This is a genomic window from Kitasatospora sp. NPDC001664, from assembly GCF_053596675.1.
On sequence record NZ_JBSFGS010000009.1, the window covers coordinates 1 to 115,343 of the forward strand.

87 protein-coding genes and 4 tRNA genes (1 of these 91 running past the window's edge) are annotated in these 115,343 nt (G+C 72.7%); 57 read left to right on the forward strand and 34 right to left on the reverse strand.

Going from position 1 to position 115,343, the window contains the following annotated elements; translation table 11 throughout:
* The first annotated feature begins 299 nt into the window (after positions 1-299).
* Both ACWCYY_RS14565 and ACWCYY_RS14570 read left to right on the forward strand, forming a co-directional pair.
* Positions 300-2,246 (forward strand): 2-oxoacid:acceptor oxidoreductase subunit alpha, encoded by a 1,947-nt coding sequence (locus ACWCYY_RS14565; RefSeq protein WP_449796204.1) that lies wholly within the window; start codon positions 300-302, stop codon positions 2,244-2,246.
* Entirely contained in the window at positions 2,246-3,277 is a 1,032-nt protein-coding gene (locus ACWCYY_RS14570) for a 2-oxoacid:ferredoxin oxidoreductase subunit beta (RefSeq protein ID WP_345283940.1), read from the forward strand. Before ACWCYY_RS14565 ends, ACWCYY_RS14570 begins: the two co-directional genes overlap by 1 nt.
* A 16-nt stretch (positions 3,278-3,293) precedes the next feature.
* Here ACWCYY_RS14570 and ACWCYY_RS14575 read toward each other — a convergent pair whose 3' ends face one another.
* On the reverse strand, positions 3,294-3,674 hold the full coding sequence (locus ACWCYY_RS14575) for a winged helix-turn-helix transcriptional regulator (protein WP_345281953.1): 381 nt from the start codon (positions 3,672-3,674) through the stop codon (positions 3,294-3,296).
* Positions 3,675-3,772: 98 nt separating this feature from the next.
* Between ACWCYY_RS14575 and ACWCYY_RS14580 the strand changes: the two genes are divergently transcribed.
* From ACWCYY_RS14580 to ACWCYY_RS14590, 3 genes are all read left to right on the forward strand, one after another.
* Positions 3,773-4,621, forward strand: coding sequence for an SDR family oxidoreductase (locus ACWCYY_RS14580; RefSeq protein ID WP_380149440.1), 849 nt, complete (start codon positions 3,773-3,775; stop codon positions 4,619-4,621).
* Between the two features lie 110 nt (positions 4,622-4,731).
* A complete protein-coding gene (gene rarD / locus ACWCYY_RS14585) occupies positions 4,732-5,706 on the forward strand; it encodes an EamA family transporter RarD (protein ID WP_380149439.1) in 975 nt (324 codons plus the stop codon).
* Positions 5,707-5,818: 112 nt separating this feature from the next.
* Entirely contained in the window at positions 5,819-6,238 is a 420-nt protein-coding gene (locus ACWCYY_RS14590; protein WP_345283942.1) for a hypothetical protein, read from the forward strand.
* On the opposite strand, the gene ACWCYY_RS14595 is transcribed toward ACWCYY_RS14590, so the two are convergent.
* Genes ACWCYY_RS14595 through ACWCYY_RS14605 form a run of 3 tightly spaced genes read right to left on the reverse strand, consistent with a single transcriptional unit; the run spans position 6,194 to position 9,202 of the window.
* The gene (locus tag ACWCYY_RS14595) at positions 6,194-7,057 is read right to left on the reverse strand and encodes an ABC transporter permease (protein ID WP_449796205.1); all 864 of its coding nucleotides are present in this window, start codon (positions 7,055-7,057) and stop codon (positions 6,194-6,196) included. The genes ACWCYY_RS14590 and ACWCYY_RS14595 overlap by 45 nt on opposite strands.
* A complete protein-coding gene (locus tag ACWCYY_RS14600; RefSeq protein WP_449796294.1) occupies positions 7,044-8,027 on the reverse strand; it encodes an ABC transporter ATP-binding protein in 984 nt (327 codons plus the stop codon). The genes ACWCYY_RS14595 and ACWCYY_RS14600 overlap by 14 nt, the downstream gene beginning before the upstream one ends.
* A gap of 5 nt (positions 8,028-8,032) precedes the next feature.
* Positions 8,033-9,202: a LolA family protein gene (locus tag ACWCYY_RS14605; RefSeq protein WP_449796206.1), complete on the reverse strand. Its 1,170-nt coding sequence runs from the start codon at positions 9,200-9,202 to the stop codon at positions 8,033-8,035.
* Between the two features lie 193 nt (positions 9,203-9,395).
* On the opposite strand from ACWCYY_RS14605, the gene ACWCYY_RS14610 reads away from it, so the two are divergent.
* Entirely contained in the window at positions 9,396-11,975 is a 2,580-nt protein-coding gene (locus ACWCYY_RS14610; RefSeq protein ID WP_449796207.1) for a bifunctional FO biosynthesis protein CofGH, read from the forward strand.
* 167 nt (positions 11,976-12,142) lie between these two features.
* Here ACWCYY_RS14610 and ACWCYY_RS14615 read toward each other — a convergent pair whose 3' ends face one another.
* A complete protein-coding gene (locus tag ACWCYY_RS14615; RefSeq protein WP_449796208.1) occupies positions 12,143-13,249 on the reverse strand; it encodes a tyrosine-protein phosphatase in 1,107 nt (368 codons plus the stop codon).
* A 182-nt stretch (positions 13,250-13,431) separates the two neighbouring features.
* On the opposite strand from ACWCYY_RS14615, the gene ACWCYY_RS14620 reads away from it, so the two are divergent.
* Positions 13,432-14,523, forward strand: coding sequence for an ADP-ribosylglycohydrolase family protein (locus ACWCYY_RS14620; RefSeq protein WP_345281946.1), 1,092 nt, complete (start codon positions 13,432-13,434; stop codon positions 14,521-14,523).
* A gap of 39 nt (positions 14,524-14,562) precedes the next feature.
* Here the strand turns inward: ACWCYY_RS14620 and ACWCYY_RS14625 are convergent, their stop codons facing one another.
* The 3 genes from ACWCYY_RS14625 to ACWCYY_RS14635 form a co-directional block, all read right to left on the reverse strand.
* Positions 14,563-14,775, reverse strand: coding sequence for a DUF397 domain-containing protein (locus ACWCYY_RS14625; protein ID WP_345281945.1), 213 nt, complete (start codon positions 14,773-14,775; stop codon positions 14,563-14,565).
* On the reverse strand, positions 14,772-15,629 hold the full coding sequence (locus ACWCYY_RS14630) for a helix-turn-helix domain-containing protein (RefSeq protein WP_345281944.1): 858 nt from the start codon (positions 15,627-15,629) through the stop codon (positions 14,772-14,774). Before ACWCYY_RS14630 ends, ACWCYY_RS14625 begins: the two co-directional genes overlap by 4 nt.
* A 339-nt stretch (positions 15,630-15,968) precedes the next feature.
* Complete coding sequence (locus ACWCYY_RS14635) at positions 15,969-16,709, reverse strand: GOLPH3/VPS74 family protein (protein WP_345281942.1); 741 nt, start codon at positions 16,707-16,709, stop codon at positions 15,969-15,971.
* Positions 16,710-16,986: 277 nt separating this feature from the next.
* Between ACWCYY_RS14635 and ACWCYY_RS14640 the strand changes: the two genes are divergently transcribed.
* Positions 16,987-18,888: a D-alanyl-D-alanine carboxypeptidase gene (locus ACWCYY_RS14640; protein ID WP_449796209.1), complete on the forward strand. Its 1,902-nt coding sequence runs from the start codon at positions 16,987-16,989 to the stop codon at positions 18,886-18,888.
* Between the two features lie 18 nt (positions 18,889-18,906).
* On the opposite strand, the gene ACWCYY_RS14645 is transcribed toward ACWCYY_RS14640, so the two are convergent.
* From ACWCYY_RS14645 to ACWCYY_RS14660, 4 genes are all read right to left on the reverse strand, one after another.
* Positions 18,907-19,863 carry a YhjD/YihY/BrkB family envelope integrity protein gene (locus ACWCYY_RS14645; RefSeq protein WP_380149438.1) on the reverse strand — a complete coding sequence of 319 codons (957 nt, stop codon included), beginning with the start codon at positions 19,861-19,863 and terminating at the stop codon, positions 18,907-18,909.
* A gap of 247 nt (positions 19,864-20,110) precedes the next feature.
* Positions 20,111-21,595 (reverse strand): carboxyl transferase domain-containing protein, encoded by a 1,485-nt coding sequence (locus ACWCYY_RS14650; protein ID WP_449796210.1) that lies wholly within the window; start codon positions 21,593-21,595, stop codon positions 20,111-20,113.
* 304 nt (positions 21,596-21,899) lie between these two features.
* Positions 21,900-22,499, reverse strand: a complete 600-nt coding sequence (locus ACWCYY_RS14655; RefSeq protein ID WP_345281931.1) for a phosphatase PAP2 family protein — start codon at positions 22,497-22,499, stop codon at positions 21,900-21,902.
* A 138-nt stretch (positions 22,500-22,637) separates the two neighbouring features.
* Positions 22,638-23,954, reverse strand: a complete 1,317-nt coding sequence (locus tag ACWCYY_RS14660; RefSeq protein WP_449796211.1) for a diacylglycerol/lipid kinase family protein — start codon at positions 23,952-23,954, stop codon at positions 22,638-22,640.
* Between the two features lie 204 nt (positions 23,955-24,158).
* Between ACWCYY_RS14660 and ACWCYY_RS14665 the strand changes: the two genes are divergently transcribed.
* Positions 24,159-24,231: transfer RNA gene (locus ACWCYY_RS14665), tRNA-Arg, on the forward strand.
* Positions 24,232-24,543: 312 nt separating this feature from the next.
* Here ACWCYY_RS14665 and ACWCYY_RS14670 read toward each other — a convergent pair.
* Positions 24,544-28,995, reverse strand: coding sequence for a LamG-like jellyroll fold domain-containing protein (locus ACWCYY_RS14670; RefSeq protein WP_449796212.1), 4,452 nt, complete (start codon positions 28,993-28,995; stop codon positions 24,544-24,546).
* Positions 28,996-29,368: 373 nt separating this feature from the next.
* Here ACWCYY_RS14670 and ACWCYY_RS14675 point away from each other — a divergent pair, with 373 nt between their 5' ends.
* From ACWCYY_RS14675 to ACWCYY_RS14690, 4 genes are all read left to right on the forward strand, one after another.
* Positions 29,369-36,151: an RHS repeat domain-containing protein gene (locus tag ACWCYY_RS14675; RefSeq protein ID WP_449796213.1), complete on the forward strand. Its 6,783-nt coding sequence runs from the start codon at positions 29,369-29,371 to the stop codon at positions 36,149-36,151.
* An 8-nt stretch (positions 36,152-36,159) separates the two neighbouring features.
* Positions 36,160-36,636, forward strand: a complete 477-nt coding sequence (locus ACWCYY_RS14680) for a hypothetical protein (protein ID WP_449796214.1) — start codon at positions 36,160-36,162, stop codon at positions 36,634-36,636.
* A 727-nt stretch (positions 36,637-37,363) separates the two neighbouring features.
* Positions 37,364-38,617 (forward strand): MFS transporter, encoded by a 1,254-nt coding sequence (locus ACWCYY_RS14685; RefSeq protein ID WP_449796215.1) that lies wholly within the window; start codon positions 37,364-37,366, stop codon positions 38,615-38,617.
* A gap of 142 nt (positions 38,618-38,759) precedes the next feature.
* Positions 38,760-39,428: a hypothetical protein gene (locus ACWCYY_RS14690; protein WP_345282532.1), complete on the forward strand. Its 669-nt coding sequence runs from the start codon at positions 38,760-38,762 to the stop codon at positions 39,426-39,428.
* 24 nt (positions 39,429-39,452) lie between these two features.
* On the opposite strand, the gene murJ is transcribed toward ACWCYY_RS14690, so the two are convergent.
* The gene (gene murJ, locus ACWCYY_RS14695) at positions 39,453-41,840 is read right to left on the reverse strand and encodes a murein biosynthesis integral membrane protein MurJ (RefSeq protein ID WP_449796216.1); all 2,388 of its coding nucleotides are present in this window, start codon (positions 41,838-41,840) and stop codon (positions 39,453-39,455) included.
* Between the two features lie 303 nt (positions 41,841-42,143).
* On the reverse strand, positions 42,144-43,025 hold the full coding sequence (locus ACWCYY_RS14700; protein WP_449796217.1) for a phosphatase PAP2 family protein: 882 nt from the start codon (positions 43,023-43,025) through the stop codon (positions 42,144-42,146).
* Positions 43,026-43,385: 360 nt separating this feature from the next.
* Between ACWCYY_RS14700 and ACWCYY_RS14705 the strand changes: the two genes are divergently transcribed.
* Entirely contained in the window at positions 43,386-44,357 is a 972-nt protein-coding gene (locus tag ACWCYY_RS14705; protein ID WP_345282538.1) for a sigma-70 family RNA polymerase sigma factor, read from the forward strand.
* A gap of 151 nt (positions 44,358-44,508) precedes the next feature.
* Positions 44,509-44,727: a hypothetical protein gene (locus tag ACWCYY_RS14710; protein ID WP_345282540.1), complete on the forward strand. Its 219-nt coding sequence runs from the start codon at positions 44,509-44,511 to the stop codon at positions 44,725-44,727.
* A 42-nt stretch (positions 44,728-44,769) separates the two neighbouring features.
* Here ACWCYY_RS14710 and mscL read toward each other — a convergent pair whose 3' ends face one another.
* From mscL to ACWCYY_RS14735, 5 genes are all read right to left on the reverse strand, one after another.
* The gene (gene mscL / locus ACWCYY_RS14715; RefSeq protein WP_345282542.1) at positions 44,770-45,210 is read right to left on the reverse strand and encodes a large conductance mechanosensitive channel protein MscL; all 441 of its coding nucleotides are present in this window, start codon (positions 45,208-45,210) and stop codon (positions 44,770-44,772) included.
* 71 nt (positions 45,211-45,281) lie between these two features.
* Positions 45,282-45,614: a hypothetical protein gene (locus ACWCYY_RS14720; RefSeq protein WP_449796218.1), complete on the reverse strand. Its 333-nt coding sequence runs from the start codon at positions 45,612-45,614 to the stop codon at positions 45,282-45,284.
* A 267-nt stretch (positions 45,615-45,881) separates the two neighbouring features.
* Complete coding sequence (locus tag ACWCYY_RS14725; RefSeq protein ID WP_345282545.1) at positions 45,882-46,205, reverse strand: FmdB family zinc ribbon protein; 324 nt, start codon at positions 46,203-46,205, stop codon at positions 45,882-45,884.
* Between the two features lie 81 nt (positions 46,206-46,286).
* Positions 46,287-47,621: an MFS transporter gene (locus tag ACWCYY_RS14730; protein ID WP_345282547.1), complete on the reverse strand. Its 1,335-nt coding sequence runs from the start codon at positions 47,619-47,621 to the stop codon at positions 46,287-46,289.
* A gap of 309 nt (positions 47,622-47,930) precedes the next feature.
* Positions 47,931-49,430 carry a potassium/proton antiporter gene (locus tag ACWCYY_RS14735; RefSeq protein ID WP_345282548.1) on the reverse strand — a complete coding sequence of 500 codons (1,500 nt, stop codon included), beginning with the start codon at positions 49,428-49,430 and terminating at the stop codon, positions 47,931-47,933.
* A 546-nt stretch (positions 49,431-49,976) separates the two neighbouring features.
* Between ACWCYY_RS14735 and ACWCYY_RS14740 the strand changes: the two genes are divergently transcribed.
* Positions 49,977-52,706 carry a penicillin acylase family protein gene (locus tag ACWCYY_RS14740; RefSeq protein ID WP_449796219.1) on the forward strand — a complete coding sequence of 910 codons (2,730 nt, stop codon included), beginning with the start codon at positions 49,977-49,979 and terminating at the stop codon, positions 52,704-52,706.
* A 20-nt stretch (positions 52,707-52,726) separates the two neighbouring features.
* Positions 52,727-57,763 (forward strand): HD domain-containing protein, encoded by a 5,037-nt coding sequence (locus ACWCYY_RS14745; RefSeq protein ID WP_449796220.1) that lies wholly within the window; start codon positions 52,727-52,729, stop codon positions 57,761-57,763.
* A 7-nt stretch (positions 57,764-57,770) separates the two neighbouring features.
* On the opposite strand, the gene ACWCYY_RS14750 is transcribed toward ACWCYY_RS14745, so the two are convergent.
* Entirely contained in the window at positions 57,771-58,358 is a 588-nt protein-coding gene (locus ACWCYY_RS14750) for a 5-formyltetrahydrofolate cyclo-ligase (RefSeq protein WP_449796221.1), read from the reverse strand.
* Between the two features lie 80 nt (positions 58,359-58,438).
* Between ACWCYY_RS14750 and ACWCYY_RS14755 the strand changes: the two genes are divergently transcribed.
* From ACWCYY_RS14755 to ACWCYY_RS14790, 8 genes are all read left to right on the forward strand, one after another.
* Positions 58,439-59,500 (forward strand): GGDEF domain-containing protein, encoded by a 1,062-nt coding sequence (locus tag ACWCYY_RS14755; protein WP_449796222.1) that lies wholly within the window; start codon positions 58,439-58,441, stop codon positions 59,498-59,500.
* A 72-nt stretch (positions 59,501-59,572) separates the two neighbouring features.
* A complete protein-coding gene (gene galU / locus ACWCYY_RS14760; protein WP_345282556.1) occupies positions 59,573-60,490 on the forward strand; it encodes a UTP--glucose-1-phosphate uridylyltransferase GalU in 918 nt (305 codons plus the stop codon).
* 19 nt (positions 60,491-60,509) lie between these two features.
* On the forward strand, positions 60,510-61,811 hold the full coding sequence (gene glp, locus ACWCYY_RS14765; protein WP_345282558.1) for a molybdotransferase-like divisome protein Glp: 1,302 nt from the start codon (positions 60,510-60,512) through the stop codon (positions 61,809-61,811).
* 56 nt (positions 61,812-61,867) lie between these two features.
* Positions 61,868-62,350, forward strand: coding sequence for a cyclic pyranopterin monophosphate synthase MoaC (gene moaC, locus ACWCYY_RS14770; RefSeq protein WP_449796223.1), 483 nt, complete (start codon positions 61,868-61,870; stop codon positions 62,348-62,350).
* Complete coding sequence (locus ACWCYY_RS14775) at positions 62,347-62,886, forward strand: MogA/MoaB family molybdenum cofactor biosynthesis protein (RefSeq protein ID WP_345282562.1); 540 nt, start codon at positions 62,347-62,349, stop codon at positions 62,884-62,886. The genes moaC and ACWCYY_RS14775 overlap by 4 nt, the downstream gene beginning before the upstream one ends.
* A gap of 23 nt (positions 62,887-62,909) precedes the next feature.
* Positions 62,910-63,509 carry a GNAT family N-acetyltransferase gene (locus ACWCYY_RS14780; RefSeq protein WP_345282576.1) on the forward strand — a complete coding sequence of 200 codons (600 nt, stop codon included), beginning with the start codon at positions 62,910-62,912 and terminating at the stop codon, positions 63,507-63,509.
* A 150-nt stretch (positions 63,510-63,659) separates the two neighbouring features.
* Complete coding sequence (gene sepX, locus ACWCYY_RS14785; RefSeq protein ID WP_449796224.1) at positions 63,660-64,763, forward strand: divisome protein SepX/GlpR; 1,104 nt, start codon at positions 63,660-63,662, stop codon at positions 64,761-64,763.
* 56 nt (positions 64,764-64,819) lie between these two features.
* Positions 64,820-64,896: transfer RNA gene (locus ACWCYY_RS14790), tRNA-Ala, on the forward strand.
* Between the two features lie 109 nt (positions 64,897-65,005).
* Here the strand turns inward: ACWCYY_RS14790 and ACWCYY_RS14795 are convergent.
* On the reverse strand, positions 65,006-65,185 hold the full coding sequence (locus ACWCYY_RS14795) for a hypothetical protein (RefSeq protein ID WP_449796225.1): 180 nt from the start codon (positions 65,183-65,185) through the stop codon (positions 65,006-65,008).
* 27 nt (positions 65,186-65,212) lie between these two features.
* Complete coding sequence (locus tag ACWCYY_RS14800; RefSeq protein ID WP_449796226.1) at positions 65,213-65,962, reverse strand: hyaluronoglucosaminidase; 750 nt, start codon at positions 65,960-65,962, stop codon at positions 65,213-65,215.
* Positions 65,963-66,137: 175 nt separating this feature from the next.
* Between ACWCYY_RS14800 and ACWCYY_RS14805 the strand changes: the two genes are divergently transcribed.
* The 4 genes from ACWCYY_RS14805 (at position 66,138) to ACWCYY_RS14820 (ending at position 70,088) form a co-directional block, all read left to right on the forward strand.
* Positions 66,138-66,500, forward strand: a complete 363-nt coding sequence (locus ACWCYY_RS14805; protein WP_345282570.1) for a cupin domain-containing protein — start codon at positions 66,138-66,140, stop codon at positions 66,498-66,500.
* A gap of 73 nt (positions 66,501-66,573) precedes the next feature.
* A complete protein-coding gene (locus ACWCYY_RS14810) occupies positions 66,574-67,239 on the forward strand; it encodes an NAD(P)-dependent oxidoreductase (protein ID WP_345282572.1) in 666 nt (221 codons plus the stop codon).
* Between the two features lie 150 nt (positions 67,240-67,389).
* Entirely contained in the window at positions 67,390-68,940 is a 1,551-nt protein-coding gene (locus tag ACWCYY_RS14815; protein ID WP_449796227.1) for a M28 family metallopeptidase, read from the forward strand.
* Between the two features lie 176 nt (positions 68,941-69,116).
* Positions 69,117-70,088 (forward strand): GNAT family N-acetyltransferase, encoded by a 972-nt coding sequence (locus ACWCYY_RS14820; protein ID WP_449796228.1) that lies wholly within the window; start codon positions 69,117-69,119, stop codon positions 70,086-70,088.
* 468 nt (positions 70,089-70,556) lie between these two features.
* On the opposite strand, the gene ACWCYY_RS14825 is transcribed toward ACWCYY_RS14820, so the two are convergent.
* From ACWCYY_RS14825 to ACWCYY_RS14835, 3 genes are all read right to left on the reverse strand, one after another.
* A complete protein-coding gene (locus ACWCYY_RS14825) occupies positions 70,557-71,405 on the reverse strand; it encodes a peptidase (RefSeq protein WP_449796229.1) in 849 nt (282 codons plus the stop codon).
* Positions 71,406-71,407: 2 nt separating this feature from the next.
* A complete protein-coding gene (locus ACWCYY_RS14830; protein WP_449796230.1) occupies positions 71,408-72,700 on the reverse strand; it encodes a VWA domain-containing protein in 1,293 nt (430 codons plus the stop codon).
* Between the two features lie 108 nt (positions 72,701-72,808).
* A complete protein-coding gene (locus ACWCYY_RS14835; RefSeq protein WP_345288290.1) occupies positions 72,809-73,507 on the reverse strand; it encodes a TetR/AcrR family transcriptional regulator in 699 nt (232 codons plus the stop codon).
* Between the two features lie 93 nt (positions 73,508-73,600).
* Here ACWCYY_RS14835 and ACWCYY_RS14840 point away from each other — a divergent pair, with 93 nt between their 5' ends.
* The 9 genes from ACWCYY_RS14840 to ACWCYY_RS14880 all read left to right on the forward strand — a co-directional run bounded on the left by ACWCYY_RS14840 (position 73,601) and on the right by ACWCYY_RS14880 (position 86,371).
* Positions 73,601-74,782, forward strand: a complete 1,182-nt coding sequence (locus ACWCYY_RS14840; RefSeq protein ID WP_449796231.1) for an FAD-dependent monooxygenase — start codon at positions 73,601-73,603, stop codon at positions 74,780-74,782.
* A 335-nt stretch (positions 74,783-75,117) separates the two neighbouring features.
* Positions 75,118-75,630: a DUF1269 domain-containing protein gene (locus tag ACWCYY_RS14845; protein WP_345288286.1), complete on the forward strand. Its 513-nt coding sequence runs from the start codon at positions 75,118-75,120 to the stop codon at positions 75,628-75,630.
* Positions 75,631-75,673: 43 nt separating this feature from the next.
* Positions 75,674-77,020, forward strand: a complete 1,347-nt coding sequence (locus ACWCYY_RS14850; protein ID WP_449796232.1) for an FtsW/RodA/SpoVE family cell cycle protein — start codon at positions 75,674-75,676, stop codon at positions 77,018-77,020.
* 56 nt (positions 77,021-77,076) lie between these two features.
* The gene (locus tag ACWCYY_RS14855; RefSeq protein ID WP_449796295.1) at positions 77,077-78,540 is read left to right on the forward strand and encodes a penicillin-binding transpeptidase domain-containing protein; all 1,464 of its coding nucleotides are present in this window, start codon (positions 77,077-77,079) and stop codon (positions 78,538-78,540) included.
* Positions 78,541-78,708: 168 nt separating this feature from the next.
* Positions 78,709-79,959, forward strand: a complete 1,251-nt coding sequence (locus ACWCYY_RS14860) for a glycosyltransferase 87 family protein (protein ID WP_449796233.1) — start codon at positions 78,709-78,711, stop codon at positions 79,957-79,959.
* Position 79,960: 1 nt separating this feature from the next.
* A complete protein-coding gene (locus tag ACWCYY_RS14865; RefSeq protein ID WP_345288280.1) occupies positions 79,961-81,574 on the forward strand; it encodes a DUF2079 domain-containing protein in 1,614 nt (537 codons plus the stop codon).
* A 259-nt stretch (positions 81,575-81,833) separates the two neighbouring features.
* Complete coding sequence (locus ACWCYY_RS14870) at positions 81,834-83,297, forward strand: APC family permease (protein ID WP_345288292.1); 1,464 nt, start codon at positions 81,834-81,836, stop codon at positions 83,295-83,297.
* Between the two features lie 83 nt (positions 83,298-83,380).
* Positions 83,381-84,694, forward strand: coding sequence for a glycosyltransferase 87 family protein (locus ACWCYY_RS14875; RefSeq protein WP_345288278.1), 1,314 nt, complete (start codon positions 83,381-83,383; stop codon positions 84,692-84,694).
* A 165-nt stretch (positions 84,695-84,859) separates the two neighbouring features.
* Positions 84,860-86,371: a N,N-dimethylformamidase beta subunit family domain-containing protein gene (locus ACWCYY_RS14880; protein ID WP_345288276.1), complete on the forward strand. Its 1,512-nt coding sequence runs from the start codon at positions 84,860-84,862 to the stop codon at positions 86,369-86,371.
* A gap of 27 nt (positions 86,372-86,398) precedes the next feature.
* Here ACWCYY_RS14880 and ACWCYY_RS14885 read toward each other — a convergent pair whose 3' ends face one another.
* The 4 genes from ACWCYY_RS14885 to ACWCYY_RS14900 form a co-directional block, all read right to left on the reverse strand.
* Complete coding sequence (locus tag ACWCYY_RS14885; protein ID WP_345288274.1) at positions 86,399-88,063, reverse strand: penicillin-binding transpeptidase domain-containing protein; 1,665 nt, start codon at positions 88,061-88,063, stop codon at positions 86,399-86,401.
* 119 nt (positions 88,064-88,182) lie between these two features.
* Complete coding sequence (locus ACWCYY_RS14890; RefSeq protein ID WP_380149430.1) at positions 88,183-90,015, reverse strand: dolichyl-phosphate-mannose--protein mannosyltransferase; 1,833 nt, start codon at positions 90,013-90,015, stop codon at positions 88,183-88,185.
* A gap of 75 nt (positions 90,016-90,090) precedes the next feature.
* Positions 90,091-90,525, reverse strand: coding sequence for a YdeI/OmpD-associated family protein (locus ACWCYY_RS14895; protein ID WP_449796234.1), 435 nt, complete (start codon positions 90,523-90,525; stop codon positions 90,091-90,093).
* Positions 90,526-90,571: 46 nt separating this feature from the next.
* The gene (locus tag ACWCYY_RS14900) at positions 90,572-90,985 is read right to left on the reverse strand and encodes a VOC family protein (protein WP_449796235.1); all 414 of its coding nucleotides are present in this window, start codon (positions 90,983-90,985) and stop codon (positions 90,572-90,574) included.
* Between the two features lie 130 nt (positions 90,986-91,115).
* Between ACWCYY_RS14900 and rsmI the strand changes: the two genes are divergently transcribed.
* From rsmI to ACWCYY_RS14940, 8 genes are all read left to right on the forward strand, one after another.
* Positions 91,116-91,964 (forward strand): 16S rRNA (cytidine(1402)-2'-O)-methyltransferase, encoded by an 849-nt coding sequence (rsmI, locus tag ACWCYY_RS14905; protein WP_345288268.1) that lies wholly within the window; start codon positions 91,116-91,118, stop codon positions 91,962-91,964.
* Between the two features lie 260 nt (positions 91,965-92,224).
* Complete coding sequence (locus ACWCYY_RS14910) at positions 92,225-92,635, forward strand: hypothetical protein (protein ID WP_345288267.1); 411 nt, start codon at positions 92,225-92,227, stop codon at positions 92,633-92,635.
* 85 nt (positions 92,636-92,720) lie between these two features.
* On the forward strand, positions 92,721-94,340 hold the full coding sequence (gene metG / locus ACWCYY_RS14915) for a methionine--tRNA ligase (protein ID WP_449796236.1): 1,620 nt from the start codon (positions 92,721-92,723) through the stop codon (positions 94,338-94,340).
* Complete coding sequence (locus ACWCYY_RS14920; RefSeq protein WP_449796237.1) at positions 94,340-95,209, forward strand: TatD family hydrolase; 870 nt, start codon at positions 94,340-94,342, stop codon at positions 95,207-95,209. The genes metG and ACWCYY_RS14920 overlap by 1 nt, the downstream gene beginning before the upstream one ends.
* Positions 95,210-95,228: 19 nt before the next feature.
* The gene (gene rsmA / locus ACWCYY_RS14925) at positions 95,229-96,122 is read left to right on the forward strand and encodes a 16S rRNA (adenine(1518)-N(6)/adenine(1519)-N(6))-dimethyltransferase RsmA (protein ID WP_449796238.1); all 894 of its coding nucleotides are present in this window, start codon (positions 95,229-95,231) and stop codon (positions 96,120-96,122) included.
* Positions 96,119-97,039, forward strand: a complete 921-nt coding sequence (locus ACWCYY_RS14930) for a 4-(cytidine 5'-diphospho)-2-C-methyl-D-erythritol kinase (RefSeq protein WP_449796239.1) — start codon at positions 96,119-96,121, stop codon at positions 97,037-97,039. The genes rsmA and ACWCYY_RS14930 overlap by 4 nt, the downstream gene beginning before the upstream one ends.
* 93 nt (positions 97,040-97,132) lie before the next feature.
* On the forward strand, positions 97,133-98,122 hold the full coding sequence (locus ACWCYY_RS14935; RefSeq protein WP_449796240.1) for an aldo/keto reductase: 990 nt from the start codon (positions 97,133-97,135) through the stop codon (positions 98,120-98,122).
* An 82-nt stretch (positions 98,123-98,204) separates the two neighbouring features.
* Positions 98,205-100,007, forward strand: a complete 1,803-nt coding sequence (locus ACWCYY_RS14940) for an ABC-F family ATP-binding cassette domain-containing protein (protein ID WP_449796241.1) — start codon at positions 98,205-98,207, stop codon at positions 100,005-100,007.
* A 171-nt stretch (positions 100,008-100,178) separates the two neighbouring features.
* On the opposite strand, the gene ACWCYY_RS14945 is transcribed toward ACWCYY_RS14940, so the two are convergent.
* Positions 100,179-101,975 (reverse strand): FUSC family protein, encoded by a 1,797-nt coding sequence (locus ACWCYY_RS14945; protein ID WP_449796242.1) that lies wholly within the window; start codon positions 101,973-101,975, stop codon positions 100,179-100,181.
* Between the two features lie 322 nt (positions 101,976-102,297).
* On the opposite strand from ACWCYY_RS14945, the gene ACWCYY_RS14950 reads away from it, so the two are divergent.
* From ACWCYY_RS14950 to ACWCYY_RS14985, 8 genes are all read left to right on the forward strand, one after another.
* Positions 102,298-103,605, forward strand: a complete 1,308-nt coding sequence (locus ACWCYY_RS14950) for an MFS transporter (RefSeq protein ID WP_449796243.1) — start codon at positions 102,298-102,300, stop codon at positions 103,603-103,605.
* Between the two features lie 82 nt (positions 103,606-103,687).
* Positions 103,688-103,760, forward strand: a tRNA-Thr gene (locus tag ACWCYY_RS14955).
* 166 nt (positions 103,761-103,926) lie between these two features.
* Positions 103,927-104,616 (forward strand): response regulator transcription factor, encoded by a 690-nt coding sequence (locus ACWCYY_RS14960; protein ID WP_345288249.1) that lies wholly within the window; start codon positions 103,927-103,929, stop codon positions 104,614-104,616.
* A 130-nt stretch (positions 104,617-104,746) separates the two neighbouring features.
* Positions 104,747-105,841 (forward strand): galactose-1-phosphate uridylyltransferase, encoded by a 1,095-nt coding sequence (gene galT / locus ACWCYY_RS14965; protein ID WP_449796244.1) that lies wholly within the window; start codon positions 104,747-104,749, stop codon positions 105,839-105,841.
* A complete protein-coding gene (galE, locus tag ACWCYY_RS14970) occupies positions 105,834-106,796 on the forward strand; it encodes a UDP-glucose 4-epimerase GalE (RefSeq protein WP_345288245.1) in 963 nt (320 codons plus the stop codon). Before galT ends, galE begins: the two co-directional genes overlap by 8 nt.
* The gene (gene galK, locus ACWCYY_RS14975; RefSeq protein ID WP_449796245.1) at positions 106,793-107,923 is read left to right on the forward strand and encodes a galactokinase; all 1,131 of its coding nucleotides are present in this window, start codon (positions 106,793-106,795) and stop codon (positions 107,921-107,923) included. The genes galE and galK overlap by 4 nt, the downstream gene beginning before the upstream one ends.
* Positions 107,924-108,228: 305 nt before the next feature.
* Positions 108,229-109,095: a LuxR C-terminal-related transcriptional regulator gene (locus ACWCYY_RS14980; protein WP_449796246.1), complete on the forward strand. Its 867-nt coding sequence runs from the start codon at positions 108,229-108,231 to the stop codon at positions 109,093-109,095.
* A 58-nt stretch (positions 109,096-109,153) separates the two neighbouring features.
* Positions 109,154-110,689, forward strand: coding sequence for a polysaccharide biosynthesis protein (locus ACWCYY_RS14985; RefSeq protein WP_449796247.1), 1,536 nt, complete (start codon positions 109,154-109,156; stop codon positions 110,687-110,689).
* A 45-nt stretch (positions 110,690-110,734) separates the two neighbouring features.
* Here ACWCYY_RS14985 and ACWCYY_RS14990 read toward each other — a convergent pair whose 3' ends face one another.
* The 3 genes from ACWCYY_RS14990 to ACWCYY_RS15000 form a co-directional block, all read right to left on the reverse strand.
* Positions 110,735-111,226 carry a MarR family winged helix-turn-helix transcriptional regulator gene (locus ACWCYY_RS14990; protein ID WP_345281156.1) on the reverse strand — a complete coding sequence of 164 codons (492 nt, stop codon included), beginning with the start codon at positions 111,224-111,226 and terminating at the stop codon, positions 110,735-110,737.
* An 80-nt stretch (positions 111,227-111,306) separates the two neighbouring features.
* On the reverse strand, positions 111,307-111,909 hold the full coding sequence (locus tag ACWCYY_RS14995) for a TetR/AcrR family transcriptional regulator (RefSeq protein WP_345281154.1): 603 nt from the start codon (positions 111,907-111,909) through the stop codon (positions 111,307-111,309).
* Between the two features lie 200 nt (positions 111,910-112,109).
* Positions 112,110-113,072: an acyl-CoA desaturase gene (locus ACWCYY_RS15000; RefSeq protein ID WP_345281148.1), complete on the reverse strand. Its 963-nt coding sequence runs from the start codon at positions 113,070-113,072 to the stop codon at positions 112,110-112,112.
* Between the two features lie 180 nt (positions 113,073-113,252).
* Between ACWCYY_RS15000 and ACWCYY_RS15005 the strand changes: the two genes are divergently transcribed.
* From ACWCYY_RS15005 to ACWCYY_RS15015, 3 genes are all read left to right on the forward strand, one after another.
* Positions 113,253-113,323: transfer RNA gene (locus ACWCYY_RS15005), tRNA-Gln, on the forward strand.
* A gap of 156 nt (positions 113,324-113,479) precedes the next feature.
* Positions 113,480-114,931, forward strand: coding sequence for a bifunctional UDP-N-acetylglucosamine diphosphorylase/glucosamine-1-phosphate N-acetyltransferase GlmU (glmU, locus tag ACWCYY_RS15010; protein ID WP_449796248.1), 1,452 nt, complete (start codon positions 113,480-113,482; stop codon positions 114,929-114,931).
* A gap of 212 nt (positions 114,932-115,143) precedes the next feature.
* Positions 115,144-115,343, forward strand: the start of a protein-coding gene (locus ACWCYY_RS15015) for a ribose-phosphate diphosphokinase (protein ID WP_345281145.1). Its footprint extends 781 nt past the window's final position; the window shows 200 of its 981 coding nt (coding positions 1-200); its start codon is at positions 115,144-115,146; the stop codon falls past the right edge of the window.

The following is a 115,343-nucleotide window of genomic DNA, read 5'->3' on the forward strand; positions in this document are numbered from 1 at the left end:
CCCGTGTGCCGGGTACGGAGGCTCACGTGCAAGTGGATCTCCGTACCCGGCACACGGGTCTGCTTCTTCCGTCTCGCGCAGTTCCTCGCGCCCCTGACCGCCCTCCGGGCGGCCCGAGGGCGGCAAGGGGGCGGCGCTCCAGTGGGTATGGATCGGGGTCGGGTAGACGTTCTCGTGGGTGGTTGGGCCGAGTTCCGGTCCGGGGGAGGTTCGGCCGCCTAGGATTCGGAACGGTGCACCAGGCGGACGGGGCACACGGCTCACGCCCGCGGCTGGCGCCCACGAGGAGGTCCGCGGCAGTGACCAGTCAGGTCGATCAGGCAGAGGCAGTGGACGGCTCGGACGACGACGGCCGGTCGGGCCCGGCCTCGCCGCCGGGCGCCCGGCAGCGGCCGGCGAAGCCGGTCCGGCGTCTGGACCGGGTGATCATCCGCTTCGCCGGCGACTCCGGCGACGGCATGCAGCTCACCGGAGACCGCTTCACCTCGGAGACGGCCTCGTTCGGCAACGACCTCTCCACCCTGCCGAACTTCCCGGCCGAGATCCGGGCTCCCGCCGGCACCCTTCCCGGCGTGTCGTCCTTCCAACTGCACTTCGCGGACCACGACATCCTGACCCCGGGCGACGCGCCCAACGTGCTGGTGGCGATGAACCCCGCCGCCCTGAAGGCCAACCTCGCGGACCTGCCGCGCGGTGCCGAGATCATCGCCAACACCGACGAGTTCACCAAGCGGGCGCTGGCCAAGGTCGGCTACGCGGCGGACCCGCTGACGGACGGCTCGCTGGAGGCGTACCACCTGCACCGGGTGCCGCTCACCACGCTGACCCTGGAGGCGCTGAAGGACTCGGGGCTGGCCCGCAAGGACGCCGAGCGGGCGAAGAACATGTTCGCGCTCGGGCTGCTGTCCTGGATGTACCACCGGCCGACCCACGGCACCGAGTCGTTCCTGCGGCAGAAGTTCGCCAAGAAGCCCGACATCGCCGAGGCCAACATCCTGGCCTTCAGGGCGGGTTGGAACTTCGGCGAGACCACCGAGGACTTCGCGGTCTCCTACGAGGTCTCCCCGGCCCGGCTGCCCGAGGGCACCTACCGGAACATCTCCGGCAACCTCGCGCTGTCCTACGGCCTGATCGCGGCGGGGGAGCGCTCGGGCCTGCCGGTCTTCCTCGGCTCGTACCCGATCACCCCGGCCTCGGACATCCTGCACGAGCTGTCCCGGCACAAGAACTTCGACGTGCGGACCTTCCAGGCGGAGGACGAGATCGCCGGGATCGGGGCCGCGCTGGGCGCGGCCTTCGGCGGGGCGCTGGGCGTGACCACCACCTCGGGGCCCGGGGTGGCGCTGAAGTCGGAGACCATCGGGCTGGCCGTCTCGCTCGAACTCCCGTTGCTGGTGGTGGACATCCAGCGCGGCGGGCCGTCCACCGGGCTGCCGACCAAGACCGAGCAGGCCGACCTGCTGCAGGCGATGTTCGGCCGCAACGGCGAGGCGCCGGTGCCGATCGTGGCCCCGGCCACGCCGGCCGACTGCTTCGACGCGGCACTGGAGGCGGCCCGGATCGCGGTCACCTACCGGACCCCGGTGTTCCTGCTGAGCGACGGCTACCTGGCCAACGGCTCGGAGCCGTGGCGGATCCCGGCGGCGGACGAACTCCCGGAGATCACACCGGACTTCGCCACCGGGCCGAACCGCGAGGACGGCGCTTTCTGGCCCTACCAGCGCGACCCGCAGACGCTGGCCCGCCCGTGGGCGGTGCCGGGGACGGCGGGGCTGGAGCACCGGATCGGCGGCATCGAGAAGCAGGACGGCACCGGGAACATCTCCTACGACCCGGCCAACCACGACTTCATGGTCCGCACCCGGCAGGCCAAGGTCGACGGGATCGCGGTGCCCGACCTGGTGGTGGACGACCCCTCGGGCGAGGCCAGGGTGCTGGTGCTCGGCTGGGGCTCGACCTACGGGCCGATCACCGCCGCCGTCCGCCGGGTGCGGGCCGACGGCGGTCAGGTGGCCCAGGTGCACCTGCGCCACCTGAACCCCTTCCCGGCCAACCTCGGGGCGATCCTCAAGGGCTACGACCGGGTGATCGTGCCGGAGATGAACCTCGGCCAGCTGGCCCTGCTGCTGCGCGCCAAGTACCTGGTGGACGCCCAGTCCTACAACCAGGTGCGCGGACTCCCGTTCAAGGCGGCCCAGTTGGCCGACGTGCTGACCGCCGCCCTCGGCACCCTGGAGGAGAAGTGATGGAGAGCCTTCGACTGGTGCCCAAGGCCGACGGGCCGCAGAGCGCCAAGGAGTTCAAGACCGACCAGGAGGTGCGCTGGTGCCCCGGCTGCGGGGACTACGCCATCCTGGCCGCCGTGCAGGCCTTCATGCCGGAGCTCGGCATCCGCCGGGAGAACACCGTGTTCGTCTCCGGGATCGGCTGCTCCTCGCGCTTCCCGTACTACATGAACACCTACGGGATGCACTCGATCCACGGGCGCGCCCCGGCCATCGCCACCGGCCTGTCGGCCTCCCGGCCGGACCTGAGCGTCTGGGTGGTGACGGGCGACGGGGACGCGCTGTCGATCGGCGGCAACCACCTGATCCACGCGCTGCGGCGCAACGTCAACCTGAAGATCCTGCTCTTCAACAACCGGATCTACGGCCTGACCAAGGGTCAGTACTCGCCCACCAGCGAGGTCGGGAAGATCACCAAGTCCACCCCGATGGGCTCGCTGGACCACCCCTTCAACCCGCTCTCGCTGGCCATCGGCGCGGAGGCCACCTTCGTCGCCCGGACCATCGACTCGGACCGCCAGCACCTCACCTCGGTGCTCCGGGCGGCCGCCGAGCACCGGGGCACCGCGCTGGTGGAGATCTACCAGAACTGCAACATCTTCAACGACAACGCCTTCGAGGTGCTCAAGGACCCGGGCACCCGGGACGAGGCGCTGATCCGGCTGGAGCACGGGCAGCCGGTCACCTTCGCCGGCCGGGGCGTCTTCCGCGGCCCGGGCGGCGAGCTGTACGTGGACGAGGTGACGGAGGCCAACCGGGGCGAGGTGCTGGTGCACGACGCCCACCACGCCAACCCGGCGCACGCCTTCGCGCTCTCCCGGATCGCCGACGCCGACACCCTCCACCACACCCCGATCGGGGTGCTGCGCAGCGTCGAGCGGCCCGTCTACGACGAGCTGATGGGCGGTCAGCTGGAGCGCGCGGTGGAGCAGCGCGGCCGGGGCGACCTGGGCGCGCTGCTCACCGGGAGCGACACCTGGACGGTGGTCTGACCGCCGGGGCGGGCCGTCAGCGCGCGTCGTACGCCTGACGGTTCGCCAGCACCCCGGGCGTCTGCCGCTCGACCCAGTGCGCGAGGCCGCCGACCAGCTCGGCGGCCTCGTGGCCGAGCGGGGTCAGCCGGTAGTCCACCCGGGGCGGGATGACCGGGTGCGCCTCGCGCTCGACGAAGCCGTCCCGCTCCAGGGTCTGCAGGGTCTGGGCGAGCATCTTCTCGCTGACCCCGGCCACCCGGCGGCGCAGCTCGCTGAACCGGTACTCGCGCTCGGCCAGCGCGATCAGCACCAGCACGCCCCAGCGGCTGGTGACGTGCTCCAGCACGCCGCGCGAGGGGCACATCCGGTCGTTGACGTCCGGGGCGTGGAGCAGTGCGTCGACACTTACCTTCATGTCAGTACCCTACTTCAAAGTGCGTACTTCCGATTGGTAAGTGCAGTACATACGGTGAGTGTGGAAAGCGCAAGACCCCACCGACCAGGGAGTACCTCATGATCGTCGTCACCGGAGCCACCGGACAGCTCGGCCGCCTCGTGGTGGAGGGCCTGCTCGCCGAGGTGCCGGCGGGCGAGCTCGCCGTCGCCGTCCGCTCCGCCGACAAGGCCGCCGACTGGGCCGCGAAGGGCGTGACCGTCCGCGAGGTCGACTACAACCGGCCCGAGACCCTGGCCGCCGCCTTCGGCGCGGGTGACAAGGTGCTGCTGATCTCCGGCAGCGAGGTCGGCGCCCGGGTGCCGCAGCACACCGCCGTGGTCGAGGCCGCGAAGGCCGCCGGGGTGGCGCTGCTGGCCTACACCTCGATCCTCGGCGGCGACGAGGCCACCTTCCGGCTGGCCGAGGAGCACCAGGCGACCGAGGCCGTGATCCGCGCCTCCGGCCTGCCGTACGTGCTGCTGCGCAACGGCTGGTACACCGAGAACTACACCGCCAACGCGGCCGTCGCGGTCGAGCACGGCGCGGTGGTCGGCAGCAACGGCGACGCCCGGATCGCCACCGCCTCCCGGCAGGACTACGCGGACGCGGCCGTCGCGGTGCTCACCGGCGAGGGCCACGAGAACGCGGTCTACGAGCTCAGCGGGGACGAGGCCTGGAGCTTCTCCGAGTACGCCGCCGCGCTGGCCGCGCACACCGGCAAGCCGGTCTCCTACGCGGACGTCCCGGCCGAGAAGCACCACGAGATCCTGGTCGGCGCCGGCCTGCCGGAGGGCTTCGCCGGGATCCTGGTGGACGTGGACGCGGCCATCGCCCGGGGCGAGCTGGCCCGCGACCGCGGGGTGCTGTCGAAGCTGATCGGCCGCCCCACCACCCCGCTGGCCGCGACGGTGGCCGCCGCGCTCTGAGCTGTCCGAAACGCGTGTCATGACCAAAATGCCGATTCAGGGATGACACCCTGCCCTCCCGCCCGCTACCTTCGTCCGGAGGACAGCGCGCGCGGAGGGCAGGCCGGTCGATGGCACAGCAGCAGAAGGCCGGCAGCGGTGCCGGGCTCGGGTACGGATTCGCCGCCTACGGGATCTGGGGTCTCTTCCCGCTCTACTGGCCACTGCTGGAGCCCAGCGGCGCGGTCGACATCCTGGCCAACCGGATGGCCTGGTCCCTGGTGGCCGTCGCCCTGATGCTGGCCGTGATGCGCAAGTGGGCGTGGATACGCCCGCTGCTCGCCCAGCCCCGCCGACTGGCGCTCTCCGCGCTCGGCGCCGTGGTGGTCTCGGTCAACTGGGGCGTCTACATCTGGGGAGTGAACTCGGGGCACGTGGTGGAGACCAGCCTCGGCTACTTCATCAACCCCCTGGTGACCATCGCCTTCGGCGTCCTGCTGCTGGGCGAACGGCTGCGCCCGGCCCAGTGGGCGGCGGTCGGGATCGGCGTGCTGGCGGTCGCGGTGCTCACCGTCGGGTACGGGCGGCTGCCCTGGATCGCCCTGGTGCTGGCCCTCTCCTTCGGCACCTACGGCCTGCTCAAGAAGAAGGTCGCGCTCGGCGGCACCGAGAGCCTCGCGCTGGAGACCGCCGCCATGTTCCCGTTCGCGGTCGGCCTGCTGGTCTGGCTGGGCGTCACCGGCCGGGGCACCTTCGGCACCGAGGGCTGGGCGCACTCCGGCCTGCTGATGCTCAGCGGCCTGATCACCGCCGTGCCGCTGCTCTGCTTCGGGGCGGCCGCCGTCCGGGTGCCGCTGAGCACCCTCGGCCTGCTGCAGTACCTGGCGCCGGTGCTGCAGTTCCTGCTCGGCATCACCGTCTTCCACGAGCGGATGCCGCCCGCCCGCTGGGCCGGCTTCGCCCTGGTCTGGGCCGCGCTCGCGGTGCTCACCTTCGACGCGCTGCGGCGCCTGCGACAGAGCCGGTCCGAGCTCCCGGCGGCGCCGCCGAGCACTCGGCCGGAGGATGCGCCGGCTGACGCTCCGTCAGCTTCGTCCGCCCGGTGAACAACTCGTTTCGGGATCTCCTCAAGCCCCCCGCAACCCTGCTAACGTCCGGGGTGCCCGCAGCCGAAGGCTGTCGGAAGGCACCCCCATGCCGGCCACGGGAGGAGTCGCGATGGTCCAGCTCAAGGCACCGCTGGTCCGGCCGTTCCGCCGGTCGGCGGCGGCCGACGGGGCCGCCGTGCTGGCCTCCGGCGGGGCCCTGCGAGTGCCCGCCGTGCGCCGCGAGATGGACGCCGCCGAGACCGGCGAACTGCTGCTGAGCGCCGACCGCCCCGGCGGCCCGGTGACCATCCGCTGGCAGCGCCCCGGCCGCCCGCCGGTCACCCTGCAGGCCCCCAGCCGGCTCGACCGGGTGGAGCTCAAGGGCTCGCACCGGGCCCGGCTGCACGGGCTGACCGCCGGGGTCCGGCTGGTCTGCCACGGCTGGTCCCCGCTGTTCCTGGTCGCGCCCGCGCAGCTGCCGGTGCTGGCCTGCGCGGCGGCCAGCTCACGAAGTGACGTCGCGGGCCGTGAAGCGGGCCCAGGCCGCTGAGCCGAAGACCGCCACGTAGAGCGCCTGCAGCCCGAGGTTCTTCAGCACCTCGTCCCAGTACATCGGCTGCCGCAGCAGGTCCCCGAAGCTCAGCCAGTGGTGCGAGAGCAGGTACGGCTGGATCGCGTGCAACTGCGGGAAGGCGTCCAGGATCTGCACCGTGATCACCAGCACCACGGTGGTGGCCATCGCGGCGATCCCACTGCCCGTCAGGGTGGAGACGAACAGCCCGACCGCGACCAGCCCGGCCAGCGAGGCCGCCACCACCAGGGCCACCAGCGCCGCCCGCAGCAGCGCCTCGCCCGGGCCCACCGTGTCCCCGGAGAGCAGCGTGACGTCCCCCAGCGGGAACAGCGCCGCACCGGTGGCGAGCGCGGAGGCCGCCACCGTCAGGGTCGCGCCCAGGCAGAACGCCGTCCCGGCCATGAACTTGGCCACCAGCAGCCTGGTCCGGCCGGCCGGGGCGACCAGCAGGTAGCGCAGGGTGCCGGAGGCCGCCTCGCCCGCGATCGCGTCGCCCGCCACCACGCCCACCGTCATCGGCAGGAAGACCGGCAGGGTGACGGCCAGTGAAGTGAAGACCAGGAACACGCCGTTCTGGGTCACCTGGGCGATGAAGGCCGGGCCGCCGCCGCCCTCGCCGTCGGTCTGCCACTTGATCACCACGCCGATCAGCACCGGCAGGGCGGCCAGGATGGCCAGCAGGGTGACCGTCCGGGCCCGCCGGAAGGTCAGCGCCAGCTCGCTGCGCAGCAGTGAGGTCGAGAGCGCGGCCGGAAGCCGCGCCGGTGCGTCGGTGAGCGCCTCAGCCCGCGACATCGAATCCCTCCCCGGTCAGTGCCACGAAGGCGTCCTCCAGCGTGCCGCGCTCCACTCCGAAGCCCTGCACCCGCACTCCCGCCGCGACCAGCGCCGCGCAGTGCCCGGCGAGCTCCTCCTCGGCGGGGGCGGCGGCGGAGAGCGAGCCCTCGCCGCCCCGGACGTCGGGGACCTGACGCGCGGTCAGCACCTCGGCGGCCGCCGCCACGTCCGGCGTGCGGACCACCAGGCGGCCCTGCGCCCTGGCCGCCAGCTCGGGCACCGTGCCCTGCACCAGCAGCCGGCCCTTGGACATCACGGCGGCGTGGGTGCAGACCTGCTCGATCTCGTCCAGCAGGTGCGAGGAGAGGAAGACGGTGGAGCCCTCGGCCGCCAACTCCCGCACCAGTGCCCGGATCTCCCGCATGCCCTGCGGGTCCAGGCCGTTGGTCGGCTCGTCCAGCACCAGCAGGTCGCGCGGGCGCAGCAGGGCCGAGGCCAGGCCCAGGCGCTGCTTCATGCCCAGCGAGTACGCCCGGGCCTTCTTGCCGGCGGCGGCCGTCAGGCCGACCCGGTCCAGCGCCCCGGAGACCCGGCGGGCCCGGGTGCGCGGGTCGGTGGTCGGATCGGCCGCGTCGAAGCGGGACAGGTTGTCACGGCCCGTCAGGAAGCCGTACAGGGCCGGGCCCTCGATCAGGGCGCCGACCCGGGGGAGCACGGTGGCGGCGCCGCGCGGCATCGGCTCGCCGAGCACCACCGCCTCGCCGGAGCTGGGGGTGATCAGACCCATCAGCATCCGGATGGTGGTGGTCTTGCCGGAGCCGTTCGGCCCCAGGAAGCCGAACACGCTGCCCCGGGGCACCGTCAGGTCCAGCCCGTCCACGGCCAGTTGGCCGCCCGGGAAGCGCTTGGTCAGCCCCCGGGTGCGGATCACCTCGGCCGGAGCGGCCGGGCGGCCCGCAGCCGCCCGGCCGTCCGGCCGCTCCAACAGGTCGGTCACTTCGCCCCGGCCGCGCTCTGCAGCACCTGCGGGGTGACGGCGCCGGCGAACACCCGGCCGTCGTCGGTGATCAGCACGTTGACCACCTTGGTGGAGATCAGGCTGCCGCCGCCGACCGGCTTGCCGAGCGCCTTGGCGAAGCCGCCGGCCTCGCCGCCCGCCGCCTCGGCGGGGAGCCTGGCGCTGAGCACGGTGGTCCAGCCCTCGCCGGTGACCTTGAAGTCCGCGTCCTGCCCGGCCTTCCGGAGCGCCTCCTCGGCCGCCTCGGCGTCGGGTGAGTCGTTCTGCAGCCACTTCTCGTGGCCCACGCCCTCCTCGGCCTTCTGCTCCGTCACCTTGGCGCCCTTGGGGGCGGTGAAGCGGAAGGTGTCGGCCGACGGGGTGGCGAAGGAGACCTCGCTGAAGCGGGCGTCCAGCACCTTGGTGGAGCCGGAGCGGACCTGCACCGCGAGCGGCACGCCGTTCTCCGCCGCGACGGCGATCCGCACCTCGGAGATGGTCGAGCCGACCTGCTTGGGCTTCACCCGCAGCTCGTAGGCGTCCTGCCCGGCCACGGTGGTGGTGCCCTCCACGGTGACCTGGGTGGTGTCAGCACCCAGCTCCAGGAACTTCTTCGCGGCCTCCTGCGGGGTGACCGGCAGCGGCAGCTCGGGCTTCGCCCGCTCGGCGGCCTGGGCACCCGTCAGGTGCACCGCCTCGTTGCTCCTGCTGTCCCAGGCCCAGAGCTCGGAGCCGTTGTGGACCAGCTCGTAGCCGGACAGGCCGCCGATCAGGCCGAGCCGCTGGCGGTCCGGGCCGTCCACCGCGATCCGCAGGGTGTGCTCGCCGCCCAGCAGTTGGAGCAGCTTGGCCCCGGGGTCGGCCTCCGAGCCCTCGCCGCCGCCCCGGCCGCCGCCGTGCCCGCCGGGGGCCCCGCCGCCCGGCAGCGCCCCGCCCAGCAGCTGGGTCGGCAGGCCCAGGTCGGCCTTGAGCTTGACGGTGCCGGAGAGCGCCCGGGCGTCGGATCCCAGCGCCTTGGCCACCACCTGCTCCGCCGTCAGCTCGGGCAGCTTGGGCCCGGACTCCCCGGCCATCGCGGGCACGAGGCCGATCCCGGCGGCGGTCAGCGCCACCACACCGGCGGGCACCAGCACCCGGACGGCCTTGCGTCGCGTGGTCCGTTCCATGACTTCCTACCCCTCGTCAGACGTCAGAACTGCCGTGCTTCCCCTCCATTGGAACCCACGGGACCCCCGTCCGGTATCGCTCCAGAGGGCCGGATCCGCCTACTCCCAGCGGTGCACGTGACCCTGAGCACGTCTCAGGGTCGGCTACCGCCGAAGGACGAACACCGCCTCCGGCTCTGGGTATCGTCGCCCCATGGACGACGCTACCGACCCCCGCCCCACCAGCAGTTCGATGCGCCGCGCCCTGCGCCGGGCACGGGACGGGGTGGCGCTGGACGTCACCGAGGCGGCCGTGCTGCTCCACGCCCGCGGCGAGGACCTGCGCGACCTGTGCGCGAGCGCCGCCCGGGTCCGCGACCAGGGGCTGCTGGCGGCCGGCCGCCCCGGGGTGATCACCTACTCGAAGAAGGTCTTCATCCCGCTCACCCGGCTCTGCCGGGACCGCTGCCACTACTGCACCTTCGTCACCGTGCCCGGCAAGCTCCGCAAGGACGGCCACGGCCTCTACCTGTCGCCCGACGAGGTGCTGGAGATCGCCCGGCAGGGCGCCGCGCTCGGCTGCAAGGAGGCGCTCTTCACCCTCGGGGACCGCCCCGAGGACCGCTGGCCCGAGGCCCGCGAGTGGCTGGACGCGCACGGCTACGACGACACCCTGGCCTACGTGCGGGCGATGGCCGTGCGGGTGCTGGAGGAGACCGGGCTGCTGCCGCACCTCAACCCCGGGGTGCTGTCCTGGACCGACTTCCAGCGGCTCAAGCCGGTGGCCCCCTCGATGGGCATGATGCTGGAGACCACCGCCACCCGGCTCTGGTCCGAGCCCGGCGGCCCGCACCACGGCTCTCCCGACAAGGAGCCGGCCGTCCGGCTGCGGGTGCTGGAGGACGCGGGCCGCAGCGCCGTGCCGTTCACCACCGGCGTGCTGATCGGCATCGGCGAGACCCACGAGGAGCGGGCCGACGCGCTGTTCGCGATCCGCCGCACCGCCCGGCGCTACCAGGGCCTCCAGGAAGTCATCGTGCAGAACTTCCGGGCCAAGCCCGACACCGCGATGCGGGCCATGCCCGACGCCGAGCTGGAGGAGCTGGCCGCCTGCATCGCGGTGGCCCGGCTGGTGCTCGGCCCGGGTGCGCGGATCCAGGCGCCGCCGAACCTGGTGGACGAGGAGTACCCGCTGATCATCGGCGCGGGCATCGACGACTGGGGCGGCGTCTCGCCCCTGACGCCCGATCACGTCAACCCGGAGCGGCCCTGGCCGCACATCGAGGAGCTGGCCGCCCGCACCGCGGCCGAGGGCTTCGCGCTGCGCGAGCGGCTGACGGTGTACCCGGAGTACCTGCTGCGCGGCGAGCCGTGGATCGACCCCCGGGTCCTGCCGCACGTGCGGGCGCTGGCCGACCCGGAGACCGGCCTGGCCCGGGAGGACGCACTGCCGGTCGGACTGCCCTGGCAGGAGCCGGACGAGCCGCTCACCGCACGCGGGCGCACCGAGCTGCACCGCGAGATCGACGGGGCCGGGCGGACCGGGGACCGGCGCGGGGACTTCGAGGAGGTCTACGGCGACTGGGCCGAACTGCGCGAGCAGGCCGCCGGGTTGACCGCCCCCGAGCGGCTGTCCGGTGACCTGCGGGCGGCACTGGCGCAGGCGGCCGACGACCCCGAGAAGCTGACCGACGCCCAGGCGCTGGCGCTCTTCCAGGCGGACGGCCCGGCACTGGACGCGCTCTGCTCGATCGCCGACGCGGTCCGGCGGGACGCGGTGGGCGACGAGGTCACCTACTGCGTCACCCGGAACATCAACTTCACCAACGTCTGCTACACCGGCTGCCGGTTCTGCGCCTTCGCCCAGCGGCGCACCGACGCCGACGCCTACACCCTGTCACTGGAGCAGGTCGCCGACCGGGCCCAGCAGGCGTGGGAGGTGGGGGCGACGGAGGTCTGCATGCAGGGCGGGATCCACCCCGACCTCCCGGGCACCGCGTACTTCGACATCGCCCGGGCGGTGAAGGCCCGGGTGCCCGGCATCCACGTGCACGCCTTCTCCCCGATGGAGGTCGTCAACGGGGCGACCAGGACCGGGCTCTCGATCCGGGAGTGGCTGGCGGCCGCCAAGGAGGCCGGGCTGGACTCCATCCCGGGGACGGCGGCGGAGATCCTCGACGACGAGGTCCGGTGGGTGCTGACCAAGGGGAAGCTGCCCGCCGCGACCTGGGTCGAGGTGGTGAGCACGGCCCACGAGCTGGGGATCCCCTCGTCCTCCACGATGATGTACGGGCACGTGGACAACCCCTCGCACTGGCTGGCGCACCTGCGGCTGCTGGCGGAGATCCAGCAACGGACGGGCGGGTTCACGGAGTTCGTGACGCTGCCGTTCGTGCACACCAACGCCCCCGTGTACCTGGCGGGGATCGCGCGGCCCGGGCCGACGGCGCGGGACAACCGGGCGGTGATGGCGATGGCGCGGCTGCTGCTGCACCCGCACATCCGCAACGTGCAGACCAGCTGGGTCAAGCTCGGGGCGGAGGGGGCGGCGGAGATGCTGCGCTCCGGGGCCAACGACCTGGGCGGCACCCTGATGGAGGAGACCATCTCGCGGATGGCCGGGTCCTCGTACGGGAGCTACATGTCGGTCCGTCAGCTGGAGGCGATCGCCGAGGCGGCCGGGCGTCCGCACCGGCAGCGCACCACCACCTACGGCGAGGTCCCGCCCGAACGGCGGGCGGCCGCCCTGGCCTCGGACGGGCACCTGCCGGCGCTGCTTCCGGTCGTCGGCTAGTACTTTCGCGGGCGCGGGTCCATGCAGCGACCCAGGGGCGCGAGGAACTGCGCGGGTCGGGAGGCGGCCCACCGGCAACTGAAGCTCCGTCAGCCAGTTGCAGGTGCTGCCGTTCCCCTGCGCGCAGTTCCCCGCGCCCCTGGGGCCTCCGGCCCCGGGCCGAAGCCTCAGCCGACGAGGAGCCGGTCCTGGAGGTGGCGGAGCTCGGTGCGGTCGAGGCCGAGGCCGTTCTTGAGGTAGCGGTCGAAGGTGCCGTACTTGGCGGTGACCTCGTCGTAGCCGGAGTTGAGGTACTCGGGGCGGACGTCGAGGAGCGGCTTGTAGATCGCCTGGTACGACGCCGGGAGGTGGGAGAGGACCGCGGCGTTGGCGGCGGCGCGGTAGTCGTTGCTGGCCAGGTAGTCCGCCTCGACGGTGGCCTTCGGGACGCCGAGCGCGGTGAGCAGGGAGGCGCCCGCCCAGCCGGTGCGGTCCTTGCCGGCGGTGCAGTGGAAGAGCACCGCGCCGCGGTCGTCCGCGGCCCGCAGGACGCCGCGGTAGGCGGACTTGGCGCTGGCCGCCGAGACCATGACCTTCTCGGCGTCGATCATCGCCTGCACCGCGGCCTGCGGGGAGGTGACGTTGAAGGCGCCGGTGTCCTCGACGCCGAGCACGTTGGCGGAGGTGACGGTGGCGCCGGCCGGGACGCGGTCGGGGGCGGCCTTCTGCTCGGCCGGGGTGCGCAGGTCGAAGACCTGACGGATGCCCAGGCGCTGGAGCTTGGCCAGGTCGGCGTCGGTGAGCCTGGCGAGGTCGTCCGAGCGGTAGACCTCGCCCATCTTCACCCAGCGGCCGTCGGCGGTGCGGTAGCCGCCCGCGTCGCGGAAGTTGGGGGCGGAGGCGAGGTGCAGGGAGCGGTCGGCGACGGTCAGGGACTCGCCGCGGTCCGGGACGAGCTCGAAGTACCAGCGGTCGGCGGCGGCCAGGCCGGAGACGGTCACGGTGGCCGAGCCGGCGCCGCGGGCGACGGCGGTGCGGTGGCGGATCGCGTCGCGGTCGGTGCCCGCGTAGACGGTGACCCTGCGGGCGGTGGGGGCGGCCCAGGTCAGGGTGAAGGTGCCGTCGGCCCGCTGGGTGACGGTGGCGGCGGTGAACGGGATGCGGTGCGCGGACTGCTGGGCGTGGTGGCCGGCGGAGTCGGCCAGGGCGGGGGAGGTGGCCAGCGCGGTGGTGCCGAGGGTGAGGGCGCCGGTCAGGGCGACGGCGACGGCGAACCGGGTGCGGGTGGTGGTCATGGAGCGGACGGTAGGAAGCCCGGGATGTGGCCCGGTGGCCCGCGGATGGCGCGGTGGCAACAGTCTGTTGAAGGGCTGGTGTTCCGGACCGCGGCGCCCCGTGGTGAGGTATTCGAATACAGTGCGAGGGCGCGCTCCGGGGGGCGGTGCGCGGCGTGTCGAGAAGAGGTGCCGTACCCGTGATGGCCTTGTGGTCCCGTGCCCAGCAGCAGGACTTCCGCAGCCGGGTCCGCGGCTGCCTGCTCGGCGGTGCGATCGGAGACGCGCTCGGGGCCGGGATCGAGGGCGATTCGCTGGAGAAGATCCTGGCGGCCCACGGACCTGACGGAGTGACGGGCTACGTGGCCGCGTACGGCCGCCCGGGGACCGTCACCGACGACACCCAGCTGACCCTGTTCACGGTGGAGGGCCTGATACGGGCGCACGCCCAGCGGGACGGCGGCAGTTGGCACCCGCCGACCGACGTTCACCGGGCGTACCTGCGCTGGGCCGCGACCCAGCACGACTGGGGCCCGGACGAGCGCCGGGCGGACCTCGGCTGGCTGGGGCGGCAGGAGTGGCTGTACGCGCAGCGCTCGCCGGAGCCGGCCGCGCTGGCCGCGCTCTCGGGGCCGGAGGCCGCCGTGCCGGGCAGCCTGGGCGAGCCGCGCAACCCGGACGCCCGGGGGAGCGGGGCGGTGGTCCGGTCGGCTCCGTTCGGCCTGCTGACGGCCTGGGACCCGGCGCTGGTGTTCCAGTTGGCGGTGGAGTGCTCGGTGCTGACGCACGGTCATCCGGCGGCCTACCTGTCGGCGGGCGCCTTCGCGGTGATCGTGCACGCGGCCGCCCGGGGCGGGACGCTGGAGGAGGGGGTGCACCAGGCGCTGGCCACGCTCTCCGACCACCCGGGGCACGAGGAGACGACGGCGGCGCTGCGCCGGGCGCTGGACGCCGTCCGGGCCGGGGAGCCGGGGGCGGCGCGGGTCGAGGAGCTGGGGGAGGGCTGGGCGGCCGAGGAGGCCCTGTCGATCGGGGTCTACTGCGCGCTGGTGGCGCACGACGTGAAGTCCGGCCTGCTGCTCGCGGTCAACCACTCGGGGGACAGCGACTCGACCGGGGCGCTCTGCGGCGGCCTGCTGGGCGTGGTGCACGGGGAGACGGCGCTGCCGCCGGAGCTGGTGGCCGAGTTGGAGGGCCGGGGAACGCTGCTGGAGCTGGCCGACGACTTCGTGCTGGAGCTGCTGCACGGCGGCGAACTGCGGGGCCGTGCCTGGACGGAGCGGTACCCGGTCTGACCGGGCACCGCGTCCGTCGGGGGCGCTGCTGAGGGCGGGTCAGATCCGGCCGAAGTCGCCGGCCGCGGTGGCGGTGGCGAAGGCGGCCCAGGCCGCGTTCGAGAAGTGCAGCTGCGGGCCCTCGGGGTCCTTGGAGTCCCGGACGGCGATGGTGGAGCCGTTCGGCACGGCGATCTCGACGCAGGCCCCGTTGCCGCCGCTGTGGCTGCTCTTGCGCCAGGTGAGACTGCCTTGCGTGGACGTGGTGCTCATCTCTTGAACCCCTCTGCATAGGATCTGATCAGTGTGCGGCTCTCCGCCACGCTGAGCGCTGCGGCCCGCAGGTGGTCGTACAGATTGGTATAGCGGCGGACGTCGGCGTCCTTCTCGAGGTAGAGGTCGGCCGTCACTCCTTCGAAGTAGACGACCGTCGAATCCGCCGACTCCGGGAACTCCATCAGGGAGAATGTCCCGGTCATGCCGGGATGGGCCCCGTGGCGGAACGGGATGACCTGAAGGTTGATGTTCGGACGCTCGCTCAGTTCGATCAGCTGGTGCAGCTGATCGGCCATCACCATCGGGCTGCCGACCTCGCGGGCCAGCACCGCCTCGTCCACCACGACCCAGAGGCTGCCCAGCGGGTTCTCACCGTTTATCCGGCTCTGCCGCTTCATCCGCACCTCGACCCGCCGCTGCACCGCTCCGGCGTCGGTGTCCGGCTGGGTGCCCTCGACGACGGCCGCCGCGTACTCCCGGGTCTGCAACAGCCCCGGGACGAAGGAGGACTCGTAGGCGCGGATCGAACTGGCCTCGGCCTCCAGGCCGATGTAGACCGAGTACGGGATGTCCCCGAACTCGTGCCACCAGCCGCGCTGGCGCGACTCCCTGGCCATCTCCATCAGCCCCGCCCGGATCCGCTCGTCGGTGACCTCGTAGACGTCGCACAGGTCGCGGACGTCGCGCTGGCTGATCGAGCGGCGGCCGTTCTCCAGGCGGCTGATCTTCGACTGGGAGACCATCAGGCGGCCGGCCACCTCCTCGGCCGTCATGCCCTTCTGCTCGCGCAGGCGCCGCAGTTCGGCGCCCAGTCGGCGGCGCCGGACCGTCGGATTGATGTTGGCGGACACGTCGACCTCCGGCCGTACCTCTGGCGCACCCGGATGAGGTGCGCCTCGGAAGAGTGTGGAAATTGGTACCAACCCCCCTGACGTGGAGCAGCATGTCATCTCGACCCGCCCTGGCGTGGGGGAATGACCTTCGCTCACAAGAACAGACCATCGTAAAAGCACTCAAACGGGATCGTGGCCCTTGCGTCCACGGTCACCCGTACGGTAATGGCGATCCGGCTCCGGAGACGCCAACGGGGCGGCCGCTCCAGACAGTTGACCAACTGTCTGGAGCGGCCGCCCCGAGAGCTCGTGCGAGGTGGTGCCGCGGTGCCGCACCCGGCCGGCCGCGCGCTGGGGTCAGCGCGCCACCGCCCGGCCCGCCAGGCCCCGGCCGTTGCCGCCCGCGGTCGGACGGCTCGGCACGGGATGGCCGGTGACCGCGGGACGGGCCGGAGCCGCACCCCGGGCCTGCCCCGGCAGGCCGTTCTGAACGTCCATCACCGCGTGGGCGACCATGCCGCCGAGCGGGTCGTACCGGATCAGGTCGCGCAGCCGTGACCGCGACGACCGGCCCTCGTTGCCCGGGTAGAGGTGCTTGCCCAGGCCGACGGCGTGCGCCAGCGCGGCCAGCGCGGCCGTCCTGGGGTCCGGTGGGACCCCGGTCCGGATCGCGGTGTCCAGCCGCTGCTTGATGGCGGCGTTGGTGCAGTCGTCCGACGCCTGGTACCGCGTCGTCGGCAGCACACCGCACACCTGGCCCGGCACGGCGGTCACCATGCCGCACCGCTCCAGGTGCGCCAGGTAGGTCTGCCGTAGCCCCAGCCGGGGCCCGCCGATCCAGTGTGCAGCCCGCACCGCACTGCCACGACGGCGCAGCAGTTCCAGTGCGTGGTCCAAGGTCGGATCACCGGTCGGCCGTGCCATCACCACGGCGATCCGGTCCCCGTCAGGGACGATCCTTCCGGCCAGGGACAGCTCGACGAGCTGTGCCCCGGCGAGTCCGAGGTCGAGGGTCTGCGGCTGCGCCGTGGTACCCGTGGTCGGGTCCAGGGCGAGCAACAGGAGTTCCTCGGGAATAGTTCTGCGGCTCTTGCCCATCCAAGCCTCCCCGCGTGGATGAATGACAGAGTGACGCCTCTCACAGCGGCTTGTCGAGTACGCCTCCGAATTGTGACCTGGCGGTGGGGGCGGGAACCGGGCCCGCCGGGGCCGGCGTCTGAGGCAGGGAATGCCCCCGGACGGGCCGGTCCGAGCGAATAACGGCCGGTCGGGCGGGGTGTGACGGTCGTTACGGTCCCGGTAGCGGAGACTGGAGAGCTAACCGGCGGGCGGAAATCTGCCCCGGCCGGTCCGGCGGACGAGGAGGATGGGTTACGTGGGCGAGTCCCCCGACAAGGTGCGGCGCGACGGGGAAACGGTGGAGGGGGAGGCGGCCGCCGAGGCGGCTCCGAACGGTTCCACCGTCCAGCTGAGGGTCCGTGATGTGGACAGCCGGACCACCATGCTGAGACTGCCGGTGGACAACGCGACCACGCACCTGCGGGTGCCGGACGAGGACACCGAGCCCGCGGAGCCTGCGGAGCGGGTCGAACCGGCCGCCGCGAAGGCTGCCGACAAGGGCACCGGGGAGGCCGCCGAGCCGGCTGCCGAGCCGACCGCGGAGGAGCCCGCGGAGGAGCCCGCGGAGGAGCCCGCTGCCGAGGCCGTCGCCGAGCCGGTGGCGAAGAAGCCCGTGGCCGCCGCCGTGGGGGAGGCGGAGCCTGCGGAGCAGGTGGAGGCCGCTGACGTGCGGGAATCCGCCGAGCCGGTCGCGCCCGCCGAGCCGGCCGCCGTACCCGTCGCGTCGCCGGCCGTACCCGTCGAGCCGTCGGCCACGCCTGTCGCGCCGCCCGCGGTGGCCGAGAAGTTCGAGAAGCCCGCCCCGGTGAAGCCGCCGATGCAGGCCTGGACCGTCCCCGAGCCGAGCGCGCCCCCGGTGGTCGAGCCGGAGCCCGCTCCGGTGCCGGAGACCACCTCCGAGGCGATGGAGGTGCTGGCCGCGCTCTCCGCCCGTCCGGTCTCGCCGTTCCGAAGGGCGGTCAAGCGGATCACCATCTGGACGGTCTTCCTGGCCGTGGTGATCGGCGCGGTGGTGGTGGCCCAGCTGCTGCGCCCGCTGCCGGACCCGAGGACCAAGCTCTCGCTGGCCGGCTCCTACACCTTCTCCGGCGACCAGCTGACGGTGCCGTGGCCCGCCAAGGGCCAGGCCGCCGCCGAGGTGGTCGGGGTCGGCAGCCTGGGCAGCTCCGGCCCGGAGACCCCCGCGCCGATCGCCAGCGTCACCAAGGTGATGAACGCCCACCTGATCCTCAAGGCCCACCCGCTGAAGAAGGGCGAGCCCGGCCCGGTCATCACGGTGGACAAGCAGGCCGCGGCCGAGTCGGCCAACACCGACGAGTCGCGCGCCCAGCTGACCGAGGGTCAGAAGCTGACCGAGTACGAGGCGCTCGAACTGCTGATGCTGCCCTCGGCCAACAACGTGGCCCGCCTGCTGGCCCGCTGGGACTCCGGCTCCGAGGCCGCGTTCGTGGAGAAGATGAACGCCGAGGCCAAGGCGCTCGGCATGACCAACACCACCTACGCCGACCCGGCCGGCTACGACAACAACACCAAGAGCACCGCGAAGGACCAGCTCAAGCTGGCCCGCGAGGTGATGGACGACGACGTGTTCCGCCAGGTGGTCGCCACCCCGGACATGACCTTCAACAACCAGCGGATCTACAACACCAACGGGCTGCTCTCCGCCCGCAACGGCGTGATCGGCGTCAAGACCGGCTCCAGCACCCCCGCCGGCTCCTGCCTGATGTGGGCCGCCACCAAGGACATCGGCGGCACCAAGCGGCTGATCCTCGGCGTCACCCTGGGCCAGCCCGCGACGGCCACCGACAACCTGCTGAAGGCCGCCCAGACGGCCAGTCAGAAGATCATCACCAGCGCGCAGAACGGCCTCACCGGCCAGACCCTGGCCAAGCAGGGCGAGGTGGTCGGCCGCGTGGACGACGGCCTCGGCGGCACCGTCCCGGTGGTCGCCGCCAAGGACCTGACGGTGGCCGGCTGGTCCGGCGTGAAGGCCGAGCTCACCATGCGGACCGAGGGCCTCGGCCACTCCGCCAAGGCCGGCACCCAGGTCGGCACCATCGCGGCCGGCGAGGGCGAGGACCGGGTCGAGGTGCCCGTCACGCTCCAGTCGGACCTGGCGCCGCCGTCGATCGCGTCCCGGCTGCTGCGCCTGCTCTGACGCTCCGTCCGTACCCCCTCAGCGAGCCCGGCCGCCCCAGCGGCCGGGCTCGTCCGGTGTTCCGAGCAGGCGCTCCAGGGCGGGCTCCTCGGCGATCACCCGGCCGAGCGAGATGGCGAGGGTGATGGCGGTGAACAGCACGATCAACCAGCTCAGGGACGTGAACACCACGCCGTACGGGCCGAACCGGTCCACGCTCTGGGTCACCGCCCGGGGCAGGTAGACCTTGGCGGCCAGGCCCAGGCCGAGGGCGGCCACCCCGCAGAGCAGCGCCCCGGGCAGCAGCGGGTACCAGCGCACCCGGTTGCCCAGCAGCAGGTGCTGGGTCCACCACCAGAGGACGGTGGCCAGCACCAGGTAGAGCGGCAGTCCCAGCCAGGCCCCGGCCCCGAAGCCCTCCCGGACCGGCGACTGGAAGACCAGGAAGGCCAGGAAGGCCGCCAGCCAGGCCAGCCAGCGCCAGGCGGCCAGCCGAACCCCCGACTTGGGCAGGTCCCAGCAGCGCTCGCAGACCCGCTGCATGGCCCGGCTCAGCGCGGTGGCCGAGAGCAGGGTGACCAGCGCGCCGATCACCCCGAAGCTCTGGGTCACGTCGTCGTTGCCGGCCGAGAGCAGCTGCCGCACCTGCTGCTGCGCCTCGCCCTGGAGGCCCAGCTGGTCCCGGAGCGAGCCGACCACGCCGTCCCGGACCGAGGCGGGGGCGAAGACCGCCACCACGAAGAGCGCGGGCAGCGCGCTGAGGAAGGCCTGGGCGGCCAGCCGGGTGGCGTTGTCCAGCAGGTTGACCCGGATCAGCTGGCCGACGGCCCGGCCGACGATCGGCACCCGGTCCGGCAGTCCCTTGGCGGTGGTGGCCAGCACGGCCAGCCGGGCCTTGAACCGGGCCGACCGGCCCGGCCGCGGAGGTGAGGGTTGCTGCGGTGGGGGTTGCTGCGGTGAGGGCTCCTCGCCCGCGCTGGGCAGCGAACCGGTCACCCGTACCTCCCACTGGCTCGGCCGTCCCCCACGGCCATCCTCACCCGGGCGAGGGCGGGCCGCGACCGGGGCCTGACGTTCCGTCACCCGAGGGGGTGTGGCGGGGCGGTCGAGCCTTCGGGACGTCGGGTCGCGGGGCCGGGGCGGGTGGACGGGGCGGGTGGACGGCAGCGTGGGCGACGGCCGGTGCGCGCGTCCGGACGGGCCGTCACCCGGCGGGTGTGCCACGGGACGGTCGGGGGTGGGTTCAGGCGCTGCCGCCGAGCCATCGGTGGCGGGCGGCGCGGGCCGCCAGCCGCTCCTCGTCCGGACGGGCCGTCAGGTCGGCGAGGCCCGTACCGATGGCGTGGGCGACCCGGTTGGCGAAGCCGGGGCCGGGGCCCTCGTCGTCGCCCTCCGGCAGTACCCGGTCCACCAGGCCCGCCGCGACCAGGTCGGCCGCTCCGATGCCCTGGGCGCGGGCCAGCTCCGCGGCGTGCCCGCCGTCCCGGTGCACGATCGCCGAGGCGCCCTCCGGCGGCAGCGGGGCCAGCCAGCCGCTGGTCGCCGCCAGCACGGTGTCGGCCGGCAGCAGGGCCAGAGCTCCGCCGCCCGAACCCTGGCCGAGCAGCACCGCCAGGACGGGTGTGCGCAGTGCGACCAGCGTCTCCAGGGTCCGGGCGATCTCCAGCGCCAGGCCGTCCAGCTCGGCCTGCACGGAGAGTTCGGCCCCCGAGGTGTCCACCAGCGTCACCAGCGGCAGGCCCAGCTGCTCGGCCAGCCGGGCGGTCCGGCGCACGCTGCGCAGATCGGCGGCGGTGAACGGCCGCTCGGCGCCCGCCCGTTGCCCCACGACCACGGCCGGCTGCCCGCCGAACCGGGCCAGCGCCCGGACCAGCGCGGAGTCCGGCGCGGCCAGCTCCAGCAGGCCGAGGTCGGCGGCCGCGAGCACGGCCTCCGTCCCCGGGCGGTCCGGGGCGCGGCTGCGGAGCACGGCCTCCCAGGCGTCCACCGGCTCAGCCGGCCGTTCCGGGTCGGGCAGCCCGGCCGGTCCGGGCGGGTCGGCGAGCACCGCGAGGGCCCGGGCCACCGTCCGCGCCAGCCGCTCCGGCGGGACGACGCCGTCGACCAGACCGTGCGCCACCAGGGTCTCGGCCCGCTGCACCTCCTCCGGGAGCTCCACCCCGCGCAGCTCCCGGTACACCCGCGGCCCGAGGAAGCCCAGCCGGGCCCCCGGCTCGGCCAGCACCAGATGGCCGAGGGTGCCCCAGGAGGCGAACACCCCGCCCATGGTCGGGCTGCGCAGGTACGTCAGGTAGGGCAGACCGGCCGCCCGGTGGGCCTGGACGGCGGCGGTGATCCGCACCATGCAGAGGAACGCGGCGGTGCCCTCCTGCATCCTGGTCCCGCCCGAGACCGGCAGCGCCAGCAGCGGCAGCCGCGCGGCCGTGGCCCGCTCCACCGCCCGGGTGATCCGCTCGGCGGTGGCCACCCCGATCGAACCGCCCAGGAAGCCGAACTCCGACACCACCAGAGCCACCTGACGCCCCGCCACCCGTGCCACGCCGGTCGTCACGGCCTCGTCCATCCCGGTCCGCTCCCGGGCGCGCTCCAGCGCCTCCCGGTACGCCGGATCCGCCTCCGGCGGCCGCACCGGCTCGTCCCAGCACTCGAAGCTCCCGGCATCCGCCAGCAGCCCGATCATCCGCTCCGCCGTCAACTCGTCCTCCCGGTCCGGTCCTGACCGCACCATTCCCGGGCGGCAGGACGTCAGCCTGTGGCGGTGCTCACTCGCCTCCGGCGGGGTGGGCGGGGCGCTGGGGGATGCCCGCCTCGTCCCGTCGTGGGGTGAGCTCGCCGTCTCCGTGGGGTGGTGCTCACTCGCCTCCGGCGGGGCGGAGGGATTGGTTCGGCCCGTGCGGCTGCTCGGTCCGCCTGGTCCGCCTGGTCCGCTCGGCCTGTGGGCCGCCGGTGGCCCGGCAACCCCGGTGGTCCGGAGTTGCCGGCGGCGCTGTGGCCGTGCCTCAGGGCCGTCCGCCTCCGCCGTCGACGGGGTGTCAGCTGGTCCGGGGTGACGGGCCGAAGGTGCCCGTGCCCGCCAGGCGGACCGTCGTGGCCGCGGCGACGCCCAGCAGGGAGCCGGCCACCACGTCGCCCGGGTAGTGGACCCCGGTGTGGACCCGCGAGTACGCGACGGTGGCCGCCAGCAGGGCGAGCGGGACGGCCGCCGAGGGCAGTTCGGCGCCGACCGCCACCGCGAAGGCGAAGGCCGAGGCGGAGTGTCCGGAGGGGAAGGAGGCCGAGGACGGCATCGGGACGTGCCGGGCCTCGGGCACCAGCGCCCCTGCCCGGTCCGGCCGTTCGCGCCGCACCAGGTTCTTGCCCAGCAGGTTCGCGGTGGCCGAGGCCAGCCCGATCGCCGCCACCCCGAGCACCGCCGCCCGTCGCGCCGAACCGCCGCGCAGTGCCAGCAGCCCGGCCACCGCGAACGACAGCTTCGAGTGGTCGGCCGCCGCCGACAGCCGCCGCATCACCCCGTCCAGCGCGGGCGTCGGCGTCGCCGCCACCGCGCCGTACACCGAGCGGTCCAGCGCCGCCAGGTCCAGCACCACCGCTTGCGACAGCGGCCACCACCTACCGGTCGTCGGGCTACGCATCGACCGTCACCTCCCTCGTCTCCCCGCCATCCTCACGCACCATCAGCTCCGGCCCTCGCACCGGCACCCGTTCGGGCCCGTCTCCGGGCCGCCCCGGAGCCCGTGCTCCACGCCCGTGCCCGTGCCCGCGCCCCGCCATCAGGACGCCGCCTCGCCCAAGGCCAACTGCCAGACCCGCCGCCAGTCGCGCAGCGGCGCCACCGGCTCCGCGCCCGGCCGGTCCCGCGGCACCCGGACCCGCAGCGCCCCCGCGCGGACGGTGCAGCGCACCGGCGTCGGCAGGGTCAGGGCCTCGCCGTCCACCGCCACCGGGATGGTGTCCGTCCCGGCCTCCGCCCGGACCGTCACCTCACGGGACGTCAGCACCGTGAGCCCCTGCGCCTGTTCCCCGCGCAGCGCCAGCTCGACCGCCTGCGCCGCGCCCTCCACCTTCAGGCAGAGCACCCCCAGCCGGCCGGTGTCCAGCCGGGGGCGGCTGCCCGCGCCGAGCAGATCGCCGGTCTCGTAGGGGTTGTTGCTGACCAGCAGGGCCTGGGGGTCCGTCAGCCGGGTGCCGTCGGCCTCGGCGGTGAGCCGGGCGCCGATCTTGTTGGCCAGCAGGTCGGGCAGCGCGCCGAGCGCGGTCACCGTCTTGTTGTCGCGGTAGTCCGGGCTCTGCACGATCTCGGCGTAGGCGCCGAAGGAGACCGTGTTCACGAACGGGCGGTCCGCGACCGTCCCCAGATCGACCGTCAGCTCCACGCCGTCGGTCAGCGCGTCCAGGCAGGTGGACGGGTCGTTGCGGTCCAGGCCGAGGTCCATCGCGAAGTGGTTGCGGGTGCCGGCCGAGATGACCAGGAACGGCAGGTCGTGCTCGGCCGCCACCTCCGCCACCAGCGCCTGCGTCCCGTCCCCGCCCGCGACCCCGAGCAGGTCCGCCCCCTCGGCCACCGCCCGCCGGGCCAGCGCGGAGACGTCCTGTCCGTCCAGCAGCAGCACCCTGGCCCCGAGCGCCTCCGCCCTCCGCACCAGGTCGAACTTCTCCACCTTCCCGCCGCCGGACTTCGGGTTCATGATCAACACGGGCTTCAGCGCCCGCGGCGCCGACGGCACCTGCGCGGCCCGCCGCGCCCGCTTGTCCAGCCGCAGCGCCTCGGTGGCGGCGGCCATCCCGCCCGCCCAGAGCGAGACCGTCAGCACCGCCTCCAATCCCAGCCCGCTCTGCACCAGGAAACCCAGCACCCAGACCGGCGCCGCCACCGCCAGCACCGCCCCGGCCACCCGGGCCGCCCCCCGGTGCGCCACCGCCCACCAGGCCCCGGCTGCCGCCACCCCCAGCCCGATCGCCCCGGCCAGCACCACCCCCAGCCCGCGCCAGCCCACCATCAGCACCAGCACCACCGCCGCGGCCCCGGCACACCCCACCGCGACCTGCGCCAACCGCTGTACCCGCACCGCACCCTCCACACCCGCCACGCCCGCCCCCTCACGCACCGTCAGTCCCCGCATCCTCCCGCACCCGGGCCCGGTCGGTCGCCAGGCTCCCACCCCGCCGTGCCGCAGCACCCCCCACGGCCCAGCCCCCTCAGCCCCGCCCAGCCCCGCCCACCGGCACGATCCGCTAGTCTGTCAGCGGTCGGCCCGCCGCCGACCACGCTACGTCCCCCGGGACCGGCCCCCGCCTCATTAGCTCAGGGGATAGAGCACGGCTCTCCTAAAGCCGGTGTCGCAGGTTCGAATCCTGCATGGGGCACAGCGAACAGAACGACGAAGGCCGACCCCGGAGGGGTCGGCCTTCGTCGTGCCATATCCGCAGGTCAGAGAGTGTCTGGCGAGCGCAGGGCGGCCAGTCTGTGGCCGCTGGTGGGCGTATCTTTCGGGCCGCTTTGGCGGCTGGGTGGGCGGCGACAGTTTCTGGAGCGGTGTTCTCGTTGGGGCTCTTTGCCTGTCAGGGTTTCTCGTTCTCATGTGTATTCCGCCTTGTTTGAGGACCGCCGGGTGCGGTCGATAGGCGGAGCGCCCCCTGCCTTCGAGCGGTAGGGGGCGCTCCGTTCCCTCTGGTGGGTCAGCTCAGTTGGATGGGGGTGGTGGGGAGGGTGCCGAGGGTGGTGGCTCCGTCGAAGCGGGCGGTGTCGGTCATGGTGGCGATGACGGAGGGGTGGGGCAGGGCGGTGGGTTGGAGTTGGACGTCGCTGATGGAGCCGGCGAGGTAGTCGCCGAAGCCGCCCTGGTAGAGGCGGCGGCCGATTTGGACGGTGCCGGTGGCGTTCCAGGTGGTGCCGGTGTAGTCGGTGGTCGCGGCCGGGTTGCCGTTGATGTAGAGGGTGAGCTTCTTGCTCACGGCGTCATAGACGCCGGCGAGGTGGTACCAGGTGTTGGTGCGTGGGGCGGTGCTTCCGGTGGCAGGTCCGTAGGCGGAGTTGTAGACGCCGTTGCTGTCGTCCGCCGTGACGTGGCCGAAGGCGAAGGCCTTGGCCCAGCTCGAGTAGTAGAGCTGGAAGCCGTTGGAGACGGTGCCGGACTGGGAGACGAACGTCGAGCCCTTGGTCAGGTCGGTGAGGTTGACCCAGGCGGAGACCGTGAAGCTCTTGCCGGTGTCGACGCTGGTGGTGGTGCTGCTGGCGTAGGCGGTGGTGGCGTTGCCGGTCAGGACCTTGCCCCGGGCGGGGTTGGTGGTGATGGCGGCGCCGCCGTTGAGGTTGAGGACGTTGGCCGGCTTGTTGCTGTTGACGGTGTCGGTCAGGCGCCAGCGGTCGGTGGCCTGGTTGGCGGTGTAGGCGGTGCCCGCGTTGGTGATGATCTGGCCGCCCGTGGAGAGGGTGTAGAGGTCGGGGTTGCCGTCGCCGTTGACGTCACCGGGGGTGGCGAGGGCGGGGTAGGCCTGGCTGTCGATGCCCAGTGGCAGGACGGGCTGGGGCTGGGGCAGGGCTGAGCCCGGGGTGGTGGCGGCCCAGTTCTGCTCGGCGTTGTTGGTGAGGCAGTCCCAGAGCATGAGCTGGGTGCCGGGGGTGTTGCTTGCGGCCGGGTCGGCCAAGCAGCGGCCGGACTGCGGGTTCAGCAGCGCTCCGGGGAACGGGCCGGGGATCCACTGCTGGGCGCCGGTGTTGTTGCAGTCCCACATCTGGATGGCGGAGCCGTTGCCGAGGCCGCCCTGGCTGACGTCCAGGCACCTGCCGAGGGCGTGGACGGTGTTGTCGGAGCCGAAGGTGAACTGTTGCGGCTTGGTGCCGTTGCAGTCCCACATCAGCGCGCGGATGCCGTTCGTGGTCGCGGCGCCGTTGACGTCGATGCACATGTTCTTGCCATTGGTGCCGATGACGCCGGAGACGAGTGGGGCCACCGTCGGAGCGGCAGTGGTGCTGGTCGGCAGGCCGTCGCTGTCGAAGGTGAGGGCGATGGTGTTGACGGCGCCGGTGGCGGTGTTGCGGACCCACAGGGTGGGGGTGCCGCCGGTGGTGGTGGCACTGCTTCCGGTGCCGGTGACGGTGGCGCCGATGTTGCCGACGCCGACCAGGCTGCCGGCGTTCCAGTCACCGGTGCCGATGGGGTAGACCCGGTAGAAGTAGGTCGAGTTGCTGCCGCCGGAGACGTAGTACCAGAGCCTGCCGTTCTCCACGGTGATCAGATCGGGGGTCAGCGGGACCGTCTCGGCGGGGTGCGCGGCCTTGTAGGCGGCCATGCTGAGCGGGCCGGGGGCGGTCATCTGGGTGAGCTTGGACCAGTCGGAGGGGTAGTCGGCGCAGGTGAGTTGACCGTTGGCGACGCAATCCGGACGGGCCAGGTTGGTGACGTTCTGAGTCTTGGTGAACGCCCCTGAGGTACCGGGGGGTGTGGCCGTCGCGTCGTTCTTGTAGAGGTACATCTTGCCGGTGGGCTTGTTGTACGCGAAGAGGTCGTCGATGCCCTGCTGGGTCACGCCGCTGCGGTGGGCGAGGAGGTAGTCGTTCCAGCCGTTGCCCTCGGGACTGGTGCTGCCGGTGGAGGCGGTGACCGGGGTGACGGTGGGGTCGGTGTTGCCCTTGATCAGGTTCAGGTTGCCGTTGGCGGTGCTGGCGAGCAGGTCGGGCACGCCGTCGCCTGTGAGGTCGCCTGCGGTGACCTTGGCGTTCTGGTTCCAGGGGGCGTAGAAGCTGTAGGTGGTGACGGTGGGCTGGCTGTTGCCGGCCCAGTCGAGGGCGCGGACGTAGAGGGTGTGTGTGCCCCACTGGCTGCGCGGGACGGTGATCGGGATGGTGGCACTGGCGGTGTCGCCCGACCAGGTCGCCGGGGCCACCGAAGTCCCGCCCCCGGCGGGGATGTTGGCGTCGAAGGAGTACTCGAAGGCGCGCACGCCGCTGTTGATGCAGGCGTCGCGGTTGCAGCCGGTGGGCTTGGGGTCCCTGGCGCTGACCGTGATGGACGCCTGGTCACCGGCGAACTTGGTCGCCACCTTGCCGCTGCCCAGCGGGGGGAACTCCGCCGACTCGGTGTAGCTCACCGCGTCGGGCGGGGTGAGGTCGACGTTGAAGTGACAGTTGGGTGAGGCCGGGCCGTCGAGCGTGCCGTCGTTGGCCCAGACGTTCCAGCCGTACTGGTGCCCGTCCGCCAACGGCACGCCCAGGCTGGTGGAGACGCTGCCACCGGAGGCCACCCAGGTCGGGCTCCACTTCCAGGTCACGTCGTACGGATTGCCGCCGTTGCCCTGGGCCATGTTGTCCCAGAGGTGGTAGCCGGCCCGGAGGATGACACCGCTCATGTCCGTGCTGAGCCGCGCGTTCATCATCAGATCCGGCGAGCCGCCCCAGCCGGTGCCGCGGCCGATCCAGCCTACGTCGCCACCGCCGCACGCGGCACTCGCGGGGTTCTGGGACCCGGGGCTGGTGCCGATGTCGGTGGGGGCATTCGGAGCGACATCAAAAACAGTCTGGATGGACGGATTGGTGGCGAAGCGCGTGAAGCCGTAGTTCGTCCCGTACTTGCCCTCGTCGGCGAACAAGCCGAAGGTCAGGTTGCTGTATCCCACGTGCTGCCGGATGAAGTCGGTGATCTCGAAGTCGAGGGGATGATTGCCGCATCCGGCGTACACACTGGAGCTCTGGACGCTCTTGGTGCCGAGGGTGGTGCCCTGCCATGGGCCGGGCCACACCGTGTTCGCGTCGATCCCACCGGTGTGCTTCAGCGCGATCGGCCAGGAGGCATTGCAGTTGCGGTCGCCCCCGTGGGTGGCGGTGAACTTCAGCGTCGACTTCGAGATCACCATCCGGCTGTCGAGCTGGCTGGTGTTGAACTCGTAGAAGGATCGGTAGAGGCCGTAGCAGTCGCTGCTGTACTGCTGGAAGCCCGTCCCCTCGCCGTTGTCCTGCGGGATGTCGTAGGTCTTCTGGGACGGGCAGCCCTCTTTGACCTGGACGTAGTGGTTGGTGTAGCCGTTGATCGGGTTGACGTACGGGTCGATGTAGACCGGCCACGTCGTGTCCGGACTGGTCAGCTGCGCGGCGTCGGGCACCAGGGTCAGACCCGAGCTGTCCGCCGCCACCGCGACCTTCGCGACCTTGGCGTTGTGACCGGGCCCCTCATGGGAGGAGACGGGAACGTCAGCCGGGTCCACGGCCGTGGAGGTGACCGCATTCGCCGACCCTGCGGCGGTACTCGAGGTCGAACCGGACGCGGCCTGGGCGCCGACGACCGGCGCACCGGCCACTTTGCGGGCGGGCGCGGACTGCGCGGTGACCGGCTGCGGTGCGGTGCTGGAGTCCCACATCACCGGAGCGGGGGCGGAGAAGACGGCGGAGCCGTCGGCGGCCCTGGCGGTGACGCTCCCGTCCGGGGCGGCCGTGGTGGTCAGACCGCTGGTGGAGGTGGTCATCCGCAGGCTCTTCAGAGCCGGGTTCGCAGCCGCCTCGGGGTTGTGGATCACCAGGACCTGACGGAAGCCGCCTTGGTCGGTGACGCTGGCCCGCAGGTCCACTCCGGGCAGCACACCGGTGTACTCGACGCCGTCGCCGGCCACGGCCGGTTGGGGCAGGGCGAAGGGGAGGGTGAGGGAGAGGCTGCGGCCCTTGGGGTCGGTCAGGGTGACAAATGGCCCCGTGCCGCCGCCGGAGAGGGTCACGCGGGACGGGGTGGCCTTCGGTGAGTAGCTGCCGTCCGGGTTCTTGGCCAGGGTCGCGTCGACCTCCGCCCAGGTGCCGTTCTGCTTGACCCGGATGGGCAGGAGGTTGTCGGTGCGGGTCAGGGTGCCGTCGGGATTGGCGACGGTCAGGCTCGTCGAGGTCGTCAACTCCTCGACCACGACCGGCTTCCCGGACGCCTTGGCCTTGGCCTTGGCGAGCTGTACCGGCCCGTCGGGAGCCGGCGCCTGGCTCGCGGCGTCCATGCCCGCGCGGGTCGGGGAGTTGTCCGAGGCGGTGACCGGCGGACGCTCCTCCGCTACAGCCTGTCCGCCGAGCCCGGCCGTGGTGATCGTTGTTGCGACTAGAAGGGCGATGGCGCGATGGCGCGGCCGGGGCGAGTCCGCCGCCGGAACTTGCTGATGCATCGTCAGGTTTCCTTGAGAGAAATATATTGACCGGACTTCGGTGTGCGGGCAGCCAGTGCGGTCACTATCTGCTCGCGGCGGTGGTCCGATTTATCCATCGAAATCCACTACGTCTTCTCTGTGCCGTGACACTTGGTCATAAAGAGCTGAGGTAGCCGGACTTGTAGTGCCGGGGAAGGCTATTGCGGCACGGCTTGGCCTCGCAATAGCGTTCCGCCGCCGGGAGTGTGCCCTGGCCAGCAGGGTGACCGCGCCTCGATGCGGCCACAAATCGTCCGACAGGAGAATGAACAGCGTGCACTTGTACATAAGCGACACAAAGGGCGCTCGAAGGCGCGCCAAATACAGAGGGGGGACGCTGGTCACGGCGGTCGTGACGGCGATATCCCTACTGGCTCCGGTGGCGAGTGCCGCGACCGTTGTGGGGCCCTACCGTTACGAAGGCGAACTGTGGACGGCCGACCCGCTGCCGGCCCCACCGAAGGTCGAGGGTGGCAACGCTGCCACCTCCAACAGGGCGGTTGCCACTCCGGTTCCTGCGGGCACGCGGGAACTGCGCGCCCATGACGCCGGTGGCCATGCGAGTTGGCCGGGCGCCTCGGCTGCCAGCCTGACCCCTGGCGGCGGCCGTACGTCGTGGGGACCTGTCACGCTCGCGGTCCCTGCCGCCAAGCCGGGCGCAAAGGGCGCCGCGGGGGCCCGTACGCTGGATGCCTCGTCGTCGGTGCGGGTGGAGCTGGCCGCGCGTGATCGGGCGCTGGCGGCGAACGTGGACGGCCTGCTGGTCAGCCTGTCCCAGCGCGGCAGTTCGGATGCCGGCGCCGTGTCGGTGTCAGTGGACTACGGCGCCTTCGCCGATGCTCACGGCGGAGGCTGGGCGTCACGGCTGTACCTGGTACAGATGCCGGCCTGTGCGCTGACGACCCCTCAGTACGCCTCCTGCCGCACGCAGAGCGCGCTGGAGACGGTCAACGACCCAGTCACCCAGAAGCTCACCGCCTCCGTCGTGGTACCGGCGGCCGAGCAGGCGCCCGCCGGCTCCTCCTCGATGCGCCTCGATGCCCAGTCCGGCTCGGGGACCGTGGTTGCGGCTGTGGCCGGAACAGGTGGCTCGCAGGGCACGTACACGGCCACGTCGCTGTCCGCTTCGGGGTCGTGGGGCTCGAGCCAGGGTGCGTTCACCTACGGCTATCCGGTCAACGTGCCGCCGTCGCTGGGTGGTTCGGCGCCGTCGGTGGGGCTGTCGTACAACTCGCAGTCGGTGGACGGCAAGACGTCGGCTTTCAACTCGCAGGCCTCGTGGATCGGTGACGGCTGGGACTACACGCCCGGCTTCATCGAGCGCTCCTACAAGCCCTGTGGCAAGAGCGGGATCCCGGACTCTGGTGACCAGTGCTGGGCGGGGTGGAACGCCACGCTGTCGCTGGGGGCGAACTCCGGCCAACTCGTCCGCGACGGCAACGGTGTCTACCACCTGCAGAACGACACCGGTCTGAAGGTCGAGCGCCTGACGGGTGCGTCGAACGGCATGTGGGAGGGCGAGTACTTCAAGGTCTCCGCGACCGACGGCACCGCCTACTATTTCGGTCTCAACCACACCCCCGGCACCACTGTGGACGCCGCCACCAACAGTGCTTGGGCCGCACCGGTCTACCACCCCAACCCGGGCGACCCGTGCTACACCTCGGCGTCCGGCAAGAACTCCCTGTGTGCCGCGCAGCCGGGGTACCGGTTCAACCTCGACTTCGTCGTGGACGCCAACGGCAACGTGCAGCGCTACGACTGGGCGAACGAGACCAACTACTACAACCGCGGCTATGGACAGGTCGCGGCCTTGGGCGACGGCGGCACCCTGACCGCCTACACCCGTGGCGGCTACCTCACCCAGATCTCCTACGGCTACAAGCTCGCCGACGCCGCAGCCGGCCGTGACCCGGCGGCCCGAGTCGTGTTCACCACCGCCCAGCGGTGCGTCGTCTCGGACACCGTCTGCCAGTACCAGAACCTGGCCACCGGCTCCGGGGCCAGCTGGCCGGACACCCCGTACGACCTCAACTGCAATGCGGGCATGGCCACTTCCGGCACCGGCAGCAACGTGTGCAAGATCGGCGCGCCGACCTTCTGGTCCACCTACCGGCTGAAGTCGATCACCACCAAGGTCAAGACCGCCACCGGCTGGCAGGACGTCGACCGCTACGACCTCACCCATCTGTTCTCCGACGCCGGCGGCACGATGGACCCGGTCACCGGCAAGACCGTCGACCCGACCAACGCCGGCAAGCTCCAGTCCGTCATGTGGCTGTCCCAGATCCAGCGCACCGGCCTGGACACCAGTGCCGGTGCCGGCGGGCAGGCCCCGCCGTTGGCCCCGGTGACGTTCACGGGCATCGAGGTGAACAACCGCGTCGACGGCGGCCCGGACGCGCCCCCGCTCTACCGGCCCCGGATCTCCAGCATCCAGACCGAGACCGGCGAGTCCATCGTGGTCAAGTACCGCGACCCCGAGTGCTCCCGCACCCGCGGCGTCATGCCCGCCACGGCTGACACCAACACCAAGGCCTGCTACCCCGTCTACTGGACCACCCCCGGCGCCAAGGACCCGATCTCTGACTGGTTCCACAAGACCCTCGTCGAGCAGATCAGCGACAACGATCAGACGAAGGCCGCCTCCCCCGCCAGGATCACCCGGTACGAGTACACCGGCGGCGCAGCTTGGCACCGCGACGACTCCGACCTGACCGACGACAAGTACCGCACCTGGAACGACTTCCGCGGTTACCGCACCATCACCACCACCACCGGCGCGGCCCCGGACCCGATCACTCAGAGCACCACGTCCTACTTGCAAGGGATGGACGGTGACTACAAGGCCAACGGCACCCGACGCACCGTCAGTCTCACCAACTCCCTGGGCGAGAACACCACCGACAGCAACTGGCTCGCCGGGACGGCGCAGGAAGTCGCCTCTTACACCCAGGCCGGCGGCACCATTACCGGCAAGGCCCTGGCCACCGCGCCGACGATGACCGACACCGCCACTCAGGCTCGCACGGCCTGGACCTCGGCGACCGACCCCAATGCCCCGCCGCTGTCGACGCTACCGCCGCTCACATCCCGCCGCGTCACCGCCGCCTCGCAGCGCTCCCTCGGGCTGCTGTCCAACGGCACGTGGCGCACTACCCGCACCGACACTTCGTACGACAGCCTCGGCCGGCCCTATCAGATCGACGACAAGGGCGACCTCAGTGTCCCGGCACAGGAGAACTGCACGACCCTCTCCTACGCCAACGCCCCCGCGTCCAATCCAATGATCCTGGTCCTGCCCAAGGAGACCGTCACGGTCGCCGGGCCCTGCAGCACCGCGCCGGGGCCGAACACCACGATCTCCGGCAAGCGGTTCTTCTACGACGGCGACGGCACGGTCACCAACCCGGGCACCCTCGGAAGCATCGGCTCCAACGGCACCGGCTACGGCGCCCCGACCGCCACCCAAGCTCTCACCTCGTACGACAGCTCGGGAAACCCTGTCTTCCAGACCACCGGTGCCATCACCTACGACACCTACGGACGCGTCACGAAGTCACGCGACGCCGCCGGATCCCTTACCACCACTACCTACACACCGGCCACGGCTTCGCTCCCCACCCAGGTGAGCACCACCAACCCGCTGGGATGGAGTGCCAGCAGCAGCATCGCCCCGGCCCGTGGCCTGGTCACGCGCGCGGTCGACGCCAACGGCAAGATCACCGACTCCACCTATGACAGCCTCGGACGCCGCACCCAGATCTGGCTCCCCGGCCGAGACAAGAGTGCCTACCCTCAAGGCCCGGACCGCAAGTTCAGCTACGCGGTCAACGGCGCGGGCAATAACCCGGACCCGTCCTCGGTCACCAGCCAGACCCTGCGGGAAAACCAGACCTACAGCACCTCCGTCAGCATCTACGACGGCTTCCTGAACGCACGTCAGACCCAGACCACCACGGCCGACAACTCGGCCGGACGCCTGATTGCCTCCACCCGCTACGACTCCCACGGCTGGGCGGTGTCATCCACCGCACCGTACGCGGACCCCAGCACCGCTCCGGGCAGCACTCTGTTCGTCGAGTTTGAGAACTCCCTGCCCTCGCAAACGGTCACCACCTACGACGGGCTCGGCCGCTCCACCGCGAGCACGCTCTACAGCAAGGCCAGCAGGCTCTGGGCGTCCACAACCACATACCCAGGCGTGGAGCGTACGGACAGCACACCACCGCCCGGTGGAACCGCCTCGACCTTGCTCCGTGACGCCCGTGGCCGGACCACGTCCAGCATCGCCCACGGCGGCGTTGGCACCGGCGACGTCACCACCACCTACACGTACAACCCAGCAGGCCAACTGGCCACGACCGCCGACACGGTCGGCAACACCTGGACCTTCGCCTACGACCTCCTGGGCCGCAAGACCTCCCAGAACGACCCCGATACCGGATCGTCCTCCATCACCTACGACAACCTCGGACGGGTCGCAGCCACCACGGACGCCCGGTCCCGGTCAATCTCGCGGACCTACGACACCCTCAGCCGCCTCACCGGCACCTTCGACGGCACCAACACAGCCGATGCCGCGAAGCAGCTGACGAGCTACAGCTACGACACCCTGCAGAAGGGCTACCCCACCTCGACCACCCGCTACGTCGGCGGCTCCGGCCTCAGCGGCAGTGCCTACGTCCAGGAGGTCACCGGCTACAACACCGCCTACCAGCCCACCGGCACCAAGATCACCATCCCCGCGACCGAAGGCAAGCTCGCCGGCACCTACAACCTCGGGGCCACCTACACCCCCAACGTCGGACTCCTCGCCCAGAGCATCTACGGTGCCGACGGGAACCTGCCGGCCGAGACGGTCGGCTACGGCTACAACCTCCAGGGCGGCCTGGTTGGTTCTGGCTCGGGCCGCTTCACCCACTACCTGGACCTCGCCAACTACAGCCCGCTCGGACAGATCCTCCAGTCCACCTACGGCAACGCCGGCGTCCAGGTTCGCACCGCGCAGACCTACGACGACGCCACCGGCCGCCTGGCCACCAACCGCGTCAGCCTCCAGAGCGGTGCCAACCCAGTATCCGACACCACCTACGGCTACGACCCGTCCGGCAATATCACCACCGTCAGCGAACGCCAGTCCTCCGGCGCAGCTGACCTGGCCACCGACACCCAGTGCTTTGGCTACGACGGCCTGGACCGCCTGACCACCGCCTGGACCGACGCCCAGGGCATCACCAGTCCCACTGCCGGCCAGCTCGCCACCTGCACCAGCACCACCCCGGCACCCGCCACCATCGGCGGCCCCGCCTCCTACTGGCAGACCTGGCAGTACAACCTCCTCGGCGACCGCACCCAGCACGTCAAGCGCGACCTCACCGGCAACACCGCCAAGGACATCACCCAGACCCTCACCTACCCCGGCGGTGGAACCACCAAGGCCAACCAGCCCAACACCGCCACCACCATCACCACCACCGGCCCAACCGGCACCACCACCCTCACCCCCCAGTACGACACGGCCGGCAATACCAAGAGCCGCGCCACCACCGGGGCGACCGTCACCAACCAGGCCTTCACCTACAACGCCGAAGGCCGCACCGAGACCGTCACCACCAAGAACGGCACCGGCCCCGACCAACCCACCAGCTACCTCTACGACGCCGACGGCGGCCTCCTCGTCCAACGCGGACCCACCGCCAACGTCCTCTACCTCTTCGGCGGAGCCGAGCAACTCACCCTCGACAAGAACACCGACACCGTCAGCGGCATCCGCCACTACGCCAACCCCGACGGCACCACTATCGTCCGCTCCAGCAACGGCACCCTCACCTACCAACCCGCCAACCCCCAGAACACCGCACAGCTCCAGATCGACGCCACCAACCTCACCATCACCCGCCGCGCTTTCGACCCCTACGGCAACCCCCGCGGCACCACCCCATCCACTTGGGCCAACAACCGCGGCTACCTCGGCCAACCCACCGACACCACCACCGGCCTCAACCTCCTCGGAGCCCGCAACTACGACCCCACCATCGGCCGCTTCCTCACCGCCGACCCCCTCTTCCAACCCGGCGACCCCAACCAAATGGGCGGCTACGCCTATGCCAGTAACAACCCCACCACCAGCAGCGACGCCACGGGCCTGAAGACGGAGACTCCCGACAGCTCGGGTGGCTCAGGGCCCATGAAACCAGGCAGTGTCGCAGACCTGGGCGCCGGATGGGCCGTTGGTGTTGTTGGCGCCTTCGAGTCCGTTGAGCCCTGGATTATGCCAGTGTGCTGGTTCTCGGATTCCTCGTGTGGTGGCGAGACAGAATTTCTCACAAGTACCTTCAGAAATAATGGGATCGACACTGAATCTTCCAGATTCAAATATGGCCTTGAGTCTGGACATGAATCTGCCCCCCTATTCCTTGGCCCAATTGGCAGGGCGGAAGGGGCTGCCGGAGGGGCTGCAGCTGCGGCCGAGGCGCGAGCCGCTGCCAGTGAGGCCAAAGTACTCGCGGGCAGGGGTGGAGAAATCGCCGACGAGGCTGCCGCTGCAAGCGCAGCTCGCGATCTTGCCGAATCCCAGGCCGCCAAGGCTTCTATAGAGAATGCTGCACGGGAAGCCGAAGGTGCCACGCCGAAGACAAATCCCGCAAGCCCAGAGGCGCCAATAACGCCCAATGCCGCCGCGAAGCATATTGGCACTTCATTTCGCTGGGGGACCGCCAAAAATGGCCTGAAGGGTGCGCGTACGGGAAGCCCAAGGCCAGTTTACGTCGAATCATCAGGAGGGTCTCGAAGTCTCGAGGAAAGAGTTGGCGACGCGTCCCTCCTTCGAAATAAATTGCACGGTACGAGTACGGGCGCGGCACGGGCTGCAACCTGGACGGCAGCCATCCGAAAGAGCACTGGAGAGATTGCCGTATCATGCTCGGGGTACGGGAGTTGCGCTGAGGTTAACATCCTGGAAGGGACTGGGTGGCCCCTGAATGATGTGATATTTATCCGTGCTATGCGCCTTGAGAACATCAAAAACGGCCTCGGTAAGGTGTGGCAGGAAAAGCCAATCTGCCTCACGTGTCAATCGATTTTCACCGAGGGGCATTTCATTTCTGGCGTCCTCTTTGAAGAAGGTAGATGATATTAATAATGAAGAGCCTGGCCCTCGCTGAATCCAAAAGGATTCAATGGTCATCCTATCTTTGCGGCTGCGGAGAGACTGCCGAGCATCTTTCGGATGACTTCGCCAAACTCCTGCTTGCCCAGTCGGCGGACGACGTCTTGAACATTACATTGGATGGCCACATTGAGGACCAGGCGATGGTCTTTGATGTGGCACTGCCTGCCATCTCAGTAATTATGGCGAGTCTGAGTGATAATATTTCTCAATTTACTCGAGGGTACTTCATGGTGACGCTCTGGAGAATCGTTCTCGGGGAGCCAGCAACGGAGACGGGCGACATTATCGCGAAGTGCGTGCTAGTGGCGAGAAGTGGGTTGTGGCAGCTATATCGAGAGGCAGTTTCTGGCGATACTGAAACGGCGCTTGAGATCTTGAGCGAGGTGGATCTCGATAGGGAAAGGTTTGAGTACTTCAAGTCGGCCCTTGGTGGGAGAGTGAACTAGTAATCAGGGCGCCTGTTGCCCGGCTTAATAGGCGCCCTGTTCATTCATCGTTGATCCCCATGATCACTTCGCGGCCTATGTCGGGTGCTGTATGCCCGGTCAGTGCGAGGAGGCGCCGGTGCGGCCATTCAGGGCGAGGCCGATCTCGGCCAGCATCGACCGCATCTGTTCGGCCTGTCGGCTGCAGCGGTGGGCCAGGCCCGCAGTCCGCTCGACGAGCGTCTGGCGTCCGTAGGGGACCTCATTCGCACGTGAAGCGTTAGTCGGGAGGCGGGTTGCGGCGGCGGATGCCGCAACCTGTCTCTCCTGGGATGTCTAGGTGAGGCCCAGTACAGATGCAGTACATATGAGGGCGAGAAAATGCGACTAGTAGCGAGAGCTACGAAGAGTGATGTTCGCAGGTCAGACGGCCCGTCAGGTGTATCTGTGCAGGTCAGGCGCTTGCCTGGAAAGCTCTCCTAAAGCCGGTGTCGCAGGTTCGAATCCTGCATGGGGCACAGCGAACAGAACGACGAAGGCCGACCCCTCCGGGGTCGGCCTTCGTCGTGTCGTGTCGGCGGGGTGGGAGCGGTCAGCAGGCGCGGGCGACCGGGCGATCGGCCGACGGCTCCGTCGATCCGCCCAACGGTCGGTCGGCTTCGGTCGGCTCCGGTCGGTTTCCGTCGACCTGCGGCTCGGGGCCGGTCGCTACTGGCATTCCGGGCGGGCGGGGCCAAGACTGCTTCCCGTGACGCAATCCGGGCTGCAGCAGCCCCCGCTCTTCGGTCCGGCCGACGTGCCCTTCGGACCGGCGATCTGGTCCCGCAACTTCCGGCTGTACTTCGGCGCGCGCAGTGCCGGACTGCTCGGCCACACCATGCTGCCGGTCGCGGTCTCCGCGGGGCTGATCGGCTCGGGGCACGGGCTCGGCAGCGTCGGTCTCGCGCTCGGGTCGATGACCGCGCCGTTCGCCGGACTGGTGCTCTTCGGGGGCGTCCTCTCCGACCGGTTCACCGCGCGCCGGATGATGATCGGCGCCGACCTCGCCAATCTGGTGACCCGGGTCCTGATGGCCGTCCTGTTCTTCCAAGGGGTCGACCGGCTCTGGCAGTTGTGCGCCCTGATGGCGGTGGCCGGGGCCGCTGCGGCGATGTTCCAGCCCGGCGCCGCCTCCACCGTCCCGCTGGTGGCCCGGGACGTGCAGGGTGCCAACGGCGTGCTGCGGGCCGCCGAGGCGGTCACCGCGCTGCTCGGCCCGGCGCTGGCCGGTCTGCTGGTCGGTGCCGCCGCGACCGGCTGGGTGATGGTGATCGCCGCCGCCACGTACGGCATCAGCGCCTGCGGGCTGTTCGCGCTGCGGCTCGGGCCGGCCCCCGCCACGCCGGCGGGCGACAGCCTCTGGGGGAACCTGGTCGCGGGCTGGCACGAGTTCCGCTCCCGCAGCTGGCTCTGGGGCACCATCGTGGTCTGGATGTTCTACACCCTGTTCGCGACCGGGCCGCTGCTGCCGGTCGCCGCCGGGGTGCTGGTGCCCGCGTACGGCTCGGCCTCGTTCGGGCTGATCACCTGCGCGCTCGCGCTCGGGACGGTGTGCGGCGGCCTGCTGGCGGTGCGGCTGAAGCCGGTGCGGCCGCTCGCGGCCGGGGCGCTGGCACTGCTGGTCTACCCGCTCTACCCGTTCGGGATCGTCCTCGGCTGGGGCGTGCCCGCGCTCGTCGTCGCCCAGGTGCTGGTCGGTACGGGCGTCACCTTCTGGGGCGTCATGTGGGCGACCAGCGTGCAGACCCAGGTGCCCGGCGAGGTGCTGAACCGCGTCCACGCGTACGACGTCGCGGGCTCGGTCTGCATGCTCCCGGTCGGCAGCGCGCTGGCCGGGCCGGCGGCGGCCGCGTTCGGGCCGGGGGCGGTGCTGGCCGCGGTCGGGACGGCCGGGCTGATGGTGGCCGGAGCGCTGCTGACGACCCGTCCGATCCGCGAGCTGCGCCGAGTGCCCGGCAGCTGAGTGCTTCAAGTGCGCTGAACGGAACCCCAGTTGGCGCCCTGTCCGTGCTGCCGGCAGGCGTCTAGAATCGACGGTCCGATCGCCCTGGACTCGGGGCGTCGGCCGCGACCAGGGGGGCCGGTTGGAGAGCAAGCAGAGAGTCGTGCGCCGGAACGCGCTGCTGTCCAGGCTGCTGAACGCGGCGACGGCCGTGGCCCTGGCCCTGCTGGCCTACAGCGTGCTCCGGGACAACCTGTCGGCCGAGCTGCAGGGCAGCTGGCCCTGGCGGTTGAGGCTCCTGGACATCCAGAGCGCCACCGCCGCGGCGCTCGCCGCCGTCGGCGCCTCGCTGGCCCGGGCCCAGTACGCGCGGACGGTCCGTCCGGCCCTGGGGCACTCGGGCCGGGCGGTCGACGGGGTGGCCCCGCACGGCCAGCGGGCCTGGGCCTGCGTCCTGACCAATGCCGCCCAGGACGTCGCGGTCGTCACCGAGATCTCCTACCTGGTCACCTTCCTGCCGCCGCCGCCCGACGAGCCGCCCCGGGAACCGGGCGGCTGGGGCACCGCCCTGCAGGCGATCGAACGGATCGCCGGCGCGGGGCTGCGGCTGCGCCAGGACTTCATGATCACGGTCGTCACCGCGGGCATCCCGCTCCCCGCCCAGGGGGTGTGCTTCCTCGGTTGGTTCACCGAACGGGCCATGCAGGTGGTCGAGGAGGTCTACATCCGGGTCCAGGTGGTCGACCGGGTCGGTGACACCCACGAACGCGTCATCGCCTGCCTCAAGTCCGCCGACCGCACCCCGGCCCACATCGACCCCGAGCTCTCCTGAGCCGGCGGTCGCCGGCTGCCGGCCTCAGCGGCGGTGCTTGCCGTTGCCCGGGGTGGCGGCGGCCTGGGCCGGGGTGGGGTAGGGGATGCGGAGCTTGCGGGCCAGCGGGCCGACCGCCTGGCCGGCGCCGAGGGGGCGGGCGAGGAGGAGGACGGAGGCGAGGATGAGGAGGGAGCCGGTGCCGAGGGAGAGCAGGGCGGCGATGACCTCGTTGGGGACCAGGTCGGAGACCAGGCCGGTCAGCCAGTGGGCGGCGAGGGCTCCGGGGGCGCAGGCGAGGGCCAGGGCGAGGTGGAGGACGACCACCCGGGCGCCGTCGAGGCCGCTGCGGACCGGGGCGCGGCGGCCGGCGGCGGCGCCGGTGTTGAGGCCGGTGTTGAGCACCAGGGTGGCGTCCGGCGGGAGGTCGGCCGGGTGGGCCGGAGCCGGGGACGCGGCGGTGGTGCCCTCGCGGCGGAGGCGGCGGCCGAGCGCGCGGCCGGTGAGGGCCACGCCGAGCAGGACGGCCAGGGTGTGGGCGCCGGCCATGCCGACGATGATCCAGCGGCTGGGCAGCACCAGGAAGGCGACGTAGGAGAGGGCGACGTTGCTGCCGGAGATCACCGTGGTGAGCCAGAACGGGGTGCGGGCGTCGCTCATCGCGTAGAAGCCGCGGGCCAGCGCGTACTGCGCGCAGAAGGCCGGGAGGCCGATCGCGAAGGCCATCAGGACCTGGGCGATCACCTCGACGTCGGCGGCCGCCACGTTGCCGTGGCCGTAGGCGAGGCGGGCGATCGGGGTGGCCAGGGCGAGGAAGACCGCCGAGGCGGGCACGATCATCCCGGCCGAGCTGCGCAGCGTCTGGGCCAGCTCGCGGCCGACCTCGGTGAAGCGGCCCGCCGTCACCGAGCGGGACATGCCCGGCAGGATCGCGGTGACCAGGGAGACCGTGATGATGCCCTGCGGGACGATGAAGAGCAGGTAGGCGTTGTTGTAGGCGGTGTAGCCGAGGCCGATGTCGGTGAGGCCGTCGTCGGCGGCCTTGGCGAGGGCGCCGGTGGCCAGGTTGGTGATGCCCAGGAAGCAGAGCTGGGTGACCACGACCAGCATCAGGGCCCAACCGGCCGCCCGGAGCGGAGTGGTGAGCCCGGAGCCGCGCCAGTCGAAGCGCGGGCGGTAGCGGAAGCCGGAGGCCCGGAGCGAGGGCAGCAGGGCCAGCGCCTGGACCAGGATGCCGAAGGCGCTGCCCAGGCCGAGCAGCATGGCCGCCCCGCTGGAGACGTCGTCGGCGGTCTTGGCGAAGTCGAACAGCACCATGTAGAGGCTGAAGACGGCGATCACGACGACGTTGTTGAGCACCGGGGCCCACATCATCGCGCCGAACCGGTCACGGGAGTTGAGCACCTGCCCGAGCAGGCCGAACAGGCCGTAGAACAGCACCGCCGGGAGGCAGTACCGGGCCAGGGCCAGGGTGAGCTCGCGCTGGGCGGTGTCGTTCGGACCGTAGTTGGTGTAGGCGTCCACGATCATCGGGGAGCAGAAGAAGGCCACGGCGGTGATGCCGATCAGCACCACCCCACAGACCGTCAGCAGCCGGTTGGTGTACGCCACGCCGCGGTCGGCGTGCTGCTGGGCGGCCCGGACGAGCTCGGGCACGAAGACCGAGTTGAGCACGCCGCCGATCAGCATGATGAAGATGGTGTTCGGCAGCATGGTGGCCACCGCGTAGCCGTCACCGACGCCGGCCACGCCGATCGCCGCAGCGATCACGGCCGCGCGGACGAAGCCGAGCGCGCGGGAGCTGAGCGAGCCGAGCGCCATGATCATGCCGTTGCGGGCGGTCCGGCCGGCCTTGGCGGACTCGGACTCGACCTCGGGCTCCGACCTGGGCCCGGTGGTCGCCGGGTGCTGCTGCGGCGCGGGCGGCGCGACGGCGGGCTCGGTGGCCGGGACGACGGTGAGCTGCATGGTGGCGTCGGGCAGGCCGCCCCCGGCGAGCGGAGCCACGGGGACGGTCGGCGGCACGGGCGGGACGGGCGGCATCGGGGGAGCTGCCTGTCGGCCCGGGTGCGGTGGCCGCGGCGAGGGCACCTGCGGGCCGAGCTGCATGGTCGGCTGGCTGGGGGCCGGCTGGCTCAGCTGCATGGTCGGGTGGCTCGGCGCGGGCTGGCCGAGCTGCATGGTCGGGTGGCCGGCAGGCCGGCCGGGGGCACCGTAGGCGTCGGGTGCCTGGTGCGGCGCGGCGGGTGCGGCCGGGGGCGCGGCAGGAGCCGGTGCGGCGGCGGGCTCGTCGCGGAAGAAGCCCTCGGGGAAGCGGCTGTCGGGCACAGGAGCGGGAGCGGCGGCGGCCGGGGCGTCCGGGACGTGGTGGAACGGTGTCGCGGGCGGTTCTCCGTACGGGTTGGCCGGTTCGTCCGTCCTGTGCATGGTCATCCGACCCCCGTCACTCGGTGCCTGGGCAGCGGAAGTGCGGCGACTGCCCGGCCCGGCCGGGGGTAGGCACACCCGGCCGGAGAAGTCTGCCGCACTGCGGCACCCGCTGGGGAGCCCCGTGCCGTGTGCTGGAAATCTCTCCAGCCCGGGCCGTCGGCATGCCGCTGAGGCGTGAGGTGTCGTGAAAGTACCTGTTCAGGACGGTTTTTCCGCTGCCGATAGGGAGTGAATCGGTTGATCCTGCCCTGACCGATCCCTCCCCGTGTGGTTCCGGGGCGCCCGTGTGATCCTTCTCACGGACCGTCAGGAACGGTGCCGGGGAGCTGGGTCGCCGGGGTCGAGGTCGGGGGCGGGGTCGTGGGCGAGGTCGTCCGCGGGCTCGGAGGCGACGCTCGGCTCCGGGGTCGCGAGCACCCGCTGGACACGGGGTCGGGTCCGCCGACCGACCCGGCGGACGTCGCGGGAGAGGGCGCCGGGGCGCCAGAGTTCGAGGGTCAGGGTGACGGCGCTGATCACCAGGGCCCCGGCCAGCCAGCCGCCGAGGACGTCGCTGGGCCAGTGCAGGCCGAGCGCGATCCTGGTCCAGCCGATGGCCAGCACGGCCGTGCCCGCGATGCCGCAGGCGGCGATCCGGCCGGAGCGGTTGGCCCGGGGCCAGACCAGGATCACCAGGGCGCCGCAGGTGACGGTGGAGGTCAGCGCGTGCCCGGAGGGGAAGGAGAGGCCGGAGGCGGCGGCGACCGGGTCGTGGAAGAGCGGGCGGTCGCGTCCCGCGAGCTCCTTGCCGCCGGTCTCCACCAGCCAGCCGGTCAGGATCAGGGTGGTCGCCCAGCCGGCCAGGGTGCGGGCCCCGATCGCCCAGAGCCAGAGGGCGGTGAGGGCGAGCAGCACCCGCATGGTGACGGTGCTGCCGATGTCGGCCAGGGTCTGCATGGACGCCGTCCACACGGTGTGGTCGAGGGCGTACCCGTGCAGCGAGGCGATCCAGCCCGCGTCCAGCCGTCGCAGTGGCCCCCAGTCGCCGAGGACCAGCAGGGCCAGGGCGGCGAGCAGTGCGGCGGACCCCAGGCTCACGGCGGTGCAGACGAGCAGCTGCCGCCGACGGCGGAGTCCGGCCCCGTCGCCGGGCCGGCCGACGGCCGGAGGGACGGCCCCGGCGCGGGCGCCGGAAATGGACGGGTACATGACTGACACCTTCCCAGTGGCCGGGGTGGTTCGGAGGCAGTACGGATAGCGATTCGGCATCTTTTGTGGGGAGAAGCTGCGGATGACCGGCGTCCGTCCGTTGTGCGGAGGGGAGGGCGGATCGGAGAGCTCCGCATTCACGCCGTGTCGTCCCGGTGTCACGCGCTGTCGACCGTCGCGCGGGAAAAGTCGCAGGATACTGCATGCCGGGAAGAAACTGGGTGAGTTGGGAATGTTGTCCTATTTCTGTGCGTTGGATCGTTACGTGTGAGCCTCCTGGGGCCCGCACACCTTTGCCCCGGCTCACCCCCGGCGGGGCGGGATCCAAGGCAGATCGGCACCAGCAGCAAGGGAGCAAGCATGGCCACTCGTGCCGTCGTTCGCGACAAGGCCGACCGGACTCGCACGGCCCGGCCGAACAACCTTGAGGCCGACCGAGACCTCGTGGGCATGTATCTCGACGAGATCGCCCGTACGCCCCTGCTCGACGCCGCCGAGGAGGTGGAGCTGTCGCTGCGAATAGAGGCCGGCGTCTACGCCCAGCACCTGCTGGACGAGAAGACGCTGCCGAAGGGCGCCAAGCGTGAGGAGTTGGAGGCGATAGCCGAGGACGCGGAGCGCGCCAAGGACGTCTTCATCAGGTCGAACCTCCGACTCGTGGTGGCGGTGGCCCGGCGGTACCCGCGCAGCGGTCTCCCGCTGCTCGACCTGATCCAGGAGGGGAACGCGGGCCTGGTGCGGGCGGTCGAGAAGTTCGACTACTCGAAGGGCTTCAAGTTCTCCACCTACGCGACGTGGTGGATCCGGCAGGCGATCACCAGGTCGATCGCCGACCAGTCCCGCACCATCCGGCTGCCCGTGCACCTCGTCGAGGAGCTCGGTCGGATCCGCCGGGTGCAGCGGGAGAAGTCGAAGGAGCTGGGCCGCGAGGCCGAGCCGGCCGAGGTGGCGGCCGAGCTGGACACCACCGAGCAGCGCGTGAAGGACGTGCTGGACTGGGCGCGTGACCCGGTCAGTCTGAACATGTCGGTCGACGACGAGGGCGAGACCCAGTTCGGAGACCTGGTGGAGGACACCGGCGCGGTCTCGCCGGAGGACGCCGTGATGGTGATGCTCCGTCGCGAGGAGCTGGACGGTCTGATCGGCCGGCTGGACGACCGCACCGCCTCGATCATCCGGTCCCGTTACGGGATGGAGGACGGCCGGGAGCGGACGCTGACCGAGGTCGGCAAGCAGCACGGGCTGACCCGGGAGCGGATCCGGCAGATCGAGAAGCACGCGCTGGCCGAGTTGAAGAAGATCGCGGACCACGCGGGCTTCGAGGCGGCCTGACCGGTGGCGGGAGCGCCCCGGACGACGAGCAGACGGACCCTGACGGGGCTTCGGCCCCGGCGGGGTCCGTCGCCGTTCGTGGCCTCGGGGACGGCCCCATCGGGGGGACAGACCCTAGGCTGGAGCGGAGACGGACGAAGGAGTGACAGCGGTGGCTGAGCAGCAGGAGCAGCGGGAAGAGCAGCAGGGGCAGGAGGCCGGGGTGCAGCCGAAGCCCAAGTCCAAGCTGGTCTTCGACGACCCCTTCGACCGGCAGACCAGCGACGACACCGATCAGGGCTGGGGCGGCTCCGAGGGTGGGGGCGGCGCCGGCGGGGGCCGGGGGCTGGACTGGTACCTGAGTCAGCGGCCGCCGCACCACGGGGGGTGATGGCGCGGCAGCCGCGGGGGAGTGGTGCCGGGGGCGGGACGGTCAGCGCTGGCGGACCAGCGCGTCCCGGATCTCGGTGAGCAGCGCGACCTCCTTGGCCTCGGCCTCGGCGGCCTCCTCGGCCGGGCTCTTGTACCGGGCCATCACGCGCTTCATCGGGACGATGAGCACGAAGTAGACCACCGCTGCGGTGATCAGGAAGGTGATCAGCGCGCTGATCACCGATCCCCAGAGGATGAGGATGCCGGACGTGACCTTTCCGTCGGCGTCCACCGAGCAGGGGCCCTTCAGGCAGGACGAGTAGGCGGACAGGTCCTTGGCGCCGAACGCCCCGACGAGCGGATTGATGACGCCGTCGACGAAGGCGTTGATGACTTTGGTGAAGGCCGCGCCGATCACGACGGCTACGGCGAGGTCGATGACATTGCCGCGAAGCAGGAATTCCTTGAAGCCCTTCATGCCGCGCTGAACGACAGTCAGCACGGATGGTCACGGGTGAATTCCACGGCCCGGAATTGACGGATCGTCACTGGTCAGGGACGGGTGGGGGCTGGTCAGGAGGGTGGGGCGGAGCCGGTGCAGCGGGGCAGGGCGACGGCCTCGGCGGCCGGGACCGGCCCGGCCGGTGGGCGCAGCGGGCCGGCCGCCAGGGCGGTGGCGGCGGCCAGCAGGCCGGTGGCGAGCAGCCCGGGCCGGTGCCGGACGGCCTGCTGGAGTCGGTGCCGCCCGCCGGAGCCCCGGCGGATGGGCGGGAAGGGCGGCACCACCCGGCGCGGCGGCACGGCGGGGGCGGCGGCGGGGGTCGCCGTGCGGGCGTTGACGGAACCGGAACCGGAACCGGCACCTGTGGTGGCGGCGGTGGTGCGGGTGAGCGGGGTGGTGGTCATCGGGTGCCGCCTCTGGTCGGGCCCCCGCACGGTGCGGGAGCGTCGCGGGATCAGAGTGCTGCGGCGTGGTGCGGAGCGGCGGACACCGTCCACCGCCTGTGGATAACCCCGGCCTGTGGACAACGGGCTTCACCCGTACGGAGGACGGACCCGGCGGACCCGAGGGACGCGGCCGACCCGACGGGCCCGGCAGGCCCGGGGCAGGCCCGCCCGGAGAACGCCGACGGCCCGGCACCTCGGGGTGCCGGGCCGTACGGGAGGATCGATTCAGCTCGCGGAGCCGGAGCTCGACGAACCGCCACTGCCGGAGCCGCCCGAGGACGCCGGGGCGGCCGCCGGGGCCGAGGCCGACGACGCCGAAGAAGAGGACGACGAGGACGACCCGGACGAGGAGCTCACCGAGCTGCTCGACGAGGAGCGGCTGTCGGTGCGGTAGAAGCCGGAGCCCTTGAACACCACGCCCACGGCGGAGAACACCTTGCGGAGCTTGCCCTGGCAGTCCGGGCACGTGGTCAGTGCCTCGTCGGTGAACTTCTGGACCGCCTCCAGGCCGTGGCCGCACTGGGTGCACTGGTACTGGTACGTGGGCACGTGTTCTTCCTCCTGGCCTTCCCCCTGGCACTCTCACCTGATGAGTGCTAACGATGGTCAATGATGCGGCATTCCGCAGGATCAGTCCAGCGCCGCCGGTGTGAGAACCGCCGCCTGGCCACCCACGCGCTGTCCGCCGCGGCCTTCGGAGCGGCTCTCGGAGCGGCTCTCGGACCGGGCCACCGTACGGCTCGCCGGGCCCGGCGCGACCAGCAGGTGGCGCAGGGCCAGCAGGGCCACCAGGCCCAGGCCGACCCCGGCCAGCGGGACGGTGAAGCCGGCCGAGGCGCCGCGCCAGTCGATCAGCTGTCCGGCCACGGTGGAGCCCAGGGCCAGGCCCAGGCCGATCGCGCCGGTGAGCCAGGTGAAGGCCTCGGTCTTGGCGTTGTCCGCGACCAGGGTCTCGATCAGGGTGTAGCCGGTGATCAGGGTCGGGGCGATGGCCAGGCCGCAGAGGAGTGCGGCGACGGTCAGGGTGGCCAGGTTGGGCATGGCCCAGAGGGTGGAGCAGCCGGCCAGCAGCAGGGCGTAGCAGGCGAGCATCCGCTGCCGGGCCGAGCGCCGCCAGTTGACCAGCCCGTAGACCACGCCGGCCACCATGGAGCCGCCGGCGAAGATCCCGTAGACGATGCCGTTCATGTCCGCCCGGCCGACGCTCTCGGCGAAGGCGGTGATGGAGACCTGGAGGGCGCCGAAGACGGTGCCGACGCCCAAGAAGGAGGCGGCCAGCAGTCGGACGCCCGGGGAGGCGAGGGCGGAGACGCGCTCGGCACCCTCGACGTGCGGGTGGCGGGCCGGGGCGGTGGAGCGCTGGGCGGCGAAGGCGAGGCCGCCGGCCACGGTGAGCGCGGCCTCCGCGATCAGGGTGGCGGTGGGGGAGACCCCTGCGGCGATGGCGGTGGCCAGCACCGGCCCGACGACGAAGGTGAACTCGTCGGTGACGGACTCGAAGGCGAAGGCGGTGTTCAGTGTGGCCGGGGAGTCGGAGAGCCGGGCGACCCAGCGGGAGCGGACCATCGCGCCGATCTGCGGCACGCTGGCGCCGGCGGGGGCGGCGGCGAGGAAGAGCGCCCAGGCGGGGGCGTGGCCGAGGGCCAGGCCGATCAGGGCGGCCACCGAGACCGCGTGCACCGCGATGCTGGGCAGCAGGACCGCGGCCTGCCCGTGGCGGTCGGCGAGGCGTCCGGTCTGCGGGCCGATCAGGGCCTGTGCGACGGCCGAGACGGCGGCGACGCTGCCGGCGGTGCCGTACGAGCCGTGGGTCTCCAGGACCAGCAGGACGATGCCCAGGCTGAGCATCGCGTACGGCAGCCGCGCCACGAAGGCGGGGGCCAGGAACGTCCAGGCGCCGGGCGTGCGGAGCAGGGCACCGTATCCGACGCGGGTGGGGTCGTCGACCGTTCGGCGGGCCGTCACGGTCGGTCCTTCCTGCTGCCTGGTAGCGCAGTGGGGGTGTGGGTGACCCCGACGGCGCCGAGAGCTGTCCTCTCGCGCGTCGACCGGGGTTGATACCGGGCCCGGACGGCCGAGGGTGGGGCGTCCGGACGCGGCCGCCGAGCGGTCGCGCCAACTCTGCTTCAGGCAGATGTAGCGGGTGTTTTCAGTTCGGTTCTCAGAAGATCTACGGAGCCATTCTACGCGGGTAGCGTGACTCTGCCACCCCTCCGCGCCGGTGAATTCACGGTGAACACCGGCGCGGGGGAACGAAACCCAGGTCAGGCCTTCCTAGGGCCGGGAGCGTCCGCGCAGCCAGCCGGCCAGCTTGCCGCCCTCGTCCACCGCGCGCAGCCGCTTCTCGGCGGCCTCGCTGACCTCTTCGGTGGTGACCACCAGCAGTTCGTCGCCGGCCCGCAGCACGGTGGCGCGGTCGGGCACGAAGCTGGAGCCGTCGCGGACCACCAGGGTGACGGCCGCCCCGGGCGGCAGCCGGAGTTCGCCGACCTCGACGCCGGACATCCGGGATTCGGCGGAGAGGGCGACCGAGAGCAGCTGCCCGTGCAGCCGCTCCAGCGGGGCGGACTCGATGCCCAGGTCCTGGCCCATCGAGCCCTCGCCGATCCGGAGCCACCTGGCCACCAGCGGCAGGGTCGGGCCCTGGAGCAGGGTGAAGACCACGACCAGGATGAAGACGATGTTGAAGACCTCGTTGGCCAGCGCCGAGTCCTGCTGGAGCACCAGCGGGATGGTGGCCAGCACGATCGGCACCGCGCCGCGCAGCCCGGCCCAGCTGAGCAGGGCCTGCTCCCGCCAGGGCAGCTTGAACGGGGTCATGGTGGCGAAGACCGAGGCGGGCCGGGCGACGAAGACCAGCACCGCGCCGATCACCAGCGCGGGCACGATGGCCGAGCCCATGGTGCCGGGGGTGCAGAGCAGGCCGAGCAGGACGAACATGCCGATCTGCCCGATCCAGGCCAGTCCGTCGGCGAAGCCGCGCACCGCCGGGCCGTGCGGGAGCTTGGAGTTCCCGAGCACCACCGCGGCGATGTAGACGGCCAGGAAGCCGGAGCCGTGCAGCAGCGCACCGCCCGCGTAGGCGCCGACCGCGAGCGACATCACGGCGATCGGGTACAGGCCGGAGGAGGGCAGTGCCATGTGCCGCACCGCCCAGGCGCCGAGCTTGCCGACCGCGAGGCCGACGGCCGCGCCGATGGCCAGCTCGGCGATGATCGTGCCGAGCAGCGCGTACCAGGAGTCCAGCGGGCCGGTGGTGGCGAAGGCGACCACCAGGATCACCACGGGGGCGTCGTTGAAGCCGGACTCGGCCTCCAGGAGGCCGTTCAGCCGGGACGGCAGCGGGACGGTGCGCAGCACCGAGAAGACCGCCGCGGCATCGGTGGAGGAGACGATCGCGCCGAGCAGCAGCGAGGTGCGCCAGTCGAAGCCGGCCAGCAGGTGCGCGCCGAGGGCGGTGACCGCGACGCTGACCGCGACCCCGAAGGTGGCCAGCACGGTGGCGGCGGGCATCACGGGTCTGATGGAGCGCCAACTGGTCTTCAGTCCGCCCTCGGTGAGGATCACCACCAGGGCCGCGTAGCCCAGTACCTGGGTGAGCTCGGCGTTGTCGAACTCGATGCCGAGTCCGTTCTGGCCGAGCGCGACGCCGATGCCGAGGTAGATCAGCAGGCTGGGGAGGCCGGTGCGGGTGGAGAAGCGCACGGCGACGACCGCGAAGAGGAGCACCACGGCGACTTCGAGCAGGAAGCGGTTCAGGTCGTCGACAGTCACGCAGGGGCACCTCGGCGCAGTGAGGGGGCGGGCTGATGGAGCGTCTGAAGGCAGGCCCCGGAAGGGGACCTGACGGTCCGTCATCCAGGGATCGTTACCCAGTCTAACATTTTACCTGCTCTTTTACATGTGGTCGAACGGGTTCCGCTTCGGCGGGCGGCGGGCGGCGGGCGGCGGGCGGCGGGCGGCGGGCGGGCGGGTGGAGCGGGGCGGGGTCGAACGGGTTCCGCTTCGGTGGCGCCGTGCGGCGGGCGGGCGGGCGGGTGTGTGGGGTGGGGTGGGGTGGGGTCGGACGGGTTCCGGTTCGGTGGCGCTGCGGGGCGGAGCGGGTTGAGTGGGCGGAGCGGGGTCGGGCGGGTTCCGGTTCGGTGCCGCCGTGGGTGGGCGGGCCTGCGGGGCGGGGTGGGGCGGATTCCGGTCTCGGGAAGGGCCGGTAGGGTCCACCTGATCCGACCACGGGCGCCCCGAGTGCAGCTCCGCAAGCGCGTGCGCCCTAATGTGGTGGTCTGTCACGGCCGCCCGTCTCCCAGCCAAGGACTCAACCAGATGCCCCGCTCGAAGAGGTTCCGGCGCGCTCGTCTGCTCGTGATCGTGCTGGTGGTGCTGTTGGTCGCCGGCACGGTGGGCGGCGGCTGGTTCGCCGTGCACACGGTGCAGGCCTCCTTCCCGCAGCTGGACGGGAACGTCAAGGTGGCCGGGATGACCGCGCCGGTGGACGTGAAGCGCGACGCCAAGGGCGTGCCGCAGCTGTACGCGGACACCGCCGAGGACCTCTTCCGCGCCCAGGGCTACGTCCAGGCGCAGGACCGCTTCTGGGAGATGGACGTCCGACGGCACGTCACCGCCGGGCGGCTGTCCGAGATGTTCGGCGACGGCCAGGTCGAGACCGACTCCTTCCTGCGCACCATGGGCTGGCGCCGGGTGGCCCAGCAGGAGTTCGACACCCAGCTCTCGGCCGACACCAAGAAGTACCTCCAGGCCTACAGCGACGGCGTGAACGCCTGGCTGAAGGAGCACCCCGGCGGCAGCTCCGCCTCGCTGGAGTACGCCCTGCTCGGCACCGTGAACGGCGACTACTCGCCCGAGCCGTGGAGCCCGGTCGACTCGGTGGCCTGGCTCAAGGCGATGGCCTGGAACCTCTCGGGCAACATGCAGGAGGAGATCGACCGCTCGCTGCTGGCCCAGGACTTCAGCGCCGAGAAGATCGAGCAGCTCTACCCGCCGTACCCGTACGACCGCAACGGCACCATCGTGAAGACCGGCAAGGTCGGCGCCGACGGCACCTACCGCCCGGCCGACGGCCAGGCCAACGCTGCCCAGCCGACCGGCCAGTCCCGCGCCGTCACCGCCTCGCTGCTCGGCGACGTGGCCGGGAAGATGGCCGCGATGCCGCAGCTGCTCGGCCGGCAGGGCCAGGGCATCGGCTCCAACTCCTGGGTGGTGGACGGCAAGCACACCACCACCGGCAAGCCGCTGCTGGCCAACGACCCGCACCTCGGCCCGGCCAACCCGTCCATCTGGTACCAGATGGGCCTGCACTGCCGCACCACCGGACCGGCCTGCGGCTTCGACACCGCCGGCTTCACCTTCGCGGGCATGCCCGGCGTGGTCATCGGCCACAACAAGGACGTGGCCTGGGGCTTCACCAACCTCGGCGCCGACGTGACCGACCTCTACCTGGAGAAGGTCACCGGCCCGGACACCTACCTGGTGGACGGTCAGGAGCGGAAGTTCGAGACCCGCAAGGAGACCATCAAGGTGGCCGGCGGGGAGGACCGCACCATCGTGGTGCGCACCACCGACCGCGGCCCGCTGATCTCCGACAAGTCCACCGAGCAGCAGAACGTCGGCAAGTACGCCCCCGCCGACTCCGCGCCCGACCGGGCCGGCGGCTACGGCGTCGCCCTGCAGTGGACCGCGCTTGTGCCGGGGAAGACCATGGACGCCGTCTTCAAGCTCAACCAGGCCGCCAACTGGGACCAGTTCCGGGCCGCCGCCGCCGACTTCGCCGTCCCCGCGCAGAACCTCCTCTACGCCGACACCAAGGGCAACATCGGCTACCAGGCCCCCGGCATGATCCCCCAGCGCACCAAGGGCGACGGCCGCTACCCCGCCCCGGGCTGGGACTCCACCTACGGCTGGAAGGGCACCAACGGGGCGTACGACTTCGTCCCCTTCAAGTCCCTGCCGTACGTGCTCAACCCCTCCGAGGGCTACATCGTCACCGCCAACCAGGCCGTGGTGGACCAGAGCTACAAGCCCGTCCTCACCACCGACTGGGAGTACGGTACCCGCGCCAAGGAGATCACTGACCAGATCACCGACCGCCTCAAGAACGGCGGCAAGATCTCGCCGGAGGACATGAAGGCGATCCAGCTCGACAACACCAGCGTGATGGCCCGGACCCTGGTGCCGCTGCTGCTCAAGATCCGGATCGACGACCCCTACGTCCGCGAGGCCCAGGACCTGCTCAAGGACTGGAACTACAACCAGGACGCCGACTCGGCCGCCGCCGCCTACTACAACGGCGTCTGGCGCCAGCTGCTCACCCTGGCCTTCGGGCAGAAGTTCCCGGCCGGACTGCGCGCCGAGGGCGACTGCCTGCTGGTCCGTCAGAAGTCCGCCGACACCCTGCCGCAGGACGACCTCAACAAGAACCCCGTGGTCACCGTCTGCGGCACCCGCGACCCGGGCCAGGCCCAGCCGGACGGCGGCGACCGCTGGACCGAGGTGGTCCGCCGGCTGCTCACCCAGCCCGACTCCAGCTGGTGGGAGTACAAGGACTCCGACCGGCAGACCCAGAAGGGCCTGGGCAACCTGCTCGCCCAGGCGCTCAAGAACGCCCGCCAGGACCTGACCTCCCGCCTCGGCAAGGACGTCTCCACCTGGAGCTGGGGCCGCCTGCACACCCTGGAGCTCAAGGAGCAGACGCTCGGCTCGGACGACTCCTCGATCGCCTCCGGCCTGGTGCACCGCCTGCTCAACCGCGGCCCGTACCGGCTCTCCGGCGGCACCGCCGCGGTCAACGCGGCGGGCTGGAACGCGGCGGCCGGCTACCAGGTGGACTGGATCCCCTCGATGCGGATGGTCGTCGACCTGAGCGACTTCAACGCCTCCCGCTGGATCAACGTCGGCGGCGCCTCCGGCCACGCGTACCACGACAACTACGACGACCAGACCGTCGACTGGCAGCGCGGCAACCTGCTGCCCTGGCCGTACTCCCCGGACCAGGTCGACCAGGCCACCACGCACCGCCTGGTCCTGACGAACGGTTAGACCCGGAAGGAGCTGGGCGGGTGGGCGGGGAGGGTGCGCCGGAGCGGCTCGCACTGCTGATCGGCGTGGGGGAGACCCCGGCGGCGGGGGACTGGTTCCCGCCGCTGGCGGAGGCGGTCTCCGTCGACCAGCGGCTGCTGGCCGCCGCCCTGGGCGGGTCGGGCTACCGGGTCGAGGTCCTGCGCGACCCGACCCGGAACGAGATCACCGCCGCCCTGGCCGGCCTCGCACGGGACGCCCCGCCCGGCTCCACCGTGCTGCTGCACTACACCGGGCACGGCATCCGGGTGGGCGACACCGACCACCTGGTGCCGGCGGACGCCCGGGCACCCGAGGACGGCGGGACGTCCGGCTGGGACCAGCCGCACGTCCTGGAGTCCCTGCTGGACGCCGACCTGAGCCGTTACCTGACGGCCTGCCGGGCCGGCACCGTGCTCTGGCTGATCGACGCCTGCCGGTCGGCCGAGGAGGAGGACGGCACCACGGAGTTCGGCAGCCGGATCACCAAGGGGCCGCCGGAGGGCGGCTTCGCGGTGATGACGGCCTGCGCTCCCGGGCAGCGGGCCGGGTACTCGGCTGCCGGGAGCTTCTTCACCAGAGCACTGGCCGATGCCTTCGACCCGCTCACCGAGGCCAGCACGGTGGAGGAGCTGTACGGGACCGCCGCCCGGCTCACCCGGCAGTACGCCCGGCGCGAGCGGGCCGGGGAGCAGGACGTCCGGATCCACTACGGGACGGCCCTGGAGCACGAGACCCGGACGACCCCCGTGGCGCAGGGCCGTCGGCTGCTGGAGAGCTGGCAGGAGGCGGTGTACGCGCCGGGGCTCTGGGCGCGGGTGCCGGCGGCCGAGGCGGCGCTGGTGACGCACCTCCAGGAGTGCCTGACCGAGCTCGCCACCGAGGTCGCCCGGCAGGTGCACCTCGCCCAGAAGGACCTGCCGGATCCCTGGGCGGACGACGACTTCCCGGTGCGGGTGCTCCGTGACCGGCTGCCCCAACTGCTCGTCAAGGGTGTCGAGCTGTCCGCGCTGGAGGCAGCGGCGCTCGTGGCGGGGGTGTTCCTGCGTGAGGCGATCTGGGCGGAGCGGCAGAGTCAGGCCGCCCTGCTGGGGCCGGGCCTGAGCCCCGACCAAGCGGAGGAGAGCGAGCATCGGCGCGAGTACGAGCAGGTGATGGCCCGTCACCCGGAGATCAAGGAGCGGATCTGGAGCACGCATCGCCGACGTGCGGGCGAAGCGGCGGAGGGACAGCGGAACGCTGCCGTGCTATGGCTGGTGCATCGGTGGATCGCAGAGCGGTTCGAGACCGAGGAGAACCCGGTGCCCGCCTACTGGGGCGATCGGTTGGCCATGCAGATCCTTTCCGCGAGATCCGACGGCGCCTCACCCTCGGGCCGGGCCGCCGAACTGTCGGTGGCACTGCGTGGCATCGCGGCTGCGCCGGTCCTCGGACTGCCGTCGGAGGCGGAGGTCCAGGCTCTACCCGAGCGCCACGTCGTGGCCGGCGGGTCCCACCGGCTGAGGGTCCGCGCTCTCTCGGCCCTCCTGCGGCTGGGCACGCTCCTCGCCGTGGACACACGGATGCTCCCCGAGATCGTCATCGAGCACCTCGTCGTCTCCGACCCTGTGCTCCCGAGAGAACTCCTCAGCGCGGTCCGGGACGCAGTCTGGGACCAGGAGGACGATGAACTGCGCCTCGATGCGGTCTGCCCCCACCCGGCGGTCCACGCCACCCTCGGCGCGATCGTCGAGGAGGCGGACGGCCTCTGCCGCTTGCTCCGGGAGGACTTCCGGCGGTGGCCGCCTCCCGAGACCGCCCTCGTGACCGGGCTGCCGTCCAGGGTGACCGACTGGAGGCTGCGCGCTGAGGAGCGGCAGGGCAGGCGGGCCTACGACGTGCCGCTGCTGCGCTTCACCCTGGCGCAGACCGAGGTTCGCCGGCTGCTGATGGGGGAGCAGCTGTACGACGGTCAGCGCGAGCTGGCCGTACGGGAGCTCTACCAGAACGCGATGGATGCCTGTCGGTACCGGGCGATGCGGCTGCGCTACCTACGGGGTTCGGGCGTCCGCCCGGCACCGTGGGAGGGCGGCATCCGGATCGCGGCCGGAGAGGACGAGCGGGGCCGCTACGTGGAGTGTCTCGACAACGGCGTCGGAATGACGGCCGAGCAGCTCAAGGAGACCTTCACCCGGGCCGGGCGTCGTTTCGGCCAGTCGCAGGAGTTTCGCCGCGAGCAGGCGGCCTGGCTCCGGCAGGACAAAGCACTCCGGCTGTACCCGAACAGCCGGTTCGGCATCGGGGTCTTCAGCTACTTCATGCTGGCCGACGAGATGGAGATCGTGACCCGCCCGGTCGGTCGTGACGGGTACCCGGCTCCGAGGGCACTACGAGTCTTCATTCCGGGGAGCGGGAGTCTCTTTCGGGTGCAGGAACTCAGCAGCCCGGGTGAGGTGCTGTTGCCGGAGGGCGGTACCCGGGTCCGCTTGTACCTGCGGGACCACGAGGCGCTGACGTGGCGGACGTGCGAGGACCTGCTCAGGTCGCTGGTGCTGGTCAGCGAGTTCCGACTCGAGGTGTGCGGCGGTCCCGGCCGGTCACATGTCTGGGAGCCCGGAGCGCTGCAGGAAGCCGAGGCGCCCGGTACGGCCGCCGAGGCGGTCCCGGGGACCCTCTGGTGGGTTCGGGGCACGGGGGCGGTGCTCTGCGACGGAATCGCCACTGACAGGCGCCCGTTCGGCTACGTCCTCAATCTCACCGGGCCGCATGCGGGTGAGCTGAGTGTGAGCAGGACGAAGCTGGAGCGGTACGACACCCAGTGGGAGAGCGAGCAGTGGCGAGTAGGCGCCGAAGCCTTGTCAGGTTGGCCGGAGTTGACACTCGGTTGGCTCCACGAACTGGAGTCCCACCACCTGGAGGCAGCCCGTTTGGTCCGGGACTGCTGGAGAGGGCGGGGTGTTCAGGCACGGGGGCAGGCGCGAGGCCGGTACAACCAGCCGATCGGCTCGGCTGACCTGGACCGGGCCGGCTGGTTCCCGCTGGACCGGGCCTTCTTCCAGAAGGGGAGCGAACTCACCACCGAGGAGCTGGGCGCCTGGAGCCTGGTGGCCCCGTGGCGCTCGGCCGTGCTCGGACTGGACCGGAGAAGCCAGCAAGCGGGTGTACCGAGCTCCCTCGTGGGCTTTCCGGTGCCGTCTCCCGGATGGAGCGCGGTCGCCGCCAGCGTGAACGAGGACTGGCGTTCAGTGGTGCGGGCGGCGCGCAGACTCCGGATCACGGTGGCTGACGTTCTCCGGGTCACCCGTGGTCTGCGGGTCACGCATCCGGGCCTGGCCGGTCCGGCCGTGCAGGAAGGCGACCTCGACTGGGAACCGTCGGAGTACGACGAGCTGATCACCGATGGCCTGGTCCTCCCCAGGAGCAGCCCGCGTCACACGGCCGCGTACCAGTACCGTCATTCCCCTGAGGACCTTCGGGGGCTGGTGCGGGCGTCCCACATGGGATCCGTCTCCCTTGGCGAACTGGCGGCACGGTGTGCCCGGTACGCGCCCTTCCTGCCCGTGCCTCTCGGGGAGGCACCGGATTGGCATCGGGATCACGTCGTCAGCGACGACGACCTGGCCTTGCTCTATGTGACGCGTGACTACCTGGGACCGCAGCCAGTCGGGAGCCCGCAGGACGTGGTCAGGGTGGCCGCCCGCCTCGGCATCAGCCCCCGGGCCGCCTGCGCGAGGCTCAGCCAGTTCGCTTGGTTGGGCGTGCCGGTCCCGCAGGTGGATGCGGTCGAACGTTGGGAATCGATTCCGGACGGCCTGTTGCCTTACGTCACCCGGTACCTCGACGCGGCAAGTCCGGGTCGGCCGACTCTGCGCTGGGGAGCGACCGTCCAGTTGGCGGCGGACTTGGGGATCACTCTCCGTGAGGCGGAGAGCTCGCTGGCGGGCATCGCCGACAGAACAGGACTGGGGTTCACACGTCGGTACTCGGCCCGGGGAGGCGGCGGGAGCCACGTGCCCTCGGAGGAGTGCGGAGTGATGGTCCGTGAGCTTCGTGACAGCCGGATCGATCTGGAGGAAGGGCTTTCCCTGCGTGACCTCGAGTACGGCCGGATGTACGAGGTGGACCGACAGTCCATGCCCGCCGTCTTCGACGATCTGGGCAGGGCCGGGGTCCGTCTGCCGCGGGCCGCCAAGCTGCTGGGGGCATGGGCAGACCTTCCCCTCCTGAGCCGTCACCTGTTCTCCGGCAAGGAGCCCTCGCTGGGCGATGCCGACTATCCGGCGCTGCCCACTCCGGCTGTTCTCTTCATGGCGGGCATGCATCTGAGGCAGCCCTTGTCCGAAGTCTGGAGGAACGCGCAGGAGGAGTGCGACCGTCTTGGGCTGCCGTCGGAGGTGAGGCCCGCTCCGCTCCCCAAAGCTCTCGAAGCGTTCCGCCCGACGCGGGCGGTGACGGAGATCCTGGTCAGGGGCGGTGTGGAGGGTGTGAACGACGACGATTGGCCGGAGACCCCGGTCTGGATCCCGCTGACCGCAAGGGCGCTGGCGGCCCACGCAAGGCAGGAGGGGGTCGGTGTGCGCGCGGCGTACGAGTCCTTGGCCGGACTGCGCGCCATCGGTGCCCTGCTGCCCGGGCTCACCGCGGAGCAGATCGCCGCGCTACCGCAGACCGTTCCCTCGGAACGGGACGTTGTCGCCGTCGCCGGAATGCACCGTCTGTCCGAGCGCGGGAGCCCCTTCGTCCCGTTGGATCTCGTGAGCATCGCCGGGCGACTCGGTGAGCCGCTCACCGAGACCTGGCGGCGGCTCCTGCCGTACCTCCCGATGGAGTCGACCGGCGAGCCGATCGGGGCGGTGCCTCAGGTGCTGCCGCTCTGGCAGGACCTGGCGGTCCTTTCGAAGGGTTTGGACGGCAAGCTGCCCGCACTGTCCGGAGCGGTTACCACGCAATGGCTCGAGTGGGCCGCCGACGGGGTCGGGGAGAGCGCCGAGTGGGTGCTGGAACGGCTCGGGCACTACGCGGAGCTGTTCGGTCTGGAGCTCCCGACCTCGGCGGAGTGACGGCCCGTCAGGCCCCGGCCGCCCCGAACCAGTGCACCCCGGAGGGGGTGACGGCGGCGTGGACCGGGAGGTCGTGGGGTTCGGCGGGGACCTCGGGGAGCAGCTCGGGGTCGTGCAGCAGGGTGGCCAGGACCGGGGTGGCGCCGAGGCGGGCCAGGCGGGCCAGGACGCGGTCGTAGGAGCCGCCGCCGCGGCCGAGCCTGATGCCCCGTCGGTCCACGGCGAGGCCGGGGAGGAGGACTACGGCGGCGGCGGTCACCGCGTCGGGGCCGAGCCGGGGGCCGGTGGGTTCGAGCAGGCCGCGGGCGGCCGGGGCGAGGGCCTCGGGGCCGGTGTACTCGGCCCAGTCGAGGTCGTTGTCGGGCAGCAGGACGGGCAGCAGGACCCGGGCGCCGGCCGCGCGCAGGGCGTCCAGCAGGGGGCGGGTACCGGGTTCGCCGCCGACCGAGACGTAGGCCGCGACGGTCTCGCCGGGCCGGGCGAGCGCCCCGGCGTGCGCGGCGAGCGCGGTGGCCGCGTGCGCCCGCTGTTCCGGGGTGAGCGCCCGTCGTTCGGCGAGGAGCCGTGTCCTCAGCTCGGCCTTGTCGTTGTGCACCGGATACTCCCTGGTCCGCTCCGGCCCGGTCGGCGCGATCCCCGCCGGGTGCCGAGAGCCTGTCACGTGGAAGGCCCCGGATGTCCACCCCGTTGCTCCTCCAGGCCCTGGCCGGGCTCGGTCTGCCCGCGCTGGGCGCCGCCGTGCTGACGGGCGGTCGGCTGCGCCGGTCGGCGACGGCCGCCGAGGCGAGGGAGGCGGAGCTGCGGCGGCAGTTGGCCGAGCTGACGGCCGAGCGGGACGCGCTCCAGCGCACCGCCTCGTGCGACCCGCTCACCGGCGTGTGGAACTACCGCCACCTCCAACTCACCCTGGACCGCGAGGTGGAGCGGGCCCGCCGGGTCGACCCGGGGGCGCCGCTCCGGCCGCTGGCGCTGCTGATGCTGGAGATCGCGGGCTTCGACGCGGTGGTGGCCGAGCACGGGCGGGGCCGGGGGAACGCGGTGCTGCGCGACCTGGCCCAGCGGCTCAGCGTCGAGATCCGGCGCTCCGACACCCTCGGCCGGTACGGCGGCGAGGAGTTCCTGGTGGTGCTGCCGGACACCGGCCCGGAGGGCGCGGCGCACGTGGCCGAGCGGCTCTGCTGGACGGTCCGCCGCCACCAGCTGCTCGACTGGTCCCCGGCCGGTCCGGCCCCCCGCCGCCCGGTCAGCGGGAACGGGCTGACGGCGGCGGTCGGCATCGCGGTGCTGCCGGAGGACGGCGGGCACGCGGCGCTGCTGCTGCGCGCGGCCGACCGCGCGCTGGCGGCGGCCCGCGCGGCGGGTGGCGACTGCTGGCGGGGGACGGCCGACGCGGGCCCGGCGGGGACCGGGGCGGAACGGCCGGCGGCGAGCCCGGCGGAACGGGCCGCCGCGGCCGTGACCGAACGGGCCGTTCCGAGCGCGACGGCGGGTGTCACGGCAAGTGTTGCGGCGGGTGTGTCGGAACGGGCAGTGGTGGGCAGTACGGAGGGGCAACAGGAGTGCGGCGGGAATCGCCGGCGGGTGTTCACGGGTGCCGTTCCGGGCGAGCCCGCCGATGCGGCCCGCACGGAACCGCAACAAATCCCCGGTACTCTGTCGCCCTGTACCGGCAAGGCCACCCTCACCCCGGCCGGTGCTGCCCACACTCCGGCCGTCGCCGCCGAGCCGGGTTCCTGACGGTTCGGCAGTTCACGATCGGTTCACCCAGCTCTCAGTGTGGCGGAATTCCGCCCCTATAAGGTCTGACACATGACGACGAACGCCCGCATCCCCGTTACCAAGGCCGTGGTCCCTGCCGCCGGACTGGGGACGCGCTTCCTCCCCGCGACCAAGGCCACCCCGAAGGAGATGCTGCCGGTCGTCGACAAACCCGCCATCCAGTACGTGGTCGAGGAGGCGGCGGCCGCCGGCCTCTCCGACATACTGATGGTGACCGGCCGCAACAAGCGCGCGCTCGAGGACCACTTCGACCGCGCGTACGAGCTGGAGGAGCTGCTCGCCCGCAAGGGTGACCAGGACAAGCTGCGCCGCGTGCAGGAGTCGGTCCAGCTGGCCAACATGCACTACGTCCGCCAGGGCGACCCGAAGGGCCTCGGCCACGCCGTCTCGGTGGCCGAGCAGCACGTGGCCGGCCAGCCGTTCGCGGTCCTGCTCGGTGACGACCTGATCGACCCGCGCGACCCGCTGCTGGCCCGCATGATCGAGGTCCAGCAGGAGCTGGGCGGCTCGGTGGTGGCCCTGATGGAGGTCGAGCCGGAGCAGATCCACCTCTACGGCTGCGCCGCCGTCAAGGCCAACGGCTTCGGCGAGGACGTCTTCCGGATCACCGACCTGGTGGAGAAGCCGGAGACGGCTGACGCCCCGTCGAACTACGCGGTGATCGGCCGCTACATCCTCGACCCGGCCGTCTTCGACGTGCTGCGCGAGACGGAGCCCGGCCGCGGCGGCGAGATCCAGCTGACCGACGCGCTGCGCACCCTGGCCACCCGGGACGAGACCGAGGGCGGTCCGGTCCACGGCGTGCTGTTCAAGGGCCGTCGTTACGACACCGGTGACCGCGCCGACTACCTTCGCGCTATCGTCCGTCTCGCGTGCGAACGTGAGGACCTGGGCCCGGAGTTCCGCGGCTGGCTGAAGGACTTCGTCGGCGCCGAGATGCAGGACTGACCAGAAGGCGAGTGAGGCGATGACCGGGACCACTGCTGATTCCTGCTGCGAAGAGGTCCCGGCACCGCCGCGCATGTGGAGCGTGGCCGAGCACCTGGCCGACGTGCTGTCAGGTGTCGGTCCGCTCCCGGCGATCGAGCTCCAGCTGCTCGACGCCCAGGGCTGCCGGCTGGCCGAGGACGTGGTGTCCGGGGTCGACCTGCCGCCCTTCGACAACAGCTCGATGGACGGCTACGCCGTCCGCACCGCCGACACCCAGGGCGCCACCGAGCAGTACCCGTCGGTGCTCCCGGTGGTCGGCGAGATCGCCGCCGGGGCCGGTGAGCTCCCCAAGGTCGGCCCGGGCCAGGCGGCCCGGATCATGACCGGTGCCCCGATGCCGCCCGGCGCCGAGGCGGTGGCCCCGGTCGAGTGGACCGACGGCGGCGCCGGCACCGGGATCGCCGCCGAGGCGATGACCGCGGCGCCCGAGGGCCCCGAGGAGGTCCGGGTGCTCCGCCCGGTCGAGACCGGGCAGCACGTCCGCCGCCGGGGCAGCGACCTCCCGGCGGGGGAGAAGGTGCTCGACGCGGGCGCCCTGCTCGGCCCCACCCAGCTCGGCCTGCTGGCCGCGATCGGCCGCGCCACGGTGAAGGCGGTGCCGCGCCCCCGGGTGGTGGTGCTCTCCACCGGCAGCGAGCTGGTGCAGCCCGGCGAGGCGGTCGGCCCCGGGCAGATCTCCGACTCCAACAGCTTCACCCTGACCGCCGCGGCCCAGGCCGCCGGCGCCATCGCCTACCGGGTGGGCGGCGTCCCGGACGACGCGGCGGTGCTCCGCTCGGTGCTGGAGGACCAGCTCGGCCGGGCCGACCTGATCGTCACCTCCGGCGGGGTCAGCGTCGGCGCGTACGACGTGGTCAAGGAGGTCTTCGCCGAGTACGGCGACATGGACTTCCGCAAGCTCCGGATGCAGCCCGGCAAGCCGCAGGGCTTCGGCCGCCTCCAGGGCACCCCGCTGCTCGCGCTGCCGGGCAACCCGGTCTCCGCGTACATCTCCTTCGAGCTCTTCGTCCGCCCGGTGATCCGCACCATGCTCGGCGCCACCGACGTGCACCGCCCGGTGGTCCGGGCCCGGACCACCGCGGACCTGCGCTCGCCCGCCGGGCGGCGGCAGTTCCTGCGCGGCTGGTACGCCGGGGACGGGACGGTGGCCCCGGTCGGCGGCGAGGGCTCGCACCTGGTCGGCGCGCTGGCCCGGGCGAACTGCCTGATCACCGTCCCGGAGGACGAGACGCGGCTCGCGGCGGGAACTGACGTCGACGTGGTCCTTCTCACGGACTGAGCGACGGGGGGCTGTACGGTAGCGCGGGTATTCGCCTGCGCCACCGTGGAGTTCCCGTGTCCGAAACACCCCGTCTCACCCACGTCGACGAGACCGGCGCCGCCCGCATGGTGGACGTCTCCGAGAAGGCCACCACCGTCCGCACCGCCGTCGCGTCCGGGCGTGTGCTGGTCTCCCCCGAGGTGGTCGCGCTGCTGCGCGGCGCCGGCGTGCCCAAGGGCGACGCCCTCGCGGTGGCCCGGATCGCCGGGATCATGGGGGCCAAGAAGACCCCCGACCTGATCCCGCTCTGCCACCCGATCGCCATCTCCGGCGTCACGGTCGACCTCACCGTCGCCGACGACGCGGTGGAGATCACCGCCACCGTGCGCACCGCCGACCGGACCGGTGTCGAGATGGAGGCGCTGACCGCCGTCGCGGTGGCCGGGCTGACCGTGATCGACATGGTCAAGGCGGTGGACAAGGGCGCCACGATCGAGGCCGTCCGGGTGCTCTCCAAGACCGGCGGCAAGAGCGGCGACTGGGCGGTGCAGCGGTGAAGGCGCTGGCCCTGACGGTCTCCAACCGGGCCTCGGCCGGGGTCTACCAGGACAAGGGCGGCCCGCTCGTCGCCGAGGGCCTGCGCGCGATGGGCTTCGCCGTGGACGGCCCGCAGGTGGTCCCGGACGGCGAGCCGGTGGAGGCCGCGCTGCGGGCCGCCGTGGCGGCCGGGTACGACGTGGTGGTGACCACCGGCGGCACCGGCATCTCGCCGATGGACCTGACCCCGGAGATGACCGCCCGGGTGATCGACCGTCAGATCCCGGGCATCGCCGAGGCCGTCCGGGCGTACGGGCGGGAGAAGGTGCCCACCTCGGCGCTGTCCCGGGGGCTGGCCGGGCTGGCCGGACGTACCCTGATCGTCAACCTGCCGGGCTCCACCGGAGGCGTCAAGGACGGCATCGCCGTGCTGACGCCGCTGCTCCCGCACGCGGTGGACCAGCTCGGTGGCGGGGACCATCCCCGCCCGGCCGTCGCGGACCCCGCCTCCGCCTCCGCCGACCCGGCCTCCGTCGACGAGGGGAGCACCTCCTGAACGCCTCCTGGCAGGTCGAACTCCTGGAGGGCGACGTCGCGTTGCGCCCGATCCGGGTCCGCGACCAGCGGGCCTGGCAGGAGCTCAGCCAGCGCAACCGGGACTGGCTGCGCCGCTGGGAGGCGACGGTGCCGCCCGCCGGCGCCGCCCGCCCGGCCGCCGCCCGGCCGACCTTCCGTCAGATGGCCCGCTATCTGCGGCACGAGGCCGCCGCCGGGCGGATGCTGCCCTTCGTGGTGCTCCACCGGGGCCGCCTGGTCGGCCAGCTGACGGTGGGCGGGATCACCTGGGGCTCGATGTGCTCGGCCAACGTCGGCTACTGGGTGGACGAGTCGGTGGCCGGGCGCGGCATCATGCCGACCGCCGTGGCGCTGGCCGTCGACCACTGCTTCACCGGGCTCGGACTGCACCGGATCGAGGTCTGCATCCGGCCGGAGAACCGGCCCAGCCGGCGGGTGGCCGAGAAGCTCGGCTTCCGCGAGGAGGGAATGCGTCCGCGCTACCTCCACATCGACGGCGACTGGCGCGACCACCTGGTGTACGCACTCACCGCGGAAGAGGTCCCGGAGGGCATGCTGAACCGCTGGCGGTGGGTCAGGGGCCAAGGCACACCCGGTAATTGAATAAGTGTTCGAAATAGATATCGATATGGCATCGCGGCCGGGGCGAGTGGTCACAAATACCGGCAAAATAGTCGGAGAATCAGCTTGATCACACGACACGCCGCGCCAAATTGCTGCCGGGCCTTCCCCCGCGCCCGTACCGTGTGAAACGTGAGCAGTAGCGGCCTTATCTACGCGGTCATCGTAGGAGCCTGGGCCGCCTATCTGGTGCCGATGTGGCTCCGCAGGCAGGACGAGCTCAACGAGGCCCGTCCGACGGAACGCTTCAGTACCGCGATCCGCCTGCTGGCCGGACGGTCGGCCATGGAGCGGCGGGCATCGAAGGCACTCGGCGAGGAGACCAGCGCCGGCGACGGACCCGTCCCCGGCGAGCCCGGCGATCCCGCCGGCGATCTCGCGGGCGTGCCCGCCGAGGCGTTCGCGGTCGGCGAGCCGCCCGAGCGGCAGGCCGACCGGGCCCCGATCGGCGACCCCGCGCCCGAAGCGGCGCCGAGCGCCCCCGTCACCACGACCACCCCCGCGCGCGAGACCGCGCACGGCTCGACCGAGGGCCGTGCGCGACTGCTGGCGCGCCGCCGCCGGATGGTCACCACCCTCTTCCTGGCCTTCGCGGCCGGAGCGGTCGCCGCCGCCGTGCTCGGCGTGGCCTTCCTCTGGATCCCCGCCCTGCCCGCCCTGCTGCTGACCCTCTACATCGGCCACCTGCGCCGGCTGGAGCGTCAGCGGTACGAGGTGAAGCTGGACCGCACCCGGGCGGCCCGCGCCGCCGAGCGGCTGCGCGAGCGCGAGCGGACCCGGGCGGCCGCCGCCCCGGCCGTCCCCGCCCCGGGCCCGGCCCCCGCCGAGGCGGCCCCGACGCCCCGTCAGGCCCCGTCCCCGGCCCGGGGGGCGGCCGCCCCCGCCTCGGCCCGTCCGCACCTGCGGCTGGCCACCACCGACTCCGCCCTGGTCGAGGCCACCGACCACGAGGAGTGGGTGGACGGCATGCGCGACCGAGCCCCGGCCGGCCCCGACTCCTGGGAGCCCGTGCCCGTCCCGCTCCCCACCTACGTCACGGCCCCGGTCGCCCCGCGCACCACTCCGGGCCTGGACGCCCGCGCCACCGCCTGGGACTCGGGCCGCGCCGCCAACACCCCGCTCTTCGACCAGTACGCCGACCCGGACCGGGCGCGCGCCGACGCACGGGCCGAGGCACGGGCCGAGGCGGCGGCCGAGGCGGACTACCCGTCCCGCCCCCGGGCGGCGAACGAGTAGCCAGGTGAGGGGTGGTCACGAGCCCCCTCCGGAAGGTGCTAGAGTTTCTTCTCGTTGGGGCTGTGGCGCAGTCCGGTAGCGCACCTCGTTCGCATCGAGGGGGTCAGGGGTTCGAATCCCCTCAGCTCCACCAACAAGAAGTCCCGCTCGGTCCTCGGACCGGGCGGGACTTCTGCTTTCCCGGGACGCGGCGGAGCCGGCGGCACCCCGGGGAGCGGCCACCGGCCCGGACTGGCGCCCCGTCAGGCGGGGAGGCCCGGTTCGGCCTCCACCGGTGCCGGTGCCGGTGCCGGGGCCTGGGCCAGGGCGGCGCGCAGGGCGGCGTTCTCCGCCTCCAGCGCGCCGATCCGCTTGCGGGCGAAGTAGAGCTCCAGCACCGCGTCGGTGAACTCCGCGACGAGTTCCTCGGGGGTCAGCTGCACCGTGTCCTCCTGGTGTCCGGCCGGCCGTCAGGCCGGGGCGATCTGGGTGACCGTGCCGTTGGAGCCGCGCCACATCAGGGCGCCGCCCTGGGCGTACAGCGCTCCGCCGCGCGCGGTGCCGTCCACGGAGGTCGGGGCGGCCGCGCTGTCGCCGACCCGGAGCACGCCCTCCACCAGCAGGGCGGCCGGGGCGGCGGGCCGCTGGACGACGTGCAGCTGGGCGCGCGGCCTGTCCCCGCGCACGGTGCCGATGCCGGTCAGGCCGGAGCCCTTGACCACCAGGTCCTCCAGCTTGGTGCCGTCGGCGAGCGTGCTGTTGCGCAGCGCGATCAGGTTGCCGGTGGTGGAGCCGGTGGTGGAGGTGAGGTAGATGCCCTGGGCCGCGGTGCCGGAGGTCTGCAGGTCGATGGAGATCGCGGCGGCGTTCAGGTCCGATCCGTCGGCGTAGCCGCGGTGGGTGATCTTGAGGGTGCCGCGTCCGGTCTCGGTGCCGCTGAGGTACATCGCCGAGGTGCCCGGGTTGTCGGAGACCACGTTCAGCGCCACGGCGCTGCCGGAGGTGCCGGCCTGATAGACCGTCACGGCGTGCTGGTCGGTCGAGGTGGTCCTGAAGAACGCCGAGCGGGTGTCCGTCGCGGTGCTGAAGCTCCGCGCCGTGACCTCGCCCTCGAAGGCGGTGGTGGCGGCGTCCGCCGAGGCCTCGCCGGCCCCGCCCACCGCCACCGTCACCGCTCCGGCGGTGAATCCGCCGAGAAAGATCCGTCGTCCGATGGCCATGCGACCGTCCTCCCCCTGGTCCGTCGTCGGCCGGTCACTATACCGACGCGCCCGGCCGCGCACGGTGGCTGATCCGGTGTCAGGCGTGCGTCCCGGTGGTCCCGGCGTACGGTGGAGGCAGGAGTCCGCCCGGCGGCGGTCAGGCCCGGTGGGCGGCCGATCGAGGGAGGCCGTGATGGCTGCTCTGATCAGGAAGAGATTCGACGAGGCCGACGAGACCCGTCCGTTCGAGGCGGACAAGGGGCGGCTGGACCTGGTGGACCTGGACGGGGCCCAGGTGGGGCAGGGGACCTTCGAGCCGGGGTGGCGGTGGTCGGAGCACGTGAGGCCGATCGCCGGGACGGACAGCTGCATGGCCTCGCACGTGGGGTACTGCGTCTCGGGCCGGATGCACATCCGGATGGACGACGGCACGGAGCAGGACCTCGGCCCGGGGGACGTCGCGGTGATCGAGCCGGGGCACGACGCCTGGGTGCTGGGCGACGAGCCCTGCGTGTTCCTGGACTGGCAGGGCTACTCCGACTACGCGAAGCGCTAGAGCCGGTCACACTTCCCGCTCCCGGTACGTCGGTGCTGTGAGGGACACGGCATCGACCGAGGGAGCGGGCAGCATGAGGATCACGGTTTTCGCCGCCACCGGCGGCATCGGACGGCTGGTGTTGGAACAGGCCGTCGCGGCGGGGCACGAGGTGACGGCGGCGGTGCGCCGTCCGGAGGGGCTGGCCGGCAGCGGGGCCCGGGTGGTGGGGGTGGACCTGGCGGTGCCCGGGGCGGAGCTGCTGGAGGCGGTGGCCGGGGCGGACGCGGTGCTGTCGGCGCTCGGGGCCCGGGGCAAGGGGGACATCGGGGTGGCGGAGCGGGGCACCCGGGCGATCGCCGGGGCGATGCGGGGCGAGGGGGTGCGCCGGCTGCTGGTGGTGAGCGCGGGGCCGATCGGCACGGTGCCGTCGCCGGAGCGGCCGCACCCGCCGCGGCACGACCCGGGGGACGACCTGGTCACCCGCCGCCTGCTGGCGCCGCTGGTGAAGGCCGCGCTGCGGGAGCGGTACGCGGACCTGGCCCGGATGGAGGACGTGGTGCGGGCCAGCGGGCTGGACTGGACGGTGGTCCGCCCGCCCCGGCTGACGGACCGTCCGCTGACGGGCCGTTACCGGACCGCCCTGGACCGGAACGTGCGCGGCGGCACCTCCGTGTCGCGCGCCGACGTGGCGCACTGCATGCTCGACCTGGTGGGCAGCGGGGAGAGCGTGGGACGGACGGTGGCGGTGGCCTCCTGAGGCGGGCGGAGACGTACGGGGGCGGGGAGAGGAGACCGGAGGGTCGGCAACCGCTTCTGTGCGTTCGGTGTTCACCGGGGAGCCGGATCGCTACGGTCACCAGCACCGCTGTTCCTAGGTGCTACTGACGACCCGTCGGAGGATTCGCCCGTGAACGTTCGGACCCGTCGCGCAGCCGTTGCCGCCCTCGCGGTGGCCGCCCTGACCACTCCCGTCCTGCTGGTCGGGGCCACCGGAGCCGCCGCCCACGGCCACGGCCCGGACCCGGCGAAGAAGGCCGCCCAACTGGCCGCCAAGCTGGTCGAGCAGAGCAGCGGCAAGGACGCCTTCCGCACCCTGGAGCAGTTCCAGCGGATCGCCGACCGCAACGGCGGCACCCGGGTGGCCGGTTCGGCCGGGCACGCGGCCTCGGCCGAGTACGTGGCCCGGAAGGCGGCGGAGGCCGGGCTGAAGGTCTCCCGGCACGAGTTCGAGTACACCTTCAACCAGGCCCTCACCCAGACGCTGCGGGTGGTCGGCCCGGTGGCCGAGGACGTGCCGATGCGGGCGATGACCTACTCGGTCAGCGGCCCGGACGGCGGGCTGACGGCCCCGCTGGCGGTGGTGGCGGTGGACGCCACCACCGGCTGCGAGGCCTCGGACTACCCGGCCGGCGAGTTCACCGGGAAGATCGCGCTGATCAAGCGCGGCGGCTGCACCTTCGCGGTCAAGCAGGCCACCGCGGCGGCGGCCGGGGCGGTCGGCGCGGTGGTCTACAACAACACCGCGGGCGAGCTGGGCGGCACCCTGGGCGACCCGGCGGCCGGCAAGGTGCCGGTCGGCGGCATCACCCAGGCGGCGGGCGAGGCGCTGGCGGCCAAGGCGGCGGCCGGGCCGGTGACCGTCAACCTGGACATCAAGACCCTGATCGAGAAGCGGAAGACCTGGAACGTGATCGCCGAGACCAGGGGCGGCGACCCGGCGAGCACCGTGATGGTCGGCGCCCACCTGGACTCGGTGACGGAGGGCCCCGGCATCAACGACAACGGCTCCGGCTCGGCGGGCATCCTGGAGGTGGCCCGCAGCCTGTCGGACCGTCAGGTGAAGAACAAGGTGCGGTTCGCCTGGTGGTCGGCGGAGGAGTTCGGGCTGATCGGCTCCGAGGCGTACGTGGCCTCGCTCTCCGACGCGGAGAAGGCGAAGATCAAGCTGTACCTGAACTTCGACATGATCGCCTCGCCCAACGCGGCCCAGTTCGTCTACGACGGCGACGACTCCGACCACGTCGGCTCGGGCCCCGGCCCGGCCGGTTCGGCCCAGATCGAGCGGCTGATCAACGGCTACCTGGACCGGCGTCAGCTGCCGCACGAGGGCACCGACTTCACCGGCCGCTCCGACTACGGCCCGTTCATCGAGGCGGGCATCCCCGCGGGCGGCACCTTCACCGGCGCCGAGGGGATCAAGAGCGCCGCGCAGGCGGCCACGTACGGCGGCACCGCCGGCACCGCCTTCGACAAGTGCTACCACCAGGCCTGCGACAACCTGTCCAACCTGGACCTCAAGGCCTTCGACCGCAACATCGACGTGATCGCCAACGCCGTCGGCACCTACGCCTGGGACCTCTCCTCGCTGACCGCCCCGGTCGCACCGGAGAACACCTCCGGCGGTCAGGGCGGCGGTGGCGGCCTGCACGCGGGCCACGGGGACGAGGCCGCCGAATAACCGATGGCCCGTCGGACCGGCGCCGGGTAGTGTCCACCGCGATGGCGCACCCGGCGCCAGGTCCGCCACGGGCGGAGGAAGGAGGCGTGGCGATGCACACCCACATCCCCCCGGCGCTTCCTTCCCGTACGGCTCGCTAGCCGCTCCGGAAGCGCCACCGACTGCCCGGAGGCAGCGTGTCCTTCCGTACGACGTCCCGCCCTTCCCGCACCACCTTCCGCAGCACCACCCCGGCCGACCTCGACCGGGTGCTGTCCTGCACCGTGGACGAGCCCGTCTCCTGGGCCGACCCCGAGCGCTACCGCTCCATGCTGGAGAGCGGCGCCTACCGCCCCGAGCACACCAGGATCGCCGAGGACGGCGAGGGCCGCCTGCTGGCCCGGGCGGTCTGGTGGACCTTCCCCGAGGGCGACCGCCCGCTCGCCCTGGACTGCGTCTGGACGGCCCCCGGCGTCGAGGACCGGACCGCCCTGGCCGCCGGGCTGCTGACCGCCGCCCACGACTCCTTCCGCGCCGCCGGATGGGACCTGCCCGAGTGGCACCTCTTCCTCGCCCCGGACTGGCGGGACGAGCCCGCCGTCTCGGCCGCCCTCGACTGGCGGCTCGCGGCCGCCGGGCGCAGCGGTCTGGGCGGGCGCCTGGAGCGCCACCGGTACGAGTGGAGGCCCGGGGCGCCGGTGCCGGCCCCGAGCGGGCGGCTGGTCTTCACCGCCGAGCCCGACGACGAGGTCTTCGTCGAGCTGTTCCGGCGCACCGCCGAGGGTTCGATCGACGACGACACCCGGCGCGGCCTCGCCCGGCTCGGCGCGGAGGGGCAGGCCAGGGAGACCCTGGATGCCTACCTGCAGATGCCGGGCGAACGCCCCTGGTGGCTGACGGCGCACACGCCGGAGGGCGAGCCGGTCGGCTTCGCGCTGCCCTCCGCCAACCAGGGCGGCCCGGTGGTGGGCTTCCTCGGCGTGCTCCCCGCCGCGCGGGGGCGCGGCTACGTGGACGAGCTGCTCGGCGAGATCACCCGCTTCCACGCCGCCCGGGACGCCGAGCGGATCGGCGCCGACACCGACGCCGACAACCTCCCCATGGCCGCCGCCTTCGACCGCGCCGGCTACCACCGCTTCGGCGTCCGCCTGGTCCTGACGGCTGCTTAGCAGCCGCGCCGCGCGGCCGCCCGGAGGGCGGTCAGGGGCGCGGGGAACTGCGCGCTGCGGGAGGACGAGACCCGTGTGCCGGGTACGGAGGCTCACTTGCAAGTGAGCGCCCGTACCCGGCACACGGGTCGTTGTCTTCCGATGCGCGCAGTTCCTCGCGCCCCTGGGGTCGCTGCCCTGCCGTTCGTCCGGAGGGCGGCGACCGGGCCCGTGGGTCAGTAGCCGCATGCCGTTTCCCCTGCCGCTTTCGGCCGCCTCCGGCGCCTTCGGGCCGCCGGAGGCGGCCAGGGGCGCGGGGAACTGCGCGCTGCGGAAGGACGAAAACCGTGTGCCGGGTACGGAGGCTCACTTGCAGGTGGCTGTCCGTACCCGGCACACGGGTCTGTTTCTTCCGGTTCGCCCAGTTCCTCGCGCCCCTGGGGGTCGCTGCCCTGCCGTTCGTCCGGAGGGAGGGCAGCGACCCCAGGGTCAGTAGCCGCTCGGGGTCTGCGGCGGCGGGCCGGCGGGGCGTCGGCCGCGGGGGTGGCGGGTGAGGCGGTAGCCGGCGACGCCGGCGAGGGCGGCGAGGATGCCGCCGGCCACCGTCCAGTACCAGCGGGTGTTGGCGCCGGTGACGGCGGCGGAGTACCAGGCCTCGTCGTCCTCGCCGGGGGCGACCGCGCGCTCCGAGGCGGAGGCGGACGGTGCGGCGGTGGGCGCCGTGCCGGTGGTCCCGGAGTTCACCGGGGGGACCAGCGGTGCCTTCAGTTCCCCGCCCTCGGGCTGGGCGTCGCCCGCCCCGCCGCGCTCGGTGAGCTTCAGCGTCACCTGGGCGGCCAGGCCGAGGTCCTGCTGCGGCACCTGACCGGCCGTCAGCCGGACGTAGTAGGTGCCGGGGAGCGGGTCGCCGGACCACGGCTCGGCCCAGGAGCGGATCTGCCGCAGCGTGCAGCGCAGCGTCACGGCCGCGTCGGCCTGCTGGGCGGTGGCGTCCTGCGGCCCGGAGGTGCAGGACTGGCGGCGGCGCAGGCCGTCGAAGAACTCCACCGACCAGCCCTGCGGGCCGTGCCGCTCGGCGGCGGGCGGCAGGGTGACGGTGACGTCCACCGTGACCGTCCGCCCCTCGGCGGCGGCGAAGGCCCAGTACAGGTAGTCGCCGGTGGAGGCCGCGACGTCCGCGCCCTGGCCGGCCGCCAGCGTGGTGGCGGTCAGGAAGGAGGTGCCCGCGTCGGTCACCGGCTTCACGGAACCGGAGGGCGACGGGGAGGGGGAGGCGGCGAGCAGCAGCGGGGCCGCCAGCAGGACGGCCGAGCAGCGCTTGAGGAGGGTCGTACGCATCGTCAGTTCTCCCGCCAGACCGCGATCCGCCAGCGTGCCAGCCAGCCGAAGACCAGGCCGGCCAGCAGGCCGGCCAGGGTGAGCACCAGCAGCAGCACCCAGCCGCGCCCGAGTCCGGCGGACCAGCCGTCGGGGGCGGGGGAGGCGGCGGCCAGGTCGACGGTCAGCTCCAGCGGCAGGCCGGGCTCGGCGGCGACGCCGGGGGCCGGGGCGAAGGAGTTGCTGACCACCAGGCAGACGGTGTCGGCCTGCTGAGCGCCCGTCGGGGTGGCGGTGGCGGTGGCCTTCTTGCCGGAGGACCAGCGCACGCCGGTGGAGGCCACGTCGGTGCGGCCGCTGCCCGCGTCGGTGCCGCGGACCAGCTCCTGGCCGCCGGTGTCGGTGGCCTTGAGCAGCACGCCGTAGTCCCGGGCCAGTGCCCGGTCGAGCGAGAGCGAGACGGAGGCGCGGAGCTCCTGGCCCGGGCGGACCGCGACGCGGTAGACCCGGTGCTCGGAGAACTTCTCCCGGTCGCTGTAGACGCCGGGGGCCAGCACCGGTGCGGTGTCGCACTGCTCGGTGCCGGTGGCCTTGGCCGGGGCGGTGCGGTTGGTGGTGCCCGCGCGCTTGACCAGCTGCTTGACCTTGTCGGTCAGCTGCTGCTGGGTCTGCACGTCGGTGAAGGTGCCGCCGGTCGCGTTGGCGATGCAGAGCAGCTGCTGGCGGGTCTTCTCGTCGTGGGCCAGGCCCAGCGTGTCGACCACCAGGTGGGTGCCGGCGGCGGCCAGCTCGCGGGCCACCTCGCACGGGTCCGGCGGGGCGCAGGAGTCCTCGCCGTCGGTGATCAGCACGATCCGGCGGGTGGTGCTGCCGGTGCCGACGTCCTGGGCGGCGCCGCGCAGGGCCAGGCCGATCGGGGTCCAGCCGGTCGGCCGCAGGGTGGCGACGGCGGTCTTGGCCTGGGTCTTGTCGGTCTTGCCGACCGGGAAGAGCTGCTTGGTGTCCTTGCAGCCCTCGTTCTTGTCGTTGCCCGGGTAGGTGGCACCGAGGGTGCGGATGCCGAAGTGGGTCTCCTCGGGCAGCGCGTCGATCACCTCGTTGATCGACTTCTGGGCCACCTCCATCCGGCTCTTGCCCTGGATGTCGGTGGCGCGCATCGAGCCGCTCACGTCGAGCACCAGGTCGACCCTGGGCGGCTCGACCCCCAACTCGTCGGCCTGGGCCGGGAATCCGTGCATCAGGGCCCCGGCGGATATCGCCAGGGCGGCCAGCAGCCCGAGCGGGCGGGCCGGCGATCGTCGTCGTCTGGTGGTCACCGCCGCATCCTATGGATCATCAGTTCGCCGCTCCAAAGGGCCCCGTGGGGTTCAGGCCACCCGGCACGGCCCCGCGCCGGCGGCCGTCCGGCGGGTGGCCGGCGGGTGTCAGCGGCCGTCGATCAGCACCGCGAGCCCGTCCAGGAAGCGCTCCAGTCCGAAGTCCAGCGCCGCGTCCCGCTGTTCCGGCCGCACCGAGGCCATCGCCGCGGCGGCGGCCGGGAACCGCTCCCGGTGCGCCTCGACCAGCGAGCCGACGGCGGCGGCCAGCCGGGCCTCGGGGGACCCGCCGTCGGCCGCCCTGGCCTGCTGCGCCAGCGAGCGGACGTGCCCGGACAGCACCGCCACGGTGTCCATCCGCTCGGCCCCGGTCAGCGCCGTCCCCTCCAGTGCGGCCACCGCCCGCTCCATCCAGCCGAGTTCGGCCGGTCCGAGCACCCGGGGGCCGAGGGTGGCCTCCAGCAGCCAGGGGTGTGCGGCGAAGACCTCGGCCAGTCCGTGCGTCCAGGCGGTGAGCGCCGCCCGCCAGCCGGGGGAGGCGCCCTCGGGGGGCTCGCCGATCGCCTGCTCGGCCATCAGTGCGACCAGCTCGGCCTTGCCCGGCACGTACCGGTAGAGCGCCATCTTGGTGTAGCCGAGCGCGCCGGCGACGCGCTGCATGGAGACGGCGCCCAGCCCCTCGGCGTCGGCGATCACGATGCCCGCGCGGGCGATCAGCTCCAGCGTCAGCGCCGCCTTCGGACCTCGGGTCGGGGTGGGCGGCGGGCCCCACAACAGCCGTGCGGCCGGGTCGAGTTCCCCGCTCATCCCAGACTCCCCTTGCCCTCGCACCGAAACTGCGTCTACCGTACACGGTATCGACAGTGTCCGTCGGACACAGTTTCACGGAGGGGGTCCGCCATGGGCGGGAGCGTGTTGGTCTCGGGGGCGGGAATCGCGGGTACGGCGCTGGCGCACTGGCTCGGCCGGTACGGGTACCGGGTCACGGTGGTCGAGAACGCCCCGGCGCTGCGGGAGGGCGGCCAGGCGGTCGACTTCCGGGGCGAGGCGCACCTGACCGTGCTGGAGCGCACCGGCGTGCTGGAACGGCTGCGCGCGCTGGACACCGGCGGGCGGGCCGGCCGCTACGTCGACCGGAGGGGCCGTCAGCGGCTGGCGCTGCCCGCCGAGTTCACCGGCGGCGAGGTGGAGGTGCACCGGGGAGACCTGGTCCGGGTGCTGTACGAGGCCGGCCTCCCGCACACCGAGTACCTCTTCGGGGAGTCGGTGACGAGCCTGGTCGAGACGGGCGAGGGCGTACGGGTGACCTTCCGGACCGCCGCGCCGCGCACCTTCGACCTGGTGGTGGGCGCCGACGGGCTGCACTCCACCGTCCGGCGGCTCGCCTTCGGGCCGGAGGAGCGGTACGTCACCCACCTCGGGTACTACGCCGCCACCTGGAAGCTGCCCAACCACCTCGGCCTCGGCCGGGAGACCGTCGGCCTCAACGCCCCCGGTCTGCTCGCCCAGCTCGGCGGCGGCCACTCCGACCCGGCGGAGGCCGACGCCTTCGTGGTCTTCGCCGCCCCGCGGCTCGAGTACGACCGGCACGACCCCGGGCAGCAGAAGGCCCTGATCGCGGAGCGGCTGGCCGGGCTCGGCTGGGAGGCGCCCGCCCTGCTCGCCTCGCTGCGCGGCGCCGACGACCTCTACCTCGACTGGATCAGCCGGGCCGACGTCCCGCGCTGGGCCTCCGGGCGGACGGTCCTGCTCGGCGACGCGGCCTGCGGCGCGACCATCGGCGGCATGGGCACCGGCACCGCGGTGGTCGGTGCCTACGTCCTGGCCGGCGAACTGGCCCGCCACGGCGGTGACCACGGCGCGGCCTTCGCCGCCTACGAGCGGCTGCTGCGCCCGTACGCCGAGCGCTGCCAGAAGGGCGGCGACCGCTGCGGCGCGTTCCTCGCCCCGGGCCGGTTCGGCTGCCTCCTGCGCGACGCCCTGCTCAACCGCCCCCGGGTCATGGCCTGGATGCTGGCGGAGGGTCAGAAGGTCGCCACCATGGACCTCCCCGACTACCCGGCCACCCTCGCGCACCACTGACCCGCCGCCCACACCCCGCCGAAGGCGCCGGCCCGCCGGGGGTGCGGGGTGTTCCGGCCGTGCTGCCGCAGTCCGCAGTCCGTGCCCCGCCGGAGGCGTCGGCCCGCCGGGTGCCGGGGTCGGGTGCGGGGTGTTCCGGCCGTGCCGCCGCAGCCCGCAGCCTGTGCCCCGCCGGAGGCAGCCTGTGCCCCGCCGGAGGCGTCGGCCCGGCGGGTGTGCGTGCTCCGGCTGCTCCGGCGCGGCGAAATCCGGACACACCAGCACCAAGAGCAATAAATATGTCTAATCCCGGTTAGGGTGCCCGGAGAAGCCCGTCGAGTTGGAAGGACCTCCCCGTGAGCAACCTGTTCGCGATCGCCTACCCCGACCTCGCCACCGCCGAGAAGGTCCGAGCCGAGGCGGTCGGTCTGCAGAAGCAGAAGCTGATCGAGCTGGAGGACGCCGTCGTCGTCGAGCGGCGCGAGGACGGGAAGATCAAGCTGCACCAGGCCGTCTCCACCACCGGCGCGGGCGCCGCCTCGGGCGCGCTCTGGGGCGGCGTGATCGGGCTGCTCTTCTTCATGCCGTTCCTGGGGGCGGCCGTCGGCGGCGCCACCGGCGCGGCGGTCGGGGCCTCCACCGACGTGGGCGTGGACGACAACTTCATGCGGCAGGTCGGCGAGCACCTCCAGCCCGGCAGCGCCGCCGTCTTCCTGCTGGTCCGCAAGGCCACCGCCGACAAGGTGGTGCCGGCGCTGGCCCGGTACGGCGGGCAGATCATCCAGACCTCGCTGAGCGCCGAGGCCGAGGCCGAGCTGCGCGCCACCGTCGAGGCCTCGCGCGCCGCCGCCCCGGCGGCCTCCGCCTGACGCACCCTCACCCGGCAAGCCCCGTCCACTCGACAGGAGGTCCGTGGCCCCGCCCGCCGCCGGCGCGCCGCCCCCGCGGCCGGCCACCCGCCGCAACACCGAACTCGCCCTGGTCCTGGGCGCCGTGCTGATCGCCGTCTTCGGCTACGTCGAGGTGGGCGTCAACATCGACGGCTCGGTGCCCTCCGGCGCGGCCGGCTACGGGGCGGCGCTCGGCGTGCTGGCGCTGCTGGCGCACGGCGTGATCCGGTGGAAGGCCCCGTACGCGGACCCGCTGCTGCTGCCGATCGCGATCCTGTTGAACGGGATCGGACTGGTCGTCATCTACCGTCTGGACCGGGCGACTCCGAAGAGCGAGGCGGCCCCGACCCAGCTGCTCTGGTCCACCCTCGGGGTGGCGCTGTTCATCGCCGTGGTGGTGCTGCTGCGCGACCACCGGCTGCTGCGGCGCTACGCGTACGTGGGCGCCCTGGTGGCGCTGGTGCTGCTGATCCTGCCGATCTTCTTCCCGCCGGTGTACGGCTCGCGGATCTGGATCACCATCGGCCCGCTCTCCTTCCAGCCCGGGGAGTTCGCCAAGATCCTGCTGGCGATCTTCTTCGCCGCCTACCTGGCGGTGCACCGGGACGCGCTGGCACTGACCGGCAAGAAGCTGTGGAAGTTCCAGTTCCCGCGCGGCCGGGACCTCGGCCCGGTGCTGCTGATCTGGGCCGCCTTCGTCGGGGTGCTGGTGCTGGAGACCGACCTCGGCACCTCCCTCCTCTTCTTCGGCCTCTTCGTGGTGATGCTGTACGTGGCCACCGCCCGCAGCGGCTGGATCGCCATCGGCCTGTTCCTGGCGGCGGTCGGCGCGGTGGCGGTGGGCTGGCTCTCCCCGCACGTGCACAGCCGGGTGACGGCCTGGCTGGACCCGCTGGGGTCGATCGCGGCGGGGGAGGGGGCCAACCAGATCGCCCAGTCGCTGTTCGCCTTCGCCTGGGGCGGGGTGCTCGGCACCGGCCTCGGCGAGGGCCACTCGATCCTGATCGGCTTCGCCGCCAAGTCCGACTTCATCCTGGCCACCATCGGCGAGGAGCTGGGCCTGGCCGGGCTGGTCGCGGTCTTCCTGCTGTACGCGCTGTTGATCTCGCGGGGCTTCCGCACCGGCATCGCCCTGCGCGACCCGTTCGGCCGGCTGCTGGCGATCGGCCTGGCCGCGATCGTCGGGCTGCAGCTGTTCGTGGTGGCCGGCGGGGTGCTCGGACTGATCCCGCTGACCGGCATGACACTGCCCTTCATCGCCCAGGGCGGCTCCTCGGTGGTGACCAACTGGATCATCGTGGCGCTGCTGGTCCGGATGAGCGACCAGGCCCGCCGCCCCGCCCCGGAGGCCTCGGAGGCCCAGGAGTGAGACTGAGACGCCGTCAGGGCGCCACCTCCACCGGCGGCCCGCAGGGCCTGCCGGGCATCTCCACCACCGGCCGCCGGGCCGGCACCTTCTGCCTGCTGCTGATCCTGGCGCTGATCGGCCAGGCCAGCCACGTCCAGGTCTTCGAGGCCCAGGAGCTGGACGACAACCCGGCCAACCAGCGCGAGACCATCCAGCGCTACGCCCAGCCGCGCGGCAACATCCTGGTCGGAGCCGACCCGGTCACCGGCTCGGCGGAGACCGGCGGCCGGTACGCGTACAAGCGCACCTACACCGACGGCCAGGCGTACGCGGCCGTCACCGGTTACTCCTCGCAGACCTACGGCAACACCCAGATCGAGGGCGTGGACGACGACCTGCTCTCCGGCACCGACCCCCGGCTGGCGAGCTGGGCGCTCTGGGACGAGATCGCCCGCAAGCAGAACCCGGGCGGCGACGTCTACACCACCATCAGCAAGGCGGCCCAGCAGGCGGCGCTCAAGGGCCTCGGCGGGCAGACCGGGGCGGTCGCCGCGATCGAGCCGGCCACCGGGCGGATCCTGGCGCTGGCCTCCACCCCCTCCTACGACCCGGGCAGCTTCGCCGGCTCCTCCGGCGCCGACCAGGACGCCTGGAACAGGCTGCAGGCCGACAAGAACCAGCCGATGCTCAACCGGGCGCTCCGTCAGATCTACCCGCCCGGCTCGACCTTCAAGGTGGTCACCTCGGCGGCCGCGCTGGCCAACGGCGTGGTCACCGACATCAACGCCCCGACCGGCGCCCCGTACCCCTTCGTGATGCCGGGCACCACCACCGAGCTGGTCAACGACACCACCGCCTGCGACTCGCCGGGCCAGTCGCTGGACCGGGCCATGGTGCTCTCCTGCAACTCCGTGATGGGCTGGCTCGGCACCCAGGTCGGCCTGGCGAAGATGACCGCCACGGCCGAGTCCTTCGGCTTCAACGACGCCAAGCTGGACATCCCGGTGCGCGCCGCCCGGTCCAACTTCGACACCGAGATGAACGCCTCGCAGGTCGCGCTCTCCTCCATCGGCCAGTACGACACCGCCGCCACCCCGCTGGTGATGGCGATGGTCGCGGCCGGGATCGCCAACAACGGCACGGTGATGCACCCCCAGCTGGTGGACCGGCTGGCCAAGTCCGACGGCACCTCGGTCCAGGTGATGAAGCCCGCCGTCTACCGGCAGGCGGTCACCCCGCAGGTGGCCGGCCAGGTGCAGCACCTGATGACCGACGTGGTGGAGAACGGCACCGGCCGCAACGCCCGGATCCCCGGCGCCACCGTCGGCGGCAAGACCGGCACCGCCCAGCAGGGGGTGGACAACTCCGGCGTCCCGTACGCCTGGTTCATCTCCTGGGCCAGGCCGGGCGGCTCCTCCGCGGTGCCCCCGGTGGCCGTCGCGGTGGTCATCGCCGACAGCGCCGCCACCGACGTGACCGGCGGCGGGCTGGCCGCGCCGATCGCACGGTCCGTCATGCAGGCGGTGCTGAACGGTGGCTGAGACGCTCTCATCAACCGGTGACAGAGCTGTGACAGCCGGTGTGGCGGGAGTCACCGCCCGGTCCCGGAGGCTCCGTTAGGGTGATTCGGTTCTTTCCGCTCCCAGGGGGATGTTCCATGCCGTCATGTGCCAGAACCAGCCGTATCCGCCGCAGGGCTGCGGGGCGGCGTGGCTGACCGGGGCGCACGGCTGACGGTCGGGTCCGCGCTCTGCGCGGCCGTGGTGCTGCTCTCGGCCTTCGCCGTGGTGCGCCACCTGCACGGCTTCAACATGGTGGACATGCTGGTCTACCGGGCCGAGGGCGAGGCCGTCGCCGACGGGCGGGACCTGTACGCGATGCGGCTGCCGGGCTGGGACCTGGCGGCGACCTACCCGCCGTTCGCGGCGATGCTCTTCGTGCCGGCCGGCTGGTTCGACGTCTCGCTGCTGCGGGTGCTGGTCACCCTGGCCAACGTGGCCCTGCTGGCCCTGCTGGTGCACCTCTCCTTCAAGCTGGTCGGCTGGCCCCGCCGGGTGGACCGCCCGGCCGCGCTGCTGCTGGCCACCGGCGCCGGGGTCTTCCTGGAGCCCGTCTACACCACCTTCCAGTACGGGCAGATCAACCTGCTGCTGGCCTGCCTCGTCCTGTGGGACCTCACCCGGGCCGACGGCCACCGGCTCAAGGGCGTCGGCATCGGCCTGGCGATGGGCATCAAGCTCACCCCCGGCGTCTTCGCGGTCTACCTGCTGCTGACCGGCCGGATCCGGGCCGCCCTGGTCTCCGGCGGGGTCTTCGCCGCCACCGTGCTGCTCGGCGCCGTGGTGCTCCCCGGCGACTCCCTCGGCTTCTGGACCGAACACCTCTGGGACTCCCGCCGGGTGGGCGTCACCGAGCTGGTGGACAACCAGTCGGTGCGCGGCATGGTCGCCCGCCTGCTCTCCACCAACCAGCCCGGCCTCACCGGCCTGGCCGCCGGTGCGCTGGTCGCGGTCCTCGGCTTCGCCGTGGCCGTGCTGGCCGCCCGCTCCACCCGGGTGCTGCGCCGGGCCGAGGCCTGGGGGGTGGTCTCCGTCGCGCTGACCGGCGTGCTGATCTCGCCGATCAGCTGGAGCCACCACTGGGTCTGGTGCGTCCCGCTGCTGGTGCTGCTCGGCGCCGAGGCCGCCCAGGAGTCGGCCCGGGCGCTGCCCTGGCGGGACCGCCGCTGGGCCTGGGTGCTCGGTGCCACCGCCCTGGTGTTCTTCTCGCATACCCTGTGGGTCGTGCCCAAACGCAGCGGCCTCGGCATCGAGCCGTGGTGGCAGGTGCCGGCCTCGCCCTACCCGCTGCTCGGCCTCGCCGTGCTCGGCGTCACGGCGGTGCGGCTGCACCGCCGCCTGCGCCGGCCCGCCGGCCTGTCGGCCGCCCCCGCCGTACCCGTGCTGACCGAGCAGAGCTGACGTGACCTCACCCGCCGTGCGCCCCGCGCCGACCGCCGTCCGACCGACCGGGGCGCCGCCCGCCGCCGCGTGGTGGCGGGACCCCCGGTACCGGGGGCCGGCCACCGCGGTCGGCGGCTTCCTGGTGCTGCTGGCGATCGGCCTCCAGCAGTGGAGCTCGGTCCAGCTCGGCGGCTTCGACCTCGGCATCTTCGACCAGGGCGTGCGCGGCTACGCCCACTTCGGGCTGCCGGTCTCCTCCCTGAAGACCTATCACCACGAGTTCCCGCCCGGCTTCTCGCTGCTGGGCGACCACTTCTCCCCGGTGCTGGCCCTGCTCGCCCCGCTCTACTGGATCTGGGACGACCCGCGCTCGCTGATCCTCGGTCAGGCCCTGCTGTTCGCCGCCGGGGTGCCGCTGGCCCGCCGGATCGCCGCCCGGAGCTTCGCCGCCGCCGACCCGCGCACCGCCCGGCGCGCGGTGGACCTCACCGGGCTGGTGTACGTCCTGGGCTGGCCGCTGCTGGTGGCCGCCCGCGGCGGCTTCCACGAGGTGGCCTTCGCCGCCCCGCTCACCCTGCTGATGTTCGAGCGCGGCCAGGCCCGCCGGTACGGCGGGGTGCTGGTGGCGGCGGTGCTGCTCTGCTGCACCAAGGAGGACCTCGGCCTGGTGGTGGCCGCGTACGGGCTGGTGCTGGCGCTGCGGGCACGCCGCGACGGCGACCGGCGCGGGCTGATCACCGGCCTCGGCCTGCTGGTGGCCGGACCGGTGGCGGCCGCCGTCACGGTCGGCTGGCTGATCCCGGCCATGGGCGGCGAGCCCGGCTACTACTGGAACTACGCCGCCCTCGGCACCGACGGCGGCGACGCCCTGCGCAACGTCCTGGGCGATCCGCTGCTCCTGGTGCGGGCCGCCTTCGACGCCCCGCTGAAGCCGCTGCTGCTGCTCTGGCTGCTCGTCACCACCCTGGCCCTGCCGCTGCGCTCGGCCACCGCGCTCTGCGCGGTCCCGCTGCTGGCCGAGCGGATCCTCTCCTCCAACCCCAACCACTGGTCGATCGCCCGGCACTACGACGTCTTCCTCTGGCCGGTGCTGGTCACCGCCGCCGTAGAGGTGCTCGGCCGGCTCTGCGCCGAGGGCGCTCCGAAGGCCCGGACGTACCGGCGGATCGGGGCGGCCGCGGCCGGGCTCTCACTGGCGCTGGCGCTGCCCTTCGGGGTGGTCAAGCTGGCGGTGCCGGCGGCCTGGCAGGCCAAGCCCAGCGAGGCGGCCCTGCTGCGCGGCGCCGCGCTGATCCCCGACGGGGCGTCGGTGGAGGCGGACAACCAGGTCGCGCCCCGGCTCACCGCCCGCACCGACGTGGTGCTGGTGGACGGCACCCCGCGCGGCCGGGAGTACGTGCTGATGCGCTCCGACAAGCGGGCCTTCCCGTTCGCCGCGGACACCGAGCAGGCGGCCCGGATCCGCCTGCTGGAGGCCAACGGCTACCAGCGGATCTGGTCCGAGGGCGGCGCGGTGCTGCTGCACCGGACGGGCACGGCACCGGTGCCGGGGGAGTCGGTGCCGGGGCCGGACAGCCGGCCGGTGCAGGACGTGGTGCCCTCCGACGTGGGGCACAACCTGTTCCGGGGCTGACGCACCGTCAGGGCGCGGATAGCTCCGATCGGGCGAAGCCGCCGCGTGCGATGTGTCCGGTTTGTCGTACGGTATGTGACGATCCGTACAAGGCGGACCCCGTCCCGCACCGTTTGCGTGACTGGTGCGCTTCCAGGGTACTGTCCCATCTTTGTTCGGTTGGTCCGGATTGCCGCCCCCACAGCGGTCCCCACAGCGCTCCGGAGCAGCCGCCTAGGACACCCTCCCCCGCCTAGAAGGAACCACCGCCTTGAGCACCATGGGCACCGACCTGTTCCGCAAGAAGCCCGTCTCGGTACTGATCGCCGAGAGCGGCGCCGCCGACGCACCGCCGCCGGGCGCACCGGAGGAGGGCGGCAGGTCGGGCATCCACCTGAAGCGCTCGATCGGGCTCTGGCAGCTCTCCTCGATCGGCATCGGGGCGACCGTCGGGACCGGCATCTTCTTCGTGCTCAGCAGCGCGGTGCCCGAGGCCGGGCCGGCCGTGGTGATCTCCTTCCTGATCGCCGCCGTCACCGCGGGCCTCACCGCCCTGTGCTACGCGGAGATGGCCTCGGCGATCCCGGTCTCCGGCTCCTCCTACTCCTACGCGTACGCCACCCTGGGCGAGGTGGTGGCCTTCGGCGTCGGCGTCTGCCTGCTGCTGGAGTACGGCGTCTCGGCCTCGGCCATCGCGGTCAGCTGGGGCGAGTACCTGAACAAGTTCTTCGACCTGGCCTTCGGCTTCACCATCCCGGAGTGGATGGCGGCCCCGCCCGGCGGCGGCGGGTTCTTCAACCTGCCGGCCGTGATCCTGGTGGCCATGGTGGTCTTCCTGCTGATCCGCGGCGTGAGCGAGTCGGCGAAGGTGAACGCCGCCATGGTGGCGATCAAGATCACCATCCTGGTGCTCTTCATCGCGATCGGCCTGACCGGCTTCCACTCCGGCAACCTGACCCCGTTCATGCCGCTCGGCGTCGCGGGCGTGGGCACCGCCGCCTCCAGCATCTTCTTCTCCTTCATCGGCCTGGACGCCGTGTCCACCGCCGGCGAGGAGGTCAAGGACCCGCGCCGGACCCTCCCGATGGCGATCATCATCTCGCTGGTGGTGGTGACCCTGCTCTACATCGGCGTGGCGATCACCGCCGTCGGCGCCCAGCCCTGGCAGCAGTTCGACGGCCAGGAGGCCGGGCTCGCCCAGATCCTCCAGGACGTCACCGGGCAGACCTGGCCCGCGATGCTCTTCGCGGTCGGCGCGATCGTCTCGATCTTCTCGATCACCCTCGTGGTGATCTACGGCCAGACCCGGATCCTCTACTCCATGGGCCGCGACGGCATGCTGCCGAAGAAGTTCGCCGAGCTCTCCCCGCGCTCCGGCACCCCGGTCTGGAACACCCTGGTGGTCGGCGCCGCCGTCGCCACCCTGGCCGCCTTCGTGCCGCTGGACATCCTCACCGACCTGACCAGCCTGGGCACCCTGGTGGCCTTCTCGGTGGTCTCGGTCGGCGTGATCATCCTCCGCCGCACCCAGCCCGACCTGCCGCGCGGCTTCAAGGTGCCGGGCTACCCGGTGGTGCCGGTGCTCAGCGTCGGCTTCTGCGTCTACCTGATCGTCAAGCTGCACCCCCTGACGTACCTCTTCTTCGGCGTCGCCCTGGCGCTCGCCGCGGTCGTCTACTTCGGCTACAGCGTCAAGCACTCCAAGCTGAACCGCCCGGCCGACGAGCTCTCCAAGACCGGCTGACCCCCACAACCGCCCGCAGAGCTCCACCAAACCGTTGTCCCTTCCTCTACGGAAGGGCACAACCGACCCCCTAACCTTCCTGCATGGCCACCACCCGATCCCCCGAGGTACCCGAGCAGGCGGTCTGCGCCCTGCCCGAGGCGGGACGGTCCGCGCTGGCCGGTGGCCGGATCCCCGGCCAGCGAACGGCCCGGACCGCCCGGCGCAGCCTGTCCCGGCGCCGACCGGTGCAGGTCCTCGGGTGTCTGGTGGCGGCGGGCTGGGCGGCGGCGTTCCCGCTGGTCTCCGACCTGCCGAACCAGGTCTTCTGGGGCTCCGTCGCCGCCCCCGCCTACGGGCTGGCCGCGCTGCTCCGCCTCACCGTGCCGGGCCGCCTCGGGGCCAGGGCGGCGGCGGCCGTCGCGGTGCTGGGGGCCGTCCTGGTGCCCCTGGTGCTGCTGGTGCTGAGCGGCCGTCACCAGTCCGAGGTGATGGTGGTGGAGCGCTCGGCCCGGCTGCTGCTGGACTCCGGCAGCCCGTACCTGCCGCACCCGGCGGTGGTCACCGACTACGACCCGTACCTCCCGGCGATGGCGCTCTTCGGACTGCCGCGCGCCCTGCTCGGCACCGGGAACCCGGTCTGCGTCCTGCTCGGGGACGCCCGGATCTGGTTCGCCGTCACCTTCCTGGCCTGCCTGCTGGCCTGCCGCCGGCTGCTCCGCCCGCGCCAGGAGGGCGCCGCCCTGCTGCCGTTGGCCGCCCTCACCGCCTCGCCGCTGATCGCGCTGGCGCTGGCCGTCGGCGGGGTGGACCTGCCGCTGATCGGGGTCTGCTGCCTCGCCATGGCGCTGGCCGCCCGCGGACGCGCCGTCCCCGCCGGCCTGGTGCTGGCCCTGGCCTGCACCCTCAAGTGGACCGCCTGGCCCGCCCTCCCGGTGGCCGCCCTGCTGCTCTGGCGGCTGTACGGGCGGCGCCCGGCGGCCCGGGCCACCCTCACCGCCCTGGGCGCCGGGGCGGCCGTGGTGCTGCCCTACCTGCTGACGATCCCCCAGGTGATCCAGGAACAGGTGGTCCGCTTCCCGCTCGGCCTGACCGGCATCCGGACCCCGGCCGGCAGCCCGCTGCCCGGCAAGATCCTGGCCGGCTTCGGCCCGACCGGGCACACCATCTCGCTCTCGATGCTCTGCCTCGGCGCCTTCGGCGTCGCGGTCTGGCTGATCGCCTACCCGCCGACCTCGGCGGTGCACGCCTGCGACGTGCTCGCGGTCGGCCTCGCGGTGGCCTTCACGCTGGCCCCGGCCGGGCGCTTCGGGTACCTGGCGCTCCCGGCGGTGCTGGTGGTCTGGCCCCGGCTCGCCGCGGTGCCGCGCCGAAGACCGGACCGGCTGACCACCATCCTGACGGGCGTTCAGCTCTGACCGGTGCGCCGGCCCGGCGCGGCGGAGCCGCGCGGTCGACCCCGGCGGCGAGTTCGCGGAGTTCGGCCGGGGTGGTCCTCCGTGCGGGTGAGCGGGGCCGGCGGGGGAGCGGACGGTCCGCGTGGTGCGGGCCGCCGGCGGGCGACGGCCGGGCACGATACGGACATGTCGTACCCGACCGGACGCCGACGCTTCCTCGGACTCGCCGCCGCGGCTGTCGGCCTGACGGCCTGCGGGCAGACCGTCGGCTCCCCGGCGCCGGAACCCACCGCCCCCGACCCGTCCCCGTCCCCCGTCCAGGACGAGAACTCCCGCCCGGGCAACGCCGATTGGGCGATCACCGACCCCGGCCCGCGCGAGGCCGTCCAGGGCTACGCCGACCGGGTCAGCGTGCTCCCCGGCGAGTCCTTCGGCCTGCACGTCTCCACCACGGCGCCCGGCTTCACCGTCTCCGCGTACCGCGCGGGCTGGTACGGCGGAGCCCGGGCCCGGCTGGTCTGGCGCTCCGAGCGCCTGCCCGGCACCCTCCAGCCGGCCGCCACCACCGACCCGCGCACCCGCACCGTCCGCGCCCCCTGGCCGCGCAGCACCACCGTGGACACCACCGGCTGGCCGGAGGGCAGTTACCTGCTCCGCCTGGACGCCGACACCGGCCACCGGTACGTCCCGCTCACCGTCCGCTCCCGCTCCACCGCCGGACGGAGCGTCGTGGTCAACGCGGTGGCCACCTGGCAGGCGTACAACGAGTGGGGCGGCCACAGCCTCTACAACGGGCCGACCGGCGGCTACGCGACCCGGGCGCTGGAGGTCAGCTTCGACCGGCCGTACCACTACGACGACGGGGCGGGGCTGTTCCTGGTCTACGAGGCCCCGCTGATCGCCCTGGCCGAGCGGCTGGGCATCCCGCTCGCCTACACCACCGGGCCCGACCTGGCCCGCTCCCCGGAGCTGCTGCGCGGGGCCACCGCCCTGCTCTCCCCGGGCCACGACGAGTACTGGTCCGACGAGCAGCGCCGCCACGTCACGGCCGCCCGCGAGGCCGGGACCAACCTCGCCTTCCTCGGCGCCAACTGCTGCTACCGCCGGGTCCGGTACGAGTCCTCGCCGCTGGGCGAGGACCGCACCGTGGTCTGCTGGAAGAGCGACTACCGGGACGACCCGGGCTTCCGGGCCGGCCGGCCCGCCACCTGCGACTTCCGGGAAGGGCCGGGCGCCGACCCGGAGAGCGCCCTGCTCGGCGTGATCTACGACGGCTACCCGGTGGACGCCGCGTACGTGGTGAGCAACCCCGGGCACTGGCTGCTGGAGGGCACCGGCGCGCAGGAGGGCGACTCCTTCCCGCACCTGGTCGGGGTCGAGTACGACCGGGTGCTCCCCGCCGACCGGCCGACGCCGGGGCCGATCGAGCTGGTCTCCCGCTCCCCGGTGGTCTGCGAGGGCCGCCGCTCGTACGCCGACTCCGCGTACTACACGACCCCGGGCGGGGCCGCCGTCTTCGCCACCGGCACCATGCGCTGGGTCGAGGCGCTGGACGCGAACGGCCCGGGCGGCGGGAGGGCCGACCACGGCATGGACCACCGGGCCGGGGCCTTCACCCGCCGGGTCACCGAGAACCTGCTGCGGGCCTTCGCGGCCGGCCCGGCGGGCCCCGCACACCCGGTGCGGAGCCCGCTCTGACGGAGGGTCAGCCCCCGGTCGGCCCGGTCAGCCGTTGCCGAGCTTGAGGACCGCGGCCGCCGCCGGCCCGGCCGCGGCCGCGCCGTGGCCGCCGCCGCCGACCTCGGCGGCCACCGCGAGGTTGCCGCGGTAGGCGGTGAACCAGCTGTTGTCGTCCTTCTGGCCGTCCACCTGGGCGGTGCCGGTCTTGGCACCCGCGTTGGCGGTGATGCCGCGCATCACGTTGGCGGCGGTGCCCTGGGTGGCCGTCAGGTTCATCATCTGGCGCAGCCCGGACAGGGTGGACGGGGAGAGGGTCCTGGCGGCGGTCTGCTGCTCGTAGCCGGGGACCAGGATCGGCTGCTTGAAGGTGCCGTTCTGGACGGTGGCGGAGACCGAGGCCATGGTCAGGGCGTTCATGGTGATCTTGCCCTGGCCGATCATCTGGGCGGCCCGCTCGGTGGCGCCGTTGGGCACCGGGGCGCTGGCCGGGGCGAGCGGCAGACCGGTCTTCCAGGTCGGGCCGATCCCGAAGGCGTCCCGGGCCAGCGTCTCCATGTCGCCGTTCTTCAGGACCTCCTGGCCCTTCTTGATCATGGCGGTGTTGCAGGACTGGGCGAAGTCCTGGGAGAGCTTGTAGTCCGAGTGGTCACCGTCGAAGTCGTTCTTGAAGGTGCGGCCGGACACGTTGAGGGTCTCCGGGCAGGCCACCACGTCGTCCGGCTTCACTCCGGCCTCCAGGAAGGCGGCCACCGAGACCACCTTCATGGTCGAGCCGGGGGCGATGGCGGCCAGGAAGGCACGGTTCTGGCCGGTGGCCGGGGCGTTGGCGATGGCCAGGATGTTGCCGGTGGAGGGCTCGATCGCGACCAGTGAGGCCGGGAGCCTGCCGTTCTCGGAGGCGGTCTGCACGGCCTTCTCGGCCTCGGCCTGGAGGGTCGCGTCCAGGGTGACCTTGGCGGCCGCGCCCGCCTTCGGCTCGGTGAGGGTGAACAGCGTCTCCTGGGAGCCGTTCGCCTTGGTGATCACCACGCCGGTGCCGGCGTCGCCCGGGTTCACCTCGGCCGGCTTGATGTTGGCCAGCAGGCCGTTCAGGGTCGGTGAGTTGAGCTTCCTGCCCTTGCGGTCCACCACGCCGGTGACCTTGGCGGTGATCGGCTTGATGTCGGCGAACTCACCGGGCTTGAGCTTCGGGTTGAGCACACTCGACGCCCACTGCACGGCCGCCTTGCCGTCGCTCATCTTGACCAGGTTGAGCCGGCCCTCGTAGGTCCAGGCGCCGGCGACCCCGGCGAACTCCACCTTGGCCTTGAAGGTCAGCGGAACGCTGGTGCCGCCACCCGCGGCGGGGGCGGCGGAGGCCGACGCCGAGGCCGAGGCGGACGGTGAGGGCGCGGCGGTCGGGGCCCCGCCGGGGGTCAGGGTGATCGCGCTCGGCTTCAGGCGGTCCTGGAAGTTGCGCAGTTCGGTGTTGGCGGTGTCCGGCTTGTCGGTGAGCTTCCCGGCGGCCTCGTAGTCACCCTTGGCCCAGGCCTCCAGGAAGGCCTTCGCGCCGGTCGCGGCCAGGTCGGCCGCCGGGGCCTCGGCCACCACGGTGCGCACCTTCGGCGCGGAGTCCTCGGAGCCGTCGGAGACCGAGTCGTAGATGTTGTACGCGCCGAGCCCGGCCACGCCGAGCATGCCGGCGCCCACGACGCCGATCCCTATCTTCACGCCCGTGTGCATGGTGCTGTTCCCCCGATGGTCATGGCAGGTCCAGCCCACCATAAGCCGAGGTCAACGGTGCGTGGGCGATCCACCCGCCCGTTGTTGCAGAGCTGGTACGGAGCCGGTCAGATCCAGGTGTTGAACCACATCCGGCTGCGCCAGTCGTCCATCGGGATGGTGCGGCCGCTGAAGATCGGCAGGAAGTAGGCGAAGTTCCACATCACCAGCAGCACGATCACCCCGGCGGCCGTGCCGCCGATCAGCCGCCGGTCCCGGCTCGCGGTGGCCGGCCCGATCAGCGCGCCGAGCATCATGGTCACCGCCAGCACCAGGAACGGGACGAAGACCACCGCGTAGAACAGGAAGATCGTCCGCTCCTGGTACACGAACCAGGGCAGGTACCCCGCGGCCAGGCCGCAGAGGATCGCGCCCGCCCGCCAGTCCCGCCGGGCCACCCAGCGGTACAGGCAGTAGAGCACCGCCACGATCCCGGTCCACCAGAGCAGCGGCGTGCCGATGCCGAGCACCTCGGTGGCGCACTCGCTGACCTTGCAGCCCGACTGGCCCATCTTCGGGGACTCGTAGAAGAAGGAGACCGGGCGGCCGACCAGCAGCCAGCTCCACGGGTTCGACTGGTAGGTGTGCGGGCTGGTCAGGCCGACGTGGAAGTCGTACATCGTCGCGTGGTAGTGCCAGAGGCTGCGCAGCGACTCCGGCACCCAGCTCATGCCGAACTGGAACGGCATCTCGACGCCGAACACGGTGTCGGGCGACAGCCCCGCCCGGTGCGCCGCCCAGTCCCGCCCGTAGCCCCGGGCGGACGCGAACCAGCCGGTCCAGGAGGCGACGTAGACGACGACGGCGATCAGCGGCATCACCAGGCCGGCGAACGCGAGGTCCCACAGGGCGAAGCCCAGCGGGTTCCTGGAGCCGGCCGCCTTGCGGGCGCCGTAGTCCCAGCAGACGCCGAGGAGCAGGAAGGCGACCGCGACGTAGATCCCGCTCCACTTGGTCGCCGAGGTCAGCCCGATGCAGACCCAGGCCGCGATCCGGTACGGGCGCACCCCGACGAACCACCAGGCGTCGGGCTTCCCGCCCTGCTCCAGCCGACGGGCGATCAGACCCCGGGTGCGGTCCCGGTCCAGCAGCAGGAAGCCGAAGGCCGCCAGGCACCAGAACATCACCACCAGGTCGAGCAGCGCCGACCGGCTCATCACGAAGTGCAGCCCGTCCACCGCGAGCAGCAGGCCGGCCACGCAGCCCAGCAGCGTGGAGCGGAACAGCCGGCGTCCGATCCGGGCGATCATCAGCACCGAGAGGGTGCCGAGCACCGCCACCACGAACCGCCAGCCGAAGGGGTTCATCCCGAACAGCTGCTCGCCCAGCCCGATCATCCACTTCCCGACCGGCGGGTGGACGATGTACGACGGGTCCTCGCGGAACGGGATGGACTGCTGCGGCGCCATGATCTTGGTGTTGGCGTCGTCCGGCCAGCTGGTCTCGTAGCCCACCTGCCAGAGCGAGTACGCGTCCTTGGCGTAGTAGGTCTCGTCGAAGATCAGCGAGTGCGGGCCGCTCAGCCCGGAGAACCGCAGCACCCCGGCGAAGACCGCCACCGCGACCGGGCCCAGCCAGCCGGCCCAGCGGCAGAGCCAGGACCAGAGCGCGTCCGGCAGCCGCACCCCGAGCGAGAGCAGCACGGGGGAGGGCGCCACCCGACGGGGCGTCACCTTCGGGCCGTCCGGCATCGGCGGCACCAGCCGTTCGGCCACCGGGGCGGGCTCGGCCGCCCGGTGTCCGAGCCGTTCCAGCGCCCGGCGCCAGCCCGACGCGCCCTCTTCGCCGTCCCGGGGCCCCGGTACCGCCACCGCCTCGTCCAGCAGCGCAACCGCGCCCGCCTCCGAGTGGTCTACGCCAACCGGTCCCTCGGGACCCTTCTCGCCGCTCACCCGCCACATCGTAGGGGCGCCCCCCACCAAGACAATGGCCCGCCGCAAAGCTGCCCGATTCATCACCAAATAAAGGGACCTCGGTCAGCCGCGCAGGGTGGCGACGGCCTTCTCGATCCGACTCCGCCGGGTCTCGGGCTTCTTGGCGCCCTCGACCGTGCGGACGTGCTGGCGCTTGCGGCTGTCGGTGAGCAGGTCGTACGCGGCGCGGGCGGCCGGCTCGGCGTCCAGCGCCGCGGCGAAGTCGTCCGGCAGCTCGACCGTCCGCGGTTCGGTGTCGAGCTCCAGCTCCACCTCGACCTCCTCGCCGATCTCCACGCCCGCCGCCCGCCGGTTGGCGTTGCTGAGCCCGAGCAGGTGACGGCCGCGCAGGACGGCCACCCGGCTGCGCCAGGAGTGCCCCTCGACCGTGATCACCACCGGCGGCCGGGCGCCCCCGCCGAGCGCCGCCACCACCTCGGGCGGCACCTCCAGCCCCCGCATGGGCTCGGGCGGTTCGACGGTGGCGAGGAACTTCATGGTCCGTACTCCTGACGCGGTGTCGGTTCGGGTGGCGGGGCGAGGGCTATTCGGCGTACGGCTGGTCCTCGCCCTGGGCGCTGTAGCCGAGGCTCCAGACGTAGCCGTCCGGGTCGGCGAAGGTGCCGCCGTAGCCGCCCCAGGGCAGCGCCCCGGCCGGCTTGAGGACGGTGGCGCCGGCCTTGGCGGCCTCGGCCATCACCTCGTCGACCCGGGCCTCGCTGCGCACCACGTAGGTCAGCACCAGCCCGCTGAAGCCGCTGCCCTCGGCGGAGGTGCCCACCAGGTCGGCCAGGCCCTCGCGGCCGTAGAAGCCGACCGGCGAGGCGCCGTCCGACTCGAAGAAGACCGAGATGCCGAAGTCGTTCTTGATCTTCCAGCCGAGGCCCTCGGTGTAGAACTCCTTGGCCCGGTCCATGTCCCGGACGCCGAGCAGGATCGAGCTGACGTGAGCCTTCATGGTGTTTCTCCTCGGTGAGGTCGTGTGCTGCTTGCCGTGCTGCTTGCCGTGATCTCCACGCTAAGGGCCACCCGGCCACCGGTGCTTCTCCATTCCTGACCGCTCTCCCCGGGTCTGGGAGGATGGGCGGGTGACTGGCGTACTGGTGCTTGCAGGAACCCCCATCGGCGACGTGGCGGACGCGCCGCCCCGGCTGCTGACCGAGCTCGGCTCGGCCGACGTGATCGCCGCCGAGGACACCCGGCGGCTGCGCCGGCTGACCCAGGCGCTCGGGGTGGAGCCCACCGGGCGGGTGGTCTCCTACTTCGAGGGGAACGAGGTCGGCCGCACTCCCGAGCTGGTGGAGGCGCTGAAGAACGGCTCCCGGGTGCTGCTGGTGACGGACGCCGGGATGCCCTCCGTCTCCGACCCGGGCTACCGCCTGGTGGACGCGGCGGTGGCGGCCGGCATCAAGGTCACCGCGGTGCCCGGCCCCTCGGCCGTGCTGACCGCCCTGGCCCTGTCCGGCCTGCCGGTGGACCGCTTCACCTTCGAGGGCTTCCTGCCCCGCAAGAACGGCGACCGGGCCCGCACCCTGGCCGAGCTCAAGGCCGAGCCCCGCACCATGGTCTTCTTCGAGGCCCCGCACCGGATCGCCGAGGCGCTGGCCGCGATGGCCGAGGCTCTCGGCGCCGACCGCCCGGCCGCGGTCTGCCGCGAGCTCACCAAGACCTACGAGGAGGTCAGGCGCGGCCCGCTGGCCGAGCTGGCCGCCTGGGCGGCGGAGGGCGTCAAGGGCGAGATCACCGTGGTGGTGGCGGGCGCCCCGCCGGCCCCGCCGCAGGAGCACACCCCGGCCGAGCTGGCCCGGCTGGTGGCCCTGCGCGAGGAGGCCGCGGGGGAGCGCCGCAAGGAGGCCATCGCCTCGGTGGCGGCCGAACTGGGGCTGCCCAAGCGCGAGGTCTTCGACGCCGTGGTGGCCGCCAAGCACGCCGGTTGAACCGCGCTGCCGGCGAGCGCCGGGGGGCGCGCGAACAGCGCACAAACGGTGGCTGAGCAGCGACGTTCCCGGGCGCGTACCGTGGAGGGAGCACTGGGTAAAGCCAAGGCTCGTTGAAGCTTTCACCCGCTTGTCGTACAAGGCTCTCCAAATCGGCACCAAGGTTCGGCAAGCCGGTTGGCGGAGCACGGGCCCCGGGCATTCCCTGAGATGGAAAGACCCGAGCCGGGCGAGCGCCCGGCGGGCGCTGGGAGACGGCCATGAGCGACACGATCGGCACCCCGACCACCACCCCGGCCAGCACGCAGTTCACCAAGCACGTCCCGGTGGAGGTCGTCCACGAGGCGTACTCCTTCGCCTGCCTCAGCTGCGGCTACGGCTGGGAGCAGGGGTACCGGATCGAGCACCACACCGCGCGCGACGGCTCGACCCTGATCGAGTACCACGCGAACGGCGTCCGGGTCCCGTCCCCGCTGCTCAAGCCCACCTGCCCCGGCTGCGGCGGCCACACCGTGCGGATCATGCGCGAGGGCCGGGTGGCCACCGCCGAGCACAACTGGCACTCCTCGCCCGGCTACGCCTCGCACGCCGAGCCCGAGCGTACGGTGACCAGGCTCCCGCACCGCTCCTTCCGCACCTGGCTGCGCTCGCTCTTCGGCCGCGCCGCCTGACCCTCCGGAGCCGTCCCCCGTCCCGGAACCACCCCCGGCTTTAACGAGTCGAGGGTGGTTCCTTCGCGCCGCTAAGATTTCGGCCATGGCGGCCACTGCAGAGCACAGCACCACCGAGGCATCGAACTCGGCCTACTACGTCACCACCCCGATCTACTACGTGAACGATCGCCCGCACCTGGGCCACGCGTACACCACCGTCGCCGGGGACGTCCTCACCCGCTGGCACCGCCAGCGCGGCGAGAAGGTGTGGTACCTGACCGGTACCGACGAGCACGGCCAGAAGATCATGCGGACGGCGGACGCCAACGGCGTGACCCCGCAGGAGTGGTGCGACCGGCTGGTCGAGCAGGAGTGGAAGCCGCTCTGGCAGCACCTGAACGTGGCCAACGACGACTTCATCCGCACCACCCAGAAGCGCCACACCGACCGGGTCCAGGAGTTCGTCCAGGACCTGTTCGACAAGGGCGAGATCTACAAGGGCGGCTACTCCGGCCCGTACTGCGTGGGCTGCGAGGAGTACAAGCTCCCCGGCGAGCTGCTCCCCGGTGCCACCGAGGACGAGAAGCTCTGCCCGGTGCACAAGCGCCCGGTCGAGTGGCTGGAGGAGGAGAACTACTTCTTCCGGCTCTCCGCCTACGGCCCGCAGCTGCTGGAGTTCTACGCGGCCAACCCGGACTTCATCCAGCCCGCCTCGGCCCGCAACGAGGTGCTCCGCTTCGTCGAGCAGGACCTCAAGGACCTGTCGATCTCCCGCTCCACCTTCAACTGGGGCGTCCCGCTGCCCTGGGACGAGAAGCACGTCCTCTACGTCTGGGTCGACGCGCTCCAGAACTACATCACCGCCGCCGGCTACGGCTCCGACCCGGAGCGCTTCGCCGAGCTCTGGCCCGCCTCGGTGCACCTGGTCGGCAAGGACATCCTGCGCTTCCACGCGGTGATCTGGCCGGCCATGCTGATGGCCGCCGGGCTGCCGCTGCCCAAGCGGGTCGTCGCCAACGGCTGGCTGATGGTCGGCGGCGAGAAGATGTCCAAGTCGAACCTGACCGGCATCTCCCCGCAGGACCTGACCTCGCACTTCGGCGTGGACGCCTACCGCTACTACTTCCTGCGGGCCATCCCGTTCGGCACCGACGGCTCGTTCTCCTGGGAGGACTTCTCCGCCCGGTACACCTCCGAGCTGGCCAACGACTTCGGCAACCTGGCCTCCCGGGTGGCGGCCATGGTCGGCAAGTACTTCGACGGGAAGCTCCCCGCCGCCACGGCGGCCGGCGAGGCCGAAGCCGCCGTCGCGGCCGGACTGGTGACGGCCACTCAGGCCGCCGACCAGAAGATCGGCGAGGAGCTGGACTTCGCTGGCGGCATCGCGGCCGTCTTCGAGTTCATCAAGCAGGTCAACGGCTACCTCACCGAGCAGGAGCCGTGGAAGGTCGCCAAGGACGAGTCCGCCGAGGGGCAGGCCCGTCTCGCCACCATCCTCTACACCGCCGCCGAGGCGCTCCGGGCCACCGCCGTGCTGCTCAACCCGCTGATGCCGGTCACCGCCCAGAAGCTCTGGGACTCGCTCGGCGCGGAGGAGTCGCTCGGCGCGCTCGCCGAGCAGACCATCGCCACCGTCGCGGACTGGGGCCGGCTGCCCGCCGGCGCCACCGTGGTCAAGGGCGACATCCTGTTCCCCCGCCTGGAAGAGAAGCCCGCAGCCTGATGGCCGACGACCGCTCGACCCCGCCGCCGCTGCCGGCACCGCTCGCGGTGCCGGTGGCCGACTCGCACACCCACCTGGACATGCAGTCCGGCACCCCCGCGGAGGGCCTGGCCAAGGCCGCCGCGGTCGGGGTGACCACGGTCGTGCAGGTCGGCTGCGACGTGCCCGGCTCCCGCTGGGCCGCCGAGCTGGCGGCGGAGTTCGAGCAGGTCCACGCGGCCGTCGCGCTGCACCCCAACGAGGCGCCCCGCCTCGTCCTCGGCGACCCCGACGGGTGGTCCGGCCAGCGCCGGACCCCCGGCGGCTCGCCCGCCCTGGAAGCCGCCCTGGCCGAGATCGACGCGCTGGCCGCCCTCCCGCAGGTGCTCGCCGTCGGCGAGACCGGCCTGGACTACTTCCGCACCGGCCCCGAGGGCGTGGACATCCAGAAGGAGTCCTTCCGCCGCCACATCGAGATCGCCAAGCGGCACGGCAAGGCGCTGGTCATCCACGACCGCGACGCCCACGAGGACGTCATCTCCGTCCTGCTGGAGGAGGGCGCCCCCGAGCGCACCGTCTTCCACTGCTACTCCGGCGACGCCGCCATGGCCAAGGTCTGCGCCGAGCACGGCTGGTACCTCTCCTTCGCCGGCCCCGTCACCTTCAAGGCCAACCAGCCCCTGCGCGACGCCCTCGCCGTCACCCCCCTCGACCGCGTCCTGATCGAGACCGACGCGCCCTTCCTCACCCCCCACCCCTACCGCGGCCGCCCCAACGCCCCGTACCTCATCCCGGTCACCCTCCGCTCGATGGCCGACACCCTGGGCCTGCACGAGGACGAGCTCGCCACCGCCATCGCCGCCAACACGGCCCGCGCCTTCGGCTACTGATCGCCCGTATCCTTGCCGGGTGAGCAGCACCGAAGAACCCACCGCCCCCGACACCACCCACCTGCTGGGCGCCGCGGACATCCGCGAGCTGGCCGCCGCCTTCGGGGTGAAGCCGACCAAGCAGCGCGGGCAGAACTTCGTCATCGACGGGAACACCGTGCGGCGGATCGTCCGGGCGGGCGGGGTGACGGCCGAGGACGCGGTGGTGGAGGTCGGGCCGGGGCTGGGCTCGCTGACGCTGGCGCTGCTGGAGGTGGCGGAGCACGTCACGGCGGTGGAGATCGACCCGCTGCTGGCGCAGCACCTGCCGACCACCGTCCGGGCCCGGATGCCGGAGCGGGCCGACCGCTTCGACCTGGTGCTCAGCGACGCGATGGAGGTCACCGAGCTGCCGGGCCCGCCGCCCACCGCGCTGGTGGCCAACCTCCCCTACAACGTGGCCGTCCCGGTGCTGCTGCACATGCTGGCCACCTTCCCGAGCATCGAGCGCACCCTGGTGATGGTGCAGAGCGAGGTCGCCGACCGCCTCGCCGCCAAGCCGGGCAACAAGGTCTACGGCGTCCCGTCCGTGAAGGCCAACTGGTACGCGGACGTGAAGCGGGCCGGCGCCATCGGCCGCAACGTGTTCTGGCCCGCGCCGAACGTCGACTCGGGTCTGGTCTCGCTGATCCGCCGCGAGCCGCCGAAGACCACCGCCACCCGGCAGGAGGTCTTCGCCGTGGTGGACGCGGCCTTCGCGCAGCGCCGCAAGACCCTGCGGGCCGCGCTGGCCGGCTGGGCCGGCTCGCCGGCCGCCGCCGAGGAGGCGCTGCGCGGGGCGGGCATCGACCACACCCTGCGCGGCGAGATGCTGACGGTGGAACAGTTCGCGGCGATCGCCGAGCACAAGCCGAAGGCGGAGGCCGCCCAGTGATCACCGTACGGGTGCCCGCCAAGGTCAACGTGCAGCTGGGCGTGGGCGGTCTGCGCCCGGACGGCTTCCACGACCTGGCCAACGTGTTCTTCGCGGTCGCCCTCGGCGACCTGGTGACGGCCCGTCAGGGCGAGGGCGTCACGCTGACCTGCGAGGGCCCCGGCTCGGACCAGGTGCCGCTGGACGACTCCAACCTCGCCGCCCGGGCGGCGTACGCGCTGGCCGCCCACCACGGCATCGAGGCGAACGTCGCGCTGCACATCGAGAAGGCCATCCCGGTGGCCGGCGGCATGGCCGGCGGCAGTGCCGACGGGGCCGCCGCGCTGGTGGCCTGCGACGCGCTGTGGAAGCTGGACACCCCCGCCGAGGTGCTGCACGAGCTGGCCGCCGAGCTGGGCTCGGACGTGCCGTTCGCGCTGCTCGGCGGGGTGGCGCTGGGCCGGGGCCGGGGCGAGATCCTGACCCCGCTGCCGGTCGAGGGCACCTTCCACTGGGTCTTCGCGGTGGCCGACGGGGGCCTGTCCACCCCGGCGGTGTTCCGCGAGTGCGATCGGCTGCGGGCCGAGGCGGGGACGGGCTTCACCGAGGAGGAGGTGACCACCCCCGACGCCGACCCGGCGCTGCTCGCCGCCCTGGCCGACGGCGACCCGACGGCCCTGGCCGGGGCGCTGGCCAACGACCTCCAGGCCGCCGCCGTCTCGCTGCGCCCCTCGCTGGCCGCGACCCTGCGGACGGGCACCGAGGCGGGCGCGCTGGCCGCGCTGGTCTCCGGGTCCGGCCCGACCACCGCCTTCCTGGCCAAGGACGCGGAGGCGGCCGAGGGCATTGCCCGGGCCCTGCGCGACTCCGGCACCTGCCGGGCCGCGCACGTCACCCACGGCCCGGTCCCGGGGGCGGCGGTCCAGACCTCTGCCTGACCTCCGCCTGTTGACCTGGAGCGCGCTCCAGCTTCCAGACTCGTTCACACGGGCCCGTAGCTGACGGGCCGTGAGAACGGGGAGAGCTCCGCCATGCGCTACCGCACCATCGGCACCGACCCGCAGCACCGCCGTGAGGTCAGCGTCCTCAGCCTGGGCGCGATGCTGTTCGGCACCCGCACCGACGAGGCCACCGCCTTCGCGGTGCTGGACCGCTTCGTCGAGGCCGGCGGCACCTTCGTCGACACCGCCAACAACTACGCCTACTGGCTGGACGGCAGCCGGGGCGGCGCCAGCGAGCGGGTGCTCGGCAACTGGCGGCGCAGCCGCGGCATCACCGACGAGGTGGTGATCGCCACCAAGCTGGGCGCCCGCCCGAAGGCGGCCGGCACCGGCTACGTGGAGAACCGCGAGGGCCTGTCGGCGGCGGCGATCCGGCAGGAGGCCGAGGAGAGCCGGCAGCGGCTCGGGGTGGAGAAGCTGGACCTGCTCTACGCCCACGTCCAGGACCCGACGGTGGAGCTCGCCGAGACGGTGGGCGCCTTCGGCGAGCTGGTGGCGGAGGGCACGGTCGGCCTGCTGGGCGTCAGCAACCACTGGTCCTGGCAGGTCGAACGGGCCCGCAACCTGGCGGCCGCGCGCGGCCTGGCCGGGTACGAGGTCCTCCAGTACAGCCACAGCTACTTCCGCCGCCGGGCCGACCGCCCCAGCCCGCTCTCCCCGGACGGCGACGCGGGTGTGGTGGTCGGCGACCTGCTCTCCTACGTCCGGGCCAACCCGGAGCTGGCGATGGTCGCCTACTCCCCGCTGCTGGGCGGCAGTTACGGCAACGAGACGGCCAAGCCGCTGGACCCGTCCTTCGACCACGCCGGCACCCGGGCCCGGAGCGCGGTGCTGGACCAGGTCGCGAAGGAGACCGGTGCCACCCACAACCAGGTGGTGCTGGCCTGGCTGCTCGGCGGCGAGGTCCCGGTGATCCCGCTGACCGGCGCCTCCTCGGTGGCCCAGCTGGACGAGAGCCTGGCCGCCCTCGACCTGGAGCTGACGGAGGATCAGCGGGCCCGGCTGGACGCCGCTCACTGAGGGCACCGACGGCCGCTCGACTAGGCTGGACAGGTCCCGGAGGCGTACTCCGGGACTGTCCCTAGCTCAGGAGCGCGCAGCAGTGGCCGTCAACCTCGCCACCATCGAGTCCGTCAGCAAGGTCTACGGCACCCGGGCCCTGCTCGACGGGGTCAGCCTCGGCGTCAGCGAGGGCGACCGGATCGGCGTCGTCGGCCGCAACGGTGACGGCAAGACCACCCTGATCCGGATGCTGGCCAAGTTGGAGGAGCCGGACAGCGGGCGGATCACCCACTCCGGCGGCCTGCAGATGGCGGTGCTCACCCAGCACGACTCGCTGGACCCGAAGGCCACCATCCGGCACGAGGTGATCGCCGACCGGGCCGACCACGAGTGGCTCGGCGACGCCCGCATCCGCGACATCATCCAGGGCCTGTTCGGCGGCCTCGACCTGCCCGGTTTCGCCGACGGCCTGGACACCGTGATCGGCCCGCTCTCCGGTGGCGAGCGCCGCCGGATCGCGCTGGCCCAGCTGCTGCTCGGCGAGCACGACCTGATCGTCCTCGACGAGCCCACCAACCACCTGGACGTCGAGGGCATCGCCTGGCTCGCCCAGCACCTGCAGAACCGCCGCTCCGCGCTGGTCTGCGTGACCCACGACCGCTGGTTCCTGGACCAGGTCTGCACCCGGATGTGGGACGTCCAGCGCGGCGAGGTCCGCGAGTACGAGGGCGGCTACTCCGACTACGTCTTCGCCCGCGCCGAGCGCTCCCGGATCGAGGCCACCGAGGAGCAGAAGCGGCAGAACCTGGCCCGCAAGGAGCTGGCCTGGCTGCGCCGCGGCGCCCCCGCCCGCACCTCCAAGCCGCGCTACCGGATCGAGGCGGCCAACGCCCTGATCGCCGACGTGCCGGAGCCCCGCGACAAGAGCGAGCTGATGAAGTTCGCCAACGCGCGCCTGGGCCGTACGGTCTTCGAGCTGGAGGACGTGACGGTCAAGGCCGGCCCCAAGCTGCTGCTGGAGAACCTCACCTGGAACCTCGGCCCCGGCGACCGGATCGGCCTGCTCGGCGTCAACGGCGCCGGCAAGACCTCGCTGCTGCGCGCCATGCAGGCCGCGTACGCCACCGAGGGCGACGTGCAGCCCGCGTCGGGCGTCATCAAGGTCGGCAAGACCGTCCGGCTGGCGTACCTCTCCCAGGAGATCGCCGAGCTGGACCCGGCCACCCGGGTGCTCCAGGCCGTCGAGCAGGTCCGCGGCCGGGTCGACCTGGGCAAGGGCCGGGAGATGAGCGCCGGTCAGCTCTGCGAGCAGTTCGGCTTCGGCAAGGACAAGCAGTGGACCCCGGTCGGGGACCTGTCCGGTGGTGAGCGCCGCCGCCTGCAGCTGCTCCGGCTGCTGATGGACGAGCCCAACGTGCTCTTCCTCGACGAGCCCACCAACGACCTCGACATCGAGACCCTCAACCAGCTGGAGGACCTCCTCGACGGCTGGCCCGGCTCGATGATCGTCATCTCCCACGACCGCTTCTTCATCGAGCGCACCACCGACACGGTGCACGCCCTGCTCGGCGACCAGCGGCTGCGGATGCTCCCCAACGGCGTCGACGAGTACCTGGAGCGGCGGACCCGGATGGCCGAGCAGGCCGCCGCCGCCTCGGCCGTCCAGGCCCCGGTGACCGCGGCCAAGCCCGCGGGGGACACCCGGGCGGCCAAGAAGGAGATGCAGAAGCTGGAGCGCCAGATCGCCAAGCTGGACCAGCAGGAGTCCAAGCTGCACACCCAACTGGCCGAGCACGCGGCCGACTTCTCCAAGGTCGCCGAGCTGGACGCGCAGCTGCGCAAGGTCCGCGAGGACAAGGAGGAGCTGGAGATGGCCTGGCTCGAACTGGCCGAAGACGTCTGACACAACCGGCGGCGCGGGGAACGTCCGTGGTTGCCCCGGGGGCGCGAGGAACTGCGCGCGGGGGAACGGCAGCACGTGCAACTGGCTGATGGTGGTTCAGTTGCCGGTGGGCCGCCTTCCGGTTCGCGCAGTTCCTCGCGCCCCTGGCCTCACCACGTCCGTTCCTCGCGCCTAGGCCAGTAGCGCGTCGAGTTCGTTCGCGGCGCGGGCCAGGGCGCTGAGCGCCGGGTCGTGCGGTTCGGTGGGCCGGACGGCCTGGCCGCCCGGGGGGCGGTGGCCGCGGGCGGCGGCGGTGAGGCGGTCGAGGGCCTCGAAGACGCGGGCGGCCTCCGCGGGGTCGGGGGCCCGGCCCCCGTAGCGGATCTGGGCGCCGTACGCGGCGACGGCGCCGGAGAGCCGTTCCAGGGCGGCGGTGGCGGGCAGCCACCGGGAGGCCAGGCGTCCGTTCGGGGGTGGTTCGGTGAGCCCGTGCTGCACCTCCTGCCGGGCGTCCGCGAGCGCGCGGTACGCGGTGCGCCGCAGCCAGACCTCGGCCACCGGCGGCCCGTCGTCCACCACCGAGGCCAGGTAGGCCCGGACGGCGGTGGCGGCCGCGACCAGCCGGGGTTCGATCCGGTGCTGTGGCCGTTCCGGCCAGAGCAGGTAGCCGAAGACCAGCACGATGGCACTGGCCAGCGCGGTGTCGAGGACCCGGGGCCAGAGCTCCTCGGTGCCCGGCTCGCCGCCGAGCTGCACCAGGATCAGCGCCATCGGCGTCATCACCGCCGCGTTCAGCCCGTAGTGGACGCCCAGCGAGTACGGCAGCAGCGCGACGCAGAGCGCGGCGATCGCCGCCAGCCCCCACTCGGACGAGGTCAGCGAGAGCAGCCCGGCGGTCACCGCGACGCCCAGCACGGTGCCGACCGAGCGGCTGACGGCCCGTTGGAAGACCGAGCCCAGGTCCGGCTTGAGCACGAAGGCCACCGTCATCGGCACCCAGTAGCCCCGGCTGAGCGGCACCCCGGCGGTGAGCAGCGAGGCCACCGCGATGCAGAGCGCCACCCGCAGCCCGTAGCGGACCGAGGCGGGCGAGAGCAGTCCGGCCCGCAGCCGCCACGGGTCCGGGGGAGGGGCGGGCGCGGTGCCCAGGGCCACCGGCCGTCCGGCCACCGCCTCGGTGAGGTCGCGCAGCGCGGCGTCCAGCGCGCGCAGCGCCGGGGTGTCGGGCTCCCAGGCGGGGTACGGGGGCGGCGGACCGGCGCCGAGCACGGCGGCGGCCAGCCGTCCGGGCAGCTCCGCCACCTCGGCGGGCACCGGCCGCCAGGCCCAGAGCAGGCCGCTGGCGGTCTCGGTGACGGCCAGGGTCGCCTCGTACAGGGTGCGCAGCCGCCGCACCCGCTCCGGTTCCTGACGGCCCGTCCGGGCGGGTGGCAGGAGGTCCTGGAGCTGGTTGAGCCGGGCGGTGAGGACCTGGCGGGAGCCGGCGCCGCGCGGGGTGCCGAGGTCGGCGAGGGTGGTGCCGAGGGCGGCGAAGGCGGCGGCCAGGGCGCGGCGGCGCGGGTCCGCGGCGGGGCGGGAGGAGCGGTGCAGCGCGCCGAGCAGCACCACGTACGCGGCGCCCAGCAGCATGGTCGGGGCGGCGGCCCACCACGGGGCGGCGAGCGGCATCCCGGCGCCGAGGGTGGCCGAGACCAGCAGCAGCATGCCGGCGCCGGAGCCGCGCGGGCCGGTCGCGCTCAGGGCACCGGAGGCGAAGGCGAGCACGGTCAGCACCACGGCGGCGAGGGCGGTGGGGGCCCCGAAGTGCTGCAGCGCGGCGCCGGTCAGCATCCCCAGCGCGGAAGCCCCCACCGCACCGGCGATCCTCGGCACCCGCAGCCCGGCGGGCTCGTCCCGGTCGTTCATGGTCGCGTGCATCGCCCCGAGCCCGGCGTACACCCCGAGGTCCAGCCGCCCGGTCAGCAACCCGAGCGCCAACGGGGTCCCCATCCCCGCCGCCCCGCGCACCATCAGCCCCCACGGCACCGGCGGCCGCCCCGTCCTGGCCGCATGCGCCCACCACGAAGCCGACCCTTGCTCACCCACGACGCCAGCCTATGGGTTACCCCGGGGGCGCGAGGAACTGCGCGAGTCCGGAAGGCGGCTCACCTGCAACTGAAGCGCCGTCAGCCAGTTGCAGGTGCTGCCGTTCCCCTGCGCGCCCCGCGGCGGAGCCGCAGATCAGCAGAGCCTCGCGCCCCTGCGGGGCGCTGCCGTGTTTCACCCGATTGCCCGCTGTTCTGCGTACCCGTACGGCCGCCAGGGTGGGGGCATGACGCCCACTCAGGCCCCCGCGCTGCGCCGGGTCGCCGCCGCCGCGCTGGTCGGCACCACGATCGAGTTCTACGACTTCTTCATCTACGGCACCGCCGCGGCCCTGGTCTTCGGCCAGATCTTCTTCCCCGGCCTCGGCACCACCGGCTCCCTGCTCGCCGCCTTCTCCGTCTACGCCGTGGCCTTCCTGGCCCGCCCGGTCGGGGCGGTGCTGTTCGGCCACTACGGCGACCGCCTCGGCCGGAAGGCGACGCTGGTCGGCTCACTGCTGCTGATGGGCGTCTCGACCGCGCTGGTCGGGCTGCTGCCCGGGTACGGGGCGTGGGGGATGTGGGCCCCGGTGCTGCTGGTGGTGCTGAGGTTCTGTCAGGGGATCGGTCTGGGCGGGGAGTGGGGCGGGGCCGCGCTGCTGCTGGCCGAGCACGCGCCGAGCGGGCGCCGCGGCCGGTACGGCGGCTACCTGCAACTCGGGCCCTGCGCCGGGTTCTTCCTGGCCAACTCGGTCTTCCTGCTGCTCTCCGAGGGTCTGAGCCGCGGGGCCTTCCTCTCCTGGGGCTGGCGGGTGCCGTTCCTGGCCTCCGCCGTGCTGGTGGCGTTCGGGCTGGTGGTCCGGCTGAAGGTGGCGGAGTCGCCGCTCTTCGCCGAGCAGCCGGAGCGCCCGCGGGTGCCGGTGCTGGAGCTGCTGCGCGGGCACGGGCGGGAGGTGCTGCTCGGCGGGCTGTCGATCATGGTGGGCTACACCGTCTTCTACCTGACCACGACCTACGCGCTGGCCCACGCCACGGTGGACCTCGGGATGCCCGGCGGGCTCGTCCTGGCGGCGCTGCTGGCCGGTTCGGCGGCGATGGCCGGCACGGTGTGGCTGAGCGCGGGCTGGGGCGACCGGTTCGGCCGGCGGCTCACCCTGCTGGCCGCGACGGCGGTCACCTCGGGCTGGTCGCTGCTGCTCTTCCCGCTGCTGGAGACCCGGCGTCCGGTGGCCGCGGGGGCGGCGCTGATCGGGGCGATGGCGGCGCTGGGCCTGCTCTTCGGGCCGATCGCCTCGTACCTGCCGGAGCTGTTCCCGACCCGGCTGCGGTACACGGGGGTGGCGCTGAGCTACAACCTCGGCGGGGTGGTCGGCGGAGCGACCGCGCCGCTGGTCGCGACCCGGTTGGCGGCGGAGTACGGGACCGCCGCACCGGTGGGTTGGTACGCCGCCGGGGTGGGCGTGGTCTCGCTGCTCGCACTCCGGGCGCTGCCCGAGACCAGGGGGCGTGACCTCGCCGCCGTACGCCCCGTGAGCCTCGCGGCGGAGGCCGGCTGAGCGGATTTCACATGCGGGGCGATCACCGTGTAATGTCTTCCTCGTTCGACCGGCCCGGTCAGAAGGAAACGAAGACCGGCAAGCCCCTATAGCTCAGTCGGTAGAGCGTCTCCATGGTAAGGAGAAGGTCTGCGGTTCGATTCCGCATGGGGGCTCGGACAGAAGGCTCCCGCCGTCACGGCGGGGGCCTTCTTTCGTTTCCGGGAGCGTCACGGCTGCGCGCACTCTGGCGGGCCGGGGCCGGATGCGCTGTGATGGTGCGTCAACGGCCGCCCGCCGGTCGCGGAGTGGGGTGCGCCGGACGTGGACTGGGAGGGCGCCGTGGGCGTTCGGCTCGTGGTGGTCGACGACCACCGGCTGCTCGCCGAGGCACTGGCCTCGGCCCTGCAGCTGCGCGGGCACCGGGTGCTGGCGATCGGCTCGCCGGCCCGGTCGGTGTGCGAGCTGGTGACGGCGCGCCGTCCGGAGGTCTGCCTGGTCGGCGTGGCCGGCCCGGGGGGCCCGGACGCCTTCGAGCCGGTGCGGCGGTTGCGGCGGGACCGGCCGGAGATCGCGGTGGTGGTGCTCGGCCCGGTGGGCGAACCCGGGCGGGTGGCGGCGGCGTTCGCGGCGGGGGCGGCGGGGTACGTCCGCAGCGACGAGCGGATCGAGGTGGTCGAGCGGGCCATCGCCCGGGTGCGGGCGGGGGAGGCGGCGGTCGCGGTCGAGGTGCTCCAGGGGGCGTTCGAGCGGCTGCTGCGACCGGTGGCGGAGCCGGACGACGACGCGGTGCGGCTGCTGCGGGCGCTGACCCGCCGTGAGGTCCAGGTGCTGCTGCGGATCGCCGAGGGCCAGGACACCGGCGCCATCGCGGAGGGCATGGGCATCGCCCCCAGTACGGCCCGGACCCACGTCCAGCGGGTCCTGATGAAGCTCGGGGCCCGCACCCGCCTGGAGGCCACCGCCACCGCCGCCCGCACGGGACTGCTCGACCGGATCACGCCGGGCCCCGGAGCGCGTGCAACGGGCTGACGTGCCCTCAGCGGCGGCGGCCGCCTCCCGGTCCGCGCAGTTCCCCGCGCCCCGGGATCACCATCACCGGCGACGCGGGCGTGCGCCCTTGGCTGTTGACTCTTGTTGGGTTCTGTTCGACCATGTTGCCGTGCAGAAGACCACCACCAAGCTTGCCGACGGCCGTGAGCTGATCTACTTCGACGCGGACGGCAGCACCGCCGACCGGAACTACAGCGACCTGCGTCCGCTGGAGCCCACCACCGCGCTGTCCGAGATCCGCCGCGACCCGGTCACCGGCGACCACGTGACGGTCGCCGCTCACCGCCAGGGCCGCACCTACCACCCGCCGGCCGACGAGTGCCCGCTCTGCCCGTCCAGGGACGGCCGGCTGAGCGAGGTGCCGGCGCCGGACTACCAGGTCGCGGTCTTCGAGAACCGCTTCCCGTCGTTGGCCCCGGGGGCCGCCGAGCACGTGGCCACCGACCGGACCGCCTTCCACGAGACCGCCCCCGGGGCGGGCCGCTGCGAGGTGGTCTGCTTCACCCCGCAGCACGACGCCTCCTTCGCGAGCCTCACCGAGGACAGGGCCCGGCTGGTGCTGGACGCCTGGACCGACCGCACGGCGGAGCTCTCCGCACTGCCAGGGATCGAGCAGGTGTACTGCTTCGAGAACCGGGGCGTGGAGATCGGCGTGACGCTGGCCCACCCGCACGGGCAGGTGTACGCCTTCCCGTTCGTCACCCCGCGCTCCGCCAAGGCGGCGGCCGCCGCCACCGCGCACCGCGCCGCCACCGGCCGCAACCTCTTCGAGGACCTGATCGCCGATCAGCTCGCCCACCCCGAAAGGGTGGTGCTGGCGGGCGAGCACTGGACGGCCTTCGTCCCGTTCGCCGCCCGCTGGCCGTACGAGGTGCACCTCTACCCGAACCGCCGCACACCGGACCTGACCGGCCTGGACGAGGCCGCGCGGGCCGAGTTCCCCGGGATCTACCTGGAACTGCTGCGCCGCTTCGACCGTCTCTTCGACACGGACGCGCCTACCCCGTACATCTCCGCCTGGCACCAGGCGCCGGCCGGTCACCGTGACGAGCTGGCACTGCACCTGGAGCTCTTCACGATCCGTCGTACGGTAGGCAAGCTCAAGTTCCTGGCCGGGACCGAATCCGGCATGGACGCTTTCATGAACGACGTGTCGCCGGAACAGGCGGCACACCGCCTGCGGGAGGTCGCAACACATGGGTAAGTACCTGGTCACCGGTGGCGCCGGATACGTCGGCAGCGTGGTCGGCGCGCACCTGCTGGAGGCCGGCCACCAGGTGACGGTGCTCGACGACCTCTCGACCGGCTTCCTGGAGGGCGTCCCGGCGGGCGCCGAGTTCGTCCGCGGCCGGATCCAGGACGCCGCCGAGGTGCTGGACTCCTCCTACGACGGCGTGCTGCACTTCGCCGCCTCCTCGCAGGTCGGAGAGTCGGTCGCGGACCCGGAGAAGTACTGGCGCAACAACGTGGCCGGGTCGCTGGAGCTGGTCAGCGCGATGCGCAAGGCCGGGGTCCGCAAGCTGGTCTTCTCCTCCACCGCCGCCACCTACGGCGAGCCGACCGAGACCCCGATCAAGGAGACCGCCGCCACCGCGCCGACCAACGCGTACGGCGCCACCAAGCTGGCGGTGGACCACCTGATCACCAGTGAGGCGATCGCCCACGGCCTCGCCGCGGTCTCGCTGCGCTACTTCAACGTCGCCGGCGCGTACGGTGCCTACGGCGAGCGGCACGACCCCGAGTCGCACCTGATCCCGCTGGTCTTCCAGGCCGCGCTGGGCCAGCGCCCGCACATCGCGGTCTTCGGCGAGGACTACCCGACCCCGGACGGCACCTGCATCCGCGACTACATCCACGTCGCGGACCTGGCCGAGGCCCACCTGCTGGCGATCGCGGCCGCCAAGCCCGGCGAGCACCTGATCTGCAACCTCGGCAACGGCAGCGGCTTCTCGGTCCGCGAGGTCATCGAGTCTGTCAAGCGCGTCACCGGCCGGGAGATCCCGGTCGTGGTCGCCGACCGCCGCCCCGGCGACCCGGCCGTCCTGGTCGCCTCCGCCACCCGCGCGCACGAGGCGCTCGGCTGGACCCCCCGCCGCCCGGAGCTGGACGACATCGTCCGCGACGCCTGGCAGTTCACCCTGGAGAAGAAGCAGGCATGACCGATTTCCAGTCCGTCCACGGAGCCGCCCCGACCGGTGTCTGGGCGGCCCCCGGCCGCGTCAACCTGATCGGCGAACACACCGACTACAACGACGGTTTCGTGCTCCCGATCGCCCTGCCGCACGCCGCCCGTGCGGCCGTGCGGCTGCGCACCGACGGCCTGCTCCGCCTCTGGAGCGAGCAGGGCGACGGCCAGGTGACCGAGCTGGAGGTCGAGGGGCTCGCCCCCGGCTCCGTGGAGGGCTGGGCCAAGTACCCGGCCGGCGTGGTCTGGGCGCTGCGCGAGGCCGGGCACCCGGTCGGCGGCGCCGACCTGTGGTTCGACAGCGACGTGCCCGGCGGGGCGGGGCTCTCCTCCTCCGCCGCCCTGGAGTGCGTGGTCGCCACCGCCTACCGGGACCTGTACGACCTGCCGCTGAGCAACGCCGACCTGGCGCAGCTGGCGCAGTTCGCCGAGAACGCCTTCGTCGGCGTCCCGTGCGGCGTGATGGACCAGATGGCCTCGATGTGCTGCTCCGAGGGCAACGCCCTGGTGCTGGACACCCGGGACCTGACGCAGCGCCAGGTCCCGCTGGACCTGGCCGCCCACGGGCTGCGGCTGCTGGTGATCGACACCCGGGTCAAGCACGACCTGGCCGACGGCGCCTACGCCGAACTGCGGGCCGGCTGCGAGAAGGCGGCCGCACTGCTCGGCCTGCCGGCCCTGCGCGACCTGGCACCGGAGGGCCTGGCCGGCGCACTGGAGCGGCTGCCCGAAGAGCTGGCCCCGCTGGTCGCCCACGTGGTGACCGAGGACGCCCGGGTGGAGCAGGCGGTCGCGCTGCTGGACGCGGGCGAGTTCGCCGCGCTCGGCCCGGTGCTGACGGCGGGTCACGCCTCGCTGCGCGACGACTACCGGGTCTCCTGCCCGGAGACCGACCTGGCCGTCTCGGCCGCGGTCGAGGCGGGCGCCCTCGGCGCCCGGATGACCGGCGGCGGCTTCGGCGGCTCGGTCATCGCCCTGGTCCGCGAGGGACTCCTGACGGAGGTCGAGGCCGCCGTACGGGCCGCCTTCGCGGCGGCCGGGTACGCCGAACCCCGCACCTTCACCGCCGTCCCCTCCGCCGGAGCCCGCCGCCTCTCCTGACCGGAGCCGCGCCCCGGGGCCGGAGGCCCCAGGGGCGCGGGGAACTGCGCGCGGGGGAACGGCAGCACCTGCAACTGGCTGACGGCGGTTCAGTTGCAGGTGAGCCGCCTCCCGCCCCGCGCAGTTCCTCGCGCCCCCGGCATCACCACGTGCGTCCGCCGCGCCACCGCGCTCCGCGTGCGTCCGAAGCGCCACCACCCCCGTGCCCCACGGAACTTCACGAAACCCCCACCGACCCGCCCCCCACTTCCGTACGCTGAGTCCGGTACCGGTGGGGGTCGGCACCTGAGCAGGGGGGTACGACGATGGGGCGGGTTCGCGTCCTGGTGGTCGACGACCACCGCATCTTCGCCGAGGCACTGGCGGCCACCCTGGCCGCCGAGCCCGATGTCGAAGTGGGTGTGGCCGGGAGCGCGGCCGGGGCCGAGCGCGCCCTGGAGCGGGCGGCCACCGAGGGGCGTCCGTTCGACGTCATCCTGGTCGACGCCGACCTCGGCGCCGCCGCGCGGCGGCCGCGCCAGCCGGTGGAGCCGGAGGCCCCACCGGGCCGCGCCCCGGCACCGCGGCGGCCACCCGGACCGCTGCCCCTCGCCACCGTGCCCCGCCCCGCCTCCGGCCCCGCGCCGGACGGGCTGCTGCTGCTGGCCCGGGCCGCCCGGAGTCATTCGGAGCTGCGGGCCGTGGTGCTGGCCACCGAGGACGACCCGCGCCGTGCGGTCCGCGCCCTCCAGGCCGGAGCCGGCGGCTGGGTCGCGAAGGACAGTTCGCTGCCGCGTCTGATGGCCGTGATTCGCGGCGTCCTGCGCGGCGAGACGCACCTCCCGCCGACCCTGCTCACCGGCGTGGTACGGGAGTTGACCGCCGCCCGGCGGGACCGGACGGAGAGCGAGCGGCTGGTGGAGACACTGACCCCGCGCGAGGAGGAGGTGCTCCGCTGCATGGTGGCCGGTCTCGGCCGGCAGGCCGTCGCGGAGCGGCTGTACCTCTCCCCGCACACCGTCCGCACCCACATGCAGAACGTGCTCGGCAAGCTGGGGGTGCACTCCACCCTCGCCGCCGTGGCCGTGGCCCGGCGGGCGGGCGTCAGCCCGTCCGAACCGTCCGGGCCTCCCCAGCGCACCACCCCATCCACCCCAACCGTCGCCTCGACCGCAGGCCCCGGCGCCGGCTGACCGGCCCCCCATGCCCCAGGTACCGACTCCGTCAGGTCAGGGAATCCGGAGGACACCCATGTCGCCGTACAGCAATGCCGCACGCCTGAACCCGTTCGACCCTTCATCAGGGGACGGCGGCCAGGGTCTGCGCACCATCGTGGTCGGAGCCGGCGCGGCCGGCTCCGCACTGGTGCGCGACCTGGGCCGGACGCCCGAGTTCGGACTGGTCCCGGTCGGCCTGCTCGACGACGACCCGCTGAAGGCGGGCGAACTGGTCGGCGGCGTCCCGGTGTTGGGGACGCTCACCGAGCTCACCGAGCTGGCCGTGGAGAGCAGGGCGCAGGTCGTGGTGCTGGCCATCCCCGGGCTGGCCCACCAGAAGGTCCGCGCGCTGGCCACCGCCGCCGCGGCGGCCGGAGCGGCCGTCCGCTACCTGCCCTCCTTCCTGGCGGCGCTGCGCCGCGAGGTGGTCGGCTCCGACCTGCGCTCGCTGGACGTGAACCGGCTGATCGGCCGTCACGAGGTGCACGTGGTCTCCTCCGACGTCCGCGCCGTGATCGAGGGCAAGCGGGTGCTGGTCACCGGCGCCGGCGGCTCGATCGGCAGCGAACTCTGCCGCCAGGTCCACGCGTTCGGCCCGTCCGAGCTCTACATGCTGGACCACGACGAGTCCAACCTGCACCGGCTCCAGCTGGAGATCTGGGGCGAGGCGCTGCTCACCGACGACTCGCTGGTGATCGCCGACATCCGGGACCGGCCGCGGATCCAGCAGATCTTCCGCGACCTGCGCCCCGAGGTGGTCTTCCACGCGGCCGCGCACAAGCACCTGCCGCTGTTGGAGCGTCACCCCAGCGAGGCGGTGAAGTCCAACGTGCTCGGCACCGACAACCTGGTGGAGGCCGCGCTGGCCACCGGCGTGGAGCGCTTCGTGCTGATCTCCACCGACAAGGCCGCCGACCCGACCTCGGTGCTGGGAGCCTCCAAGCGGCTGGCCGAGCTGATCGTCCAGGCCAACGCCCGGGACGCCCGCAACCTCGGCACCGGCGTCTTCTCCGCCGTCCGCTTCGGGAACGTGCTGGGCTCGCGCGGCTCGCTGCTCTCGGTGCTGGCCGAGCAGCTGCGCAGCGGCGGCCCGGTGACCATCACCCACCCGGACGTGACCCGCTTCTTCATGACCATCGAGGAGGCCGTCGGCCTGGTCCTGGAGGCCGGCCGGATGGCGCACGGCGGCGAGGTCTTCGTGCTCGACATGGGCGAGCCGGTCCGGATCGTCGACCTGGTGCACAACTTCGCCCGTCAGGTGCAGCTGGAGGCGGAGGAGGTGGAGATCCGCTACACCGGCCTGCGGGCCGGCGAGAAGCTCAACGAGGCGCTGTTCTCCGAGGGCGAGGAGCGGCTGCCCACCGCGCACTCCCGGATCTACGCCACGGTGGCCGACGACCTGGCCGGCCCGGAGGACCTGGCGGGCTCCCTGACGGCCCTGTACGCGGCCGCCGCGGGCAACTCCGACGCGGAGGTCCGCCGCCTGCTGGGCACCATCCTGCCGGGCTACACCACCCCGGAGCCCAAGCCCGTCCCGGCGCTCAGCACGCCCTACCCGGACGGCTTCTGACGGTACGGAGCGGTCGGCCCGTCGGCAGCCTCCGCCGACGGGCCGTCAGGCCTGGTCGAAGGGGGCGATCAGCAGCCGCAGCAGGGTGGCCAGCTCGGACTGCTGGGGCCCGGTCAGCTCGGCCAGCAGCGCCCGCTCGTGGGCCAGCAGCCCGGCCAGCGCCTGGTCCGCCCGGTCCTGCCCGTCCTCGGTGAGCCGCACCAGCACGCCGCGCCGGTCGTCCGGGTCGGGCAGCCGGACCACCAGGCCCTTGCCGGTCAGCCGGTCGATCCGGTTGGTCATGGTGCCGGAGGTCACCAGGGTCTGGGTGAGCAGCTGCCCGGGGGAGAGCTGGTACGGCGAACCGGCCCGGCGCAGCGCGGTGAGGACGTCGAACTCCCAGGGCTCCAGGCCGTGCTCGGCGAAGGCCGTGCGGCGGGCCCGGTCCAGGTGCCGGGCGAGCCGGCTGACCCGGCTGAGCACCTCGAGCGGTTCCACGTCGAGGTCGGGGCGCTCACGGCGCCATGCAGCGACCAGCCGGTCGACCTCGTCCTCCATGTGGATCAGTGTATCCACGGGTGTGTCGATATAAAGCCTCTTGACGTCAAGACGTCGGACACCCCGAAGTCAGGCGGCGGTCACAGCTGCCGGTCGCCGACCAGCTTGGGGTGCCGCTCCAGACCCTCCAGCCCGTGCCAGGCCAGGTTCACCAGGTGCGCCGCCACCTCGGCCTTGCCGGGCTTGCGCACCTCCAGCCACCACTGACCGGTGAGGGCCACCATGCCGACCAGCATCTGCGAGTACATCGGGGCGAGGCGGGCGTCGAAGCCCCGCGACTTGAACTCCAGGCCGAGGATGTCCTCGACCTGGGTGGCGATGTCGCTGATCAGCGAGGCGAAGGAGCCGGTGGACTGGGCCACCGGGGAGTCCCGGACCAGGATCTTGAAGCCGTCGGTCGAGGTGTCGATGTAGTCCATCAGCGCGAACGCCGCCTGCTCCAGCAGCTCCCGGGAGTGCCCTCCGGTCAGCGCGCCGGTGACCATGTCCAGCAGCAGCTGCATCTCGCGGTCGACCACCACCGCGTAGAGCCCCTCCTTGCCGCCGAAGTGCTCGTACACCACCGGCTTGGAGACCCCGGCCCGCTCGGCGATCTCCTCCACCGAGGTGCCGTCGTAGCCGCGCTCGGCGAAGACCGTGCGGCCGATGTCCAGCAGCTGCTCGCGGCGCTGCTTGCCGGTCATCCGGACCCGGCCGCCCTTGCCGCCCCGGGCAGGGGCGGTGCGGGCCGGAGCGGTGCGGGCCTGGGTGGTGCGGGCGGCGGGAGCGGCGGCCCGGGCGCGCGCGGCGGGCGCGCCCGGGGCGGCCTCCGCTCGGTCGGTCCGGTCGGCTGCGCTGTCTCCGTTGCTCCCGTTCACCCTTACATCATGCTGTAGACGTCGGGTCATGCGGTGCGGCGGGCGGCGATCCGGGCCTCGTCGGGCCAGCGGACGTCCCGGGCCCAGCCGAGCTGCTCGAACCAGCGGATCAGCCGGGCGGAGGAGTCCACCTGGCCGCGGAGCACCCCGTGCCGGGCCGAGGTCGGGTCGGCGTGGTGCAGGTTGTGCCAGGACTCGCCGCAGGAGAGCACGGCCAGCCACCAGACGTTCCCGGAGCGGTCCCGGGACTTGAACGGCCGCTCGCCGACCGCGTGGCAGATCGAGTTGATCGACCAGGTGACGTGGTGCAGCAGGGCCACCCGGACCAGCGAGCCCCAGAAGAAGGCGGTCAGCGCGCCCTGCCAGCTCATCGAGACCAGGCCGCCGATCACCGGCGGGATCAGCATCGAGACCAGCGTCCAGAGCCAGAACAGCCGGGAGATCGCCCTTATCACCGGGTCGTTCACCAGGTCGGGGGCGTACTTCAGCTGCGGGGTCTGCTCCTCGTCGAAGAGCCAGCCCATGTGGGCCCACCAGAGGCCCTTCATCAGCGCGGGCACCGACTCGCCGTAGCGCCAGGGCGAGTGCGGGTCCCCCTCCTTGTCGCTGAACCGGTGGTGCTTGCGGTGGTCGGCCACCCAGCGCACCAGCGGGCCCTCGATGGCCAGGCTGCCGGCGATCGCCATCGCGATCACCAGCGGGCGCTTGGCCTTGAAGGAGCCGTGGGTGAAGTAGCGGTGGAAGCCGACCGTGATGCCGTGGCAGGCCACGAAGTACATCACCGTCATGATCGCCAGGTCGGTCCAGCCGAGGCCCCAGCCCCAGGCCACCGGCACGGCGGCCAGCAGGGCCAGGAACGGCACGCCGATGAAGAGGCCCAGCGTGATCCGCTCGGCGAGGCCCTGCTGCTCACCGCCCCGGGTGGCGGACAGCTGGGTGGCGGCGACCGCTGCCGCTTCCGGGGGCGCTTCGCTGGCCTGGATCGTCATGAGGGTCCTCGAGGGAAGGGGCTACCTACGTAGCCGTAACCTACGGCATCGTAGGTACTGCCGCCCCGGATGGGAAGACGTGTCGGGGGCGGCCCGGGGGCGGCGAAGGTGGTGGATGTGCGGCGCCGCAGCCCGTAGGCTGTGGACCGCGCGCCGGGACACCGGCGCGGTGCCCGCCCTTCCCGGATCGTCTAAGGGCAGGACAGCTGGTTTTGGTCCAGCTTATGGGGGTTCGAATCCTCCTCCGGGAGCCGTTCAGTCAGCCTTCGGTCGGTGCTCCGGCCGGAGGCTGACGGGTTTTCAGCCAGGATGTCCGGATAGTCTCTGAGCAGCCCGGGCGCGGCCGTGCGGAGTGCCGACCCGAGGGCGCCATCCCCTCCCCCCTCCCGACCCGAGGAGCCTCCCGCGTGAGTGCCAACACCCCTGCAGCCGTGATCGTGCTCGCCGCCGGCGGCGGGACGCGGATGAAGTCCAGGAAGCTGCCCAAGGTGCTGCACCCGGTCTGCGGCCGCACCCTGGTCGGCCACGCGGTGGCCGCCGCCCAGGAGTTGACGCCCCGGCAGCTGGTCGTGGTGGTCGGCCACCAGCGCGAGCTGGTCGAGGCCCACCTGGCCGAGGTGTACCCGGGGGTCTCCACCGCCGTGCAGCTGGAGCAGAAGGGCACCGGCCACGCCGTGCGCACCGCGCTGGCCGAGCTGGCCTCCCGCGGCGAGCGCCCCGAGGGCACCGTGGTGATCACCACCGGCGACGCCCCGCTGCTCACCGGCGCCACCCTGGCCGCCCTGGTCGCCGCCCACGCCGGGCAGGGCAACGCGGCCACCGTGCTGACCGCCGAGGTCCCCGACTCCACCGGCTACGGCCGGATCCTGCGGGACGCCTCCGACGCGGTGGCGGCCATCGTCGAGGAGAAGGACGCCACCGAGGCCCAGCGGGCCGTCCGCGAGATCAACTCCGGGGTGTTCGCCTTCGACGCCGAGCTGCTCGGCGAGGCGCTGGCCAAGGTCACCACCGACAACTCCCAGGGCGAGGAGTACCTCACCGACACCCTGGAGATCCTCCGCACGGCCGGCCACCGGGTCGGCGCCGTGGTCGCCGCCGACCACCGCGACGTGCTCGGCATCAACGACCGGGTCCAGCTGGCCGAGGCCCGCCGGATCCTGAACGCCCGTCTGGTCGAGCGCGCGATGCGCGAAGGGGTCACCGTGGTCGACCCGGCCACCACCTGGTTCGACGTCCAGGTGACGTACGAGCCCGACGCCGTGGTGCTGCCCGGCACCCAGCTGCACGGTGCCACCCACCTGGGCGAGGGCTGCGAGGTCGGCCCGAACTCCACCCTGACCGACACCACCGTCGGCGCCGGCGCCACCGTGAGCAACACCACGTCCATCGGCGCCGAGATCGGCGAGCTGGCCCAGGTCGGCCCGTACGCCTACCTGCGCCCCGGCGCCAAGCTGGCCCGCAAGGCCAAGGCCGGCACCTACGTGGAGATCAAGAACTCCGAGCTGGGCGAGGGCGCCAAGGTGCCGCACCTCTCCTACATCGGGGACGCCACCATCGGTGCCCACAGCAACATCGGTGCGGCCTCCGTCACGGTCAACTACGACGGCGTGAACAAGCACCGCACCACCATCGGGGCCCACTGCCGCACGGGATCCGACAACATGTTCATCGCCCCGGTGACGGTCGGTGACGGCGCCTACACCGCCGCCGGCTCGGTCATCACCAACGACGTGCCCCCCGGCGCACTCGGCGTCTCCCGCGCCCAGCAGCGCAACATCGCGGGCTGGGTGGCCCGCAAGCGCCCCGGAACCGACTCGGCCCGGGCGGCCGCCGAGGCCGCCGGGGAGCAGCAGTCCTGAGCGACCCGATCGGCCCACCGGGGATCTTGAGGGGCGGTCCCGGGGCGGACGCCGGCCGGGCCAGCGCGTAACCTTGAGTACATGCGTGCGCCACTGGGCTCCCTGGCCCGTGTTCTGGGCGTACCCCCATCCATTCGCCGACCACCTCGCCCGGGCGCCTGCCCGGGCGAGGTGCGGCGGACCATGCGGCAGCAACGCGAGGAGACGGTTCAGTGAGCGGGATCACGACGTCGGGTGAGAAGAAGCTCAAGCTCTTCTCCGGCCGTGCCCACACCCAGCTGGCGGAGGAGGTGGCCCGGGAGCTCGGCACCGAGCTGGTCCCCACCAAGGCCCTCGACTTCGCCAACGGTGAGATCTACGTCCGCTTCCTGGATTCCGCCCGGGGGGCGGACTGCTTCGTGATGCAGAGCCA

Excerpts from the sequence above, each read along its gene's own strand:
- ACWCYY_RS14570 (WP_345283940.1), top strand. The coding sequence starts at position 2,246 with ATGGAGAGCCTTCGACTGGTGCCCAAGGCCGACGGGCCGCAGAGCGCC.
- ACWCYY_RS14575 (WP_345281953.1), bottom strand. The coding sequence starts at position 3,674 with ATGAAGGTAAGTGTCGACGCACTGCTCCACGCCCCGGACGTCAACGAC.
- ACWCYY_RS14580 (WP_380149440.1), top strand. The coding sequence starts at position 3,773 with ATGATCGTCGTCACCGGAGCCACCGGACAGCTCGGCCGCCTCGTGGTG.
- rarD (WP_380149439.1), top strand. The coding sequence starts at position 4,732 with ATGGCACAGCAGCAGAAGGCCGGCAGCGGTGCCGGGCTCGGGTACGGA.
- ACWCYY_RS14590 (WP_345283942.1), top strand. The coding sequence starts at position 5,819 with ATGGTCCAGCTCAAGGCACCGCTGGTCCGGCCGTTCCGCCGGTCGGCG.
- ACWCYY_RS14595 (WP_449796205.1), bottom strand. The coding sequence starts at position 7,057 with ATGTCGCGGGCTGAGGCGCTCACCGACGCACCGGCGCGGCTTCCGGCC.
- ACWCYY_RS14605 (WP_449796206.1), bottom strand. The coding sequence starts at position 9,202 with ATGGAACGGACCACGCGACGCAAGGCCGTCCGGGTGCTGGTGCCCGCC.
- ACWCYY_RS14610 (WP_449796207.1), top strand. The coding sequence starts at position 9,396 with ATGGACGACGCTACCGACCCCCGCCCCACCAGCAGTTCGATGCGCCGC.
- ACWCYY_RS14615 (WP_449796208.1), bottom strand. The coding sequence starts at position 13,249 with ATGACCACCACCCGCACCCGGTTCGCCGTCGCCGTCGCCCTGACCGGC.
- ACWCYY_RS14620 (WP_345281946.1), top strand. The coding sequence starts at position 13,432 with ATGGCCTTGTGGTCCCGTGCCCAGCAGCAGGACTTCCGCAGCCGGGTC.
- ACWCYY_RS14625 (WP_345281945.1), bottom strand. The coding sequence starts at position 14,775 with ATGAGCACCACGTCCACGCAAGGCAGTCTCACCTGGCGCAAGAGCAGC.
- ACWCYY_RS14635 (WP_345281942.1), bottom strand. The coding sequence starts at position 16,709 with ATGGGCAAGAGCCGCAGAACTATTCCCGAGGAACTCCTGTTGCTCGCC.
- ACWCYY_RS14650 (WP_449796210.1), bottom strand. The coding sequence starts at position 21,595 with ATGGTGCGGTCAGGACCGGACCGGGAGGACGAGTTGACGGCGGAGCGG.
- ACWCYY_RS14655 (WP_345281931.1), bottom strand. The coding sequence starts at position 22,499 with ATGCGTAGCCCGACGACCGGTAGGTGGTGGCCGCTGTCGCAAGCGGTG.
- ACWCYY_RS14670 (WP_449796212.1), bottom strand. The coding sequence starts at position 28,995 with ATGCATCAGCAAGTTCCGGCGGCGGACTCGCCCCGGCCGCGCCATCGC.
- ACWCYY_RS14680 (WP_449796214.1), top strand. The coding sequence starts at position 36,160 with ATGAAGAGCCTGGCCCTCGCTGAATCCAAAAGGATTCAATGGTCATCC.
- murJ (WP_449796216.1), bottom strand. The coding sequence starts at position 41,840 with ATGACCATGCACAGGACGGACGAACCGGCCAACCCGTACGGAGAACCG.
- ACWCYY_RS14700 (WP_449796217.1), bottom strand. The coding sequence starts at position 43,025 with ATGTACCCGTCCATTTCCGGCGCCCGCGCCGGGGCCGTCCCTCCGGCC.
- ACWCYY_RS14705 (WP_345282538.1), top strand. The coding sequence starts at position 43,386 with ATGGCCACTCGTGCCGTCGTTCGCGACAAGGCCGACCGGACTCGCACG.
- ACWCYY_RS14720 (WP_449796218.1), bottom strand. The coding sequence starts at position 45,614 with ATGACCACCACCCCGCTCACCCGCACCACCGCCGCCACCACAGGTGCC.
- ACWCYY_RS14740 (WP_449796219.1), top strand. The coding sequence starts at position 49,977 with ATGCCCCGCTCGAAGAGGTTCCGGCGCGCTCGTCTGCTCGTGATCGTG.
- ACWCYY_RS14755 (WP_449796222.1), top strand. The coding sequence starts at position 58,439 with ATGTCCACCCCGTTGCTCCTCCAGGCCCTGGCCGGGCTCGGTCTGCCC.
- galU (WP_345282556.1), top strand. The coding sequence starts at position 59,573 with ATGACGACGAACGCCCGCATCCCCGTTACCAAGGCCGTGGTCCCTGCC.
- glp (WP_345282558.1), top strand. The coding sequence starts at position 60,510 with ATGACCGGGACCACTGCTGATTCCTGCTGCGAAGAGGTCCCGGCACCG.
- ACWCYY_RS14800 (WP_449796226.1), bottom strand. The coding sequence starts at position 65,962 with ATGGCCATCGGACGACGGATCTTTCTCGGCGGATTCACCGCCGGAGCG.
- ACWCYY_RS14805 (WP_345282570.1), top strand. The coding sequence starts at position 66,138 with ATGGCTGCTCTGATCAGGAAGAGATTCGACGAGGCCGACGAGACCCGT.
- ACWCYY_RS14810 (WP_345282572.1), top strand. The coding sequence starts at position 66,574 with ATGAGGATCACGGTTTTCGCCGCCACCGGCGGCATCGGACGGCTGGTG.
- ACWCYY_RS14825 (WP_449796229.1), bottom strand. The coding sequence starts at position 71,405 with ATGCGTACGACCCTCCTCAAGCGCTGCTCGGCCGTCCTGCTGGCGGCC.
- ACWCYY_RS14835 (WP_345288290.1), bottom strand. The coding sequence starts at position 73,507 with ATGAGCGGGGAACTCGACCCGGCCGCACGGCTGTTGTGGGGCCCGCCG.
- ACWCYY_RS14840 (WP_449796231.1), top strand. The coding sequence starts at position 73,601 with ATGGGCGGGAGCGTGTTGGTCTCGGGGGCGGGAATCGCGGGTACGGCG.
- ACWCYY_RS14870 (WP_345288292.1), top strand. The coding sequence starts at position 81,834 with ATGGGCACCGACCTGTTCCGCAAGAAGCCCGTCTCGGTACTGATCGCC.
- ACWCYY_RS14875 (WP_345288278.1), top strand. The coding sequence starts at position 83,381 with ATGGCCACCACCCGATCCCCCGAGGTACCCGAGCAGGCGGTCTGCGCC.
- ACWCYY_RS14880 (WP_345288276.1), top strand. The coding sequence starts at position 84,860 with ATGTCGTACCCGACCGGACGCCGACGCTTCCTCGGACTCGCCGCCGCG.
- ACWCYY_RS14890 (WP_380149430.1), bottom strand. The coding sequence starts at position 90,015 with ATGTGGCGGGTGAGCGGCGAGAAGGGTCCCGAGGGACCGGTTGGCGTA.
- ACWCYY_RS14895 (WP_449796234.1), bottom strand. The coding sequence starts at position 90,525 with ATGAAGTTCCTCGCCACCGTCGAACCGCCCGAGCCCATGCGGGGGCTG.
- ACWCYY_RS14900 (WP_449796235.1), bottom strand. The coding sequence starts at position 90,985 with ATGAAGGCTCACGTCAGCTCGATCCTGCTCGGCGTCCGGGACATGGAC.
- ACWCYY_RS14910 (WP_345288267.1), top strand. The coding sequence starts at position 92,225 with ATGAGCGACACGATCGGCACCCCGACCACCACCCCGGCCAGCACGCAG.
- metG (WP_449796236.1), top strand. The coding sequence starts at position 92,721 with ATGGCGGCCACTGCAGAGCACAGCACCACCGAGGCATCGAACTCGGCC.
- ACWCYY_RS14920 (WP_449796237.1), top strand. The coding sequence starts at position 94,340 with ATGGCCGACGACCGCTCGACCCCGCCGCCGCTGCCGGCACCGCTCGCG.
- ACWCYY_RS14935 (WP_449796240.1), top strand. The coding sequence starts at position 97,133 with ATGCGCTACCGCACCATCGGCACCGACCCGCAGCACCGCCGTGAGGTC.
- ACWCYY_RS14945 (WP_449796242.1), bottom strand. The coding sequence starts at position 101,975 with ATGGGGACCCCGTTGGCGCTCGGGTTGCTGACCGGGCGGCTGGACCTC.
- ACWCYY_RS14950 (WP_449796243.1), top strand. The coding sequence starts at position 102,298 with ATGACGCCCACTCAGGCCCCCGCGCTGCGCCGGGTCGCCGCCGCCGCG.
- galE (WP_345288245.1), top strand. The coding sequence starts at position 105,834 with ATGGGTAAGTACCTGGTCACCGGTGGCGCCGGATACGTCGGCAGCGTG.
- galK (WP_449796245.1), top strand. The coding sequence starts at position 106,793 with ATGACCGATTTCCAGTCCGTCCACGGAGCCGCCCCGACCGGTGTCTGG.
- ACWCYY_RS14980 (WP_449796246.1), top strand. The coding sequence starts at position 108,229 with ATGGGGCGGGTTCGCGTCCTGGTGGTCGACGACCACCGCATCTTCGCC.
- ACWCYY_RS14985 (WP_449796247.1), top strand. The coding sequence starts at position 109,154 with ATGTCGCCGTACAGCAATGCCGCACGCCTGAACCCGTTCGACCCTTCA.
- ACWCYY_RS14990 (WP_345281156.1), bottom strand. The coding sequence starts at position 111,226 with ATGGAGGACGAGGTCGACCGGCTGGTCGCTGCATGGCGCCGTGAGCGC.
- ACWCYY_RS14995 (WP_345281154.1), bottom strand. The coding sequence starts at position 111,909 with ATGACCGGCAAGCAGCGCCGCGAGCAGCTGCTGGACATCGGCCGCACG.
- ACWCYY_RS15000 (WP_345281148.1), bottom strand. The coding sequence starts at position 113,072 with ATGACGATCCAGGCCAGCGAAGCGCCCCCGGAAGCGGCAGCGGTCGCC.